Source organism: Streptomyces sp. NPDC048565 (genome assembly GCF_040650935.1).
Classification (GTDB): domain Bacteria; phylum Actinomycetota; class Actinomycetes; order Streptomycetales; family Streptomycetaceae; genus Streptomyces.
Window position 1 is genome coordinate 115344 of the sequence record NZ_JBEZIH010000001.1, and the last position, 114483, is coordinate 229826.

General features: G+C 70.8%; 98 protein-coding genes, 3 tRNA genes and 1 pseudogene (1 of these 102 cut by a window edge). 60 read left to right on the plus strand and 42 right to left on the minus strand.

What is annotated here, in order from left to right:
• Nucleotides 1-2137: the 5' portion of an ATP-dependent RecD-like DNA helicase gene (locus tag AB0C75_RS00495; RefSeq protein ID WP_362886134.1), read on the minus strand. The gene continues 95 nt to the left of window position 1, outside the view; 2137 of the gene's 2232 nt are visible here — the first part of the coding sequence; it begins with the start codon at nt 2135-2137; its stop codon lies off the left edge, out of view.
• Nucleotides 2138-2396: 259 nt separating this feature from the next.
• On the opposite strand from AB0C75_RS00495, the gene AB0C75_RS00500 reads away from it, so the two are divergent.
• On the plus strand, nt 2397-3392 hold the full coding sequence (locus AB0C75_RS00500) for a hypothetical protein (protein ID WP_362885621.1): 996 nt from the start codon (nt 2397-2399) through the stop codon (nt 3390-3392).
• A 292-nt stretch (nt 3393-3684) separates the two neighbouring features.
• Here the strand turns inward: AB0C75_RS00500 and AB0C75_RS00505 are convergent, their stop codons facing one another.
• Both AB0C75_RS00505 and AB0C75_RS00510 read right to left on the minus strand, forming a co-directional pair.
• On the minus strand, nt 3685-4074 hold the full coding sequence (locus AB0C75_RS00505) for a GntR family transcriptional regulator (RefSeq protein ID WP_362885623.1): 390 nt from the start codon (nt 4072-4074) through the stop codon (nt 3685-3687).
• On the minus strand, nt 4071-4829 hold the full coding sequence (locus AB0C75_RS00510; protein ID WP_362885624.1) for a hypothetical protein: 759 nt from the start codon (nt 4827-4829) through the stop codon (nt 4071-4073). Before AB0C75_RS00510 ends, AB0C75_RS00505 begins: the two co-directional genes overlap by 4 nt.
• Before the next feature lie 344 nt (nt 4830-5173).
• Between AB0C75_RS00510 and AB0C75_RS00515 the strand changes: the two genes are divergently transcribed.
• Both AB0C75_RS00515 and AB0C75_RS00520 read left to right on the plus strand, forming a co-directional pair.
• Complete coding sequence (locus AB0C75_RS00515) at nt 5174-6589, plus strand: hydrolase (RefSeq protein ID WP_362885626.1); 1416 nt, start codon at nt 5174-5176, stop codon at nt 6587-6589.
• A 401-nt stretch (nt 6590-6990) separates the two neighbouring features.
• A complete protein-coding gene (locus AB0C75_RS00520) occupies nt 6991-7608 on the plus strand; it encodes an ATP-binding protein (protein ID WP_362885627.1) in 618 nt (205 codons plus the stop codon).
• Nucleotides 7609-7632: 24 nt separating this feature from the next.
• Here AB0C75_RS00520 and AB0C75_RS00525 read toward each other — a convergent pair whose 3' ends face one another.
• Both AB0C75_RS00525 and AB0C75_RS00530 read right to left on the minus strand, forming a co-directional pair.
• Nucleotides 7633-8028, minus strand: coding sequence for a hypothetical protein (locus tag AB0C75_RS00525; RefSeq protein ID WP_362885629.1), 396 nt, complete (start codon nt 8026-8028; stop codon nt 7633-7635).
• Between the two features lie 159 nt (nt 8029-8187).
• Nucleotides 8188-8595 carry a RidA family protein gene (locus tag AB0C75_RS00530; protein ID WP_362885630.1) on the minus strand — a complete coding sequence of 136 codons (408 nt, stop codon included), beginning with the start codon at nt 8593-8595 and terminating at the stop codon, nt 8188-8190.
• 122 nt (nt 8596-8717) lie between these two features.
• Here AB0C75_RS00530 and AB0C75_RS00535 point away from each other — a divergent pair, with 122 nt between their 5' ends.
• Nucleotides 8718-9122 carry a helix-turn-helix domain-containing protein gene (locus AB0C75_RS00535; RefSeq protein WP_362885632.1) on the plus strand — a complete coding sequence of 135 codons (405 nt, stop codon included), beginning with the start codon at nt 8718-8720 and terminating at the stop codon, nt 9120-9122.
• Between the two features lie 227 nt (nt 9123-9349).
• Here AB0C75_RS00535 and AB0C75_RS00540 read toward each other — a convergent pair whose 3' ends face one another.
• Genes AB0C75_RS00540 through AB0C75_RS00550 form a run of 3 tightly spaced genes read right to left on the minus strand, consistent with a single transcriptional unit; the run spans nt 9350 to nt 12470 of the window.
• Nucleotides 9350-10183, minus strand: coding sequence for a sugar phosphate isomerase/epimerase family protein (locus AB0C75_RS00540; protein ID WP_362885633.1), 834 nt, complete (start codon nt 10181-10183; stop codon nt 9350-9352).
• Complete coding sequence (locus tag AB0C75_RS00545; protein ID WP_362885634.1) at nt 10180-11322, minus strand: dihydrodipicolinate synthase family protein; 1143 nt, start codon at nt 11320-11322, stop codon at nt 10180-10182. The genes AB0C75_RS00540 and AB0C75_RS00545 overlap by 4 nt, the downstream gene beginning before the upstream one ends.
• Nucleotides 11319-12470, minus strand: a complete 1152-nt coding sequence (locus AB0C75_RS00550) for a Gfo/Idh/MocA family oxidoreductase (protein WP_362885636.1) — start codon at nt 12468-12470, stop codon at nt 11319-11321. The genes AB0C75_RS00545 and AB0C75_RS00550 overlap by 4 nt, the downstream gene beginning before the upstream one ends.
• 110 nt (nt 12471-12580) lie before the next feature.
• Here AB0C75_RS00550 and AB0C75_RS00555 point away from each other — a divergent pair, with 110 nt between their 5' ends.
• From AB0C75_RS00555 to AB0C75_RS00570, 4 genes are all read left to right on the plus strand, one after another.
• A complete protein-coding gene (locus AB0C75_RS00555; RefSeq protein WP_362885638.1) occupies nt 12581-13651 on the plus strand; it encodes a LacI family DNA-binding transcriptional regulator in 1071 nt (356 codons plus the stop codon).
• Between the two features lie 116 nt (nt 13652-13767).
• Entirely contained in the window at nt 13768-14547 is a 780-nt protein-coding gene (locus AB0C75_RS00560; protein ID WP_362885639.1) for a sugar phosphate isomerase/epimerase family protein, read from the plus strand.
• Between the two features lie 252 nt (nt 14548-14799).
• The gene (locus tag AB0C75_RS00565) at nt 14800-16641 is read left to right on the plus strand and encodes a glycoside hydrolase family 3 protein (protein ID WP_362885641.1); all 1842 of its coding nucleotides are present in this window, start codon (nt 14800-14802) and stop codon (nt 16639-16641) included.
• Between the two features lie 101 nt (nt 16642-16742).
• Nucleotides 16743-17438 (plus strand): hypothetical protein, encoded by a 696-nt coding sequence (locus tag AB0C75_RS00570; protein WP_362885642.1) that lies wholly within the window; start codon nt 16743-16745, stop codon nt 17436-17438.
• A 22-nt stretch (nt 17439-17460) separates the two neighbouring features.
• Here AB0C75_RS00570 and AB0C75_RS00575 read toward each other — a convergent pair whose 3' ends face one another.
• The 7 genes from AB0C75_RS00575 to AB0C75_RS00605 form a co-directional block, all read right to left on the minus strand.
• Nucleotides 17461-18984, minus strand: a complete 1524-nt coding sequence (locus AB0C75_RS00575) for a S28 family serine protease (RefSeq protein WP_362885644.1) — start codon at nt 18982-18984, stop codon at nt 17461-17463.
• A 77-nt stretch (nt 18985-19061) separates the two neighbouring features.
• Nucleotides 19062-19607: a hypothetical protein gene (locus AB0C75_RS00580; RefSeq protein ID WP_362885646.1), complete on the minus strand. Its 546-nt coding sequence runs from the start codon at nt 19605-19607 to the stop codon at nt 19062-19064.
• Between the two features lie 72 nt (nt 19608-19679).
• Nucleotides 19680-23372: an ABC transporter ATP-binding protein gene (locus AB0C75_RS00585; protein WP_362886136.1), complete on the minus strand. Its 3693-nt coding sequence runs from the start codon at nt 23370-23372 to the stop codon at nt 19680-19682.
• 301 nt (nt 23373-23673) lie between these two features.
• A complete protein-coding gene (locus AB0C75_RS00590) occupies nt 23674-24468 on the minus strand; it encodes a serine hydrolase (protein ID WP_362886138.1) in 795 nt (264 codons plus the stop codon).
• Between the two features lie 329 nt (nt 24469-24797).
• Complete coding sequence (locus AB0C75_RS00595; RefSeq protein WP_362885648.1) at nt 24798-26480, minus strand: thiamine pyrophosphate-binding protein; 1683 nt, start codon at nt 26478-26480, stop codon at nt 24798-24800.
• Nucleotides 26477-27445 carry an agmatinase gene (speB, locus tag AB0C75_RS00600; protein WP_362885650.1) on the minus strand — a complete coding sequence of 323 codons (969 nt, stop codon included), beginning with the start codon at nt 27443-27445 and terminating at the stop codon, nt 26477-26479. Before speB ends, AB0C75_RS00595 begins: the two co-directional genes overlap by 4 nt.
• 137 nt (nt 27446-27582) lie before the next feature.
• Nucleotides 27583-29067: a sodium:solute symporter gene (locus tag AB0C75_RS00605; RefSeq protein ID WP_362885651.1), complete on the minus strand. Its 1485-nt coding sequence runs from the start codon at nt 29065-29067 to the stop codon at nt 27583-27585.
• Between the two features lie 134 nt (nt 29068-29201).
• Between AB0C75_RS00605 and AB0C75_RS00610 the strand changes: the two genes are divergently transcribed.
• The 7 genes from AB0C75_RS00610 to AB0C75_RS00640 all read left to right on the plus strand — a co-directional run bounded on the left by AB0C75_RS00610 (nt 29202) and on the right by AB0C75_RS00640 (nt 38466).
• Complete coding sequence (locus AB0C75_RS00610; protein WP_362885653.1) at nt 29202-30806, plus strand: PucR family transcriptional regulator; 1605 nt, start codon at nt 29202-29204, stop codon at nt 30804-30806.
• 163 nt (nt 30807-30969) lie between these two features.
• Nucleotides 30970-31554, plus strand: a complete 585-nt coding sequence (locus tag AB0C75_RS00615; RefSeq protein WP_362885654.1) for a DinB family protein — start codon at nt 30970-30972, stop codon at nt 31552-31554.
• A gap of 264 nt (nt 31555-31818) precedes the next feature.
• Nucleotides 31819-32229 carry a RidA family protein gene (locus AB0C75_RS00620; RefSeq protein WP_362885656.1) on the plus strand — a complete coding sequence of 137 codons (411 nt, stop codon included), beginning with the start codon at nt 31819-31821 and terminating at the stop codon, nt 32227-32229.
• Between the two features lie 414 nt (nt 32230-32643).
• Complete coding sequence (locus AB0C75_RS00625) at nt 32644-33690, plus strand: medium chain dehydrogenase/reductase family protein (protein WP_362886140.1); 1047 nt, start codon at nt 32644-32646, stop codon at nt 33688-33690.
• A gap of 120 nt (nt 33691-33810) precedes the next feature.
• Entirely contained in the window at nt 33811-34440 is a 630-nt protein-coding gene (locus AB0C75_RS00630) for an ABC transporter permease (protein ID WP_362885658.1), read from the plus strand.
• 291 nt (nt 34441-34731) lie between these two features.
• Nucleotides 34732-36279 (plus strand): NAD(P)/FAD-dependent oxidoreductase, encoded by a 1548-nt coding sequence (locus tag AB0C75_RS00635; protein WP_362885660.1) that lies wholly within the window; start codon nt 34732-34734, stop codon nt 36277-36279.
• 249 nt (nt 36280-36528) lie between these two features.
• Nucleotides 36529-38466 carry an N-acetylmuramoyl-L-alanine amidase gene (locus AB0C75_RS00640; RefSeq protein WP_362885662.1) on the plus strand — a complete coding sequence of 646 codons (1938 nt, stop codon included), beginning with the start codon at nt 36529-36531 and terminating at the stop codon, nt 38464-38466.
• A gap of 154 nt (nt 38467-38620) precedes the next feature.
• Here the strand turns inward: AB0C75_RS00640 and AB0C75_RS00645 are convergent, their stop codons facing one another.
• Entirely contained in the window at nt 38621-39052 is a 432-nt protein-coding gene (locus AB0C75_RS00645; RefSeq protein WP_362885664.1) for a nuclear transport factor 2 family protein, read from the minus strand.
• A gap of 136 nt (nt 39053-39188) precedes the next feature.
• Nucleotides 39189-39506, minus strand: a complete 318-nt coding sequence (locus AB0C75_RS00650) for a hypothetical protein (RefSeq protein ID WP_362885666.1) — start codon at nt 39504-39506, stop codon at nt 39189-39191.
• Between the two features lie 116 nt (nt 39507-39622).
• On the opposite strand from AB0C75_RS00650, the gene AB0C75_RS00655 reads away from it, so the two are divergent.
• Both AB0C75_RS00655 and AB0C75_RS00660 read left to right on the plus strand, forming a co-directional pair.
• The gene (locus AB0C75_RS00655; RefSeq protein ID WP_362885668.1) at nt 39623-40417 is read left to right on the plus strand and encodes a helix-turn-helix transcriptional regulator; all 795 of its coding nucleotides are present in this window, start codon (nt 39623-39625) and stop codon (nt 40415-40417) included.
• Nucleotides 40410-40631: a DUF397 domain-containing protein gene (locus AB0C75_RS00660; protein ID WP_362885670.1), complete on the plus strand. Its 222-nt coding sequence runs from the start codon at nt 40410-40412 to the stop codon at nt 40629-40631. Before AB0C75_RS00655 ends, AB0C75_RS00660 begins: the two co-directional genes overlap by 8 nt.
• 29 nt (nt 40632-40660) lie before the next feature.
• Here the strand turns inward: AB0C75_RS00660 and AB0C75_RS00665 are convergent, their stop codons facing one another.
• Entirely contained in the window at nt 40661-41515 is an 855-nt protein-coding gene (locus tag AB0C75_RS00665; protein ID WP_362885672.1) for an alpha/beta fold hydrolase, read from the minus strand.
• A 193-nt stretch (nt 41516-41708) separates the two neighbouring features.
• On the opposite strand from AB0C75_RS00665, the gene AB0C75_RS00670 reads away from it, so the two are divergent.
• From AB0C75_RS00670 to AB0C75_RS00695, 6 genes are read left to right on the plus strand one after another with little or no spacing between them, the layout of a single operon-like run.
• The gene (locus tag AB0C75_RS00670) at nt 41709-43001 is read left to right on the plus strand and encodes an ABC transporter substrate-binding protein (RefSeq protein WP_362885674.1); all 1293 of its coding nucleotides are present in this window, start codon (nt 41709-41711) and stop codon (nt 42999-43001) included.
• Between the two features lie 31 nt (nt 43002-43032).
• Nucleotides 43033-43974, plus strand: a complete 942-nt coding sequence (locus AB0C75_RS00675) for a sugar ABC transporter permease (RefSeq protein WP_362885676.1) — start codon at nt 43033-43035, stop codon at nt 43972-43974.
• Between the two features lie 29 nt (nt 43975-44003).
• Entirely contained in the window at nt 44004-44840 is an 837-nt protein-coding gene (locus AB0C75_RS00680; RefSeq protein WP_362885678.1) for a carbohydrate ABC transporter permease, read from the plus strand.
• The gene (locus AB0C75_RS00685; protein ID WP_362885680.1) at nt 44837-45919 is read left to right on the plus strand and encodes a LacI family DNA-binding transcriptional regulator; all 1083 of its coding nucleotides are present in this window, start codon (nt 44837-44839) and stop codon (nt 45917-45919) included. Before AB0C75_RS00680 ends, AB0C75_RS00685 begins: the two co-directional genes overlap by 4 nt.
• A gap of 45 nt (nt 45920-45964) precedes the next feature.
• Nucleotides 45965-47899: a cellulase family glycosylhydrolase gene (locus AB0C75_RS00690; protein WP_362885682.1), complete on the plus strand. Its 1935-nt coding sequence runs from the start codon at nt 45965-45967 to the stop codon at nt 47897-47899.
• A gap of 28 nt (nt 47900-47927) precedes the next feature.
• Nucleotides 47928-50285 carry a glycoside hydrolase family 3 N-terminal domain-containing protein gene (locus tag AB0C75_RS00695; protein WP_362885684.1) on the plus strand — a complete coding sequence of 786 codons (2358 nt, stop codon included), beginning with the start codon at nt 47928-47930 and terminating at the stop codon, nt 50283-50285.
• Between the two features lie 27 nt (nt 50286-50312).
• On the opposite strand, the gene AB0C75_RS00700 is transcribed toward AB0C75_RS00695, so the two are convergent.
• Together AB0C75_RS00700 and AB0C75_RS00705 are read right to left on the minus strand one after the other, a co-directional pair.
• On the minus strand, nt 50313-51602 hold the full coding sequence (locus tag AB0C75_RS00700; RefSeq protein ID WP_362885686.1) for a glucarate dehydratase family protein: 1290 nt from the start codon (nt 51600-51602) through the stop codon (nt 50313-50315).
• Nucleotides 51599-51721 (minus strand): annotated as a pseudogene (locus AB0C75_RS00705) (5-dehydro-4-deoxyglucarate dehydratase); the annotation flags it as partial. The gene AB0C75_RS00700 and the pseudogene AB0C75_RS00705, both read right to left, overlap by 4 nt.
• A 217-nt stretch (nt 51722-51938) precedes the next feature.
• Between AB0C75_RS00705 and AB0C75_RS00710 the strand changes: the two are divergent.
• Nucleotides 51939-52733 carry an IclR family transcriptional regulator gene (locus tag AB0C75_RS00710; protein ID WP_362885687.1) on the plus strand — a complete coding sequence of 265 codons (795 nt, stop codon included), beginning with the start codon at nt 51939-51941 and terminating at the stop codon, nt 52731-52733.
• A 57-nt stretch (nt 52734-52790) separates the two neighbouring features.
• Here the strand turns inward: AB0C75_RS00710 and AB0C75_RS00715 are convergent, their stop codons facing one another.
• The gene (locus AB0C75_RS00715; protein ID WP_362885689.1) at nt 52791-53354 is read right to left on the minus strand and encodes a TetR family transcriptional regulator; all 564 of its coding nucleotides are present in this window, start codon (nt 53352-53354) and stop codon (nt 52791-52793) included.
• Between the two features lie 123 nt (nt 53355-53477).
• Between AB0C75_RS00715 and AB0C75_RS00720 the strand changes: the two genes are divergently transcribed.
• The gene (locus tag AB0C75_RS00720; protein WP_362885691.1) at nt 53478-54215 is read left to right on the plus strand and encodes an SDR family oxidoreductase; all 738 of its coding nucleotides are present in this window, start codon (nt 53478-53480) and stop codon (nt 54213-54215) included.
• Between the two features lie 57 nt (nt 54216-54272).
• On the opposite strand, the gene AB0C75_RS00725 is transcribed toward AB0C75_RS00720, so the two are convergent.
• Nucleotides 54273-54698 carry an Asp23/Gls24 family envelope stress response protein gene (locus AB0C75_RS00725; RefSeq protein WP_362885693.1) on the minus strand — a complete coding sequence of 142 codons (426 nt, stop codon included), beginning with the start codon at nt 54696-54698 and terminating at the stop codon, nt 54273-54275.
• A 272-nt stretch (nt 54699-54970) separates the two neighbouring features.
• Between AB0C75_RS00725 and AB0C75_RS00730 the strand changes: the two genes are divergently transcribed.
• Genes AB0C75_RS00730 through AB0C75_RS00740 form a run of 3 tightly spaced genes read left to right on the plus strand, consistent with a single transcriptional unit; the run spans nt 54971 to nt 58047 of the window.
• Nucleotides 54971-56128 (plus strand): acyl-CoA dehydrogenase family protein, encoded by a 1158-nt coding sequence (locus tag AB0C75_RS00730; RefSeq protein ID WP_358969484.1) that lies wholly within the window; start codon nt 54971-54973, stop codon nt 56126-56128.
• A 19-nt stretch (nt 56129-56147) separates the two neighbouring features.
• Entirely contained in the window at nt 56148-57023 is an 876-nt protein-coding gene (locus AB0C75_RS00735) for an acyl-CoA thioesterase II (protein ID WP_362885695.1), read from the plus strand.
• 28 nt (nt 57024-57051) lie between these two features.
• A complete protein-coding gene (locus AB0C75_RS00740; RefSeq protein ID WP_362885697.1) occupies nt 57052-58047 on the plus strand; it encodes a cation diffusion facilitator family transporter in 996 nt (331 codons plus the stop codon).
• Between the two features lie 70 nt (nt 58048-58117).
• Here the strand turns inward: AB0C75_RS00740 and AB0C75_RS00745 are convergent, their stop codons facing one another.
• The gene (locus tag AB0C75_RS00745) at nt 58118-59272 is read right to left on the minus strand and encodes an epoxide hydrolase family protein (protein WP_362885698.1); all 1155 of its coding nucleotides are present in this window, start codon (nt 59270-59272) and stop codon (nt 58118-58120) included.
• A gap of 63 nt (nt 59273-59335) precedes the next feature.
• Between AB0C75_RS00745 and AB0C75_RS00750 the strand changes: the two genes are divergently transcribed.
• A complete protein-coding gene (locus AB0C75_RS00750) occupies nt 59336-60322 on the plus strand; it encodes a YafY family protein (RefSeq protein ID WP_362885700.1) in 987 nt (328 codons plus the stop codon).
• Here AB0C75_RS00750 and AB0C75_RS00755 read toward each other — a convergent pair.
• Complete coding sequence (locus tag AB0C75_RS00755; protein ID WP_362885701.1) at nt 60274-61074, minus strand: phosphatase; 801 nt, start codon at nt 61072-61074, stop codon at nt 60274-60276. The genes AB0C75_RS00750 and AB0C75_RS00755 overlap by 49 nt on opposite strands.
• An 85-nt stretch (nt 61075-61159) precedes the next feature.
• Nucleotides 61160-61774 carry a TetR/AcrR family transcriptional regulator gene (locus AB0C75_RS00760; protein ID WP_362885703.1) on the minus strand — a complete coding sequence of 205 codons (615 nt, stop codon included), beginning with the start codon at nt 61772-61774 and terminating at the stop codon, nt 61160-61162.
• Nucleotides 61775-61883: 109 nt separating this feature from the next.
• Here AB0C75_RS00760 and AB0C75_RS00765 point away from each other — a divergent pair, with 109 nt between their 5' ends.
• The 8 genes from AB0C75_RS00765 to glmS all read left to right on the plus strand — a co-directional run bounded on the left by AB0C75_RS00765 (nt 61884) and on the right by glmS (nt 72133).
• Nucleotides 61884-63500: a carboxyl transferase domain-containing protein gene (locus AB0C75_RS00765; protein ID WP_362885705.1), complete on the plus strand. Its 1617-nt coding sequence runs from the start codon at nt 61884-61886 to the stop codon at nt 63498-63500.
• Between the two features lie 13 nt (nt 63501-63513).
• A complete protein-coding gene (locus AB0C75_RS00770; RefSeq protein ID WP_362885707.1) occupies nt 63514-65562 on the plus strand; it encodes a biotin carboxylase N-terminal domain-containing protein in 2049 nt (682 codons plus the stop codon).
• 17 nt (nt 65563-65579) lie between these two features.
• Complete coding sequence (locus tag AB0C75_RS00775) at nt 65580-66509, plus strand: hydroxymethylglutaryl-CoA lyase (RefSeq protein ID WP_362886142.1); 930 nt, start codon at nt 65580-65582, stop codon at nt 66507-66509.
• Nucleotides 66510-66517: 8 nt separating this feature from the next.
• Nucleotides 66518-67684: an acyl-CoA dehydrogenase family protein gene (locus AB0C75_RS00780; RefSeq protein WP_362885709.1), complete on the plus strand. Its 1167-nt coding sequence runs from the start codon at nt 66518-66520 to the stop codon at nt 67682-67684.
• Nucleotides 67685-67817: 133 nt separating this feature from the next.
• A complete protein-coding gene (locus AB0C75_RS00785) occupies nt 67818-68852 on the plus strand; it encodes an ABC transporter substrate-binding protein (protein ID WP_362885711.1) in 1035 nt (344 codons plus the stop codon).
• Between the two features lie 69 nt (nt 68853-68921).
• Nucleotides 68922-69776 carry a siderophore-interacting protein gene (locus AB0C75_RS00790; RefSeq protein WP_362885713.1) on the plus strand — a complete coding sequence of 285 codons (855 nt, stop codon included), beginning with the start codon at nt 68922-68924 and terminating at the stop codon, nt 69774-69776.
• Nucleotides 69777-69971: 195 nt separating this feature from the next.
• Nucleotides 69972-70247, plus strand: coding sequence for a hypothetical protein (locus tag AB0C75_RS00795; protein WP_362885715.1), 276 nt, complete (start codon nt 69972-69974; stop codon nt 70245-70247).
• Nucleotides 70248-70303: 56 nt separating this feature from the next.
• Nucleotides 70304-72133 (plus strand): glutamine--fructose-6-phosphate transaminase (isomerizing), encoded by a 1830-nt coding sequence (gene glmS, locus AB0C75_RS00800; protein ID WP_362885717.1) that lies wholly within the window; start codon nt 70304-70306, stop codon nt 72131-72133.
• A gap of 64 nt (nt 72134-72197) precedes the next feature.
• Here the strand turns inward: glmS and AB0C75_RS00805 are convergent, their stop codons facing one another.
• The gene (locus AB0C75_RS00805) at nt 72198-72719 is read right to left on the minus strand and encodes a universal stress protein (RefSeq protein WP_362885719.1); all 522 of its coding nucleotides are present in this window, start codon (nt 72717-72719) and stop codon (nt 72198-72200) included.
• An 826-nt stretch (nt 72720-73545) separates the two neighbouring features.
• Between AB0C75_RS00805 and AB0C75_RS00810 the strand changes: the two genes are divergently transcribed.
• The 4 genes from AB0C75_RS00810 (at nt 73546) to AB0C75_RS00825 (ending at nt 76361) form a co-directional block, all read left to right on the plus strand.
• Nucleotides 73546-74778 (plus strand): helix-turn-helix domain-containing protein, encoded by a 1233-nt coding sequence (locus AB0C75_RS00810; protein ID WP_362885721.1) that lies wholly within the window; start codon nt 73546-73548, stop codon nt 74776-74778.
• 10 nt (nt 74779-74788) lie between these two features.
• A complete protein-coding gene (gene orn / locus AB0C75_RS00815) occupies nt 74789-75394 on the plus strand; it encodes an oligoribonuclease (RefSeq protein ID WP_362885723.1) in 606 nt (201 codons plus the stop codon).
• Nucleotides 75395-75521: 127 nt separating this feature from the next.
• Nucleotides 75522-75594: transfer RNA gene (locus AB0C75_RS00820), tRNA-His, on the plus strand.
• Between the two features lie 104 nt (nt 75595-75698).
• Entirely contained in the window at nt 75699-76361 is a 663-nt protein-coding gene (locus AB0C75_RS00825; RefSeq protein ID WP_362885725.1) for an HAD family hydrolase, read from the plus strand.
• On the opposite strand, the gene AB0C75_RS00830 is transcribed toward AB0C75_RS00825, so the two are convergent.
• Nucleotides 76342-77523 (minus strand): transcriptional regulator, encoded by a 1182-nt coding sequence (locus AB0C75_RS00830; RefSeq protein WP_362885727.1) that lies wholly within the window; start codon nt 77521-77523, stop codon nt 76342-76344. The genes AB0C75_RS00825 and AB0C75_RS00830 overlap by 20 nt on opposite strands.
• Before the next feature lie 239 nt (nt 77524-77762).
• Between AB0C75_RS00830 and AB0C75_RS00835 the strand changes: the two genes are divergently transcribed.
• Together AB0C75_RS00835 and AB0C75_RS00840 are read left to right on the plus strand one after the other, a co-directional pair.
• Nucleotides 77763-77900 (plus strand): hypothetical protein, encoded by a 138-nt coding sequence (locus AB0C75_RS00835; protein WP_362885729.1) that lies wholly within the window; start codon nt 77763-77765, stop codon nt 77898-77900.
• A gap of 1 nt (nt 77901) precedes the next feature.
• Nucleotides 77902-79008: a methyltransferase domain-containing protein gene (locus tag AB0C75_RS00840; protein WP_362885731.1), complete on the plus strand. Its 1107-nt coding sequence runs from the start codon at nt 77902-77904 to the stop codon at nt 79006-79008.
• A gap of 25 nt (nt 79009-79033) precedes the next feature.
• Here AB0C75_RS00840 and AB0C75_RS00845 read toward each other — a convergent pair whose 3' ends face one another.
• The 9 genes from AB0C75_RS00845 to AB0C75_RS00885 form a co-directional block, all read right to left on the minus strand.
• Nucleotides 79034-81094: a TerD family protein gene (locus AB0C75_RS00845; protein ID WP_362885733.1), complete on the minus strand. Its 2061-nt coding sequence runs from the start codon at nt 81092-81094 to the stop codon at nt 79034-79036.
• Nucleotides 81095-81213: 119 nt separating this feature from the next.
• Nucleotides 81214-82260, minus strand: a complete 1047-nt coding sequence (locus AB0C75_RS00850) for a LacI family DNA-binding transcriptional regulator (RefSeq protein ID WP_362885735.1) — start codon at nt 82258-82260, stop codon at nt 81214-81216.
• A gap of 253 nt (nt 82261-82513) precedes the next feature.
• Entirely contained in the window at nt 82514-83971 is a 1458-nt protein-coding gene (locus AB0C75_RS00855) for a GH1 family beta-glucosidase (protein ID WP_362885737.1), read from the minus strand.
• A 147-nt stretch (nt 83972-84118) separates the two neighbouring features.
• Nucleotides 84119-85042 carry a carbohydrate ABC transporter permease gene (locus tag AB0C75_RS00860; protein ID WP_362885739.1) on the minus strand — a complete coding sequence of 308 codons (924 nt, stop codon included), beginning with the start codon at nt 85040-85042 and terminating at the stop codon, nt 84119-84121.
• Nucleotides 85043-85057: 15 nt separating this feature from the next.
• Complete coding sequence (locus AB0C75_RS00865; protein WP_362885740.1) at nt 85058-86056, minus strand: sugar ABC transporter permease; 999 nt, start codon at nt 86054-86056, stop codon at nt 85058-85060.
• Nucleotides 86057-86222: 166 nt separating this feature from the next.
• Nucleotides 86223-87542, minus strand: coding sequence for an ABC transporter substrate-binding protein (locus AB0C75_RS00870; protein WP_362885742.1), 1320 nt, complete (start codon nt 87540-87542; stop codon nt 86223-86225).
• A 649-nt stretch (nt 87543-88191) separates the two neighbouring features.
• A complete protein-coding gene (locus AB0C75_RS00875) occupies nt 88192-89712 on the minus strand; it encodes a cellulose binding domain-containing protein (protein ID WP_362885743.1) in 1521 nt (506 codons plus the stop codon).
• 140 nt (nt 89713-89852) lie between these two features.
• Complete coding sequence (locus AB0C75_RS00880) at nt 89853-91274, minus strand: HAMP domain-containing sensor histidine kinase (RefSeq protein WP_362885745.1); 1422 nt, start codon at nt 91272-91274, stop codon at nt 89853-89855.
• Entirely contained in the window at nt 91271-91990 is a 720-nt protein-coding gene (locus AB0C75_RS00885) for a response regulator transcription factor (protein ID WP_362885746.1), read from the minus strand. Before AB0C75_RS00885 ends, AB0C75_RS00880 begins: the two co-directional genes overlap by 4 nt.
• 79 nt (nt 91991-92069) lie before the next feature.
• On the opposite strand from AB0C75_RS00885, the gene AB0C75_RS00890 reads away from it, so the two are divergent.
• Entirely contained in the window at nt 92070-92630 is a 561-nt protein-coding gene (locus AB0C75_RS00890) for a hypothetical protein (protein ID WP_362885748.1), read from the plus strand.
• A gap of 20 nt (nt 92631-92650) precedes the next feature.
• Here AB0C75_RS00890 and AB0C75_RS00895 read toward each other — a convergent pair whose 3' ends face one another.
• Nucleotides 92651-93538, minus strand: a complete 888-nt coding sequence (locus AB0C75_RS00895) for a fused MFS/spermidine synthase (protein ID WP_362885750.1) — start codon at nt 93536-93538, stop codon at nt 92651-92653.
• Nucleotides 93539-93627: 89 nt separating this feature from the next.
• Entirely contained in the window at nt 93628-93990 is a 363-nt protein-coding gene (locus tag AB0C75_RS00900; RefSeq protein ID WP_362886144.1) for a hypothetical protein, read from the minus strand.
• A 263-nt stretch (nt 93991-94253) separates the two neighbouring features.
• Between AB0C75_RS00900 and AB0C75_RS00905 the strand changes: the two genes are divergently transcribed.
• Complete coding sequence (locus AB0C75_RS00905) at nt 94254-95609, plus strand: tetratricopeptide repeat protein (RefSeq protein WP_362885752.1); 1356 nt, start codon at nt 94254-94256, stop codon at nt 95607-95609.
• Between the two features lie 276 nt (nt 95610-95885).
• On the opposite strand, the gene AB0C75_RS00910 is transcribed toward AB0C75_RS00905, so the two are convergent.
• On the minus strand, nt 95886-96482 hold the full coding sequence (locus AB0C75_RS00910; RefSeq protein ID WP_362885753.1) for a histidine phosphatase family protein: 597 nt from the start codon (nt 96480-96482) through the stop codon (nt 95886-95888).
• A gap of 316 nt (nt 96483-96798) precedes the next feature.
• On the opposite strand from AB0C75_RS00910, the gene AB0C75_RS00915 reads away from it, so the two are divergent.
• The 7 genes from AB0C75_RS00915 (at nt 96799) to AB0C75_RS00945 (ending at nt 103120) form a co-directional block, all read left to right on the plus strand.
• Complete coding sequence (locus AB0C75_RS00915) at nt 96799-97746, plus strand: phosphatase PAP2 family protein (protein ID WP_362885755.1); 948 nt, start codon at nt 96799-96801, stop codon at nt 97744-97746.
• The gene (locus tag AB0C75_RS00920; protein WP_362885757.1) at nt 97643-98827 is read left to right on the plus strand and encodes a hypothetical protein; all 1185 of its coding nucleotides are present in this window, start codon (nt 97643-97645) and stop codon (nt 98825-98827) included. The genes AB0C75_RS00915 and AB0C75_RS00920 overlap by 104 nt, the downstream gene beginning before the upstream one ends.
• Nucleotides 98818-100461: a hypothetical protein gene (locus AB0C75_RS00925; protein WP_362885759.1), complete on the plus strand. Its 1644-nt coding sequence runs from the start codon at nt 98818-98820 to the stop codon at nt 100459-100461. Before AB0C75_RS00920 ends, AB0C75_RS00925 begins: the two co-directional genes overlap by 10 nt.
• Nucleotides 100458-101792, plus strand: coding sequence for an AAA domain-containing protein (locus AB0C75_RS00930; protein WP_362885761.1), 1335 nt, complete (start codon nt 100458-100460; stop codon nt 101790-101792). The genes AB0C75_RS00925 and AB0C75_RS00930 overlap by 4 nt, the downstream gene beginning before the upstream one ends.
• 100 nt (nt 101793-101892) lie before the next feature.
• The gene (locus AB0C75_RS00935) at nt 101893-102234 is read left to right on the plus strand and encodes a hypothetical protein (protein WP_362885762.1); all 342 of its coding nucleotides are present in this window, start codon (nt 101893-101895) and stop codon (nt 102232-102234) included.
• A 135-nt stretch (nt 102235-102369) separates the two neighbouring features.
• Nucleotides 102370-103056, plus strand: a complete 687-nt coding sequence (locus AB0C75_RS00940; RefSeq protein ID WP_362885764.1) for a hypothetical protein — start codon at nt 102370-102372, stop codon at nt 103054-103056.
• A tRNA-Lys gene (locus AB0C75_RS00945) sits at nt 103047-103120 on the plus strand. The genes AB0C75_RS00940 and AB0C75_RS00945 overlap by 10 nt, the downstream gene beginning before the upstream one ends.
• 56 nt (nt 103121-103176) lie before the next feature.
• Here the strand turns inward: AB0C75_RS00945 and AB0C75_RS00950 are convergent.
• Nucleotides 103177-104421, minus strand: coding sequence for a M6 family metalloprotease domain-containing protein (locus tag AB0C75_RS00950; RefSeq protein WP_362885765.1), 1245 nt, complete (start codon nt 104419-104421; stop codon nt 103177-103179).
• A 422-nt stretch (nt 104422-104843) separates the two neighbouring features.
• On the opposite strand from AB0C75_RS00950, the gene AB0C75_RS00955 reads away from it, so the two are divergent.
• On the plus strand, nt 104844-106697 hold the full coding sequence (locus AB0C75_RS00955; RefSeq protein ID WP_362885767.1) for an EAL domain-containing protein: 1854 nt from the start codon (nt 104844-104846) through the stop codon (nt 106695-106697).
• A gap of 67 nt (nt 106698-106764) precedes the next feature.
• On the opposite strand, the gene AB0C75_RS00960 is transcribed toward AB0C75_RS00955, so the two are convergent.
• Both AB0C75_RS00960 and AB0C75_RS00965 read right to left on the minus strand, forming a co-directional pair.
• Nucleotides 106765-107865 carry an LLM class flavin-dependent oxidoreductase gene (locus tag AB0C75_RS00960; protein WP_362885769.1) on the minus strand — a complete coding sequence of 367 codons (1101 nt, stop codon included), beginning with the start codon at nt 107863-107865 and terminating at the stop codon, nt 106765-106767.
• Between the two features lie 64 nt (nt 107866-107929).
• Nucleotides 107930-108694, minus strand: coding sequence for a decarboxylase (locus tag AB0C75_RS00965; RefSeq protein WP_362885771.1), 765 nt, complete (start codon nt 108692-108694; stop codon nt 107930-107932).
• Between the two features lie 182 nt (nt 108695-108876).
• Here AB0C75_RS00965 and AB0C75_RS00970 point away from each other — a divergent pair, with 182 nt between their 5' ends.
• From AB0C75_RS00970 to AB0C75_RS01000, 7 genes are all read left to right on the plus strand, one after another.
• Nucleotides 108877-109848 (plus strand): D-2-hydroxyacid dehydrogenase, encoded by a 972-nt coding sequence (locus tag AB0C75_RS00970; protein WP_362885773.1) that lies wholly within the window; start codon nt 108877-108879, stop codon nt 109846-109848.
• A gap of 206 nt (nt 109849-110054) precedes the next feature.
• Nucleotides 110055-110957, plus strand: coding sequence for an ectoine/hydroxyectoine ABC transporter substrate-binding protein EhuB (gene ehuB, locus AB0C75_RS00975; protein WP_362885774.1), 903 nt, complete (start codon nt 110055-110057; stop codon nt 110955-110957).
• 19 nt (nt 110958-110976) lie between these two features.
• Nucleotides 110977-111711, plus strand: coding sequence for an ectoine/hydroxyectoine ABC transporter permease subunit EhuC (gene ehuC / locus AB0C75_RS00980; RefSeq protein ID WP_362885776.1), 735 nt, complete (start codon nt 110977-110979; stop codon nt 111709-111711).
• A complete protein-coding gene (gene ehuD / locus AB0C75_RS00985) occupies nt 111708-112352 on the plus strand; it encodes an ectoine/hydroxyectoine ABC transporter permease subunit EhuD (RefSeq protein WP_362885778.1) in 645 nt (214 codons plus the stop codon). Before ehuC ends, ehuD begins: the two co-directional genes overlap by 4 nt.
• Complete coding sequence (gene ehuA, locus AB0C75_RS00990; protein ID WP_362885780.1) at nt 112342-113178, plus strand: ectoine/hydroxyectoine ABC transporter ATP-binding protein EhuA; 837 nt, start codon at nt 112342-112344, stop codon at nt 113176-113178. Before ehuD ends, ehuA begins: the two co-directional genes overlap by 11 nt.
• 179 nt (nt 113179-113357) lie before the next feature.
• Nucleotides 113358-114116 (plus strand): IclR family transcriptional regulator C-terminal domain-containing protein, encoded by a 759-nt coding sequence (locus AB0C75_RS00995; protein ID WP_362885782.1) that lies wholly within the window; start codon nt 113358-113360, stop codon nt 114114-114116.
• Nucleotides 114117-114277: 161 nt separating this feature from the next.
• Nucleotides 114278-114351 (plus strand) — tRNA-Lys (locus AB0C75_RS01000).
• The last annotated feature ends 132 nt before the right edge of the window (nt 114352-114483 follow it).

The window sequence follows — 114483 nt, forward strand, 5'->3', positions numbered from 1 at the left end:
CGATCGCCTTGCGCGAACCGACCAGTACGACCAGCTTCTTGGCCCGGGTCACGGCCGTGTACAGCAGATTCCGCTGCAACATCATCCAGGCGCTGGTGGTGACCGGAATGACGACCGCCGGGTACTCACTTCCCTGCGAACGGTGGATGGTCATCGCGTAGGCGTGGGCGAGCTCATCCAGTTCGTCGAAGTCGTAGCCGATCTCCTCGTCCTCGTCGGTGAGAACCGTCAGCGTCTGCTCGTCCGCGTCGAGAGCGGTGACGACACCGACCGTACCGTTGAAGACGCCATTCTCCCCTTTGTCATAGTTGTTTCTGATCTGAGTCACTTTGTCGCCTACCCGGAAAACCCGCCCGCCGAACCGCTTCTCCGGCAGGCCGGGACGGCCCGGGGTGATGGCCTGCTGAAGCAGCCCGTTGAGATGCCCCGCACCTGCCGGGCCACGGTGCATGGGGGCGAGGACCTGCACGTCACGGCGGGGGTTCAACCCGAACTTGGCGGGGATGCGACGGGCGGCGACATCCACGGCGAGCACCCCGGCGTCCTCCGTCTCGTCCTCCACGAAGAGGAAGAAGTCGTCCAGCCCCTGGGTCAGCGGCGGCACCCCGGAGTTGATCCGGTGGGCGTTGGTGACGACGCCGGACTTCTGGGCCTGCCGGAAGATGGTGGTCAGCCGGACCGCAGGGACCGGGCCGCCCTCGGCGAGCAGATCCCGCAGCACCTCGCCCGCACCGACCGAGGGCAGCTGGTCCACATCGCCCACCAGCAGGAGGTGGGCACCGGGTGCCACCGCCTTGACCAGCTTGTTGGCGAGCAGCAGATCGAGCATCGACGCCTCGTCCACGACGACCAGATCGGCGTCCAGCGGCCGGTCACGGTCGTACGCCGCGTCCCCGCCGGGCTTCAGCTCCAGCAGCCGGTGCACGGTGGAGGCCTCGGTGCCGGTCAGCTCCGAGAGCCGCTTCGCCGCCCGCCCGGTGGGGGCCGCCAGGACCACCTTGGCGTTCTTCGCACGGGCCAGCTCGACGACCGAGCGGACGGTGAACGACTTCCCGCAGCCGGGGCCGCCCGTCAGCACGGCGACCTTCTCGGTCAGCGCGAGCCTGACGGCCGCCTCCTGCTCGGGCGCCAGCGTCGCCCCCGTACGCCCGGCGAGCCAGGACAGCGCCTTGCCCCAGTCGACGTCCCCGAAGGCCGGCATCCGGTCCTCCGGCGTCCGCAGCAGACGCTGCGTCTGGGAGGCGAGGGAGATCTCGGCGCGGTGGAAGGGGACCAGATACACCGCGGTGACCGGCTGCCCGTCCTCGGGACCCGGCACCTTCTCCCGCACGACACCCTCCGGATCGTCGGCGAGCTCGGCCAGACAGTCGATGACGAGCCCGGTGTCGACCTGGAGCAGCTTCACCGCGTCGGCGATCAGCCGCTCCTCCGGGAGGAAGCAGTGCCCCTGGTCCGTGGACTGCGACAGGGCGTACTGAAGCCCGGCCTTGACCCGCTCGGGGCTGTCGTGCGGGATCCCGACGGCCTGGGCGATGCGGTCGGCGGTGAGGAACCCGATGCCCCAGACGTCCGAAGCCAGCCGGTAGGGCTGGTTCTTCACGACGGAGATCGAGGCGTCCTCGTACTTCTTGTAGATGCGGACGGCGATGGAAGTGGAGACGCCGACGCTCTGGAGGAAGACCATGACCTCCTTGATCGCCTTCTGCTCCTCCCAGGCCGCGGCGATCATCTTCGTCCGCTTCGGCCCCAGCCCGGGCACCTCGACGAGCCGCTTCGGCTGCTGCTCGATGATGTCCAGGGTGTCGACGCCGAAGTGGGTGGTGATGCGGTCCGCCATGACAGGACCGATGCCCTTGATCAGTCCGGAACCGAGGTAGCGGCGGATCCCCTGGATGGTCGCGGGCAGGATCGTCGTGTAGTTCTCGACGGTGAACTGCTTGCCGTACTGCGAGTGGGAGCTCCAACGCCCCTCCATCCGCAACGACTCACCCGGCTGCGCGCCCAGCAGCGAACCGACGACGGTGAGCAGGTCGCCGGCCCCCCGCCCGGTGTCGACGCGGGCGACCGTGTACCCGTTCTCCTCGTTGGCGTAGGTGATCCGCTCCAGGACCCCTTCGAGGACGGCCATGTTCGGCATGGTGGACATGAATCCGACGGTATCGGGCGACGCTGACATCAGGACCAGGGGCTGACGCCAGGACCAGGGGCTGGCACCAGGGGCCGGCGTCCGGTCCTGCGCTTGGACCAGGAAGTCGCGGTCCGCGACCCGAAGGTGTCCGAATGACCACGTACAGATGTCGTGCGGGCAAACACCAGTGCCCCGAAGACGCTTACGCACAGCCGGGCCGCGCACTAATCTGGGCCGCTCGGAACGAGAGGTAGGGGCAGAGGCACATATGCACGACCGCGCACCGCACTCGCACGCCACGCCGCAGCGCACCGCGCCGTCCCGCAAGCCCAAACCGCCCGCACAGGCCCCGCACCCGGCCGGCAAGAGCCGGCTGACCGATGCGGCGGTCGTCGCGTTGCAGCGCACCGCCGGCAACAGCGCCGTCACCCGCTCACTCGCAGTCGACGGCGCCGTGCCGGTCCAGCGCCGCAAGCCCTCGGCGAACGCGCCGACGGAGCACTACGCGGCCGAGGCCACACGGCACCCGGAATGGCCGGTGTTCCAGAGCCTGATGCAGACGGCCCGGTGCACCGAGGCCGAGACCGAGACGGCCTGGCAGCTCATCCTCGGCGGCCTGCGCGAGCAGAGTGACCTGAACCGGCAGTCCGCCGACCCCTCACTCGACAAGCAGGACGCCAGCAAACTCCGCGCGTCCAACACCTGGTTCAAGGAGCTCGTCGCCTTCCTCGGCCACAAGCTGAAGATCGGGCAGGGCTCGATGGCCCTCTGGTCCGGCGGGTTCGACACCAGTAAGTACGCGAATTCCAAGGGCCACACACCGTTGGAGTTCAGTCCGCTGGGCGCGGTCGTCGACAAGCTGGAGCTGCACTCCGACTGGGCGCTGCAGGGCAAACTGTGGAACGCGCTTTCCGTCGCCTACGTCAACCACGCGACCGGCCCGGTACACGTGTTCATGCGCGCGTACGACCCCACGAGTGTGCTGGTCAAGCAGGAGATCCCGCAGCTGCGCAAGCTCCAGAAGCTCAACCCGAACGTCAAGTTGGTCTGGCACCCGCTGTACACGACGCCCGACGGCCAGATCCACGAGATCACCCAGGACCTCCGCCTCACCGACAACGCCCCGTACACCAGCAGGGACAAGTGCGTGGCGTCGATGTACATGTACCTGCTGCGCATGCACGACGAGAGCAATGACCAGGCAGGCCCGGCCTACAAGGACATGACCAACCGCCTGGCGGCCAACGTCAACCCGAAGGCCTGACCCGCCTGGCCCCGACGGCCCGCTCGTCGCCCCCGTCGCCCCGGCCGGATGACCTGAGGCTGGAACCACCGGCGGGCACCGCGCCGTCCGGTAGGTCAGCGAAGTGAACCCCTACGGGTGGGGGCGGCCGCATGGGCGCGGATGACGGCACCGGGGACGAGCGGGTCGACGGCAGGGACGAGGCCGACCCGATCGGCACTCGTGAGGACCCCGGTGGGAAGGCCATCACCCCCCTGACTCCGGCAGTCCCCGCTGTACGCCCACTCCCGAATCCCGAATCCCGGGTCACGGGTCACGGGTTGCCGAAGCTTGCGAGAGCATGCCGGACGGCGGCGAGCGCGTCCTCGTCGGTGGCATCGAGCTGCCTCACGGCGGCCGCGTAACTGTGCGCGTACTCCGCCAGTTTCGCCTTGACGTCAGCGGCGGCCGGCGGGGCGATGACCTGCGTACCGGAGCCTCGGCGGCTCCTGACGAGCCCTGCGGCCTCCAGTTCGCGGTAAGCCCGCACCACCGTGTTGTTGGCCAGCCCGAGGTCGGAGGCCAGCTGACGTACGGACGGCAGCCTGGCCCCCTGCCCCAGTCGGCCGACCGAGATCAGATCGGCCAGCTGCGCCCGGATCTGCTCGTACGGCGGGACGGGGGACGCGTGACTGACGTTGATGCTGAGTCCGTCGGCCGTCATGACTGGTCCTTGACGTAGGCCTGCGGCAGCAGGAGGACACCCAGACAGTGCCCTGCGGTCAGCACGGAGGCGAGGGCGGCGAAGGCCAGTCCCCAGAGCGCCAAAGCTGTCGCCGTCCCTCCGCAGGGCATGCTCAGCATCACAAAACCTGTCGTCGCGGAAACGGCGAAGAGAGGAGCGCTCACCAGAACTCCCCACGCACCGACAGCCGCCCTGGCGTTGACGCGACGCTGATCGTCATTGCCGGAGTGTGCGGTGACACGGCGCAGCAGCAGTGCGCAGGCGACCGTGCCGAGGGTGAGACCGCCGAGTGCCGGCCAGGCGTAGTAGGGGCCGGGCCAGGGCGAGAGCAGGTGGGTTCCGGCGACGCACGTGACGGACAGAGCACGCCCTTGACGGCCGTCGGAGTCCGCCGTGGCCGTCGCGGCTGCCACGATCAAAAGCGCCGGCAGGACGACAGCCTGTACGGCCAGCACAGCCGTGAGAGAGCGCGGCACGTAGTCCCGGAACCTGCGTGGAGTCACCTCGGCCGCTCGGACCCAGCCGCCGTTCGGCCGCGCGACGACGTCCGCCACGAACACTCCGGCCATGACGCACAGACCGAACACCGGGATTCCGTAGAGCAGATCCACATCCGGCTCAGGACTGAAGGTGACGAGCGCGTTGACAAGCAGACCGGTCGCCACACCGGTCCATCGCACGGGCATGACCAGCCCGGCCCTCCAGGCGTCTTCCGTTCTTGCGGCAGCGGACATGCCGGTCCCCTTCCCCCACGAGGCGTATCAACTGCTTGATACAATTCCGGATCACTCCAACTGTGTCAAGCGATTGACACACTCACGGCCCGTCCCAGGCCTCTCATCGCGCGTACGCTCGCCAAAACACCCCTGTGCAGCAGCAGGGTCGCGGAGCCACGCGGGCACAGGGCCACCCTCGGCGCGGACGAGGCGGCGCCCACCCGTCGCATGGCGGCGGTTCCCCACCTGCTGCATCTGTTCACAGGACCGGGAGCGCGGGCATCCAGGTCCCGCCCCTTCGGGCACCTGCCCTGCCCCATCGCTTCCTGACTTAGCGTCATTTCCGCGTTTAACTTCCGAGAGTGAGCCTCTGGACTTCCCTTGAGCCCGCCTCCACGACCGTGGACCCGGGTGGCAGTACGACTGTGCGGCTGCGCCTACGCAACACCGGTGATGTGGTGGACGAGTACCACTTCGAGGCGACGGGCTCACTCTCACCCTGGACCGTCGTGGAGCCGCAGTCACTGCGGTTGTATCCGGGGACGACAGGGTCGGTGGAGCTGACGTTCACGCCGCCGCGCACGCCGGACGCGACGGCGGGGCCGAACCCGTACGCGGTGCGGATCACGCCGACCGAGCATCCGGAGGCGGCGACCGTTCCGGAGGGGAACCTCACCATCACCCCGTTCACGGAGGTTCGGGCGGAGTTGGTGCCGCCGGTGGTGAAGGGCCGTTTCCGTGGCCGCCCGAGACTGGCCGTGGACAACCTGGGCAATACGAAGCTCACGGCGTCGTTGAGTGGCAGTGACAACGGCGATCAGTTGTCGTACGAGATTCATCCGAGCAACGTGCAGATCGAACCGGGCCGTGCGGCGTTCGTGAAGACGACACTGAGGCCGCGGCAGATCACCTGGTTCGGGTCGGCGGAGCGCCGGCCCTACACCCTCGCTGTACGGCGGTCGGGTGGGACGCAGACGGACGTGGAGGGGACGTATGTACAGCGGGGTTTCCTGCCGCGCTGGCTGGCGGCCTTCCTCAGCATCCTCATGGCTCTGGCGATCACGTTCGTGATTCTGTGGATCGCCTACAAGCCCCAGGTCAGCAGCGCCGCCACCGAAAAGCCCCAGGGAGGCGTCAGCACGCTGCTGCCCTCTCCCTCACCGTCCGCCGAGGCGCCGAAGGCGCCGTCCGCCGACCCCGTGACGCCTACGGCCGCAGCCGAGACACAGCAGGCGGGGCCGGGAGGTGGCGACTCCGGGGAGAAGGACACCAAGGCACCGGAGAAGACCGCGGCGACCGCCGTCCAGCAACTGGCCGCGAAGGATCCGAGCGGACGGCACATCTGCTACCGGGCCTATGTGAAGGGTCAGGGCTGGACCGACGCCGTGTGCGACGGCGAAACGGCGGGCACAGTGGGCAAGGAGACGCCCCTGAAGGCCGTCAACATCGCCGTGGCCGGAACGCAGGGCACAGCAGGGTCCGCCTTCGTCCACGACCCCGCGTCGACCAATGGCGAGGGGCACTTCCCCAAGCCGTGGTCGGGCGTCAAGGACGGCGTCGACAACTACCTCGGCAGCACCAAGAAGGACGCCCCCGACCTGCTGGGGTTCACGATCAACGTCGACGGTGGCAAGGGCGCCGTCTGCCAGACCGCCCACGTCCACAACGACGGCTGGCTCAGCCTGGCATGCGACGAGCCCGGGAACGGGTACGACTTCGCCTACACCGGCACCCACGACAACGACTCGTGGATCGAAGCGGTCAAGCTCACGGTCTGACCCGAACCGTCGACCGGCAGCAGTCGACCCGGGCGATGGCGTGTGTCATGTCAGGCTGCCTCCTTCTGGGTCACACCGGCCCAACCACCGCCGGGAAGAGGTTGACAGGGACGTCGTCATCCGAACAGAGCGTGCCCGCGTCCTCGACGGGCTCTGCGCCCCGTTCTCCGGACCATGCTCGATGAGGCGGTGCTTCGACGGCGCCTCGGTGGGCCACGCAGCAGCTGAACAAGATCGCTGACATGGCGTCGGACGGGCGGCTGCGGCTCCACGTGCGGGGTGCCGGGACGAGGGCCCATCCTCGCGACGAGCCAGCCCTGACCTGGACCTGCACGGTGAACACGTCTACCTTCGGAACGCCGTGAGAGCGGCGATGACCTGACTGGTGGAGATGATGACCGGTGGACACGTCCAGAGCCTCTTCCTGGCGCAACACGACGCACGACTGGGCCGGAACCGTGGATCTCGCCCACCTGGCGGGCATCCGGCGGGATCCGGCCGGGTTCGCTCCTGGTGGCGTCCGGCACCTGATCCTGGAGGTCATCGCCTACGCGGCCGATGAGGCGGAGTACGGCGACGGAGGCCACTGCCGTGTCACGCTCCACTCCGACGGTTCCGTGTCAGTGGCGGATGACGGCCGGGGCACCGACACCCGGCACGACGAGCACGGCCGGATCGTCAAGAAGCCGATCATGGCCACGCAGGACCTGCGATTCTTCGACTCCCCCGGGGCCCAGACACTTCCTGACGGCCACCCGCGTCGCGGCATGTCCGTCGTCGCCGCGCTCAGCGAACGGCTCATCCACACCAACCGCCGTCACAACGGATCCTGGACCCAGCGCTACGAACACGGTGTCCCGGTGACCGGCCTTGAGCCCCTCGCCGACGACGGCACGACCGGGACGGTCGTCCACTTCCGCCCCGGTGAAAACGTCCGCCCGACGAGCCGGTTGCCGGGTGAGATCACGCAACTGACCACGATGTGGCCGCATCTGACCGTGGAGGTGGGGCAGGAGTGAGGCCGCAGCCGAGACGCGCCCTCTTTACGGGAGCTCCTCGTAGTCGTACCTCATCGCAGCCAGTTCGGCGTGACCGTCGGGCCACCCTTCACCGGCGAGCCACTCTTCCCCCAGCTTCGTGGACGCCTCGGCGTCCCACATGAAGACATGCCTGTGGTGGCCCATTTTCTCGCTGCCTTCAGCGAGCCTGATATCGAGGCTCTGGGCTGTCCTGAGGCCGTTCTCGTTGAGCGAGAGGCGTAGCTGTTTGACGCCCGCGTCCTGCTTGTCGATGGCGACATGGGTGTACATCTTCGGCGCGTCGGCGCCGAAGACGCACTGCACGGGCGCGGGTCGGGCGGATCGCCCCGACCGGTGCGCCTGCCGCTGCACAGCGTGCGAGACGGCCGCATTGCCCACGCTCCGCTGGAGCGCCGTCACAGCACCCGGCGTGAGAGCGGTGAGATCGGCTGTCGGGGCGAGCAGTTCCGGCGAGCTTATTCGGCCTACGGGCTACGGCCTGCGGTACATGTCTACGTGGAAAGCGTGCTCAGCCGGAAGGGCGGGAAGGGCACCGCTCGCTGCCCTTCGGGGCTTGGCTCAGTCGAGCACCGCCGTGGCCTCGATCTCCACCAGGTGGGCCGGGACGTCCAACGCCGCGATCCCCAGGAGTGAGGCCGGCGGGGCCGTCGTGGTCCCGAGCCGCTCGGTTGCCCGGGTGATGCCCGCGAGGAGCAGCGGCATCTTGTCCGGGGTCCAGTCGACGACGTACACGGTCAGCTTCGCCACGTCGGCGAAGGAGGCTCCCACCCCGGCCAGTGCGGTGCCGATGTTGAGGTAGCACTGCTCGACCTGGGCGGCCAGGTCACCTTCGCCGACCGTGACGCCGTCGGCGTCCCAGGCGACCTGGCCCGCGACGGAGACCAGCTTCGAACCGGTCGCGACCGACACCTGCCGGTAGACGCCGATCTCGGGCAGTCCGGTGGGGTCGACCAGAGTGATGGCCATGCTGTACGCCTCCTCGTGCGCAGGCCGAGTGGCCCACACCTGCTCTCTTGTGGTTACTCAGGAACCGTAGGAGAGTGGCTGCTGACATGGAAGAATGCACTTTTCAGTGACTGGGGAACCTGATGGTTACCAAGCAGTTCAGCGGCTCGCCGGAGGAGCAGGCGGATCTGCGGCGGGCGGATTCGCTGGCGCGGGAGATCTTCTCGGACGTCGCCAACAAGTGGGCGCTGCTGATCATCGAGGCCCTGGGTGAGCGCACCCTCCGCTTCGGGGAGGTGCGCAGCGAGGTCGAGGGCATCAGCCACAAGATGCTCACCCAGAACCTGCGCATGCTGGAGCGCAACGGTCTGGTCGAGCGGACCGTGTATCCCACGGTCCCGCCGAAGGTCGAGTACACCTTGACCGAGCCGGGCCAGGGGCTGCGGAAGACGGTCGACGTGATGTGCGAATGGACCCACCGCAACCTCACTCACATCGAGGCATCCCGGCGTGCGTGGCTGGGGAGTTACGGACAGGATTCGGGCTGAAAAGGGGCGCTTGGCTGTCCGTAACCGCCCAGCACGCGTCGGCCCGGGGCGGAAAGCGGAATGGGGCCCGGCCTGTCGGCCGGACCCCCCTCGCTTTCCCCCTCCGTCGGGCTTCCCGATCCCCCCGGACCCCTCCCCGGAAGTCCCGACGCAGAGTACGACCGGGGAGGGTACGCAAAGGTTGCACGCCTTGACGATCTCTTTACCTATGTGTGGCAGACCCGCTCTCAGCAGGCATGTTCCAGGTAGCGGGCGGCCACTTCGCCGATCACCTCGGCCCCGTCACGGGCCCAGAGCTCCTCGTTGAAGATCTCCACCTCGATCGGCCCGTCGAATCCGGTCGCCTCGACGTGCTCGCGCATCGCGCGGAAGTCCACGCAGCCGTCGCCCAGTTGGCCCCGCCCCACCAGAACTCCCGCCGGAAGCGGAGTGATCCAGTCGGCCAGCTGGAAGGAGTGGATCCGGCCGCCCGCTCCCGCCCTCGCGATCTGCTCGGCCACCTGGTCGTCCCACCAGATGTGGTACGCGTCGACGACCACCCCGACCTGCTCGGCCGGGAAGCGCTCGGCGAGGTCCAGTGCCTGGGAGAGCGTGGAGACGACACAGCGGTCCGAGGCGAACATCGGGTGCAACGGCTCGATCGCGAGACGGATGCCGCGCTCGGCGGCGTACGGGGCGAGCTCCGCCAGCGCGTCGGCGATGCGCTCCCGGGCGGCGTGCAGGTCCTTCTCCCCGTCGGGGAGCCCGCCGGAGACCAGGACCAGGGTGTCGGTGTTCACGCCCGCCGCCTCGTCCACCGCCGCACGGTTGTCGTCCAGCGCGCGGGCCCGCCCTGCGGGGTCCGGCGCGGTGAGGAAACCGCCGCGGCAGAGGCTGGTGACGGTGAGGCCCGCGTCCTTCATCAGCCGCCCGGCGCGCTCGATGCCGTACGCCTGCACCGGGGCACGCCACAGGCCGACGTTGCCGATGCCCGCCTTGGTGCAGCCTTCGACGAGCTCCGGCAGGGACAGCTGCCTGACCGTCTCCTGGTTGATGGAGAGGCGGGAGAGTTCGGTGGTCATCGGCTTCCTCCGTGGACCGTCAGCAGGGCGCGCATACGGGACTCCGCCAGCTCCGGGTCCGGGAACAGGCCGAGCCGGTCCGCCAGTTCGTACGCCTTCGCCAGGTGCGGCAGCGAGCGGGCGGACTGCAGGCCGCCGACCATCGTGAAGTGGTCCTGGTGGCCGGCCAGCCACGCGAGGAACACCACACCCGTCTTGTAGAAGCGGGTCGGGGCCTTGAACAGGTGCCGGGACAGCTCGACCGTCGGGTCGAGGACCGCGCGGAAGCCGGCCACATCCCCGGTGTCCAGGACGCGCACCGCATGGGCGGCCAGCGGACCCAGCGGGTCGAAGATGCCGAGGAGGGCGTGGCTGAAGCCCCGGTCGTCGCCGGCGATCAGCTCCGGGTAGTTGAAGTCGTCGCCGGTGTAGCAGCGCACCCCGCTGGGCAGACGGCGCCGTACGTCGATCTCGCGCTCGGCGTCCAGGAGCGAGATCTTGATGCCGTCGACCTTGTCGGGGTGTTCCGCGATGACCTTCAGGAAGGTGTCCGTGGCGGCGTCGAGATCCGAACTGCCCCAGTAGCCGTCGAGCGCCGGGTCGAACATCGGGCCGAGCCAGTGCAGGACGACGGGCTCGGTGGCCTGGCGCAGGAGATGGGCGTACGTCTCCAGATAGTCCTCCGGGCCGTTCGCGGCGGCGGCCAGCGCGCGCGAGGCCATCAGGATCGCCTGCGCGCCGCTCTCCTCGACCAGGCCGAGCTGCTCCTCGTACGCGGCGCGCACCTCGGGCAGGGACGCCGGCCCTGTGAGCTGGTCGGTGCCGACGCCGCAGGCGATCCGGCCGCCCACGGACTTCGCCTCGGCCGCCGAGCGGCGGATGAGCTCGGCCGCGCCTGCCCAGTCGAGGCCCATGCCGCGCTGCGCGGTGTCCATGGCCTCGGCGACGCCCAGGCCGTGCGACCAGAGGTGCCGGCGGAAGGCGAGGGTGGCGTCCCAGTCGACGGCTGCGGGGTCGTCGGGGCTGATGTCGGCGCCCGGGTCGGCGACGACATGGGCGGCGGAGAAGACCGTACGGGAGGCGAGCGGTGCCCCGACGGCCGCCAGGTCGAGCGGAGTGTCCCGGGGCTCGTACGGCCCCTGCGGGAGGTGGATGGTCACAGGCTCAGCTCCGGTACGTCGAAGCGGCGGCCCTCGGCCGATGACTTGAGACCGAGCTCGGCGAGCTGGACGCCCCGGGCGCCGGCCATCAGATCCCAGGTGTAGGGCTCGTCCAGGACCACATGCCGCAGGAACAGCTCCCACTGGGCCTTGAAGCCGTTGTCGAAGACGGCGTTGTCGGGGACTTCCTGCCACTGGTCCCGGAAGGGCTCGGTGACCGGGAGGTCAGGGTTCCAGACCGGCTTGGGGGTCGCCGAGCGGTGCTGGACACGGCAGTTGCGCAGGCCCGCGACGGCGGAGCCGTGGGTGCCGTCCACCTGGAACTCGACGAGCTCGTCACGGTTGACGCGTACCGCCCAGGAGGAGTTGATCTGGGCGACGGCCCCGCCCGCCAGCTCGAAGATGCCGTACGCGGCGTCGTCGGCCGTCGCGGCGTACGGCTTGCCCTGCTCGTCCCAGCGCTGCGGGATGTGCGTCTGCACATGGGCCGAGACGCTCGTGACCTGGCCGAACAGCTCGTGCAGGACGTACTCCCAGTGCGGGAACATGTCGACGACGATGCCGCCGCCGTCCTCCGCGCGGTAGTTCCAGGAGGGGCGCTGGGCCTCCTGCCAGTCGCCTTCGAAGACCCAGTAGCCGAACTCGCCGCGCACGGAGAGGATCTCGCCGAAGAAGCCGCCGTCGATGAGGCGCTTCAGCTTGAGCAGCCCAGGCAGGAAGATCTTGTCCTGGACGACACCGTGCTTGATACCGGCGTCACGGGCGAGCCGGGCCAGTCCGAGCGCGCCCTCGACGTCGGTGGCGGTGGGCTTCTCGGTGTAGATGTGCTTGCCGGCGGCGACGGCCTTCCTGATCGCCTCGACACGGGCCGAGGTGACCTGCGCGTCGAAGTAGATGTCGATCGTCTCGTCGGCGAGCACGGCGTCGAGATCGGTCGACCACTCGGTCAGGCCGTGCTGTTCGGCCAGCGCCTGAAGCGCGTGGGCGCGGCGGCCGACGAGCACGGGCTCGGGCCACAGCACGTCGCCGTCACCGAGGTCGAGGCCGCCCTGCTCCCGGATCGCGAGGATCGAGCGCACCAGGTGCTGCCGGTATCCCATGCGTCCCGTGACGCCGTTCATGGCGATGCGCACTGTCCTGCGTGTCACGAAAGTTCCTCCATACAGCCGTAGCAAGCGCTTTCTATACGGTATGACGCTAGCCTGCCGACAGCGGCCCGGACAAGGGGGTCCGCTCCACAACTCCTCGGAGGAGAGCGATGACAGTCACCCTGGCGGACGTCGCGGCCCGCGCCCGGGTGTCCCCGGCCACCGTGTCCCGTGTGCTGAACGGCAACTACCCGGTGGCCGCGTCCACCCGGGAGCGGGTCCTGCGCGCGGTGGACGACCTCGACTACGTACTGAACGGCCCGGCCAGCTCCCTCGCCGCCGCCACATCCGACCTGGTGGGCATCCTGGTCAACGACATCGCCGACCCGTTCTTCGGCATCATGGCCGGAGCGGCGCAGAGCGAGATCGGCGGCCCGGGCGACGGATCCGGCCGCGGCGGCGGCGAGAAGCTCGCCGTCGTCTGCAACACCGGCGGCTCCCCCGAGCGCGAACTCACCTACCTCACCCTGCTCCAGCGCCAGCGCGCCGCGGCCCTCGTCCTGACCGGCGGCGCACTGGAGGACCCGGCCCACCAGACCGCGATGGCCGCCAAACTGGCCGGACTCGCGGACGCGGGCACCCGCATCGTCTTCTGCGGACGCCCTCCCCTCCCCGGCACCGACGCGGTGCTCGCCGCACTCGCCTTCGACAACCGCGGCGGCGCCAGGCGTCTCACCGAGCACCTGATCACCCTGGGCCACCGCCGCATCGGTTACGTCGCCGGCCCCGCGGAACGCACCACGACCCGGCACCGCCTGGAGGGCCACCGCGAGGCCATGAAGGCGGCAGGGCTGTACGGCGACGAGGAGAGCGTCACCGCGCACGGCCCGTACGACAGGGCCTCCGGCTACGACGCCACGCTCGAACTCCTGCGCCGCGAACCCGGCGTGACGGCCGTCGTCGCCGCCAACGACACGGTGGCACTGGGCGCCTGCGCCGCCGTCCGGGACCTGGGGCTCCGCATCCCCGATGACATCTCCGTGGCCGGCTTCGACGACCTGCCGTTCTCGGTGGACGCCGTACCCGCCCTGACGACCGTACGACTGCCGCTGTTCGAGGCGGGGGCACGGGCCGGCCGCCTCGCGATGGGCAAGGAGACCCCGCCACCGGGAGGCGTGACGACCATCGCCGCGGAACTCATGGAACGAGGATCAACGGCACCGCCCCGGCAGCCGCACTGAGGAATCCCCAGCGATCACGGGTACGGGTACGGGCACGGGTACCGGTACGGGCACGGACCGCACCGGTACGCACCGCACCGCACCGCACCGCACCGCACCGACGAGAGGACTGCCCCATGAAGCTCGCTTTCTCGACCCTGGGCGTGCCGGGAATGCCCATGGCGGACGTGGTACGCCTGGCCACCCGGACCGGCTACCAGGGCGTGGAACTGCGCGCCCACCCGGAAGAACCGGTCAACGTCAGCCTCACCCCGCCCGAACGAGCAGCCGTGGCCGCAGAGTTCAAGCGGGCCGAGGTCCAGATCCTCACCGTCGCCGGCTACGCGAGGGTGGCCGCCGAGGGCGACGACGAACCGGTGATCGCCGAGCTGGCCGCACTCGTGGACCTGGCGCACGACCTGGGCGCACCGTACGTCCGGGTGTTCCCCGGCGGCGGTGGCCAGGACCCGGCAGCCGCCGACGCCGCCGCCGCACGGCGACTGGGTGCAGCGGCCCCGCACGCCGCCGACCGGGACGTACGGATCCTCCTGGAGACCCACGACTCGCACCGCGCCGGAGCCGACGTGGCCCGGATCGTAGGCACGGTCGGGCACAGCCACATCGGCGCGATCTGGGACGTCTTGCACACCTGGCTGGCCGGCGAGGAGCCCGCGGCCAGCCACGCGGTACTGGCGCCGCACCTGGGATACGTACAGGTGAAGGACGTAGCGTCCCCCGAGGACACCACCCCCCTCCCCCTCGGCGCCGGGACGCTGCCGCTGAAGGAGTGCCTGGACACTCCGGCCTCCGACGGCTGGGTCTGCTGGGAGTACGAGAAGCGCTGGCACCCCAGCGCCGCCCCCCTCCCGCCCCTCCTCACGGAAGCCCGCGCCCACATCGAGCGGCTGGGCGGGTAGCCGGGCAGCCGGGTCGCCGGGCAGCCGGGGTTACGGACGGCGGGCCGCCCCGTATGTCCGTTATGGACGTCCGTAACTGCCCACCGCCCGGACCGGGCGGCCGGGCGGCCGGGCGGCCGTCCCGTCCCCAGGGGGACATCACCCTTCCTTCCGCGTGTCATGCCCCTTTCCGGGCCGCTCCCTTGACTGGTAGTTACTTTCCATATATCCGTACCTTCTTGGAAGTTTCTTTCAGCACCGGAAGGGGCTCACGTGCATCACCGCACCTCCAGACGCACCCTCCTCACCGCCGCGGCGGCGGCGACCGGCGTCGTCGCCCTCCCGGGTGCGGCGCAGGCAGCCGCGACCGGCATCTCGCCCGACAGCCGACTCAAGCGGCTCATCGCCCGGATGAGCCTGGAGGAGAAGGTCGGCCAGCTCTTCGTGATGCGGGTGTACGGGCACTCCGCCACCGAGCCCGACCAGGCGGACATCGACGCCAACCTCGACGAGATCGGGGTACGCGACGCCGCCGAGCTGATCTCCACGTACCACGTCGGCGGCATCATCTACTTCACCTGGGCGCACAACACCCGCGACCCGCACCAGATCGCCGACCTCTCCAACGGCATCCAGCGGGCCGGTCTCGCCGGGCCCACCCCGCTGCCGCTGCTGGTCTCCACCGACCAGGAGCACGGCATCGTGTGCCGCGTCGGTGAGCCCGCGACGCTGCTGCCTGGTGCGATGGCGCTGGGTGCGGGCGGTTCGCGTTCCGATGCGCGGGCGGCGGGCCGGATCGCCGGGGCCGAGCTGGCGGCGCTGGGCATCAACCAGAACTACGCGCCGGACGCGGACGTCAACGTCAATCCGGCCAACCCCGTCATCGGCGTACGCTCCTTCGGCTCCGACCCCGAGTCGGTCGCCGGCCTGGTCACCGCGCAGGTGAAGGGGTATCGGAGCGGCGGGGTCGCCTCCACCGTCAAGCACTTCCCGGGCCACGGGGACACCAGCACCGACAGCCACACCGGTCTGCCCGTCATCGAGCACACCCGCGAGCAGTGGGCCGAGCTGGACGCCCCGCCGTTCCGGGCGGCCGTCGCCGCCGGTATCGACTCGATCATGACGGCACACATCGTGGTACCCGCCCTCGACCCGTCGGAGGACCCGGCCACCCTGTCCCACCCGATCCTCACCGGCATCCTGCGCGAGGAGCTCGGCTACGACGGTGTCGTGGTCACCGACGGGCTGGGGATGGAGGGGGTCCGCTCGAAGTACGGCGACGAGCACGTCCCCGTCCTCGCACTTCTGGCCGGCGTCGACCAGCTGCTCAACCCGCCGGACCTGAAGGTCGCCTGGAACGCTGTCCTGGACGCGGTGAAGAGCGGTGAGATCAGCGAGGCCCGCGTCGAGGAATCGATCCTGCGCATCCTGCGGTTGAAGGACCGGCTCGGGCTGTTCCGCGATCCCTACGTCACCCGCCGGGGCGTCGACCGCACGGTCGGCGTCCCCGCGCATCGCGCCGAGGCCGACCGGATCGCCGAGCGGACGACGACCCTGCTGGCCAACACCGGTTCGCTGCTGCCCCTCTCCCGCCGGTCCCACAGGAAACTCCTGGTGGTCGGCGCCGATCCCGCGTCCCCCTCCGGCACGACCGGGCCCCCGACCACCACGCTCGCCACGGCCTTCGACGAGCTGGGGTTCACGGCGACCGCGCTACCCACCGGCACCGCGCCCACCCAGGCGCAGATCGACGGGGCGGTGGCCGCGGCACAGGGCAAGGACGCGGTGATCGTGGGTACGTACAACGTGACGGCGACGAGCACCCAGCGCACCCTGGTCAGCGCCCTCGCGGCGACCGGCGTCCCGGTGATCACGCTCGCGATCCGGGATCCGTACGACGTCGCCCAGCTGGCCGGGACGGGCCATGCGGCGAGTCTCGCCACGTACTCCTGGACGGACGTCGAGCTGCGGGCCGCCGCCCGCGTGATCGCGGGGCGGGCCCGGCCCGAGGGCCGGCTCCCGGTCCCGGTGCAGCGGGCGGACGCCCCGGCGCAGGCGCTGTACCCCGTCGGCTACGGCCTGTCGTACCGAAGCTACGCCCCACCCTCGACGTAACCACACCAATGAGCTAAAAACACCCCGTGCACCTGGCGTGTGCCCGCTCCGGCGGGTCACGCTGGGTGCACGCCCCTGTGGGCGCACCGGGGGTGTGGTCCATGGAAGAGCGCCGTTTCGCTGGGGCGTTGCGGGTGTTGCGGGTGTTGCGGGCGATGCGGGTGCCTCGGGTGCTGCTCGCTCTGCCGGCCGTCGTCGTGGTGCTCGCGCTGGGCGCCTGCCGGCAGCCGGTCGGCAGTGCCTCGGGCGGGACCGGGGGCGGGCCGCAGGACGGTGCGGTGCCCTCGGGGTACGGGGTGGAGTTCCTGGGGCCCGGCGACTGCAGCTCACGCGGGGAGGTGTTCCGCGAGGTGTCGTGCCGCAGCGAGAGGGCGGCGGCACGGGTGCTCGCCCGCTACACCGGGACGCCGTCGGACGGGCCGGCGTGTCCGCCCGCCACCGACTTCGTGCTGCACGTCTCCTCGCAGGGCGGCGGCCCGGAGCCCTCGTGGAGGGGCCCGGCGCCGTCGCCCAGCGGTCCCGGCGTGCCTCGTGGATACGCCTGCATGCGCAATCTGGAGTCACCGCACCCGGGCGATCCCGGGCAGGGCGGCGGCCCGCTGACGGTCGTCGGTGACTGCGTCTACAGCTCCCGCGACGGCGAGGTCAGGGAGACCGCCTGTGACGGATCGGAGGCGCGGCCACCGGAGTTCGTGATCAGTTCGGCGGTGGCACGTCGCGTCCTTTGCCCCGACACCACCGACCTGTATGTGGAGTTGGCCGGTGAGAAGCCGGTGGGCTGTGCCCGCCGGGTGTGAGCCACCCGGCGGGTCAATACACCTAGGGGCGCAACGTGCCCCGGTCCCGCTGGAGTTCGGCGTCGCGCACATCCAGGCGCGCGTCGAACTTCGCGAGGGGCTTCGCCGTCGCCGGGTCGGCCTCGACGGAGGCGGGTGCGACCCCGGCCCAGCGCAGGATGGCCGCGGTGGCCGTGGCCTTCTCGTCGTCGACGAGGCCCTCGACCTTGGATCCGTGGTTGCCGCCCGGCACCGTGTAGACGTAACTGTCCCGGGCGCCCTTGCCGAGGCGGAAGGGCTCGGCGCCCCACGGGTCGTTCTCGCCGTAGACGTACAGCATGTGCCTGGCGTTGTTCCTGACCCAGCTGTCCACGTCACGCATCACCGAGGGCTGGAACTTCATCGGGATGGAGTCCGGCACGAAGGTGCGCGGCGGCTGGTAGCCGTAGCGGCTCAGGTTTCCGAGCCAGGGCTGCTTGATGTCGGGCGAACCGAGCTGGGTGCCCGCCTGGTAGTAGTACGGCGTGTAGGCCGCGAGGTCCTCGTCGGCGTAGGCGGAGAAGCCCGAGATGCCGTCGATGGAGTCCCAGATCTCCTGGTCGGTGGCGTTCGGGGCGTCGGCCGGGATGGTGTCGCAGTCGGCGAGCAGGCTGTACTGCCAGTACGCCCACACGTAGTCCATGACGGTGGCCTCGAACGCCTTGTCGAGGATGCCGACGGTCTCGAACGTCAGGCCGTTCTCGGCGGCGTACTCCTCGTACTTCTTCTCCAGCGGCTCACGGCGCACGAGCGCCTCGCGCTGGACGCCGTTCAGCCGGTCGCGGCACTCCTTGGTCCCGACGCGGTCGAAGAACCGGTCGTACGCCGAATCCTCTTTGTTGTTCACGTCGTTGGGGGCGACGTAGGCGACGACGCCGTCCATGTCCTTGGGGTAGAAGCGCTCGAAGTAGGTGGCGGTCATGCCCCCCTTGGAGCCACCGGTGGTCAGCCAGTTCTTGGAGTAGATCTTCTTCAGCGCCTTGAAGACCCGGTGCTGGTCGCTGGCGGCCTGCCAGATGTCGAGCTTCGACCAGTCGGCGGGTTCCGGGCGGGACGGGGTGAAGTAGCGGTACTCCAGGGAGACCTGGTTGCCGTCGATGATCTGCGTCGGCTCGCTGCGGCTCGGGGTGGTCGAGACGTTGTAGCCGCCGGTGAAGAAGACCGTGGGCCGGGTCGTGTCCTTGTGCAGCAGGGTGATGCGCTGCTGGAAGGTGCCCTTGGACGGGTGCTTGTGGTCGATGGGCTGGGTGTATTCCAGGACGAAGAAGCGGTAGCCCGGTGTGGGGTCTCCCCTGCTCGAACGCAGTTGAGAGCTTGGGTAAGGCTTCTCCTCGATCAGGCTCATTCCCGGGATGGCCAGGATCCGGTCCTTGATGTCCTCGCTGCTGCTCTCGCTGCTGCTGGTGTGACCGCTGCTCTGCTGTACGGCCGGTTCCGCGGCGGTGGCCGCTCCGGCCGAGGCTCCGGTCGCACTCACTGTGCCTATGAGCACGGCGAGCGACAGAACACCTCTGAGCGCCTTGCGCATGCACCCTCCCCTTGATTCTCGACAGTCGCCGAGAACCTAGCGGGGGTCACACCAGTCACGCCAGACCCACACGCACGTCAGCACATGATCCACCCCGTTGAGCCGGAGGAATTCCCGACGGAACCCGAGGTGCGGACGCAGCGGTTGAGCGCGTGTACGCGGACCGGGCCGGCCAAGGTGGTGAACTTGCCGCTGTCGACGACCGCACGGCCGCCGCGCGGCTGGACCGACACCCGCATCGCGCGGCGTGCGCCCGGCTTCTTGGCGACGGTGACGGCGCAGGCATAGGCGCCGCTCTTGTAGACGCGCAGCGAACCGGTGGAGAACTTCACCGTCTTGACCAGACGCCCGGAGCACGCCGAAGCGGCGGACGTGGCGGGTGCGGCCTTCGTGGTGGGTGCGGCGGCCTGCGCGGGGCCGGTGGGACCCAGCGCCAGGACCAGGGCTCCGAGCAGCGGGAGGGCGAGGAGCCTCCGTGCTGCCCGTACCGCACGCACCGCCTGTAGCGCCCGTACCGCACGCACCGCCTCTAGCGCCCGTACCGCCCTTCCCGTCCGCCCCGACGACCTCAGCGGTCTCGCCCTGCCGTCCATTCCGTCCACATCGCCCGCCTCTTCGAACACGCCGACCCCCGTCGGATACACGTACGCATCGGTGTACGACGCGGTAAGAGGCTCTTCAGGTTGCAGCCGGCGTCATACACCCGCCGGGGCGTCCTCTCCTATGCCCTCCCCTATGAAGGTGCGCCACAGCCGGGCGTACGTTCCTTCTCTGGCCAGCAGCTCGTCATGCGTGCCGTCCTCGGCGACCCGGCCCTTGTCCATCACCACGACCCGGTCGGCACGGGCGGCCGTGGTCAGCCGGTGCGCGACCACCAGGGTGGTGCGGCGGCCCGCCAGCCGGTCGGTGGCCTGGTTGACCAGGGCCTCACTGGCGAGGTCGAGGGAGGCGGTCGCCTCGTCGAGCAGCAGGACATCGGGGTCGACCAGTTCGGCGCGGGCGAGCGCGATCAGCTGGCGCTGGCCGGCCGAGAGGTTGCGGCCCCGTTCGGCCACCTCGTGCAGATAGCCGTCCTCCAGGGTGGCGATCATGTCGTGCGCGCCGACGGCCCGGGCCGCCGCCTCCACCTGGGCGTCGGTGGACTCGGGGAGTCCGTATGCGATGGCGTCGCGGACCGTGCCCTCGAAGAGGTACGCCTCCTGAGGCACGACTCCGAGCCGGTGCCGGTACTCCGTCCTGTCGAGCCGCCGCAGATCCGTACCGTCCGCGGTGACGCGTCCGCTCGTCGGGTCGTAGAAGCGGGCGACCAGCTTGACCAGCGTGGACTTGCCCGCACCCGTCTCACCGACGAAGGCGACCGTCTGGCCGGCCGGGATCCGCAGATCGATGCCGGTCAGGGCCTCCTCCTCGCCTGTGTAGGCGAAGGAGACGCCCTCGAAGGCGATATCGCCGCGCAGCGACGTCACGCCCTGCGGCTCGTCGTGGTCGGCCGTGGAGGTCGGCTCCCGCAGGAGTTCCTGGATCCGGCCGAGGGAGACCGTGGCCTGCTGGTAGCCGTCGAAGACCTGGGACAGCTGCTGCACGGGCGCGAAGAACAGGTCGATGTAGAGCAGATAGGCGACCAGCGCACCCGTGGTCAGCGTGCCGTTGTCGACGCGCCCCGCGCCGACGATCAGCACGGCGGCAGCCGCGACCGAGGCGAGCAGCTGCACGAACGGGAAGTAGACGGAGATCAGCCACTGTCCGCGCACCCTGGCCTGGCGGTAGTGGTAGCTGCGTTCGGCGAACCGCTCGGCGCCGTCGTGCTCGCGCCGGAACGCCTGGACGATCCGCAGCCCGGCGACGGACTCCTGGAGGTCGGCGTTGACGACGCTGATGCGCTCACGGGCGAGTTCGTACGCCTTGACGCTCTTACGGCGGAAGAAGAACGTGCCGACGATCAGCAGCGGCAGGGTCGCGAAGACGACCAGGGCCAGCTGGATGTCGAGGACGAGCAGCACGACCGTGATGCCGAAGAAGGTGACGACGGAGACGAAGGCGGTGACCAGGCCGGTCTGCAGGAACGTGGACAGCGCGTCCACGTCCGTGGTCATCCTCGTCATGATCCGGCCGGTCAGCTCGCGCTCGTAGTAGTCGAGGCCGAGCCGCTGGAGCTGCGCGAAGATCTTGAGGCGCAGGGAGTACAGCACGCGTTCGCCGGTGCGGCCCGTCATCCGGGTCTCACCGATCTGGGCGATCCACTGCACGAGGACGGCGAGCAGTCCGAATCCCGCCGCCGTCCAGACCGCGCCGAGTGCCATCTTCGTGACGCCGTCGTCGATGCCGTGGCGGATCAGGACGGGCAGCAGCAGACCCATGCCCGCGTCGACGGCGACCAGCGCCAGGCTCAGCAGCAGCGCGGCCCCGAAGCCGTGCAGCAGCCTGCGCAGGCCGTACGACTTCTCCGGGCGCACCGCGCTCGCCTCGTCGATGGCGGGGACGTCGGTGGCCGGCGGCAGGGCGTCGACCTGGGCGAGCAGTTCGGGGGTGGCGGGCATGCCCGCGGCCGCCGCGTCGCGCTGCTCCTCCTTACGGATCCACAGCCCGGGCGTGACACCGCGCTCGGCGTCGAACTCGGCGTCCAGTTCCTCCTGGAGCGCCCGGTCGTCCTCGGGGGCCGTGGAGGCGGACGGCTGGTGCCCGGGCGAGGTGCCGCCCAGCTCGTCCGGGTCGGTGAGCAGCCGGCGGTAGAGCGCCGAACGGCGCTCCAGCTCCGCGTGCGTTCCGATGTCGGCGAGCCGCCCCTGGTCGAGGACGGCGATGCGGTCGGCGAGGCCGAGGGTGGACCGCCGGTGCGCTATCAGCAGGGTCGTGCGGCCCTCCATGACCTGCGCCAGGACCTCGTGGATCTCGTGCTCGACCCGGGCGTCCACGGCGGAGGTCGCGTCGTCGAGCAGCAGCAGACGGGGGTCGGTGAGGATGGCACGGGCGAGCGCGACGCGCTGGCGCTGGCCACCGGAGAGGGTGAGGCCGTGCTCGCCGACCTTGGTGTCGTAGCCGTCGGGCAGCTCGGAGACGAAGCCGTGGGCCTGGGCGGCGCGCGCGGCCTGTTCGATCTGCTCCTGGGTGGTGTCGGGGCGGCCGTACGCGATGTTGGCGCCGACGGACTCGGAGAAGAGGAAGCTGTCCTCGGGTACGAGCCCGATGGCGGCGCGCAGCGACTCCTGGGTCAGCTCACGGACGTCGTGGCCGCCGACCAGGACCGCGCCGTGCGACACGTCGTAGAAACGGGGCAGCAGGAGCGAGACGGTCGACTTGCCGCTGCCGGAGGAGCCGACGAGGGCGACGGTCTCGCCCGGCTCGATGGAGAGGGAGAAGCCGTTCAGGACGGGGCGGTCGTCGGTGTAGCCGAAGCGGACGTCGTCGAACTCGACGCTCGCCGGGGCGTCGGCCGGGAGCGCCTTCGCGCCGTCCTTCATGGACGGCTCGGTGTCGATCAGCTCCAGGACACGCTCCACACCCGCCCGTGCCTGCTGGCCGACGGTGAGGACCATGGCGAGCATCCGGACCGGGCCGACGAGCTGGGCGAGGTAGGTGGAGAAGGCGACGAACGTACCGAGCGTGATCTCGCCCCGGGTGGCGAGCCAGCCGCCGAGTGCCAGCATCGCGACCTGGCCGAGCGCGGGTACGGCCTGGAGTGCGGGGGTGTAGCGGGAGTTCAGCCGGATGGTGCGCAGCCGGCCCGCGAAGAGCCTGCGGCTGACCTCGCGGAGCTTGCCGGTCTCCTGGTCCTCCTGGCCGAAGCCTTTGACGACCCGGACCCCGGAGACGGCCCCGTCGACCACTCCGGCGACGGCGGCGGCCTGGCTCTGGGCGTACCAGGTGGCGGGGAAGAGGCGGGCCTTGGAGCGCCGGGCGATGAACCACAGGGCGGGGGCGACGGCGAGGGCGATGAGGGTCAGGGGCAGCGAGAGCCACGCCATGATCACCAGGGAGAGGAGGAAGAGCAGGATGTTCCCGATGGTCATCGGGAGCATGAAGAGGAGCCCCTGGATCAGCTGGAGGTCGCTGGTGGCGCGCCCGACGACCTGCCCGGTGGAGAGCTCGTCCTGCCGCTTCCCGTCGAGCCGGGTGAGGGCGCCGTACATCTCGGTCCGCAGGTCGTGCTGGACGTCGAGGGCGAGCCGTCCGCCGTAGTAGCGGCGGACGAAGGCGGTGCCGTAGACGAGGACGGCCGCGCCGATGAGCAGGCCGGTCCACACGCCGAGCGAACGGGTGTGGCTGCCGACCACGTCATCGATGATCACCTTGGTGATGAGGGGGACGATCGCCATCACGGCCATGCCGGCGAGCGACGAGCCGAGCGCCAGTACGACGTTGCGCCGGTAGCGCCACGCGTATCCGCTCAGCCGACGCCCCCAGCCCCGGCTCTCCGAGTCCCGGGTCTCCGAGTCCCGCTTCTCCGAGTCCCGGGTCTCCGAGTCCCGCTTCTCCGTGTCCCGGGTCTCCGTGTCCTGAGCCGCGCCTCGGTCCTCCGCGCCCTGTTTCTCCGCGCCCACCCGTGCCTCCTGTTCCGCCCCGTCGCCCCGCTTGGTCCTGCCGCATGTCTCCAACGCGGTCAGCTGCGGATTTCATCCTCCCGCAACAATTCTCGGCCGATGGGCGGAGGCGGGGTCGGGTGACCCTAGGACTCGGGTAGGGGTGGCGTCTTCACCCGGTGGTGGGCCCGATGTCCTTGTGCACGGCCTTGGAGACGGCCTGGACGGTGTCGATGCCGTCCTCCATCGTCTTGTTGTCCTGCGTGAGGACGGTGATCACGTAGTCGTGGCCCTTGCCGCTGAACGCGCCGACACTGTGCACGCGCCAGCCGTGGGTGGAGCGTTCCAGCCAGCCGTTCTTGAGCTGGACCGTCGCGTCGCCCGGGGCACCTGCCGGAACGCCCCAGCGCTGTTCCGGCACGACCTTGCGCATCCGGTCCAGGACGAAGGTCCGCGACGTGTCGTCGAGCACCTTGTTCCGCGCCGTCACCAGGGTCAGCAGTCGCTGTTCGTCGTGGGCGGTGATCTGGGTGAGCCCCCACGCGCCCTCGGCGTCCAGTGCCGTGCGGGTCATGCCCGCCGCCTTGAGGAACCCCTTGACCTTCGCGGGGCCGAGCTCGTCCCACAGCTCGGTGGTGGCGTCGTTGTCCGACTTGGTGATCATGGCTGTGGCGAGCTTGCTCTCGTGCGGGGTGAGCGGCCGGTCCGTCTTCTGCGCGTCCCAGAGCAGCGCGGCGAGGACCGTGACCTTGACGACGCTCGCCGAGTCCACCTGCTGGGTGGGCCGCAGCGTGCAGCTCGTACGCGTGCGGTGGTCCTGCACCGCAAGGGCGGTGGTGGACTTGTGGCCCTTGAGGGCCGTGGTGATGTCCTTGGTCATCTTCGCGGCGAGCCCGGTCCGGTCCGAGACGCAGGAGACGGCGGGGGCCTTCGCGGGGGCGGCGGCGGTGGCGGGCGACGCCACCATGGCCGCCGGGACGAGGACGGTGCCGACCAGAGCGGTACGGGAGCACCGGGACAGCCACTGATGAGTCATGCCGTCCGTCCTCCGCGCTGTTCACTGGGCACCTGTCGCCCCGGCTGGAGCGCCTGGACATGATGCACGTAAACGGACAAACCGAGCTATGGCCTGGGCCACAGACGAAGGAGTCGTCCCGGCCCGGGCCCCGCGCCGCAAGGCCTCGGGGCGAGCCACGGTGACCGAGACCACGCCATGCGCTCGCCAGAGGTACTCGTCAGAGGTACTCGTCAGAGGTACTCGTCAGAGGTACTCGTCAGGTTCGTCGGAGGTATTCGTCAGAGGTGCGTCGGCTCGAACATCCTCAGCAGCGCCGGAAGCACCACCACCGACGGCCCTGGCGTCGCCAGGGCCGTGCCGAGGTCGGCGGCCAGGGACTCCGGGGACGTACGGACCGCGGGGACCCCGAAGGACTCGGCGAGTGCGACGAAGTCCGGGCGCGTGAGCTCGGTCGCCGTGGCTTCGCCGAAGGCACCCGTCATGTACTCCCGCAGGATGCCGTAGCCCCCGTCGTCGACGATCAGCCAGGTGACGGGCAGGTCGTACTGCCGGGCGGTGGCGAGCTCGGCGATCGAGTACATCGCGCCGCCGTCGCCCGAGACCGCGAGAACCGGCCTCGTCGGATCGGCGGCCGCCGCACCGATCGCGGCGGGGAAGCCGTAGCCGAGACCGCCCGCGCCCTGCGCCGAGTGCATCGTGTTCGGACGGCGCGCGTCGAAGGCGGACCAGGCCCAGTAGGCGAGGATCGTCATGTCCCAGAAGCTGGGCGAAGCGTCGGGCAGCGCCTCGCGGACCGATGCCAGCACCTGCTGCTCCAGCGTGAGATCCTGCGCCGCGATCCGCTCGTGGACCCGCTCCAGCAGCGCACGGACGCGCTCAGCCGCCGTGTCGTCCGTACGCGGCTCCACCGTGTCCAGGAGGTCGGCGAGTGCCTCGCGGGCGTCGGAGTGGATACCGAGCGCGGGGTGGTTGGACTCCAGCTTCCCGGCGTCGGCCTCGATCTGGATGACCCGGCCGCGCGGGGCGAACGTGTGGTAGTTCGAGGAGAGTTCACCCAGACCCGAGCCGACGACCAGCAGTACGTCCGCGGACTCCAGGAAGTCCGTGGTGTGCCGGTCCTCCAGCCAGGACCTGAGCGAGAGCGGGTGCTCCCAGGGGAAGGCGCCCTTGCCGCCGAAGGTGGTGACGACCGGGGCATCGAGCTTCTCGGCGAGCGCGCGCAGCTTGCCGGACGCGTCGGAGCGTACGACTCCGCCACCAGCGACGATCACCGGACGCTCGGCGTCCGAGAGCAGCCGGGCTGCGGCGAGGGTCAGCTCGGGCCGTGGGTACAGCTCGCGCGGGGTGGCGTCCAGCGCGCTGACCACCGGCAGGACGGTCTCGGCGAGCAGCACGTCCTGCGGGATCTCCACCCAGACCGGGCCGTGCGGGGCGGCCAGCGCGGACTCCCAGGCGGCGGCGATCGCGGAGGGGATCTGCGAGGCCGTGCGCGCGGTGTGCACGGACTTCACGATGTCGCGGAAGGACGCCTGCTGGTCGCGGAGTTCATGCAGATAGCCGTGGCGTCCACCGCCGAGTCCCGCGGCCGGGACCTGGCTGGAGATCGCGAGCACCGGCGCGGACGCGGCGGCCGCCTCCTGGAGCGCGGCCAGGGAGGTCAGGGCGCCGGGCCCGGTGGAGAGGAGCAGCGGCGCCACCTCACCGGTGATCCGGCCGTAGGCGTCGGCGGCGAAGCCCGCGTTGTTCTCGACGCGCAGCCCGACGTACGCGAGAGAGGAGCGGCGCAGCGCGTCGAACATGCCGAGCGCGTGCTGGCCGGGCAGCCCGAAGACGGTGGTGGCGCCGAGGCCCTGGAGGGTCTCCACGACCAGGTCACCGCCGTTACGTCCGGGCGGAGGGTTCAGGGCGGCCTCGGCCTGTGCGGCGGTGAGCTGCGGCCGGTCGTCGTGGTCGTGACTCACTGGGTGCGGCCCTCCGCGATCTGCCGGGACATGATCGTCGTCAGCTCGTACGCCGTGTGCGAGGCGGCGACGGAAGTGATCTCCGCGTGATCGTACGCCGGGGCGACCTCGACGAGGTCGGCCGAAACGAGGTGGCAGGAGGAGAGCCCGCGCAGGATCTCCAGGAGCTCGCGCGAGGTGAGGCCGCCGGCCTCGGGGGTGCCGGTGCCGGGGGCGTGCGCCGGGTCCAGGACGTCGATGTCGATGGATATGTAGAGCGGCCGGTCGCCGATGCGCTGCCGGAGCTGGTCGGCTATCTCGTCGACTCCGCGCCGCATGACGTCGGCCGAGGTCACGATGCCGAAGCCCATCTTGGCGTCGTCGGTGAGGTCCTGCTTGCCGTACAGCGGGCCGCGGGTACCGACATGGGACAGCGCCTCGGTGTCGAGGATGCCCTCCTCGACGGCCCGGCGGAACGGGGTTCCGTGGGTGTACTCGGCGCCGAAGTAGGTGTCCCAGGTGTCCAGGTGCGCGTCGAAGTGCAGCAGGGCGACGGGGCCGTGCTTCTTGGCGACGGAACGCAGCAGCGGCAGCGCGATGGTGTGGTCGCCGCCGAGTGTCATCAGCCGGGCACCTGTGGCGAGCAGGTCGTCGGCGGCGGCCTCGACGGTCTCGACGGCCTCGTTGATGTTGAACGGGTTGGCCGCGATGTCACCCGCGTCGGCGACCTGGGCGAGCGCGAAGGGCGAGGCGTCCTGCGCCGGGTTGTACGGGCGCAGGAGGCGCGAGGCCTCCCGGATCGCGTTGCCGCCGAAGCGGGCACCGGGCCGGTAGGAGACGCCGCTGTCGAAGGGCACTCCGACGACGGCGACATCGGCTGAGCCGACCTCGTCGAGCCGGGGCAGCCGGGCGAACGTCGCGGGTCCGGCGTACCGCGGGACGCGGGAGGAGTCGACGGGGCCGCGCGGCGATTCGTTGCTGCTCATGGGCGTGGGTGCCTTTCGTTGTGCCATGCACGCTTTGTGGGCGTTCATACGTCGGTCAGTGTGTCAGGGAGCCGGACCGGACCGGCTCCCTGGGCGGCCGGTGGGCGGATCCGCCCCCGCGCCCGGTGGGCCGCCGGTCAGACGGAGACCCGGTCCGGGTCCGGGGTGGCCGGGTCCTCGTCGGCCCCCCGCCCGGCCAGGCGCTCGCGCCAGGCGGCCAGCACGGCCGGGTCGGTCGGCTTCGTCGCCAGCGAGACGGCGACGTACACCGCGAGCGAGGCGAGCAGCCCGTAGTAGATGGGCTGGTTGGCGAGGATCCCGTAGGCGCCCATCAGCCCGATCACCGTGACGCCCCCGACGGCCACGGCCGCCAGCGCTCCCGCCGCGGTGCCCCGGCGCCAGAGCAGACCCCCGAGGATCGGCACCAGCAGCCCGCCGACCAGCAGGTTGTAGGCGACGGTCAGCGCCTCGACGACATCGTTGAGCGCGATGGCGATCACGATCACGGCGACACCCATGATGAGGATGAACGCCCGGTTCCCCCGCACCTCGTCCCGTTCGTCCCCGCCGTCCCCTGCTTGCCGGGTGACCGCTCCCCGCAGCCGCGACCAGATGTCGTTGTTGGCCACGGTCGCGCAGGCGATGAGGGCGCCGGACGAGGTGGACATCACCGCGGCGAGTGCGGCGGCCAGCACCAGCCCCCGCACTCCGACCGGCAGTTCGTCCTTCACGATCGTCGCGAAGGCCGCGTCGGCGCTGGGCAGCTTCGGGTACATCACCTTGGCCGCCGTCCCGATGACGGCACCGGCGACGGCGTACACCAGACAGTACGTACCCGCGACGGTGCCGCCCCAGCGTGCCGTCCGGTCGCCGCGGGCGGTGAACACGCGCTGCCAGATGTCCTGGCCGATCAGCATGCCGAAGGTGTAGATGAGGACGTACGTGAAGATCGTCTCGCCGCCGATGCCCAGCGGATCGAAGTACTCCGTGGGCAGCTTCGCCTTCATCTCGCTGAACCCGCCGGCCTTGACGACGGCGATCGGCAGGAGGAGGAGCAGGACGCCGATCGTCTTGACGACGAACTGCACCATGTCGGTGATCGTGATCGACCACATGCCGCCGAGCGTCGAGTACGCGACGACGATGGTGCCGCCCAGGATGATCGCCACGGTCCGGTTCACGTCGAACAGGACGTCGAAGATGGTGGCGTAGGCAATGGTCGAGGTGACGGCGAGCATCAGCGTGTACGCCCACATGACGACGCCGGAGATGACTCCGGCCCGCCCGCCGCCGTAACGCAGGTCGAGCATCTCGGAGACGGTGTAGACCTTCAGCCGGGCTATGCGCGCGGAGAAGAAGACGGACAGGGCGAGCAACCCGAGTCCGATCGTGAGGACCATCCAGGCGCCGGAGAGCCCGTACTGGTAGCCGAGGCCCACACCGCCGATCGTCGAGGCGCCGCCGAGAACGATCGCGGCCATGGTCCCGGAGTACATCCAGGGGCCGAGCCGTCGTCCTGCGACCAGGAACTCGCTCTTGGACTTGGCGCGGCGCATGCCCCACCAGCCCATGGCGAGCATGCCGGCCAGATAGACCACGATCACCGCGTAGTCGACAGCCATGGGCTCTCCTCCGTCGTTCCGGTTCCGCTCGGGAGCCGGGGCCGGGTGTGGTGATGAAGACGGTAGGTGGCCGGAAGCTGACGCTGAAGTGTACGTTTCCTCCATCATCATCGCTTCGAGTGGATGGATCATCCATGCCGGAATCCCCCGCCGGTCCCCCCACCCCTCCGATTCCCCTGGCCGAGCTCCTTGGCCGGCAGGAGCTGGGGCTGCGCAGGATCGCCGGCCCGGACCACGCGGAGCTGCTGTGGGTGCACACCTCGGAGATGGCCGATCCGTATCCGTACCTCCTCGGCGGTGAACTGCTGCTGACGGCCGGAGTCCAGCTCACGGACGCCGACACCTATGTGGCCCGGCTCGTCCAGGCGGGGGCGGCGGCGCTCGGCTTCGGGCTGGCGCCGGTGCACGACACGGTGCCGCCCGCCTTGGTGGAGGCGTGCGACCGGCACGGGCTGCCCCTGGTCGAGGTGCCGCCCGAGACCCGCTTCACCACGGTCGCCCGCGCCGTGTGGCGGCTCATGGCCGAGTGGCGCCACCGCGAGCTGCGCCGGGTGACCCGGGCCCAGCAGGCCCTCGCGACGGCGGCGGCCCGCCCGGACCCGGTGCCGGCGGTGCTGCGCCAGCTCGCCGTACAGCTGGAGGGCCGGGTCGCGCTCCTCACGGCGGACGGCGGGGTACTGCACGCGGCGGGCGGGCGCCCGGCACCGGATGTGCAGACGGCACTGACCCGCCTGGCCCGGGTGGTGGCACCACCCACGGCCATCCCCACCGCCACCCCCTCCGTCTCCCCCTCTCCCTTTCCCTCCGCCTCCCCCTCTCCCTTTCCCTCCGCCTCCCCCTCTCCCTCCGTCTCCCCTCCCCCTGACCGGAAGCCGAGCCCGTCATCGGCGACCGACACCCGGGCCGGCATGCACCTCTCCGCGTACGCCGTCGGCGGCAGTGGACAGGGCCTGGCCCTCGCCCTGGCGACTCCCCGACGCGATGCGGGCGACCACACGGTCACCGGCATCGCCGTCGTACTGCTCTCCCTGCTCACCGCCCCGCACCAGGGCGCCGACGGGGCGGGCCGTTCGGCGGCGCTCGTACGCCTGCTGCTGGGCGCGGCCCCGCAGGACGTGGCGCCGCTGCTGGTGCCGCGAGAGGCATCGTCCGCCGCGTCGCGACGGCCGGCACCGGACGGCGGCGACACCTGGGCGGTGATCCACGCCCGCCGCGCCGACGGCACTCCGGCCGACGCGCTGAACGCCGGGGCGCTCGGCGCCGCCCTGGGATCGGCGTTGTCGGACGTGGACCGCGAGACGGTACGGGTCCTGCTCCCCGGCCCCCACGGCGCGGTACCCCCTCAACCCGGCTGGACCCTCGGCGTCTCCGCCCCCGCCCCGGTCACCGCCCTGCCCGAGGCCGAAGCCCAGGCAACCCGCGCCCTGGGCCACGCCGAGGCCACCCGCACCCCACTGGTCACGCACCGACCCGGCACCGGAGGCCTGGCCGCCCTGGTCCCGCCCGACCGCGCCGAGGCCCACGCCCGCGCCCTGCTGGCCCCCCTCACCGGACCGCTCACGGAAACCCTGCGCTGCTGGCTGAGCCTCCACGGCAGCTGGGACCGCACAGCGGTGGCCCTGCGGATCCACCGCAACACGGTCCGCCAACGCATCGCCCGCTGCGCGACCCTGCTGGACGCGGACCTGAACAACATGGACGTACGAACGGACCTCTGGTTCGCGCTACGGCAGGGATGACCGATGCGCGCAACAGGAGGGTGTCTCACGTGGCAAGTTTCGCGAACTTCTTGTAGCAGGTCAGGGCAGCGGCCATGGCCGCGCTTCGGCCCTGCCAGCCAGTCATCGCGGTCCACGTACGGAATCTTGAGGCCACGAGCAGCCCATGGCAGGCTCATGCCGCATGATCGATGAATTCGCGAAGGACAACCTGCACGAGAGACTGCGGCGGGACCGCAAGGCTCTGCTCTGGAAGCTCGACGGCTTGTCCGAATATGATGCCCGCCGACCTTTGACAGCGACCGGGACCAACCTCCTCGGCCTGGTCAAACACGTGGCCGGCGTCGAGGCCAGGTACTTCGGCGAGATCTTCGACCGCCCGTCCCCGGAACCGCTGCCTCGGTGGCAGGACTCCGACGGCAGCGATCTGTGGGCAACCGAGGACGAGACGCGCGATCAGATCATCGGGTTCTACCGGCGCACGTGGGAACACTCGGACGCGACGATCGACGAGCTTGCCCTCGACGCCCCCGGTCACGTGCCGTGGTGGCCGGAGCCTCATGACAACACGAACCTGTTCGCCATCATGGTCCACGTCCTCGGCGAGACCAACCGGCATGCCGGGCACGCCGACATCCTGCGCGAAGGCGTCGACGGCCGAACCGGGATGCGCCCCGAACACGAAATGCAGATCGATGAAGATGCCCGCGCTGCCTACTGGGCGAAGATCGAGAAGGCCGCCAGATCCACCGCATCAGTCAAGGCATAGAAAGCGCTCAGCCACGGCGTAGGGACCCATCTGCAACTCTCGCTCGGCTCTTCCCCCGAGGCCCGGGGAGTTACGGACAGGAGGTGGACCCATATCTCCGATATGAACGTCCGGAACTCCCCAACCGCCTGGCTGTCTCCTGCGCTGCGGCCGCGTCGACCAGCCCGCCTAGCGGGCCCCCGGGAAAATGAGGGCGCGCCGACGAGCGGGTCTGCTAGAAGGTGGAGACACGCATACCCGACCATCCGCAAGGACTTGGATGCCATGCCCCGTGCCGTCACGCTCATCCGCTCCACCGCCCTGTCCGACGTGGCCGAGTACGCCTACGCCGCCACCGCGCCGGCCGACGCACGTCTGATCTTCCTCGCAGGTGCGTGCCCGCTGAACGAGGACGGGTCCACAGCGGCCGTCGGTGACTACGCCGGCCAGGCTGCGAAGGCCCTCGAAAACATGAAGACCGCGCTCGCGGCGGCGGGCGCCCGCCTGGATGACGTCATCAGCACGCGTGTACTGGTGGCCTCCGCGCGACAGGAGGACCTGGTGACCGCCTGGCAGGTGGTCCGGGACGCCTTCGGCGACCACGACGTCCCGAGCACGTTGCTCGGCGTCACCGTGCTCGGGTACGCCGACCAGCTCGTGGAGATCGAGGGCGTCGCAGCCGTGCTCGACTCCTGATCACGCGCCGGCTCAGCCCTCCGCCTACGCCGAAGGGCGACGAGCGGCGCGACGCCAAATATCCCGGGCAAGCTGCGGCCGTGCGCTGGCTCCGGGGAGGTTACAGACAGAAAACGGCCCCTTAAGTCCCGTATCGCCGTCCGTAACCTCCCACCCGGCGAGCGCCGCTCCCGCGCCGTCCCCGTCAGCCGCTGAACCCGGCCTCGCGCAGGGCCCTTTCGGTGCGGGCGCGGTGGTCTGCCCGTGGTCGGCCGTTTCGTTGCGCTCCGATTCGTCAACTTACAGCGTGAAGCTTACGGGGGTAGCCTCTTGTCGCCCCGGACTTACGTGTGTAGTGTTACGACCGTAAGCAAACGAGCGAAGCCCCGAACGACGACGCCTGAAGGAGCCCATCCCATGAACTCCACGAACGCCATGAACAGCACCGTCGCCATCGCCGCCACCGAGATCGTTCTGCCCGGAGAGGTCGAGCCCGAGGGGCTGGAGAGCCGGACCCGCGAGCTGGCCGAGCCGGAGAAGGGCCAGGTCGTCCTGCGGATGGACGCGACGGGCGTCTCGTTCGCCGAGCAGCAGATGCGCCTGGGTACGTACTTCGACCAGCCGCCCTTCCCCTTCGTACCCGGCTACGACCTGGTCGGTACGGTCACCGAGGTCGGCCCCGGCGTGGACACCGACCTGGCCGGCCGCCGGTTCGCCGCGATCACCAAGGTCGGCGCCTGGGCCAGCCATCTGCTGGTCGACGCCGCGGACCTGATGCCGGTGCCGGACGGCGTGGACGCGGCAGCCGCCGAGACCGTCGTCGTCAACGGGGTCACCGCCTGGCAGATGCTGCACCGGACGGCCAAGGTCCGCGCCGGCGACACGATCGTGGTGCTGGGTGCGAACGGCGGCGTCGGCTCCACGCTCGTGCAGCTGGCCCGGCACGCCGGGCTGAAGGTCATCGGTACGGCGTCGGAGCGCCACCACGACCACGTGCGTGAGCTGGGCGCGACACCGGTCGACTACCGCGACCCCGACATGTACGCCCGCATCAAGGAGCTGGCGCCCGAAGGCGTGGACGCGGTCTTCGACCACGTCGGCGGGGCCGCGGTCGAGCAGTCGTGGCGGCTGCTGCGCAAGGGCGGGACGCTCGTCTCCTACGGCACCGCGGCATCCAAGGGCGACAAGGGCAACTCCCAGCTGCCGGTACTGAAGCTCTTCGGGCAGCTCGCCGCATGGAACAACCTGCCCAACGGCAAGAGCGCCCACTTCTACAACCTCTGGGCCGGCAAGCGCCGTTGCCGCGCGTCCTGGCAGCGCCGGATGAGCGAGGACCTCACCCAGGTCCTGCAGCTGGTGGCCGACGGGACGGTGGTCCCGCAGATCGCCGCCCGGATCCCGCTGGCCGACGCCGCCGCGGCGCTGACCCTGGCCGAGTCCCGCACCGTCGCCGGCAAGGTCATCATCGTCCCCGAAGCGTGACGTGACACGGAGCCCGCAAGAAGAAGCAGTGCCCCATACCCTGTAGTTACAGGTGTAAGTTGATGAGTTTAACGTTACGCGTCACAGGCTGACGCAGCCCATACCCCGGAGGCCCCCGCCATGTCCGTCGCCGCTCCCCCCGCCCCGATCGCCACCACCACCGTCACGCCGACCCGCACCCCGGGGGAGGTCGACAACCGTCCGACCTACATCAGCTTCGGCCTCGCCTACCTGCTCGGCCACGGCACGGCCGCCATCTCCGCCGGCGACGAACCCCTGCTCGGCCTGCCGGGCTGGCTGCCCATGACCCTCCTCGGCGCCGGACTCGCCGTCGGCACGGTCCAGGCCACCCTCGCCGCCACACGTGCCCAGCGCACCGCCACCGATCCGGACGAGCTCCTCTCCGGCAAGCTCCTCGGCGCGGCGTGGGTCACCGGCTTCGTCGCCCTCTTCCTCGCCATCACCGGCCTCACCTCCACCCTCGACAACCCCGACCTGCAGACCATGCTCTGGCCCACCGGATCCGGCCTCATCGTCGGCCTCCTCTACATCGCCGAGGGCGCCCAGCGACGCAACCTGCTCCACTACAGCCTCGGCACCTGGCTGGCCCTCACCTCCACCGCCGCGCTCCTCACCGGCAGTACCGGCCTCTACTGGGTGCTCACCCTCGCCGGCGGCGGCGCCTACGCCCTCGCAACCGCCCTCGAACACCGCCGCCTCACCATCACCGGTGACCACGCCCACCGGTGACACCGCCCACTGCGTCCGGTGGACCACCGGACGTGGCCTGTGACCGAAGACCCCGGCACGGCAGAGACCTCCGAGACCGACGCGGACCACCAGGCCCCTCGGCGACCGGAGGCCTTTGCGTTGCAGGCGGAGAGGCGCCACCTCCCGCTCCTGCCCACCCATATGGTGCTTTCGCTTCAGAAAACCACCCTTCCGATCACGGAAAGCACTACCGTCGGACACTCCGAGTGACCAACGACGTGCGGTCCGGCACTGTGCCCGGGTTGCTCGCGAGGCAAGTGGGGAGCGGCCGTGACCGGGGTAGGTAACGACAGTCGTCAGGAAACGGAGGTCGTCGTCATCGGGGCCGGCCTCAGCGGGGTGGCCGCCGTGGTCGCACTGCGCCGGGCCGGGGTCGAGAACGTCGTCGTACTGGAGAAGTCCGGGCGCCTCGGAGGGACTTGGCGCGACAACACGTATCCCGGGTGCGGGTGCGATGTGCCGTCGATGCTGTACGAGTACTCCTTCGCCCCTCACCCCTGGTCCCGCTGCTTCGCCGGCCGGTCCGAGATCCTCGGCTATCTCGAAACCACCGCCGCCACGCAAGGCGTGGACGAGGCCATCCGCTACGACACCGAAGTGCTGAGCGCGCGTTGGGAGGCGGACGCGCGCCGCTGGGAGCTGGAGACCACGCAGGGTACGTACGCCGCCCGCGCCCTGATCGTCGCCACCGGGCCCTGGCACCGGCCGCGCGACCCCGAACTCCCCGGCCTCGACGCCTTTCCCGGTGTCTCCTTCCACTCCGCCCGCTGGAACCATGACACCGACCTGACGGGGCGTCGCGTCTCGGTGGTCGGCACCGGGGCGTCCACCGTGCAGTTCCTGCCCGAGATCCAGCCGGAGGCCGCACACGTCGATGTCTTCCAGGGCACACCCCAGTGGGTGCTGCCCAAGCCCGACTTCGCGTTCCCGGACGGTTTCCACCGCTTCCTCGAACGCCATCCGGCCGCCCGCAGGGCGGTGCGCGGTGTGCAGCACCGGACCCAGGAAGCCATCGCCGTACCCCTGCGTCACCCGCGCCTGTTGCGGCCCCTGGAGGCCATGGCACGCCACCATCTGCGCGCCTCCGTCCCGGACCGGGAGCTGCGCCGGGCGCTCAGCCCCGACTACCGCCTCGGGGCCCGCCGCCTGATCACCTCCGACACGTACTACCCGGCCCTGACCCGGCCCAATGTGCGGCTGCATCCGACTCGGGCGGCGGCCGTGGAGGGCTCCGAGGTCGTCGGGGCCGACGGCACCCGTACACGCGCCGACGTCATCGTCCTGGCCACCGGCTACCACGTCGGCGAGATCCCCCTGGCCGACCGGCTGCACGGCAGCGACGGCACCACGCTGGCCGGGACCCCGGCCTGGGCCGAGGGCCGTCGGGCCTACCTGGGCACCAGCGTCAGCGGATTCCCCAACCTCTTCCTCCTCATCGGCCCGAACCTGCTCAGCGGCACCACCGCGGTTCCGACCGTCCTGGAGGCCCAGTTGAGCTACGTCGCCGCCGCCCTCACCCACCTGCGGACCAGGAAACTCGCCGCGCTGGACGTCAGGCCCGACGTCGAGGAGGCGCACCACAGGGCGGTGCAGAAGGCCCTTCGAACCACCGTCTACAGCACCGCCGACTCCGGCTACTACTTCGGCCGGCCGGGCATCAACACGTTCAGCTGGCCCTGGTCGACCGGCAAGCTCCTCAAGCGCCTGCGTGACTTCACCCCGGACGCCTACACGTGGACGCCACCCGGCGGCCTGCCGGCCCAGACCCGCGGAGACCGGGACGGCTCACCCGTCTCACGGCCGGGTCTGCCCCGCTAGGGCGCGTTTCGAAAGTAGCGCCGTCCGCCCGAAGGGCGGGCCCGGCGGCGTCTGGTGCGTGCGATCGCAAGGCGGAGGGTCGCGGTCAGTGCCGACACGCTCGTCGCGTACCTCGCCAACATGCGTGAGAGATACATATGAAAACATATGATCGGCCGTCATGGCGCTTGCCGACCACGGGACTTGAGACCGGGCCGGTAGCACCGTGCGTACGGCTGAGTAATTCCTCCCACACATAGTTGGAAGCTGATGACAAGAGACACCCAAACGCACCGGAAGCGGGCGCTGCTGCGGCACCCCGTCGCGATATCCGCCGCAGCCGTGGTGGTGGCCGGAGCCATCGCCATACCTGTGGTGGCCCAGGCGACGCAGGGCGACGCCCCCGCGAACACCGCGCTGCAGCGGGACTTCGAGGCCGCGGCCGCCGAGTACGACGTGCCCCAGGACGTGCTGATGGCGGTCGCCTACCAGCAGTCGGCCTGGGACACCCACCAGGGGCAGCACAGCGCCTCGGGCGGCTACGGGCCGATGCATCTGACCGACGTCACCCCGGAGATGATCGACGGCGGTGCCGCGGGCACCGCCGGACGCGCGGAGGCCGAGAAACTCGCCAAGGGCGAGGCCAAGCACACGCTCCAGACCGCGGCGCGACTGACGGGGCTTCCGGCCGACGAACTGCGTACCAGTGCCTCGGCGAACGTCCGCGGTGGCGCGGCGCTGCTGGCCTCGTACCAGAAGGAGCTGAACAGCAAGACCTCCGACGACCCCGGCGACTGGTACGGAGCGGTCGCCCGCTACAGCCGGTCCCCGGAGCGTCAGGGGGCGACCGCGTTCGCCGACCGCGTGTTCGCGACACTGAAGAAGGGCGTCGCCCGCAAGACGTCCGACGGACAGAAGATGCGCCTCGCCGCGGACAACGGGGCAGAACCGGTCACCTCCCAGGTGGACAAGCTCAAGCTGTCCGCTGCCGCGACAGCGGACACCGAGTGCCCGGCCACCCTGGACTGCACGTACGTCCCGGCCGCCGCCGGCAACGGACAGGCCTCGAACCGGCCCGCGAACGGCGCCCCGATCGACCGGATCGTCATCCACGACACCGAGTCGCCCTACGAGTCCGCCATCGCCACCTTCCAGGACCCGGCGAGCGGCACCTCCGCCCACTACGTGGTGCGGTCCTCGGACGGCGCGGTGACCCAGATGGTCCCCACCAAGAACCTGGGCTTCCACGCCGGCAACTACTCCACCAACCTGCACTCGATCGGCATCGAGAACGAGGGCTACGCCGCGCACGGTGCCACGTGGTACACCGAATCGCAGTACCGGTCGAGCGCGGAGCTGGTGAAGTACCTGGCCAAGCAGTACGACATCCCGCTGGACCGGCAGCACATCGTCGGCCACGACAACGTGCCCGCTCCCGCTGACGACTTCGTGAACGACCAGCACTGGGATCCGGGACCGTCCTGGGACTGGGAGCGCTTCATGGACCTGGTCGGCGCCCCGGTCGACGGGGAGCACGGCGTCGGCGAGGTCGGTTCCGCCGTGACGATCGCGCCGGGCTTCACCGACAACGAGCAGACCATGGAGGTCTGCGCGCAGGACGACGGCAGCGGCGCCACCGAGGAGTGCGGCACCGTGAAGCAGGCGTCGAACTTCGTCCGGCTGCGCACCGAACCCAAGGCCGACGCGCCGCTGTTCGGCGAGCAGACGATTCACCCGGACAACGGCACCGGTACCGACCGGATCAGCGACTGGGGGGCCACGGCCCAGGCCGGCCAGCAGTTCGTCGTCGCCGACCGCAAGGGTGACTGGACCGCCATCTGGTTCAGCGGCAGCAAGCTGTGGTTCAACAACCCGGACGGCGCCAACACCGTCCCCGCCCCCGACGCCACCATCGTGAGCCCCTCGGGTGACAAGGCACTGGAGGTGTACGGCACCAACTACCCGGACGCGGACGAGTACCCCGCCGATTCCTCGCCGTCGACCCAGGCCCCGCTGAGCATGTACTCCGTCCCGGCCGAGCAGGCCTACGTGGCCGCGTCGGCTCCCGCCCCGACGGATGACTTCCTGCCCTCCAGCGGCAAGGTCGTCGTCGGCGCGAAGAAGATGTACACCATCCAGTACAGCCACAAGAACGTCCTGGTCTACTCCGACCAGGTGTCCACCACGGAAAGTCCGTCCGGCGCCTGACCCGACCGGTCACCCGGCAAGGGGGGGTCGTTCGGGGCCGCAGTGACGGCCAGGATCCGAACGGCTCCCCCTCCACCTGTCTCCGGCGTATGGCCCCCGCCGCGTCAGCGTCCGCGGCGGGGGCCATCGGTACAGCCGCATGCCCCACGGCCTGTCAGCAGACCGGATCGTCAGCCGCCCGGAGCACCCCGAAGTCGCCGATCCGGATCCTCATGTCGAAGTCCCGATGGTTCAGCCGCCAGCCGGACTCCGTACGCACCCACCGGTCGTCGTACTCGCCCATGCACTCGAAGGACTTGCCCCGCATGCTGCCGATCCCCACGTGGTGGATCCGCGCGTAGCTGAGACTCTGCGCGCGGTCGCCCTCGATGACCACCCTCGTGTTGCCGAGCAGGTGCTGGGTCGGACCGCAGCCACCGAGATGGTCCTGCATGACGGTCAGGATCGCGTCGGTCCCCGTCCTTCCGTACCCGGTCCCGCCGGCGGTGAAGGTGTTCCGAATACCGTCCCAGTCCCGGGCGTCGATGGCGGCCTGCAACCGGTACAGCTGGTCGAGCACAGCCACTCGATCTTCGACACCACTCATGGCGTCCACTCCCCTTCGGTCCGCTCGGCCCGCGCGTTCACCCGCGGCTCTGACGAACCTGTGTAGCGCGCCGGCGCCACACCATGGGCCGCCCGGTCCCACCCACCGGACGCACCCCGAACACTCAAGCCCACGGTCACCACGGCGCGGCGCGCAGGCGCGTACCCCGGCTCTCCGCGATCCGGTGCACGTCGCGCAGCGACTCGGCCAGGCGGGCCACGACGTAGCGGAGTTGGGCCGAGGTGACCTGGCGGTCGTCGAGCATGTCGGCTGCGTGGTCGAGCAGTTCGACAGCCATCCCGAGCCGGACGCTCTCGACGTTGTCCGCGATCCGGGAGACGTAACCCGTGCCGTCCCCGATGACATAACAGGGCTTGCCCTCCGGGCCGGTCCACGGCAGAAGCCGTGCCGGGCGGGGGCTGGTTCCGATCCCGTAAGTGGTGCGGTGCGGCATGTCGTCAACTCCGTCGGGGTGAGGTGGGTAGCGATCCACTCACAGAGTGCGACGGGCCGGTCTAGGCTCGCCAGGGGGCACTGGGTGACAGATGCGTCGTCACATGGGAGTTGACGTTGAGTAACAGCTATGGGGACTGGTTCAGGGAGCAGCGCCTGGCTGCGGGACTGACCCAGCAGCAGCTGGCCGACACGGCAGTGATGACCCGTTCGCACATCGCGCACATCGAGGCGGGGCGTCGCATTCCTTCGAGGGAGGACGCGCGACGGCTGGACAATGCCCTGAACACGGGGAATGTACTGAGCAGCTTCCTGCCGGACAGCGATGTGGCCGTCGCCGACTACTTCGGGTCCGCGCTACTGCTCGAACAGCAGGCCACGATGATCCGCGAGTTCGGGCTCTCCTTCGTCCCCGGCGTCCTACAGACAGAACGGTACGCGCGCGCGGTCCTGAGCACATCGTTCCCCCCTGTGAGTGAAGAGGAATGTGACAGGCTCGTTGTCACACGGCTTGAGCGGGCGAAGGTCCTCGACCATCCGGTGCAGCCAGTGGTTTGGGCGCTGCTCGACGAGGCGGTGCTACGTCGCACAGTCGGCGGACCAGATGTCATGGCTGAGCAGATCATGCACATCGTGGGTCTGGTCGAGAAGAGGCGTGTGCGCGCCTATGTGCTGCCCTTCGGCCTCGGGGTCCACACGCTCATGCAGGGAATGCTCACTCTGATGCGTTTCGAGGACCAACCTCCTGTGGCCTACTCGGAAGGTATCCAGGCGGGCAAGGTGCACGATTCCCCGGCCATGGTCGACCGGCTCGAAGGCGCCTACGATGTTGCGCTGGGCGATGCAATGCCGCTCAAGGAGTCATTGGCCCTCATGAGGTCGACCGCAAAGGACTACGGATACCGTGACTGACCGCACCCTCCCCGACGCCTCCGCACTGACCGGCTGGCGCAAGTCCACCTACAGCGGCAACGAAGGCGGCAGCTGCGTAGAGGTCCTGGACGGCCACCCCTCCGGCGTCCCCGTCCGCGATTCCAAGGCCCCGCACGGCCCCGCCCTCATCATCCCGGCCACAAGCTGGACGTCGTTCGTCTCAGCGGTCAAGGGAGACCTGCTCGCCCTCTGAGCCACCCCCGCAGGTCGCCCGGCGGATCGTCAGCTCGCCGCGAGGTCCGCCAGCAATTCCGCGGCGGGCTTCGGGTGTACCAGCCAGCCCAGGTGGCTTCCGGGGAGCGTCCGGACGTCGAAGGGGTTGTCGGGGGTGAGCGCGTCGGCCTCGCGGATCATGCGGTCCTGCACGGCGGGCGGAACGCTCGCGTCGGCGGCCAGGCGCACATAGGTCCTGGGGATCCGGCCCCAGGTCGCGGCCTGCGCCCGGTCGGCGGGTGTGCCGGCGTCGAGGTTCTCGTCGGGCTGGAAGGTGTTCAGGAAGGTCCGGAACTCGTCATCGATGAGGTCGGCGGCGAACGCGTGCTTGAACGCGGCGAGCGTCGCCGGGTCGGCGGTGCGGAAGTTGGTGCGGAGCAGGCCCAGTTCGGCAGGGTTCCCGACAACCGCGGCGGCGAAGCCTCCCGGGTCGACGTCCGCCATCTCCGGCTCGGCGTAGTAGCCGCCCACGTCCAGATCGACGGGGCACCAGGCGGCGACGTAGACGATCCGGTCGATCAGCTCCGGCCGGGCGTTGGCGACGGCGGTGGTCGTGGCGCCGCCCCTGCTGTGGGCGACGAGGACGGTGGGGCCGTTCCGCTTGGCCCGTTCGAGTACGTCGATCACTCGGGCGACGTTGTCCGCGAGCGTGACTCCCCTGATGCTCCCCGGCTCCTCGGCGAGGGCGTCCAGGTCCTGCGGGGCCTGGTAGGGCGCGGGGAAGGTCGCCTCGAAGCCGTGGCCCGGAAGGTCGACCGCGGCCGAGCGGTGACCGAGCAGGGCGAGCTCGGCCTGTAGCGGCGCGAACGAGAACGAATTCGCGAAGGCCCCGTGGACCAGGACGAAGGTCGGCTGATTTCGCATGCCTCAGCCTCCAACAGAACGATCTTCGGAGCAATACCCACGACCAGCGGCACACCCCCTGACCGAAATGTCCAGCCTTCCAGCATGTGCAACCGGGGGTTGACCGTTCCGACGCGCACCTCTAGGTTTCTCGCAACCTGCTGGTACATCGATTAACCACCCCGGTTACCGTCCTGGTTGGAGACATCCCGCTGTGCGCTCACCCCTGAGTCGGCGCGGTTTCCTTGCTGCTGGTTCCGGCCTCGCCGCCGCTACCGCGCTGCCCGCAATGTCCGGCTGCTCCACCCTCGCCTCGGCCGATTCCGACCCCGGCTCCCTACTCGTCCACACCCAGCTCGGAACCACCGCGCCGGGCTCCCCCACCTACACCGCCGTCGTGAAGGCCTTCGAGAAGGAGAACCCGGGCATCCGGGTCAAGAATCTCGTCAACGGCGACGACCTCCCCCAGGTGTACGAGACGTCTCGGCTGGCCCGTAAGGAGCCGGACGTCGTCATGGTCAACCTGTACGACAAGACGCTGGCCTGGACCGACGTCGGTGCCACCGTCGACGTCAAGGGCCACCTCGACGACTGGGGGCTGCGCGACCGCGTGCTGCCCGCCGCCGTGGAGGAGTGGACCGACGACAAGGGCAGGCTCCGGGCCTTCCCGTACTTCGCCACCAACTGGCCCGTCGCTTTCAACACCGCCCTCCTCGAAAGGGCCGGCGTCGACTCCCTCCCCACCACCGGGGACCAGCTCATCGGCGCCGCCCGCAAGCTGCGGGCCAAGGGCATCGCACCCGTCACCGTCGGCGGCAACGACTGGACGGGGCAGAAGCTGCTCGCCCAGATCATCCAGACCTTCCTCACCCCCGACGAGGCCCGGCAGGTCTACACGACGGGTGACTTCAGCGGCAGCCGGGGAGCACGTGCCGGCATCGACTACTTCGTGACGCTGCGGGACGCCGGGGTCTTCGCCGACAAGGCGCAGGGACTGACCTCCGACACGATGACCACGCAGTACAACACGGAGGCCGCGGCCATCCAGTCCGCGATGTCCTCCGCGCTCGCGAAGGTCCCGGCGAAGGCGGCCGGGCACACGGAGATCGGGGGATGGCCGCTCGCACCTGGCGCCTCCCACGAGAAGCCGACCATCCTGCGCTCGTTCACCCTCATCGGCTTCTGGATCAGCCCCAACGGCGTCAAGAAGCTGTCCTCCGTCGAGAAGTTCATCCGCTTCATGTACCGCCCCGACGTGGTGTCGCGCTTCATCACCGAGAGCGGCCGGGACATGGCGCTCGTGACCGACACGGTCAGCAAGGACTTCCCTCTGGTGGCGAAGGCCCAGCAGCTCGGCGACCGGGTCGGCCAGGTGCTCCTGCCCGACCTGTACGTCCCGCCGACCGCGACCCAGCCCCTGATCACCGCCACCAGCACCGCCTTCACCCGGGGAACGAGCGCGGCATCCGTGCGTTCCGCCCTGGAATCCGCCTACCGCACGGCCTGATCCGCGCGCCCGAGCCCTTGCGAGTCCTCCAATGACGATGCTCTCGTCCGCCCTGGGCGGCGCCTCGGTCCGCGGGCAGGTCACTCCCCCGCGGTCCGCCGCCACCACGAAGCGCCGTAAGCAGGGCGGGGTCATCCTCGCCGTGCCCGCGCTGGTCTGGTATCTGGTCTTCATGGTCGGCCCGTTGGTCGCCATCTTCGTCATCGCCGCCCTGCACTGGCCCGGGATGCTCCAGCCGGTCTCCTTCGCCGGCACGGGCAACGTCCGCGCCGTCCTGGACGACCCGGTCTTCTGGGACGCGGTGACCAACACCGCCGTACAGCTCGTCGTGGCCGTGCCCCTGATGATCGTCGGCGCGTACATGCTCGGGTACTACGTCGCGCAGAAGCCGCCGGGACACCGTGTCCTGCGCTATCTGCTCTTCATACCCGGGCTGATCTCCACCCCCGCCAAGGCGATGGTCTTCTACGCGGTCCTCTCACCTGACGGCCTGCTCAACGGCGCCCTGGACAAGGTCGGCCTCGGCTCGATGACCGACGCCTGGCTCGCGTCGCCCTCCACCGCGCTCGGCTCCCTCATCCTCCTCGACGTGTGGAGCGGCATCGGGTTCACCGCCGTGCTGTTCGCGGCCCGGCTCGGCAGCGTCCCGGACGAGATCGGGGAGGCCGCGCAGCTGGACGGCGCCGGGCACTGGCGCGCCATGTGGCGCATCCACTTCCCCGTCATCCGGGACTTCGTGGGTGTCGTGACGATGCTCCAGTTCCTCTGGACCCTCTTCGGCTCCGCGCAGAACGTGCTGCTGCTCACCCAGGGCGGCCCCGGCAGCTCGTCGACGACGCTGTCCTTCCTCGTGTACCAGAAGGCGTTCATCGCGGCCGATCTCGGCTACAGCCAGACCGTCGGTGTGGTCCTCTTCCTGGTCGGCCTGGCCGGGCTGCTGACCATCCGCCGCGTCTTCCGCCAGAACTACTGAATCGGAGCGGTCCCATGAAGAGCGGTCCCATGAAGTACGGGAAATTCGGAAGGTCCTGGCTGCCGGCGCACATCTTCGCCTGGCTGTACATGGTGCTCCTGGTCGTCCCCCTCTACTACCTCCTGGTCTCGGCGTTCAAGACGAACGACCAGATCTTCGGGAGCCCCTTCTCGCTCCCCACCTCCCTGTCCACCGCCAACTTCACCGAGTCGTTCACCTCGGCCCATCTCGGTCCTGCCGTCGTCAACTCGATGCTCGTGACGGTGCTGGCACTGGTACTCACCCTGGCCCTCGCGATACCGGCGGCCTTCGCCATCGCCCGTACGGAGGGACGGCTCGGGGCCCTGGTCGAGCGGGTGTTCTCGCTGGGATTCCTGATCCCCACGTTCGCCGCGCTCTTCCCGACGTTCCTGCTCGCCGCCGCGACGGGTCTTTTCCACACCCGTGCGTTCATGGTGCTGTTCCTGCCGGCCACGGCGATGCCGCTCTCCGTCGTCATCCTGGTGCAGTTCATGCGGACCATCCCGCGCGAGATGGAGGAGGCGGCGCGCATGGACGGCGCGTCCACCTTCGCCGTCCTGCGGCACGTCTACACACCGATGTGCATGCCGGGCATCGCGACGATCCTCCTGCTGAACTTCCTGACCTTCTGGAACGAGTACCTGTACTCGCTCGTCATCATCGGCCCCGATCCCGACCTGCGGACCGTGCAGGTCGCCCTGCCCACGCTCAAGTCCCTGACGGGTACGGACTACGGCATCCTTACGGCGGGCACGGTGCTGACCCTGGTCCCGGTCTGGGTGGTCTACACCGTGCTCCAGAAGCGGATGCAGCAGGCCCTCGTCAGCGGAGCAGTGAAGATGTGAACAGGTCCCCCGAAGGGCGTACCGCCGTGCGCCCCACCATCAAGGCCGTGGCAGCGGCGGCCGGGGTGTCCACCGCGGCCGTCTCCCAGGCCGTCAACGGCACCGGCCGGATCTCGGAGGCCACCCGCCGCCGGGTCCTGGACGCGGCCACCGAGCTCGGCTGGTCCCCCAGTGCGTCGGCGACGGCGCTGCGCCGGGCCCGTACGCGCACGATCGCGCTGGTCGTCCGGCGGCCCACCGATGTGCTGGGCTCCGACCCGCACTTCAGTGAGCTGATAACCGGCCTGGAGGGCGAGCTCGCCCCGCGCGGCTACGGTCTGCTGCTGCACCTGGTGGCGGACATGGCCCAGGAGAACGCGCTGTACGAGCGGCTCGTCGCCGAGGGCCGGATCGACGGCGCCGTGCTGACCGACGCCCGCGCCGACGATCCACGCCCCGCCCTGCTGCGGGGCCTCGGTCTGCCCGCCGTCCTGCTGGGCGCCCCGGACGCGGCGTCGCCCGTACCCCGGGTGGGGCTCGGGCAGCAGGGCGCGGGCGTCAGGGAGGCCGTGACCCATCTGCTGGAGCTCGGCCACCGGCGCGTCGCCTACATCGCGGGCCCTGCCGAACTGCTGCACACCAGGCTGCGGTTGACCGCCTTCGATGAGGCGCTCGCCGGGGCGGGGCTGAGCCCCGTCGCCGTACGCCACAGCGACTTCACCGAGCAGGCCGCCGTGGATGTCACCGAGGAGCTGCTCGCCCTGCCCGAGAGGCCGACGGCCCTGGTGTTCCCCAACGACTCCATGGCCGTCTGCGGCATCGGCACGGCGCAGCGCGCCGGGCTCCGGGTGCCCGCCGACCTGTCGGTGGTCGGGTACGACAACCTCTCGCTCGGCCGCTGGGTCCACCCCAGGCTCACCACCGTCGACCAGCAGGTGCAGCGCGTCGGTGCCGCCGCCGCCCGCACCCTGCTCGCCGGCTGCGGGGAGGACGTGCCCCCGCCGGTGCTCGACGGCCGCCCCCGGCTGGTCGTACGGGAGTCGACCGGACCGCTGCCCTCCCCGACCCCGATCCCCGCCCCGGCCCCGGCCCCGATCTGAAGCACCGCACCCACCCCCGCACACCGAAGAGGACCCGGAACCACCATGCGACGCCACAGCGCCCAGCTCACCCATGACTCCGCCGTACTCCCGTGGCTCGGGGCCAACTTCTGGTCCCGTACCGGCGGCCCGCTGATGTGGCGGAACTACGAGCCGAAGACGGTACGCGAGGAGCTGGCCGTGCTCAGGGAGCACGGCCTCAACATGACCCGGTCGTTCTTCTACTGGCCCGACTTCCACCCGGAGCCCGGCCGGATCGACGAGGAGCTCTGCGACCGGTTCCGGGACTTCCTCGACGCCCACCACGAGCTGGGGATGGGCACGGTCCCCACGTTCATCGTCGGGCACATGTCCGGGGAGAACTGGGACCCGGCCTGGCGCGGTGACCGTGATCTGTACGAGGACGTGTGGCTGGTCGGCCGGCAGGCGTGGTTCGTCTCCCAGATGACCCGTCGCTTCAAGGACCACCCGGCGGTCACCGGCTGGCTGATCACCAACGAGATGCCGGGCTACGGCCGGATCTATCAGGTCGACCCGCCGTCGAGCGATGTCGTCACCGCCTGGGCGCAGTTCATGTGCGACGCGGTGCGCGCGGCGGGCGGCACGCAGCCGGTGTCGCTCGGCGACGGCGCCTGGGGCATCGAGGTGACGGGCCGCGACAACGGTTTCTCGCTGCGGGAGACCGCCGAGTACGTCGACTTCGTCGGCCCGCACGTCTACCGCTCGGACACGGACCGGCCGCGCCAGCACTACCGGGCCGCGTTCGAGTGCGAGCTGGCCGCCGTCACCGGTCAGCCGGTCGTCCTGGAGGAGTTCGGGCTGTCCACCGACACGGTCTCGGCGGCGAACGCCGGGATCTTCTACCGGCAGACCCTGCACAACTCGCTGCTCGGGGGGGCCACGGGCTGGATGGCCTGGAACAACACGGACTACGACGAGCTGTGGGAGCAGTCACCGTACGACCACCACCCCTTCGAGATGCACTTCGGGATCACGGACAGCGCCGGGCACCCCAAGGAGCCACTGCGCGAACTGGCCGCCTTCGCGCAGGTCCTGGAGCAGGTCGACTTCCCGCGCTGCCGTCGCACCGACGCGGACGCGGCTCTCGTCGTGCCGGCCTTCCTGGAGCGCGGCTACCCCTACAGCCGGCCTGCCGACCGTCCGCTGATCTTCACCTCGCTGCACCAGGGATACGTCGCGGCGCGCGGCGCGGACCTGCCGGTGGCGTTCGCCCGGGAGGCCGACGGGCTGCCGGACGACGCCTCGCTGTATCTGCTGCCGTCGACGCGCCAGCTGACCACCCGCACGCGGCGTGCGCTGGAGCAGCGGGCGAAGGCGGGGGCGACGGTGTATCTGTCGTTCTGCTCGGGTGAGCACCCGACGACGCGCGGGCCGTGGTTCCACGACCTCGACGGACTGTTCGGGGTGGAGCTCCAGCTGTCCTACGGGGTCGCCGAGCCGATCGAGGACGACGTCCTGGAGATGACGTTCACCGAGGACTTCGGCTCGATCGCGGCCGGCGAGGTGCTGACCTTCCCGGTCGCGGGCAACGAGGACAGCCGCGTGTATCTGCCGGTCGTCCCCGACGGCGCACGGGTCGTCGCCACCGACGCGCACGGCCGCCCCGCCCTCCTGCGCTACGAGACGGGCGCGGGCCGCACCGTCCTGGCCACGTACCCGCTGGAGCACATGGCGGCGCGTACGGCCCGTGCCAACCCGGAGCAGACGCACCGGCTGTACGCGGCGCTCGCCGAACTCGCCGGTGCGGCCCGGCCGGTGACGGTCTCCACTCCGTACGTCAGCGCCGACACGCTGGTCCGCGAGGACGGTACGCGGTTCGTGTGGCTGGTGAGCCAGTCCGCCGATGAGCTGACGGTGCGCCCCTCCGCGGACGGTGAGCTGCGCGAGCTGACCGGCGGCGCCCCGGTGCGGGACGTGACCCTGGCCCCGTACGGGGTGCGCGTGCTCGAACTGCGCTGACCGCCCGACCCCCTTGAGGAGCCGCCCCATGTCCGAGCCCCTGTTCCGCGACCCCGGGACGCCCGTCGCCGACCGGGTGCGTGATCTGCTGTCGCGGATGACGCTCACCGAGAAGGTGGGTCAGGTCAACCAGCGGATGTACGGCTGGCACGCGTACGAGCGGACAGCGTCGGGCCACCGGCTGACGGACGCGTTCCGCGCGGAGGTGGCCGCCGGGGACGGGATGGGCGCGCTGTACGGGCTCCAGCGCGCGGACCCGTGGTCGGGTGTCACGCGGGAGACGGGGATCGGTGCGGAGGACGGGGCTCGGGTCTCGGACGCCGTGCAGCGGTACGTCGTCGAGAACACCAGGCTCGGTATCCCCGTCCTGCTGGTCGAGGAGATGCCGCATGGCATTCAGGCCCTGGACGGGACCGTGCTGCCGGTGAATCTGGCGGTCGGCGCGACCTGGAATCCGGAGCTGTACGAGGAGGCGGCGGCCGTCGCCGCCGCGCAGCTGCGGGCGCGTGGCGGCCATGTGGCGCTGGTGTCGGCGCTCGATCTGGTGCGGGACCCGCGCTGGGGCCGCGCGGAGGAGTGCTTCGGCGAGGACCCGTATCTGGCGGCGCGGTTCACCGAGGCACTGGTGCGCGGGGTCCAGGGTCCGGCCGGGGAGCGCATCGGCCAGGACCGGGCCGCTGTCGTGCTGAAGCACTTCGCCGGGCAGGGGGCCACGGTCGGCGGCCGCAACAGTGCGGCCACCGAGCTGGGCGCCAGGGAGCTGCACGAGATCCATCTCGTGGCGGCGCTGGCGGGCGTACGGGCCGGGGCGGCGGGCCTGATGGCCGCGTACAACGAGTTCGACGGGGTGCCGTGCGCGGCGAACCGGCAGCTGCTGACCGGGGTCCTGCGGGAGCAGTGGGGGTTCGACGGTCTGGTGATGGCCGACGGGCTCGCGATCGACCGCCTGGTGCGGATGGCGGGTGATCCGGTGGCGGCCGGTGCGCTGGCGCTGCGGGCGGGGACGGACCTGAGCCTGTGGGACGCCTGCTATCCGCGGCTCGCGGAGGCGGTCGGCCGGGGCCTGGTCGACGAGTCCACGCTGGACACGGCGGTGGGGCGCGTCCTGGCGCTGAAGTTCCGGCTCGGCCTCTTCGAGCACCCGTACACCGGCGACCGGGAGGCGGACCCCGCGCGCCTGGAGGGGCTGAGCGAGCGCATCGCCCGTGAGTCCGTCACGCTCCTCGACCACGACGGGGTGACGCTGCCGCTGGCCGGCCACCGTGTGGGGAGGCGCGCCCGGACACCCGTCGGGACCGTCGCGGTCATCGGGCCGAACGCCGACTCCGTGCCGCAGCAGATCGGTGACTACACCGCGCCGCAGCCGCCCGGCACGGGCAGCGGAATGCTGGCCGGTGTCCGGGCGGCGGCGCCGGACGGCACTCGGGTCACGTATGCCCGGGGCTGCGGGCTCATCGGCGGGGACCTCTCGGGCCTGCCCGACGCGGTGGCGCTGGCATCCGATGCCGATGTGGCGGTGCTGGTGCTCGGCGGGTCGAGCGCGCGCGAGTCCGGGACGCGTTTCGACGCCAACGGTGCGGCGGTCGTCGCCGCGGGCAATCCGGTGGAGATGACCTGCGGCGAGGGCGTCGACCTGGCCGACATCGGGCTGCCCGAGGGCCAGTCGGCCCTGCTGGACGCGGTCGCCGCGACCGGGACCCCGGTGGTCGTGGTGCTGGTCCAGGGCAGGCCGCACGCCCTGGGTGACCTCACCGGAAGGGCGGCGGCGGTGCTGAGCGCCTGGTATCCGGGTCCGTGGGGCGGAAGGGCCCTCGCGGACGTGCTGTTCGGCGCGGCGGAGCCCCGGGGCCGGCTGCCCGTCTCGGTGCCCCGCTCGGCGGCCCAGCTGCCCGTGTTCTACAACGGCAAGGACCACGGCTACCGGGGTTACGTCGACCAGCCCGCAACGCCCCGCCATCCGTTCGGCCACGGCCTGTCCTACACGACGGTCGAGTACGGCGCTCCCCGGCTGTCCCTGCCCTCGGTAGCGGTGGACCGCTTCGAGGCGGGTGCGCCACCGCTGAGCTGCACGGTCCGTGTCGTCAACACGGGCGGCCGGCCGGTGTCGGAGACCGTCCAGCTCTACGTACGCCGGGTGCTCGGCGGGTCCTCGTGGCCCCGGGTGCGTGAACTGCGCGGCTTCGCCCGGGTGGAGCTCGCGCCGGGCGCCGGCACCGAGGTCACCTTCCCAGTGGACGCCCGGACCCTGGCCTCGTACACGTGTGCCGGTGAATGGGCCCTGGAGCCGGGCGAGTTCGCGATCGGGACGGGTCCGTCATCGCAGCGGACCCGCGAGGCCCGGCTCACGGTGACAGCGGTGGCCGGCCGGGAGGTCGTCCCTGGATGACGGTGAGGGACGGGCGGCGGGCGGAGGTCACCATCGCGGAATGACCGGGGCGGTCCACTGCGGATCGGTGGCGCGCATCGCGGCCGCGTCGTCGCGGTCCTTGTACGCGCCGTCGTCGTCCAGCCACCGCTGGTGGAGGAACGCGAGCCTGTCGCGGTCGAGTTCGACGCCGAGACCGGGGGCGTCGGAGACCGCGACCCTGCCGCCTTCGAAGGTGAGCCGCTCGGTGAGGACGTCCTCGGACTGCCAGGGGTAGTGGGAGTCGCAGGCGTGGTGGAGGTCGGGGACGGTGGCGGCGACCTGGGTCATGGCGGCGAGGCTGATGCCGAGGTGGGTGTTGGAGTGCATCGACACCCCGACGCCGAAGGTGCGGCAGATGGCGGCCAGTTGCTGGGTGTTGCGCAGGCCTCCCCAGTAGTGGTGGTCGGAGAGGACGACCTGCACGGCGCCCCGGGTGAACGCGTCCTGGATCTCGTCGAACGTCGTCACGCACATGTTGGTGGCGAGCGGTACGCCGGACTTCGTGGCGATCTCGGCCATGGCGGGGACACCGGTCGCCGGGTCCTCCAGGTATTCGAGGACGTCCCTGAGCTCGTCGGCCACCTTGAGTGAGGTCTCCACGGACCACGCGCCGTTGGGGTCGAGCCGCAGCGGGTGGCCGGGGAAGGCGGCGGCGAGTGCCTTGACCGCGGCGATCTCCTGGTCCGGGGGGAAGACACCGCCCTTGAGCTTGAAGGACGTGAAGCCGTAGCGCTCGGTGAAGGTGCGGGCCTGCTCGACGATCCCTGCGGGGTCGACGGCGGCGCCCCATCCGTCGGGGTCGGTGTCGGTGGGATGGGCGGCGTACTTGTAGAAGAGGTAGGCGCTGTATTCGACGCTGTCGCGCACCTTGCCGCCCAGCAGCGTGTGCACCGGCAGGCCGAGTGCCTTGCCCAGGGCGTCGAGGCAGGCGACCTCGAAGGCGGAGACGACGGACAGGCGCAGCTTGTCGGCGGTCTGGACGCCGCGCAGACCGCCGACGTCGACCTGTCCTGTGACCCGGCCGGCGTCGACGGCGACCTCGTCGGCCGCGGTGAACAGACCGTTGAGGTCACTGACCTGATGGCCTGTCAGTTGTTGGGCGAGGGGCCGGGCCAGCTCCAGGTACTTGGTGTCGCCGTAGGTCTCGCCGAGGCCGGTGATCCCGTCGGCGGTGACCACCTCGACGATCAGCCGCGGGGTGTAGGGCTGGTGCACGCCCGCGGTGTTCAGTAGCGGCGGATCGGCGACCAGGATCGGGGTCAGCGTCACGTCGGTGATCGTGAGGTCGCGGGTCACAGGGAGGCTCCTACGAGGTCGGGTCCGGTACTGAGCACGCTCTTCAGGACGGCCGGGTCGGCGTCCGAGGGGCCGGTGAGCGGGGCGCGCACGGGTCCGACGGCGCGCCCGCGCAGCCTGATCAGCGGGAAGGACAGCACGCCGTCCGCCGTCCCGTCCGCCATCCCGCCCCGCAGCCGTCGCACCGTGTCGGCCGCGGCCTCGGTGCCGATGTCGAGATGCACGCCATCTCCCCATGTAGATGTTATCCATGCATGAAGCTGGAGATTAGGTAGCTGGACCTCGGTGCGTCAATGGGTCGGCACGGCCGTTCTCCGGCCCGATTACGATCGGCGCATGCCAGACACAACGCGAGAGGCGGGCGGCGTCCGCGAGGTGAAGTCCGCGGCACGCACCGTCGAGCTGCTGGAGGTACTAGCCGCGCGCGGCGACCGGCCGGTGCGGCTCCAGGAGTTGGCTGACGAGCTCGGCGTGCCGCGCAGCTCGATGTACGCGCTCCTCCAGACCCTGGTCTCACGCGGCTGGGTCCGCACGGATCTGACCGGCTCGCTGTACGGCATCGGCATCCACGCCCTGCTCACCGGAACCAGCTATCTGGACTCCGACCCCCGGCTGCGCGCGGTGCGGCCGTATCTCGACGAGGCGTCCGAGGCGCTGGGCGAGACGATCCACATGGGCCGGCTGGACGGGCGGGACGTGGCGTATCTGGCGACGCGGGAGTCGCACGAGTATCTGCGGACGATCAGCCGGGTCGGACGGCGCCTCCCGGCGCACGTGGGCGCGCTGGGCAAGGCGCTCCTGGCCGAACGGCCGGACGAGGAGCTGCCCGAGGGGCCGTACGAGGCACTGACGCCGAACACCCACACGACCAGGAAAGCCCTGCTGGCCGATCTCGCGGAGATCCGGGCGCGCGGTCACGCGGTGGACCGGGAGGAGGGTGTCACCGGGCTCGTCGGCTTCGGATTCGCGCTGCGGTACGACAACCCGGCTCAGGACGCGCTCAGTTGCTCGGTCCCCGTCGCCCGGCTGACGCCTGAGCACGAGGAGCGGATCGTGAAGATGATGCGGCAGATCCGGGCGAAGACCGAAGCGGCGATTCCGGCGGGGAACGGTTCGGCACACTGGCGTTGACACCCACCGCCCCCGCGGCCTCCAGGGTCACGGCCGCCCAGGTCAGGACCACCCGGGTCACGGCCGCCCGGCGCGCAGCCCGTCGATGACGATGGTGAGCATGCGTGCGGCGCGCTCCTGCCAGTCGGGACCGCCCGCCTTCCACAGGAACGACACGAGCAGCAGGACCTCGTCGGCGTCGGCGTCGGGGCGCAGCTCCCCCGCCTCCTTGCAGGCGGTCAGCAGCCGGTCGAGGGCGGCGACGACCGGCGCGTAGTACTCGTTGCCCAGGTCGGCGCGGGTGGCGGCCTCGACGGCCAGGGACGCGCCGTGCTTGATCCTGCCGTACGCGGCGAGCCGGTCGAACCAGAGCCGGAGCGCGTCCAGCGGCTCATGCTCGGCGAGCAGAGCCGGAGCGGCGTCGACCAGCGCCTCGACATCCTCGCGGTATACGGCGACGAGCAGCGCCTCGCGGTTGGCGAAATGCCGGTACATGGTGCCCTGCCCGATGCCGACGGCCTTCGCGATCGACTGGAGGGTCGTCTCCGGCGCCTCGGTGAACAGCGTGCGCGCGGCATCGATGATCCGCGCACGGTTGTCCTGTGCGTCCGACCGCGTGGCGCGGCGGCGTGGCTGCGTCATCCGTTCTCTCCGTTCCGGGCCCTCGGCACCGATTGCTTATCCGGACACGTGTCCGCTATCGTGAAAGCCGTAAAGGACACATGTCCGCTTAGCAGTCTAGAGCGTCTGGAACGGAGATTCGACATGCCCGGAATCGAAGGCAAGGTCGTGGCGATCACGGGAGCGAGCAGCGGGATCGGCGCCGCCACCGCGCGCCTGCTGGCGGAAGGAGGGGCGAAGCTCGTGCTCGGCGCCCGCCGGGAGGAGCGGCTCGCGGCCCTGGCCGGCGAGCTGCGGGACACGGGGTGCGAGACCGCGTTCACCACGGTCGATGTCGCCCGCCGCGAGGACCCGGCCCGACTGGTGGCGCTCGCCCGCGAGCGCTTCGGCGCACTGGACGTCCTGGTCGGCAACGCGGGGACCGGCCCGATATCACCGCTCGACGACCTGCGGGTGGACGACTGGGACGCGATGATCGACGTGAACGTCAAGGGGCTGCTCCACGGCATCGCAGCGGCCCTGCCGGTCTTCCGGGCCCAGGGGCGCGGTCAGTTCGTGCACACCCTGTCGACCGCCGCCTACAAGACGGTGCCCACCATGGCCGTCTACTCGGCGTCCAAGGCCGCCGCACGCACGCTCACCGAAGGCCTGCGACAGGAGGCGGGCCCGTCGATCCGCGTCTCCATGGTCTCGCCGGGCTACGTGGCGACCGACTTCATCGGCTCGGTGCCGGACGCGGAACTGCGTGCGCGGATGAGTGAGTCGATGGACGAGATCGCCATCCCTCCGGCGGCGGTCGCCCGGGCCATCAGGTTCGCGATCGAGCAGCCCGCCGACGTCGACGTCAACGAGATAGTCGTCCGGCCTACGGCCCAGGCCTGAGCGGTCGCTGTCGACGCACGCCGCTGTCAACGCACGCCGCCGGCAGCGACCGCGCCCTCACCGCACGCGTGCGGGCGCCCGGTCGCGGTCCCCTTCGTCATCGTCATCGTCGTCGTCCGGGACATGGACATCGAAGACGTAGATATTGATCTCGACGACGTGGAGCCCGGTCATCGACTCCACCGCACCCTTGGCCTGGGTCCTGATCCGCTCGGCCAGTTCATGGATCGCGACGCCGTACTCCACCTCGACGTCGACATCGATCGCGGCCTGCTTCTCGCCCACTTCCACCTTGACGGCGCGCCCCGCCCCTGAGGACCCGGACCTCAGTCCGCTGACCGCGCCCATGGCCTTCGACGCGCCCCGGCCGACCGAATGCACGCCCTCGGTCTCCCGGATGGCGATTCCGGCGATGGTGGCCACGACACCGTCAGCGATGGTCGTCGTGCCACGTCCGCCCTTGCCCTGGTTCTCCTCAGCCATGACTGCCTCACAGAGGGTTGATGCGGCGGGGAGGCTCGCCGTCCCCGCCGGCTCGTCATTTCACTGTGCGCCCGCCTGCCACAGCCCGCCATCGAGGCGTACAGAGCGCTCCGACCGGCCACGCTCAGCGACCGGACACACCGGGGAGGAGGCGTGCCGAGCATCACCCTGGACAGCCACCGTGACCGCCGGGTAACTTTTGACCAGGACTGAGCAAGCGCTTAGCCACTGCGACCGAAGCTGACACTGAAGCTGCCACCAGGAGGCACCCCGTGCGCCGTACGGTTTACAACGAGGACCACGAGGCGTTCCGGGAGACCATCCGCGCCTTCATCGAGGCCGAGGTCGTCCCCGTCTACGACGAGTGGTTCGCCGAGGGCCAGGCGCCCCGCGACTTCTACTACAAGCTGGCCGAGCTGGGCATCTTCGGCATCGAGGTGCCCGAGGAGTACGGCGGCGCGGGCATCGAGTCCTTCAAGTTCGAAGCGATCCTGTACGAGGAGACCGCCCGCGCGGGCATCTCCTTCGGCGGCTCCGGGGTGCACGTCCTGCTCTGCCTGCCCTACCTCAAGGCGTACGCCACCGAGGAGCAGAAGAAGCGCTGGCTGCCGGACTTCGTCTCCGGCAAGTCGATGTACGCGATAGCGATGACCGAGCCCGGCACGGGTTCGGACCTGGCCGGCATGAAGACCACCGCCAAGCTCTCCGAGGACGGCACGCACTACGTCCTCAACGGCGCCAAGACCTTCATCACCGGTGGTGTGCACGCCGACAAGGTCATCGTCTGCGCCCGCACGGACGCCCCGAAGGCCGACGACCGCCGCCACGGCATCTCGCTCCTGGTGGTCGACACCAAGTCCGAGGGCTACTCGGTCGGCCGCAAGCTCGACAAGCTGGGCCTGAAGGTCTCCGACACCGCCGAACTGGCCTTCGTGGACGTGAAGGTGCCCGTCGACGACCTGCTGGGCGAGGAGAACAAGGGCTTCTCCTACCTCGGCCAGAACCTCCCGCAGGAGCGTCTGGGCATCGCCGTCGGCGCCTACGCGCAGGCCGCCGCCGCCGTGCGCTTCGCCCAGCAGTACACGCAGGACCGCACCGTCTTCGGCAAGACCGTCGCGTCCTTCCAGAACACCAAGTTCGAACTGGCCGCCTGCAAGGCCGAGGTCGACGCCGCCGAGGCCGTCTGCGACCGGGCGATCGAGGCCCTGGACGCCGGTGAACTCACCCCCGCCGAGGCCGCGTCGGCGAAGCTGTTCTGCACCGAGGTCGCGCACCGCGTGATCGACCGCTGCCTCCAGCTGCACGGCGGCTACGGCTTCATGAACGAGTACCCGATCGCCCGCCTCTACACGGACAACCGGGTCAACCGCATCTACGGCGGCACCAGCGAGGTCATGAAGTCGATCATCGCCAAGTCCATGGGCCTCTGAGAGCGACTACGTTCCTCCCATGAGCGAAGCACTCGAATCCCTGCTCGATCTGCTCGACCTGGAGCAGATCGAGCAGGACATCTTCCGGGGCACGAGCCGTTCGGCGGTCGTGCCCCGTGTCTTCGGCGGCCAGGTCGCGGCCCAGGCCCTGGTCGCCGCCGGGCGCACGGTCCCCGACGACCGGGGTGCCCACTCCCTCCACGCGTACTTCCTGCGCCCCGGGGACCCGGGCGCGCCGATCGTCTACAGCGTGGACCGGATCCGCGACGGGCGGTCCTTCACCACCCGACGGGTCGTCGCCGTCCAGCACGGCAAGCCGATCTTCCACCTCTCGGCGTCGTTCCAGGTGCACGAGGAGGGGATGGACCACCAGGCGGTCATGCCCCTGGCCCCGGACCCGGAGACCCTGCCGACGGCCGAGGAGATGCTGCCCAGGTACGCGGACCGCCTCTCGGACCCGCGTCTGGTGGACCGGCTGCTGGAGTCCCGCGCCGCGGTCGACCTGCGGTATGCCGACGCCCCGCCGTTCGCCACCGCCGGAGAGCCGCGTGAGCCGCGCTCCCAGGTCTGGTTCAGGACGCAGGGCAAGCTCGCTGACGACCCGCTGCTGCACGTCTGCATGGCGACGTACGTCTCCGACATGACCCTGCTGGACTCGGTACTGCTGGCCCACGGCCGCGGCGGCTGGGCGGTCGGTGACGTGGTGGGCGCCAGCCTCGACCACGCGATGTGGTTCCACCGCCCCTTCCGTGCGGACGAGTGGCTGCTGTACGACCAGGAGTCGCCCTCCTCCTCCGGCGGGCGCGGTCTCGGCCAGGCCAGGATCTGGACGGCCGACGGGAAGCTGGCCATCACGGTCATCCAGGAGGGCCTGGTCCGCGTCCCGAGGGACTGAAGGCGCACATTCGGACATACTGCCCCCCATGAGTGACACCAGGGGTGAGGCCGGGAGTGACGCCGCGGGTGACGAGGAGGCCGGTGGCGGCGAGTCCACGACCACCGTCGTCGTCGCGGCCGCCGCCAATCTCGGTATCGCGGTGGCGAAGCTGGTGGCGGGGCTGATCAGCGGTTCGAGCGCGATGCTGTCGGAGGCCGCGCACTCGGTCGCCGACACCGTCACCGAGCTCATGCTCCTCACCGCGCTCAAGCGCAGCGAGAAGCCCGCCGACGAGGACCATCCGCTGGGCTACGGCCCCGAGCGCTACATCTGGGCGATGCTCGCGGCCGTCGCGACGTTCGTCGGCGGCGCGGTGTTCTCCCTGTACGACGGCATCCACACCCTGCTGAAGGGTGAGGAGCTCGGCGATCCGCTCATCTCCTACCTCGTGCTCGCGGTCGCCTTCCTGCTGGAGGGCTTCTCGCTGCGCACCGGGGTCAGGCAGGTACGCGGGGAGGCCGCACGGCTGCGGATGCCCGCGCCGCGCTATCTGCGCCGGACCCCCGACACGGCGGTCAAGGCCGTGGTGATGGAGGACTCGGCGGCCCTGACGGGTCTTCTGCTGGCGGCCGGTGGGCTGCTCGGCGGGCAGCTCACGGGCTCCGGGCTCTGGGACGGGATCGCCTCGATGCTCATCGGCGTACTGCTGGTGTACGTCGCCTGGGTGCTCTGCCGGTCCAACGCCCAGCTGCTGATCGGCCGTCCGATCCCGCCGGAGATGCGCGCCGGGGTGCGCGAGGAGCTGCTGTCCGTGCCGCACATCGTCGAGGTGCTGGAGCTGACCACGCTGATCCAGGGCCCGTCGGAGCTGCTGATCGCCGCGAAGATCGACTTCAGGGACGCGTCGACGGCCGAGCAGATCGAGTGGGCGTGCGAGGAGGCGGAGGAGCAGCTGCGGGAGCGCTACCCGTCGGTCCAGCGGGTGTACCTGGACCCGACACCGGGGCGCGCGCAGCGGTCGGCGGCGCGCGCCCGCGACTGAGAGCCTGGCGGGCTCTCAGCCTGACGCGGGCTGCGGTGTCAGCCGAGGTCCGTGTCAGCCGACGTCCGTGTCAGCCGAGGTCCGCGAAGAACTCCCGTACGTCGTCGGCCAGGAGCGCCGGCTGCTCCAGGGAGAGGAAGTTGCCGCCGCGGTCGAACTCGGTCCAGCGCACGACATGGTGGTCGCGCTCGGCGAAGCGGCGGATCGCCACGTCGGAGGGGAGGGCGACGGCCACGGCGGTGGGGACGGTGCCGCGCTCCTTGGGGGCCCAGGCGCCCGGGTCGTGGGCCATCTCGTAGTAGAGGTGGGCCGAGGATCCCGCCGTGCCGGTGAACCAGTACAGGCTGACGTTGGTGAGCAGGGTGTCGCGGTCCACCGCGTCCTCGGGCAGGTCCTTCGCCGTGTCCGTCCATTCCTTGAACTTCTCGACGATCCAGGCGAGCTGGCCGACGGGCGAGTCGTTCAGTCCGTAGGCCACCGTCTCGGGGCGGGTCGACTGGAGGACGTTGAAGCCCATCTTGTCGTCGCGGAAGTGCTGCAGCCGCTCCAGCCGGGTCTGTTCGCCCTCGGTGAGCCCGGCGAAGTCGGCGGGGTCGTCGGAGGGGAAGGTGACCAGGCCGTTGACGTGGACACCCGTCACGCGCTCAGAGGCGATCCGGCCCATCTCGCCCGCGATCCAGGCCCCGCCGCCGTTGCCCTGCACTCCGTAACGCCCGTAGCCCAGGCGGGACATGAGCGTGGTGAAGGCCGCGGCGATACGGCCGTTGTTCCAGCCCGTCGATGTCAGGGGTCCGGAGAAGCCGACGCCGGGCGTCGAGGTGACGACGAGGTGGAAGTCCTGCGAGAGCGGCTCGATGACGTCGATGAACTGGACGAACGAGCCCGGCCAGTCGTGGATCAGCAGCAGGGGCGTGGCGTCGGCGTTGTCGGAGCGGACGTGCGCGAAGTGGATGTCCTGCCCGTCGATCTCCGTGACGTACTGCGGGATCTCGTTCAGCCGGGCCTCCGCCTTGCGCCAGTCGAAGCCGTCCGCCCAGTACGTGGCGAGCTCCTTCAGATAGCCGGCGGGGACGCCTCGGGACCAGTCGTCGACGCCCTGGACGCCGGTGTTCCAGCGGGTCCGGGCCAGACGGTCACGCAGATCGTCGAGGTCCGCCTGAGGAATGTCGACACGGAAGGGGCGGACGGAACTGTCTGCGACTGCGGTCTTGCTGCTGTTCTCCATGAGTGAAATCATAGGCGTGGTATAGGCACATTCCTTTCCTATTTGGACGGCGGACCACCACGAATGCTGGAAACTTCCGCACGTCTGCTGCGGCTGCTCTCCCTGCTCCAGACGCCCCGCGACTGGCCGGGCTCCGAGCTCGCCGACCGGCTCGGGGTGAGCAGCCGGACCGTGCGCAACGACATCGAACGGCTCCGCACGCTCGGCTATCCGGTGGACGCCACCCGCGGGTCGACGGGCGGCTACCGGCTCGCCGCGGGCAGCGCGATGCCCCCGCTGCTCCTGGAGGACGACGAGGCCGTAGCGGTCACGGTCGCCCTGAGCAATGTGGCGCGGAGCTCGCTGGCCGGGATGGAGGAGACGGCGAGCCGCACGCTGGCCAAGCTGGAGCAGATCCTGCCGTCGCGTCTTCGCCGGCGCGTCCGCGCGCTCCAGCAGTACGCCGTGCCGGTGGAGGTGGACAGGCCCGTGCCGGAGACCGACCCGGAGCTGCTGATGACGCTCACGGCCGCCTGTCGTGACCACGAGCGCCTGCGCCTGGACTACCAGGACCACTCCGGCGCGTCGTCCCGCCGCCTGGTGGAGCCGCAGCGCGTCGTGAACTGGGGCCGCCGCTGGTACCTCGTGGCCTGGGACGTCGACCGCGACGCCTGGCGCACCTTCCGCGTGGACCGGCTCACACCCAGGCTGCCGGCCGGACCGCGCTTCGAGCCCCGCGCCGACCCCGACGGCAGCGCGGCCGCGTACGTCGCGGGGCAGGCGTCGGCCGCCGCCTGGCGCCACCGCGCCCGGGTGACGGTCCACGCCCCCGCCCCGGCGGTGCTGGAGCGGATCAATCCGGCGGTGGGCACGGTCGAGACCGTCGACGAGGAGACCTGCGTCCTGGACACCGGGGCCGACTCCCTGGACACGCTCGCCGTGCATCTGGGCATGCTCGGCTTCGGCTTCACGGTGACGGAGCCGGCCGAGCTCGTCACCCACCTGCGGGAACTGGCCGCGCGCTACGCCCGGTCGACCGAGGGCAGCAGTCCGGCCGCGTCGAGCAGGTAGTCGGTCATCGGGTCGTAGTAGCGCGGGTCGGCCACATGGTCGTCCAGCGGCACGGTGACCTGGACGGTGCCCTCCGCCTCGCCGAGGAACAGCGCGGGGTCGTTGGAGTCCGCGTAACCGATCGAGTCGATCCCCCGCTGCCCGGCGCAGCCCGCCCAGCCGTGGTCGGCCACGACCAGGTCGGGCAGCGGGCGGCCCTCGCGCTCCAGGCCGTCCAGGATGGCGGTCATCGGGACGGGCGAGTGCGTGTGCCACAGGGTCGCGCCGCGCTCCAGCACGGCGACGTCGGCGAACTGGAAGACCATGCCCTCGTCGGGCGCCATCAGACCGCCGGGGATCTTCACGATCTCGCAGCCCGCCGACCGCAGGGCGTCCGCGGTCCTGCGGTGCACATCGAGCAGGCCGCCCGGGTGTCCGGTCGCGACCAGGACCCGTTCGCCGTCCGCGGCGGCCTTCCGCAGCCTGGCGGCCATCCGGTCGAGGCCGTCCACCGTCAGCTCGGGGTCGATGGTGTCCTGACCCTGCCGGTGCTCGGGGTCGTCGCTGACACCGCATCTCTCGGCCATCACGGCCAGCACGTCCTGCTCGTCCGACCACCGGTCGCCGAGCTCCAGACCCAGCCAGAAATGACGGTTGCCGTTGGCGAGCTCGCGGTAGTGGGAGAGGTTGTTGTCACGGGGGGTGGCGACGTCGCCCGCGATACGGGTGCGGACGAGGTGCTCGACGAGGGCGGCGCGGCTGGGTATCGGCATGCGCCCATTGTGCCGTCGGCGGGGCGCTGTGTGCCCGGTGTCTCGTACGTCGGAACCATCCGGCCGAAACGGTGCGGCCCGGGATCTACGACGCGGCCGCCGCGAAGGCGCCCCTCGCCAGCCGGTGCAGCAGGGCCGCGGTGGCAGTCCGGTCGGGGAGCGCCTCGGGGCGGGTCAGATGGGGGGTGGAGTTCAGCAGGCCGAACACCGCGTGGACGGTGACCCGGGCCTCGCTCTCCGGGAGGGCCGGGTAGCGGGCGCGGACGGCCTCGACCCAGACCTCCACGTACTGCCGCTGGAGCTGGCGCACGCGCTTGCGGTCGGTGTCACGCAGCCGGTCGAGCTCACGGTCGTGGAGGGTGATCAGGGGGCGGTCGTCGAGGGCGAAGTCGATGTGGCCCTCGATGAGGGCGTCCAGGAGGGCGTCCGGGGAGCCGTCACCTGAGGCACCGCCCTCGGTGACGCGCAGCTTCCCGCCTGCCAGCAGGCGCTCACTGATGCCGACGAGCAGCTCGGCGAGCATCGCGTCCTTGCCGGGGAAGTGGCGGTAGAGGCCGGGACCGCTGATTCCGACCGCCGCCCCTATCTCGTCGACCCCGACACCGTGGAAGCCGCGCTCGGCGAAGAGGCGGGCCGCCTCTCGGAGGATCTGCTCGCGGCGGGTGGGAGCCGCGACACGGGCGGTGGCATGGGTGCTCATGAGGATTCATTCTAGACAGGCGGGTTAGCGCTCGTTAACCTGAGCGTCATGCGTTAACGCTCATTAACTCCGATCGACTACCGCGGTACGGGCAAGGGGGCTCGACAGGATGCAGCAGGCACCGGTCCTGGTGAGCGCGGCCGATCCCGCCTCGGAGGCCTGGCAGGCCAACGAGGCGGCGCATCACGCGCTCACCGACGAGCTGCGCACGCGGCTCGCCACGGCACGGCTCGGCGGGGGTGAGAAGGCGCGCGCCCGGCATGTGGCGCGCGGCAAGCTGCTGCCCCGGGAGCGGGTGGACACCTTGCTCGATCCGGGCTCCCCCTTCCTGGAGCTGGCACCGCTCGCGGCCGAGGGTCTTTACGGGGGCGCGGCGCCGGCCGCCGGGGTGATCGCCGGAATCGGGCGGGTCAGCGGCCGGGAGTGCGTGATCGTCGCCAATGACGCGACCGTCAAGGGCGGGACGTACTACCCGATGACGGTGAAGAAGCACCTGCGCGCCCAGGAGGTGGCCCTGGAGAACCGGCTGCCGTGCCTGTATCTGGTGGACTCGGGGGGCGCGTTCCTCCCGATGCAGGACGAGGTCTTCCCCGACCGGGACCACTTCGGGCGGATCTTCTACAACCAGGCCAGGATGTCGGGCGCCGGGATCCCGCAGATCGCGGCCGTGCTCGGTTCCTGCACGGCGGGCGGGGCGTACGTCCCGGCGATGAGCGACGAGGCCGTCATCGTCCGGAACCAGGGCACCATCTTCCTGGGCGGCCCGCCGCTGGTGAAGGCGGCCACCGGTGAGGTCGTGACGGCGGAGGAGCTCGGCGGCGGCGAGGTCCACTCCCGTACGTCCGGGGTCACCGACCACCTCGCCGAGGACGACGCGCACGCGCTGCGGATCGTGCGGAACATCGTCGCGACGCTCCCCGACCGTGGCCCCCTCCCCTGGTCCGTGGAGCCCGTCGAGGAGCCGAAGGCGGACCCCTTCGGGCTCTACGGCGCGGTGCCCGTCGACTCGCGTACGCCCTACGACGTGCGGGAGGTCATCGCCAGGGTGGTGGACGGCTCCCGCTTCCAGGAGTTCAAGGCGGAGTACGGCCAGACGCTGATCACCGGCTTCGCCCGGATCCACGGCCATCCCGTCGGCATCGTCGCCAACAACGGCATCCTGTTCTCGGAGTCCGCCCAGAAGGGCGCGCACTTCATCGAGCTGTGCGACCAGCGCGGCATCCCGCTGGTGTTCCTGCAGAACATCTCCGGCTTCATGGTCGGCCGGGACTACGAGGCGGGGGGCATCGCCAAGCACGGCGCCAAGATGGTCACGGCCGTGGCGTGCACGAGGGTGCCGAAGCTGACGGTCGTGGTCGGCGGGTCGTACGGCGCGGGGAACTACTCCATGTGCGGCCGGGCGTACGGCCCCCGCTTCCTGTGGATGTGGCCCAACGCCAAGATCTCCGTCATGGGCGGCGAGCAGGCCGCGTCGGTGCTGGCCACCGTCAAGCGCGACCAGATCGAGGGTCGCGGCGAGGAATGGCCCGCCGAGGAGGAAGAGGCCTTCAAGGACCCGGTCCGCGCTCAGTACGAGCAGCAGGGCAACGCCTATTACGCCACCGCCCGGCTCTGGGACGACGGTGTGATCGACCCTGCGGAGACCCGGCAGGTGCTGGGGCTCGCCCTGACCGCGTGTGCCAACGCCCCGCTGGGCGAACCCCAGTTCGGCGTCTTCCGGATGTGATGTGAGGACTTCCATGTTCAGCACTGTTCTGGTCGCCAACCGTGGCGAGATCGCGGTCCGGGTCATCCGGACGCTGCGCGAGCTCGGGGTGCGGTCGGTGGCCGTCTTCAGCGACGCCGACGCGGACGCCCGGCACGTCAGGGAGGCGGATACGGCGGTCCGGATCGGGCCGGCCCCCGCCTCGGAGAGCTATCTGTCGGTGGAGCGGCTGCTGGACGCCGCCCGCCGCACCGGCGCCGAGGCCGTCCACCCGGGATACGGCTTCCTCGCCGAGAACGCCGGCTTCGCCCGGGCGTGCGCGGAGGCGGGGCTGGTCTTCATCGGCCCGCCCGCATCGGCGATCTCGCTGATGGGCGACAAGATCCGCGCCAAGGAGACCGTGGCCGCCGCCGGGGTGCCGGTGGTGCCGGGTTCGTCGGGCAGCGGGCTCACCGACGGCCAACTGGCCGAAGCGGCACGGGAGATCAGGATGCCCGTGCTGCTGAAGCCCTCGGCGGGCGGCGGCGGCAAGGGCATGCGGCTGGTGCGTGAGGAGGCACTGCTCGCCGATGAGATCGCTGCGGCCAGGCGCGAGGCGCGCGCCTCCTTCGGCGACGACACGCTGCTGGTGGAACGCTGGATCGACCGGCCGCGCCACATCGAGATCCAGGTCCTGGCCGACGGCCACGGCAACGTGATCCATCTCGGCGAGCGCGAGTGCTCGCTCCAGCGCCGCCACCAGAAGATCATCGAGGAGGCGCCCTCGGTCCTGCTCGACGAGGGAACCCGGGCGGCGATGGGTGAGGCGGCGGTGCAGGCGGCCAGGTCCTGCGGGTACGTCGGCGCGGGCACGGTCGAGTTCATCGTCCCGGGCAGCGACCCCTCCTCCTACTACTTCATGGAGATGAACACCCGCCTCCAGGTCGAACACCCGGTCACCGAGCTGATCACCGGGCTCGACCTGGTGGAGTGGCAGCTGCGGGTGGCCTCCGGCGCGCAACTGCCGTACGGCCAGAGGGACATCACCCTCACCGGGCACGCCGTAGAGGCCAGGGTCTGCGCCGAGGACCCGGCGCGCGGCTTCCTGCCGTCCGGCGGCACGGTCCTCGCGCTGCACGAGCCCCAGGGCGGCGGGGCGCGGACGGACTCGGGGCTCAGCGAGGGCGTGCCGGTCGGCAGCACGTACGACCCGATGCTGTCGAAGGTCATCGCGTACGGCCCCGACCGGGCGACCGCGCTGCGCCGGCTGCGGGCCGCGCTGGCGGACACGGTGGTGCTGGGCGTGCCGACGAACGCCGGGTTCCTGCGGCGGTTGCTGGCCCACCCGGCGGTGGTGGCGGGCGATCTGGACACCGGCCTGGTGGAGCGGGAAGCGGACGGTCTGGTGCCGGACGGGGTGCCGGAGGAGGTGTACGCGGCGGCGGCGCTGCTGCGGCAGGAACGCCCCGCGCCCACGGCCGGCTGGGTCGATCCGTTCTCGGTGCCCAGCGGCTGGCGGCTCGGCGGAACACCCGCGGAGACCTTCCACCACTTCCGCGTACCGGGCCATGACCCGGTGCGCGTGGGTCTGCGTACGGGGGCCGGGGGCACGGCCGCGCTGACCTTCGGCCATGCCGGGGACCGCGAGGAGCACGCGGACACCTGCGGTCCTGTGCCGTCACTGCCCGGCGCGGAGCGGTCCCGTCTTGTCGAGGTGTCCGGGCGGCGTGCCGTCGTCGAACTCGACGGCCTGACCCACACGTTCAGCAGGGCGCTGTCACCGGAGGGCGTCTGGCTCGGCCGGGACGGGGACACCTGGCACGTCCAGGACCACGACCCGGTGGAGGCGTCCCTCAGCGGCGCCGCACGCTCGGGCGCCGACACGCTCGCCGCGCCCATGCCCGGGACGGTCACGGTCGTGAAGGTGGCGGTCGGGGACGAGGTGGTGGCCGGGCAGAGCCTGCTGGTCGTCGAGGCGATGAAGATGGAGCACGTGATCTCCGCCCCGCACGCCGGCACGGTCGCCGAGCTGGACGTCACCGCAGGCAGCACGGTCGCCATGGACCAGATCCTGGCCGTGGTGGCCCCGAGGGAGGAAGCGTGACCGACACCGGACTGCCCATGAAGGTGACCTCGCCGGGACTGCCGGCCAGGGTCCGTATCCATGAGGTCGGCGCCCGCGACGGGCTGCAGAACGAGAAGACCGTCGTGCCGACGGAGGTGAAGGCGGAGTTCGTCCACCGACTGGCCGGGGCGGGGCTCTCCACGATCGAGGCCACCAGCTTCGTCCACCCGAAGTGGGTACCCCAACTCGCGGACGCGGAGCAGCTGTTCCCCCTTCTCGGCGACCTCGTGGACGCCGGTGACGTGGCCCTGCCCGTCCTCGTGCCGAACGAACGCGGCCTGGACCGTGCGCTCGCGCTCGGTGCCCGCAGGATCGCGGTGTTCGGTTCGGCGACCGAGACGTTCGCCGCGCGCAACCTCAACCGCACGGTGGACGAGTCGCTCACCATGTTCGAACCGGTCGTGGCCCGGGCGAAGGCGGCCGGGGTGCATGTGCGCGGCTATCTGTCGATGTGCTTCGGCGACCCGTGGGAGGGCGCCGTGCCGCTCGCGCAGGTCGTCCGGGTCGCGAAGGCACTGGAGGACCTCGGCTGCGACGAGCTGTCCCTCGGCGACACGATCGGCGTGGCCACCCCGGGCCATGTCACGGCGCTGCTGACCGCACTGAACGAGGCGGGGGTCCCCACCGACACGATCGGGGTGCACTTCCACGACACGTACGGCCAGGCGCTCTCCAACACCCTGGCCGCGCTCCGGCACGGGGTGACGACGGTGGACGCGTCGGCGGGCGGCCTCGGCGGCTGCCCGTACGCGAAGAGCGCCACCGGAAATCTCGCCACCGAGGACCTCGTGTGGATGCTCGACGGCCTCGGTGTCGACACCGGGGTCGATCTCGGCGCACTCACCGCCACCAGCGTGTGGATGGCCGAACAACTGGGCCGTCCGAGCCCGTCCCGTACCGTCCGCGCGCTGTCCCACAAGGAGTGAAAGCACCCATGTCCCTTGACCACCGCCTGACCGCCGAGCACGAGGAACTGCGCCGCACCGTCGAGGAGTTCGCACACGATGTGATCGCCCCGAAGATCGGCGACTTCTACGAGCGCCATGAGTTCCCCTACGAGATCGTGCGGGAGATGGGCCGGATGGGCCTGTTCGGGCTGCCCTTCCCCGAGGAGTACGGCGGCATGGGCGGCGACTATCTGGCGCTCGGCATCGCCCTTGAGGAGCTGGCCCGGGTCGACTCGTCCGTGGCGATCACGCTGGAGGCCGGTGTCTCGCTGGGCGCCATGCCGGTGTACCGCTTCGGGACCGAGGAGCAGAAGCAGCGGTGGCTGCCGAAGCTCTGCGCGGGCGAGGCGCTCGGCGCGTTCGGGCTGACGGAGCCGGACGGCGGCTCGGACGCGGGCGGCACCCGCACGACGGCCGTGCTGGACGAGGCCACCGGCGAGTGGGTGATCAACGGCTCCAAGTGCTTCATCACGAACTCGGGTACGGACATCACGGAGCTGGTCACGGTCACGGCGGTCACGGGCCGCAAGGAGAACGGCGCCCCGCGCATCTCCGCGATCATCGTCCCCTCGGGCACACCCGGCTTCACGGTGGCCGCCCCGTACTCCAAGGTCGGGTGGAACGCCTCGGACACCCGCGAGCTGTCCTTCTCCGACGTCCGCGTCCCTGCGGCGAACCTGCTGGGCGACGAGGGCCGCGGTTACGCGCAGTTCCTGCGGATCCTGGACGAGGGCCGGATCGCCATCTCGGCCCTGTCGACGGGCCTGGCGCAGGGCTGTGTGGACGAGTCCCTGAAGTACGCCGCGGAGCGGCACGCCTTCGGAAAGCCCATCGGCGCCAACCAGGCGATCCAGTTCAAGATCGCGGACATGGAGACGCGGGCGCACATGGCCAGGGTCGGCTGGCGCGACGCGGCCTCACGGCTGGTGGCGGGCGAACCGTTCAAGAAGGAGGCGGCCATCGCGAAGCTGTACTCGTCGACGGTGGCGGTGGACAACGCCCGCGAGGCGACGCAGATCCACGGCGGGTACGGCTTCATGAACGAGTACCCGGTGGCCAGGATGTGGCGCGACTCCAAGATCCTGGAGATCGGCGAGGGCACGAGCGAGGTCCAGCGGATGCTGATCGCCCGGGAGCTGGGCATGAGCGCCTGACGGAGCGGGCGCGCCCGGCGTGGCACGGACCCGCCTCCGCGCCCTCCCTTCCCGCGATCTGTGAGGTTAGGCTAGCCTTCCCTCGAATCGTCAGCGGGCGCCCCGGAGGGCGCGTAGGAAAGCAGACCCACTCATGCCCAACGTCCGGACCAGCCCACTCTCCCGTCGCGGCCTGCTGGCCGTCGGTGGCGCCGTCGGTCTCGGTGCCGTCCTCGCGGCCTGCGGGGACGGCGACAGCGACGGGAAGAGCTCCGCCTCGGGTTCGGGTGCGGAGAAGTCCGGCCCCTGGTCCTTCAAGGACGACCGTGGGCAGACCGCCGAGGCCGGGTCCGTGCCGAAGAACATCGTCGCGTTCATCGGGGTCGCCGCCGCGCTCCATGACTACGGCATCGAGGTCAAGGGCGTCTTCGGTCCGACGAAGACCTCCGGCGGCAAGGCTGACGTGCAGGCCGGCGACATCGACATCAGCAAGGTCGAGGTGCTCGGCAACGTCTGGGGCGAGTTCAACGTCGAGAAGTACGCCGGTCTCGCACCCGACCTCCTCGTCACCGCCATGTGGGAGAAGGACGCCCTCTGGTACGTGCCGGACCAGTCCAAGGACAAGATCCTCAAGCTGGCCCCGAGCGTCGCCCTGTGGGCCGCGGAGACCACCGTCCCCAAGGCGATCCAGCGCCACGAGGACCTCGCCGCGTCCCTCGGGGCCGATGTCAGGTCCCAGCGGGTCACCGACGCCAAGGCGGCGTTCGAGAAGGCGGCGGCCCGGCTGCGCGCCGCCGCCAGGTCCCGGCCGGAGATCAAGGTCATGATCGGCTCGGCCAGCCAGGACCTGTTCTACGTGTCCCTCGCCAAGACGTCCGCCGACACCCTGTACTTCCAGGAGCTCGGCGTGAGGTTCGTCGAGCCGAAGGTCAGCTCGGCCGGCTTCTTCGAGGAGCTGAGCTGGGAGAACGTCGACACGTACGACGCGGACATCATCATGATGGACAACCGCTCGTCGGCCCTTCAGCCCGACGCCCTGACCTCCAGGCCGACCTGGGTCAGACTGCCCGCCGTCAAGGCCGGCCAGGTCATCCCGCGTACGACGGAGCCCATCTACTCCTACGACAAGTGCGCGCCGATCCTCGACGCACTCGCCGAGGCCATCGAGAAGGCCAAGAAGGTCAGCTGACCCCCCGGCCCTGCCGGGAGCGACCCCGGTCAGGGCCTCCGCCGTTCCGGTTTCCCGGGAGGACCCCGCATGACGACCGCCGCCGCACCCGCCGTCGCCCCCTACCGGTTCTTCGACCTGACGGTCCTGAGGACCAGCAGGCTGGGCCCGACCATGCAGCGCATCACTCTCGGCGGCCCGGGAGGCGACGGCTTCGTCGCCGGGGGCCGGGACCAGAGCCTCTCGATCTTCCTGCCGCAGCCGGGCCAGGACGAGGCCGTCGTACCGGTCGACGAGCACGGTGAGTGGTTCACGGCCTGGCGGGCCCTGCCGCCGGACGTCCGGGCGATCATGCGCTCCTACACCGTGCGCGCCCAGCGGTACGCCGAGGACGGCTCGACCGAGATCGACATCGACTTCGCGCTGCACGGGGACGGCGGACCGGCCTGCCGCTGGGCCGAAGCCGCCGCGCCGGGGCAGCGGCTCACCGTCCTGGGCCCGACCGGCGAGGACAACAACGGGATCCGCTTCCAGCCACCGCGGGACGCCGCCACTGTCCTGATCTGCGCGGACGAGACGGCGCTGCCCGCCGCGTCGGCAGCGCTGGAGTGGCTGCCCGCCGGGACCGAGGCCAGGGTCTGGCTGGAGGTCCCGCACGCCGGGGACCGGCTGGAGATCCGTACCCGGGCCGACGCGCACATCACCTGGCTCGTGCGGGACGAGGGCGCCCCCTCGGCCGTGGACGCCGTGCGCGCCGCCGAGCTGCCCGGGGACGGCGCCCCGTACGTCTGGATCGCCGGCGAGTCGTCCGGGGTCAAGGCACTGCGCCGCCACTTCGTCCAGGAACGGCGTTTCGACCGCAGGCGCGTCACGTTCGTCGGCTACTGGCGGCGTGGACTGAGCGAGGAGGAGCTGCGGGAGCAGGCGGAGCGGGTGGCCGCTTAGCGCCCCTGCGCGCCGGCGCGAGCGCCTGGTATCCGCTTCAACCAAACCGTGCGGTCGGTTACGCGTACGCGATCCGCCAAGCGCGGGAGTGCCCATACGGGACAATTCCGCCATTCGGACCTCACTTGATGAGAATCCTGCCCGATATCGGGCAGATTTCTTGCATAGCGTCCCCGATCCACGCAATATCGACCCGTGCTCGAACGCCGCCCTTCGCATGACGACCTCATCGACCACCTCGTACGCTCCACCGCGCTCCAGCGCGGCGAGGCGGCCCGGGTGATCCTCGACGTGCTGGCGTACTTCGACGAGACGACGGAGGACTTCGTCCGGCGCCGCCACCGCGAGTTGCAAGCAGGCGGCCTGGTGAACAGGGAGATCTTCGAGCGGATCGCGGCCGAACTGCCGCACCGCGCGGTGGCGCCGCAGGAGCTCTCGCTCCGCCAGCTGCGCCGCGTCGTCTACGGCTGAACAGGGCGAACGGCCGGGCACAGGACCTTGGTACGTCGATGGAGGGGCAGAGTTCTATGTGCGGGATCGTCGGTTACATCGGAAGGCGCGACGTGGCGCCGCTGCTGCTGGAAGGCCTGCAGCGGCTGGAGTACCGGGGCTACGACTCCGCCGGCCTCGTGATCACGGGCAAGGCACCGGCGGGCAAGCCCGGCGCGCTGCGGATGGTCAAGGCCAAGGGCCGGGTCCGCGAGCTGGAGGCCCGCGTGCCCAAGCGGTTCGCCGGCACCACCGGCATCGCCCACACCCGCTGGGCCACGCACGGAGCCCCGAGCGACGAGAACGCGCACCCGCACCTGGACGCGGAGGGCAAGGTCGCCGTCGTCCACAACGGCATCATCGACAACGCCGCCGAGATCCGCGCGAAGCTCGTCGCCGACGGCGTCGTCTTCCTCTCCGAGACCGACACCGAGGTACTGGTCCACCTGGTCTCCCGCTCCCAGGCACTCACGCTCGAGGAGAAGGTCCGTGAGGCGCTGAAGTCCGTCGAGGGCACGTACGGCATCGCCGTCCTGCACTCCGACTTCAACGACCGCATCGTCGTCGCCCGCAACGGCTCCCCGGTCGTGCTCGGCATCGGCGAGAAGGAGATGTTCGTCGCCTCCGACGTGGCCGCCCTGGTCACGCACACCCGCCAGATCGTCACCCTGGACGACGGCGAGATGGCCACCCTCAAGGCCGACGACTTCCGTACGTACACCACGGAGGGCTCGACCACGACGGCCACGCCGACCACCGTGGAGTGGGAGGCCGAGTCGTACGACATGGGCGGCCACGACACCTACATGCACAAGGAGATCTCGGAGCAGGCCGACGCCGTGGACCGCGTGCTGCGGGGCCGCATCGACGACCGCTTCTCCACCGTGCACCTCGGCGGCCTCAATCTGGACGCCCGCGAGGCGCGCGGAGTGCGCCGGATCAAGATCCTGGGCTGCGGCACCTCGTACCACGCGGGTCTGATCGGCGCCGGCCTCATCGAGGAGCTGGCCCGCATCCCCGCGGACGCGGAGCCCGCGTCGGAGTTCCGCTACCGCAACCCGGTCGTGGACCCCGACACCCTGTACGTCGCCGTCTCGCAGTCCGGTGAGACCTACGACGTGCTGGCCGCGGTGCAGGAGCTCAAGCGCAAGGGCGCGCGCGTCCTTGGTGTCGTGAACGTCGTCGGCTCGGCGATCGCCCGCGAGGCGGACGGCGGGATGTACGTCCACGCGGGACCCGAGGTCTGCGTCGTCTCCACCAAGTGCTTCACCAACACCGTCGTGGCCTTCGCGCTGCTCGCCCTGCACCTGGGCCGCATCCGTGACCTGTCGGTGTCCGACGGCAAGCGGATCATCGAGGGGCTGCGCAGGCTGCCGGAGCAGATCGGCCAGATCCTCGAAGCCGAGGACGAGATCAAGAAGCTGGCCGAGGAGTACGCGGGCGCGCAGTCGATGATGTTCATCGGACGCGTCCGGGGCTACCCCGTCGCACTGGAGGCCTCCCTGAAGCTCAAGGAGATCTCCTACATCCACGCCGAGGCCTATCCGGCGTCGGAGCTCAAGCACGGCCCCCTCGCGCTCATCGAGCCGGCCCTCCCCACGGTGGCGATCGTCCCCGACGACGACCTGCTGGAGAAGAACCGCGCCGCGCTGGAGGAGATCAAGGCCCGCAGCGGCCGCATCCTCGCCGTCGCCCACCGCGAGCAGGAGAAGGCCGACCACACGATCGTCGTCCCGAAGAACGAGAACGAGCTGGACCCGATCCTGATGGGCATCCCGCTGCAGCTGCTCGCCTACCACACGGCTCTGGCCATGGGGCGTGACATCGACAAGCCGCGCAACCTGGCGAAGTCGGTCACCGTCGAGTAGTCGGATACGCGAATCGGATACGCGAGACAGCTCCTGACGGGCCGTCAGGAGCTGTCTCGCGCACTCAGGGGATGACGATGACCGGGCGCTGGGCTCGGCGTGCGAGGCGGCCGGCCACGGATCCGAAGATCCGGCCCACGATGCCGTGCGTCGAGCCGACGACGATCGCGTCGGCCGAATACTCGCGGCCGACCTCCTCCAACTCGTGGCAGATGTCCCCGCCGCGCTCCACGAGCACCCAGGGCACCTCGGTGAGATAGTCCGCGCAGGCCAGCTCAAGACCGAGGACCTCGGTGCGGTGGTCGGGCACATCGACGAAGACGGGCGGCTCACAGCCTGCCCACACGGTGGTCGGCAGCCGGTTGGCCACATGGACGATGATCAGCCCGGAATTCAGCCTGGACGCCATACCGATGGCGTACGCGAGGGCTCGCTCACTGGACATGGAGCCGTCGAAGCCGACCACGACGCCGTGCCGGAAGGCCGGGTCGCAGGAAGGGCGCGACTCTACGACCGGCTGCGGTTCCGACCCGGGGTCGGCTACCTGCTTGCGGTCTGCGGGTTCAGGGATTTCGTGACCGGCCATCGGTGTCTCGGCGAAGAGAGTCCTCGTGAGGAGAGAGCGGTGTGGAGGTGTACCTGCGAGCAGCGAAGCTGTGTCCGGGAAACATCTTCCCAACCCCTTACCCCCAAGGGTACGGCGCCATTCCTCCACTGCCCAGCCCTCGCGCATCGCAGGCGGGCGATGGAGGGAGCATGCCGGAGATCACCCCCATATGGCAATGCCGGTTGCGTCGTACATCCAGCTCGCGGAGGCTTCCACAGGTTCCGGCCACGGTGTCCGGCGGACACTCACGGTGACTCCGGCGAGACGGCCGAATGTGCCACCCGCCCCTCTGGACCGAGCTGTCACACCACGCCATCATGCAATTGCACAACGTTCAACTTCGGAGCCCGGATGGTCACGAGAGGCTCCAGAGGCGCGTGGAAGCTCTCGTGAACAGGGGGCGCACGCCGGTTGTATGACTGAAATACGCGCACGCAACCATCGTTTTTCAGCCAACTTCAGCACCCCCCGGTTCCCTTGGCCCCAGAGGCGCCCAACCCGCGTGCCACCAGGCAGGAATAGACCGCGCGGTACGCTTTGACCCTATGGGGACTGGCCATGATCGCTATGCGCACTTCCCTGAGGGGCTCGCGGGTGAAACCCTTCGGCATCGAACGCTTCGCGCCAAGTTGCCTTGTCGACATAGTGCCGGTGGGGGAACGTGTCACGTCGGCACCACGGGACGCAGTAGATTCGATCATGAGTGTCGAGGACGGGGGACTCGTGCGAGACCGAGGGGAAACGTGCAGGAGCGACAGGCCCGTAGGGACCAGGGAGACGCGAACACCGAGGGGGGCTTAGCGTCATGAGCCAGGACTCCGCCACCGCAACGGAGGCCGCACGGAAACTGAGCGGGCGGCGACGCCGGGAAGTCGTAGCCGTACTGCTGTTCAGTGGTGGCCCTATCTTCGAGAGCTCCATTCCGCTCTCAGTTTTCGGAATCGACCGGCAGGACGCGGGCGTTCCGCGCTACCGCCTGCTGGTCTGCGGGGGCGAGGAAGGGCCGCTGCGCACCACCGGCGGGCTCGAACTCAGCGCACCGTACGGCCTGGAGGCGATCAGCAGGGCCGGCACCGTCGTGGTGCCCGCCTGGCGGTCCATCACCTCACCGCCTCCCACGGAGGCACTGGACGCGCTGCGCCGCGCCCACGAGGAGGGTGCCCGCATCGTCGGACTCTGCACGGGGGCCTTCGTCCTCGCCGCGGCCGGCCTGCTGGACGGCCGCCCGGCCACCACGCACTGGATGTACGCACCGACGCTGGCCAAGCGCTATCCGTCGGTGCACGTCGATCCGCGTGAGCTGTTCGTCGACGACGGCGACGTGCTCACCTCGGCCGGAACGGCGGCCGGAATCGATCTGTGTCTCCACATAGTCCGTACCGACCACGGCACCGAGGCGGCCGGGGCTCTGGCCCGCCGGCTCGTCGTACCGCCGCGGCGCAGTGGCGGCCAGGAGCGCTACCTCGACAGGTCTTTACCCGAGGAGATCGGCTCCGACCCGCTCGCCGAGGTCGTGGCCTGGGCGCTGGAGCACCTCCACGAGCAGTTCGACGTGGAGACGCTGGCCGCCCGTGCCTATATGAGCCGGCGGACCTTCGACCGCAGGTTCCGCTCGCTCACGGGCAGCGCACCCCTCCAGTGGCTCATCACCCAGCGCGTGCTGCAGGCGCAGCGGCTGCTCGAAACCTCCGACTACTCCGTCGACGAGGTGGCGGGCCGCTGCGGCTTCCGCTCGCCGGTCGCCCTGCGCGGGCACTTCCGCCGCCAGCTGGGCTCCTCCCCCGCCGCGTACCGGGCCGCCTACCGGGCCCGCCGCCCGCAGGGCGGTGCGCTGGAGAGCGTCACCGCGGTGCTGGAGACGTCCGTACCCGCCCAGGGCACGGCAGGGAGCCGGAGGGCCGCTGCCGCGGCCTCGGCCGGCCCGTCGCCGGTCACAGCGACGGCCGCCCCCGGCGGCCCCGCGGATCGCGTCGGAGCGGGTCCGGAGGCTTATGTTCCCGGTCGCCCGGCACTGCCGGGGCAGCGCAGCGCCCCGTAGGGTGGGGCCCATGAACGACCGTATGGTGTGGATCGACTGCGAGATGACCGGGCTCTCGCTGACGGACGACGCACTCATCGAGGTGGCCGCACTGGTCACCGACTCGGAACTGAACGTGCTCGGTGAAGGGGTGGACATCGTGATCCGCCCGCCGGACGCGGCCCTGGAGACCATGCCCGAGGTGGTGCGGCAGATGCACACCGCCTCGGGCCTCCTCGAAGAGCTGGCCGGGGGCACGACCCTGGCCGACGCGGAGGAGCTGGTCCTGGCGTACATCCGCGAGCATGTGAAGGAGCCGGGCAAGGCCCCGCTGTGCGGGAATTCGGTCGGCACCGACCGGGGCTTCCTGGCGCGTGACATGCCGTCGCTGGAGGGCTACCTCCACTACCGGATCGTCGATGTGTCCTCGGTCAAGGAGCTGGCGCGCCGCTGGTACCCGAGGGCGTACTTCAACAGTCCGGACAAGAACGGCAACCACCGGGCGCTGGCCGACATCCGCGACTCCATCACGGAGATGCGTTACTACCGGGAAGCGGTCTTCGTCCCGCAGCCAGGCCCTGACTCGGCCCGCGCCAAGGAGATCGCGGCGCGCCTCACGCCGCCCTCCGGGGAGTAACGGCCTCATGCGCAGGTCACGGGCCCTCCGGGGCCCGTGCACCGGCCCTGAAGAACCGGGGCGCGAGCACCCGCTCGGACCCTGTACACTTTTTCTCGGCCGGTCAGGAAAGTGACCGGGCGACATGGTGGGTATAGCTCAGCTGGCAGAGCACCTGGTTGTGGTCCAGGATGTCGCGGGTTCAAGTCCCGTTACTCACCCTCAATGATCAAGGCCCGACCTGGGAAAACAGGTCGGGCCTTTGTCGTGCCCGAGGGACCACGAGCACTTTCGTGCCTCCGGGAAACGCCTCTACGATCACCGCATGATGCGTGCGGTTGTGTTCGACGTAGGCGAGTGCCTGGTGGACGAGACCAGGGAGTACGGCACCTGGGCCGACTGGCTGCAGGTCCCGCGGCACACGTTCGCCGCGATGTTCGGCGCGGTGATTGCCCAGGGGCGCGACTATCGCGACACCTTCAAGGAGTTCCGGCCAGGGTTCGACCTTCACGCCGAGCGCGAGGCACGGGCCGCTGCGGGACAGCCGGAGCACTTCGGCGAGGAGGATCTGTACCCCGAGGTCCGTGACTCCCTAAAGGCGCTGCGTGCGGACGGGCTCTGGCTCGGCATCGCCGGAAACCAGACCGTGCGCGCCGGCGGGATCCTCCGCGAGCTCTTCGCCCAGGACGTCGACCTGATCGGTACGTCGGACGACTGGGGCGCGAGCAAGCCGGACCGCACCTTCTTCGACCGCGTCGCCGAGGCCGTCCCCGCCGAGCCTGCAGAGACCCTTTACGTGGGCGACCGCGTCGACAACGACTTGCGGCCTGCCGTCGCGGCCGGGATGCACACCGCCCTGGTGCACCGAGGGCCCTGGGCGACGATCCAGTGGAACACGAAGGAGGCACTGGAGCTCCCGACGTTCCGGGTCGACAGCCTTCTGGAGCTGTCCCCGCTGATCGCTCGGTTCAACGAGCGAGAGCACTGACGGTCGTCGACCATCCGTACAGCCGCTCGTCCAGGGCTCGTACGCAGGGCTCACGCTGATGCGGGACCAGGGATCGGCGGACCTCGCGAATGCGGTCCATGCCGGTTGCGTACCACGTGCGCTCGAGCTGGTCGAGCGCACTGAGCGCGTGCCGGCACGCCTCTTCGAGGTCCCCGGCCGCGGCCTCGACGGCGGCAAGGTCGCCGAGGATGACGGAGCGCTGTTTCTCCTCGTCCGCGGGCAGGTCGTCGAGCACCGCGGACAGCGTGGTCCGGGCCTGCGGCAGATGACCGGAACGCAGCTCGGTATTGCCGCGGAACGCGGCAAGGCGTACGGGACTGAACCAGTCCATCCACTCCGGAGCCTGGTCGGCGCCCTCGGCGAGCAGATCCTCTGCATGCCCGATGAGGTGGAGCGCTGTGCGGGTGTTGCCGGCGCGCGTCTCGCACTCGGCCTCCACGGCGTCCAGCCAGGCGAGGAGGACAGCGGGTGCGGAGCCTCGGCGTGCGTAGGTACGGGCGGCAACGAGCCGCTGCACGGCATCGCCTCGGCGGCCGTCCCATGCAGGGACGAAGGCGCTGTGCGCAAGGACCGCCGCCCCGAGCAGATGGTCGTCCGCCTCCCCCGCGGCCTGCAGGGCACGCAGGAAAGTGGCGGCCGCACGCTCCGGCTCCTGGAGATCGAAGAACTCGATCCTCCCCGCGAGCAGCCAGCCCTCCCCGAGTCCGGCGGCGACAGACGCGCGCGTCTGTCCGGCGGTCTCCGAAAGCAGAACGCAGCCGAGTGTTGCGTGAGCGATGACGGCCGGGTGCAGGGTGGCCGGGGCCACAGACCAATACAAGCGCCGGTGCGCCCGGGTCACCGTCCCGTAGTCGGCCGCGACGGTGGCCGGCTGCATCGCGACCGCCGTCCGGTTGGGGACGGTGGCGAGGCCGCCAGGCACTGTGACCCCCTGCGGGCGCCGCGGGTCGGGGCTACTGTCTCGTCCGGCCGGCGCCCGGAAGCCAAGCGACTCCATGGTCTGTCCAAGGGTTCGGGTGAGGCGCTCCTGCAGTTCCGGGTGCGGCCATGGCGGGTTCTCCGATTCCCAGCGCCGCACCTGCCGGACACCCACGCTCAGCGCGTCGGCCAGAGCCTGCTGGGAGTGGTAGCCGGCGGCCATGCGTGCCGCCTTCAATCGCGTGTTGCTGCTGGCTGGTTGCGGCACAGCGCACCTCCATGATGGGCAGTCACACCAGTGTTGCAGCAGGCCCTTTGGCAGGCCAGTCATCACCCGGAAGGGGACAGAAAAGTCCGCTTCGGCTACAGCAGGAGTCCTCTACAAGTCCTCGTTATGTGGTCTGGCGAGGGCCACTCTGAACTGACCCGTTCACTCCGCACCACCCGACCAAGGAGAGCGCCATGGATGCCCACCGACACACGAGGCCGCAAGCCGACGACGGCAAGCACGGGGGCGGCTCCGCCCCGATCAAGCCCTGGACACCGCCGCCGACCCCGCCGTCTCCCGACGGTGGCGGCCCCTCCCGCACCGGGCGATGACATGAGCGCCACGCAGCAGGTCCTCACCTACGCCGGTCTGGTGCAGAACCTCGCCGACCGCGGATTGCTCAACCAGCGCTGGCGGCAGGTGTTCGACGCCGTGCCCCGTCTGCGGTTCGTCCCCACGGAGATCTGGCGCCAGCTCCCCGACCGGTGCGAACCGGTCAGGGAGGGGGCCGAGTGGCTGGCCCTGGTCAATTCGGACGAGCCGGTCGTCATCCAGCTCGACGACGGGGCCGAGGGCGGGCCCGGCATCGCCACGTCGTCGAACTCCCAGCCCAGCATGGTCGCCCGGATGCTCGGCCTGCTCCACGTCCAGGACGAGCACCGCGTGCTGGAGATCGGCACCGCGTCCGGTCACGTGGCCGCGCTGCTGTCCGAGCGCCTCGGCGACGAGCAGGTGTACAGCGTCGAGATCGACCCGGCTCTTGCCCACCATGCGGCCGGCGCTCTCGCGGATGCCGGGTACCGCCCGCACCTGCGGTGCGGGGACGGCGAGCAGCCCTGGCCGGGCATGGGCCCGGTCGATCGGCTGATCTCCACCTGCGCACTCCGGCACGTCCCGCACGCCCTGCTCCGGCAGGTCCGGCCGGGCGGGATCATCGTCGCGCCGCTGGCACGGGATTTCTGGTCCGGCGCCCTGGTCGAGCTCCACGTCCAGGACGACGGCACCGCGGTCGGGACCTTCTGCGGCGGAGCCTCGTACATGCCCATGCGCTCGCACCGCGCGATCAGCACCCACTCGGTCGACGGCACCACGGGCAGATCCCGCAGTGCGGGGCTGGACCCCGCACAGATCCTGTCCCTCGGGTTCGCGCTGTACGCCGAGGCCCGGCTACCGGGCGTGCGTCTGACGCACGAGGACACCGCGACCGGCGCTCGGGTATGGGCGACGCGCGCGGACGGCTCCGCCGCGACCACGGCCACCGGCGAGGACGTCTGGCAGTACGGCCCCGGGTTCCTGTGGGAGGAAATCGAGCAGGTCTGGCTGGAGTACGCCGCACTCGGTCATCCCGGCGCCGGCCAGTTCGGGCTGACGGTGACCGCCCGGGCCCAGCAAGTCTGGCTCCGTGACCCGCAAGCGGCCATCGCCCCCGTCAGGCGGTAGCCGCGCCACCGCCAGGTAACGGCCGTCAGCCGGAGACTGCCGGCTCGCCGCTTCCGCGGCGGCGTCCCCCGCCCGTCTCCAGCTGGGCGATCACGAGGGCGTGGAAGCGGTCCACCGCGTCGTCGACGCTGCGGATGAACCCGGACTCCGCGCTGCCACGGCCGTTCCTCATCCCCTTGAACAGGGAGAGCCGGAAGCCGGCGATCTCCCCGCCCTCCTTCGGCAGCAGGTCCGCGGGCTCGGGGCGCAGCCGTTCCAGCGTTCCGCGCGGGCCCACCCCGTCACCCTCGACGAGCGTCTCGATGTGCAGGTCCGCCGGCGCGGAGGCGAGCTGACGGATCAGGCGCTTGGCGCGGCTGAGCGGATAGCCCTGCTCGGAGGCAGGCACCTCGATCGACGTGCGCAGCTTCCCCGTGCGCAGGTCCGCGGCGATGGCCAGGATCCCCGGGGTCCCTTCGATGCGGAGCTCGGCCTCCAGCCGCCCCTGGGTGCACAGCCTGTCGGCGAGATCGGCACGGCGGGCGCGGGGGTCGGCTCCGCGCTTGGCGCGCTGGACGGGCAGCACCTTCTGTCCGAGCTCACCGCCGAGGCGCAGACACACCTGCCGGATCAGCTTCTCCCAGCTCTCGATGACCTCCGTGGCCCGCGGGTCGCCCTGGCAGAGCGTCTCGTCGTCGATTCCCTTGCGGACGGGCACCCACGCGGCACCCATGTTCTGGAAGCCGTGACAGCCCGAGTGCTCGTGCTGGAGGTAGTGCAGCAGCTCCTGGAGCAGCCACGCGTGCGTGGCGGTGCCCACGCCCTCGTGACGGATCAGCATCTGGGCCTGGTGGGCGACCTCGGCCCAGGAGAGGTGCCAGAGCGCGACCTTGTGCTTGCGCCGGCCGTCGACCCTGACGTCGACGAGGGAGCTGCCTTCGAGCGCCACGTCGTTGGACAGGGTGATGACGGACTCGTAGCCGCGCCGGGCGGCGATGTCCATGTACGCCTGTACCTGGTCGGGCTTGAGGGCGTTGCCGTTCGTCTTCGTCTCCATCAGTGCGGTCCACAGTTTGCCCGCCCGCTCGACCCGGATGACTCCGTCCGGACGGCGAGGGGCGTCACCGTGCGGCAGCGAGACCTCGGTGAAGGTCTCCATCCGCCCGGCGGGCGCCCCGAAACCGGCGGTGAGACGGCGGCCGAACTCGGGCACCTGGGTCATCACCGACAGCAGGACGGAGGTGGCACGCGTCTCCCGCTCACGGTCGTTCTTGAGAGCGGAGAGGGGGAACAGCCGGGCCGTACGCCAGGCGTCGTTCTCGGCGAGCGACTTCTTCGCGGTCCTCGGCAGCGTGACCTTCTTCTTGGCCGTACGCGGTCTGGTGTGCCGGCTCGGCCCCGTCGGCGCCGCCTCCCCGCCGCGGTCCACCACCGCCACCGCAGCCGGTTCCGGGGCCCGCGGGGCGGGTACGACCGCTCGCCGAGCGCCCTCCGGCTCCTCGCGCCCCTCGCGCTCCTCCTGCTGCCCCGGCTGTCCCCCGGAGGTCTCCTCCTCCTCGGCGTCGTCGTCGACGTCGACACCGAAATCCGTCGCCAGGGCGCCGAGACCGGAGGCGTAACCCTGCCCGACCGCACGGAACTTCCACTCGCCGGTGCGCCGGTAGAGCTCTCCGAAGATGAAGGCGCTCACGGCGCCCGCGTCCTCGATGGAGAACTGGACCAGGCTGTCCCCCGCGCTGTCCGCGAGCGTCAGGTGGAGGTCGTTGAGATCACCGAAACGTGACCCGCCGTATCGGCTCGCCGCCACCACGATCCGCTCGACCTCCGCCGGTACCGCGTCGAGGTCGAAACTGATGCGGTCCTCGTTGCCGTCGGCCGTGGGCGTCTTCCCGAGCAGCTGGACACTGCCGTTGCCCGCGATGGGGTTGTTGTAGAAGCAGAAGTCGGCGTCGCTGCGCACCTTGCCGTCGCCGTCGAGCAGCAGCACCGAGACATCCGCGTCGCCCTCCCCCGTCGGGCTGCTCCACCCGAGACTCATCATGACGGAGCCGACGTCGTCACTGAGCGCGGCCAGCCCGACGTTCGCGCCCTTGACCATCTTCTGCATGCAGCCCCCCGGATTCGCCGAACTCCGGGAACTTTATCCGGCAGGTGGACGCCTCATGGAGAACTTGTGAAAACTTTGCCCGTCCTGTGGAGAGAGCGGTGAGGGGCCCGCACGGACCCTCAGGAGGACTCGCGTACCACCAGCTCCGTGGGCAGCACGATCCTCGTGCGTTCCTGTGTGGTGTCGCCCGACGAACGCTTCGCGATCTCCTGGAGCAGGACACGGGTCATCGTGCGTCCCATCTCCTCGATCGGCTGGCGCACACTCGTCAGCGGCGGGTCCATGTGGCGGGCCACCGCGGAGTCGTCGAAGCCGATCAGGGCCACGTCGTCCGGAATGCGGCGGCCCGACTCGCGCAGGACCTGGCGGGCGCCCGCGGCCATCACGTCGGACGCGGCGAAGACCGCGTCCACGTCGGGGCGGCGCTTCAGCAGCTCCCGCATCGCGCGGGCGCCGCTCTCCTCGCTGAAGTCGGCGGGTGCGATGAGCCGTTCGTCGGGGTCGAGGCCGGCCGCGGCGACGGCCTTGCGGTAGCCGTCGAGGCGCCGCTGGGCGCCGTAGACGTCCAGGCGGCCGGTGATCGTGGCGATGGAGCGGCGGCCCCGCGCTATGAAGTGGTCGACGGCCGCCCTGGCCCCCTCGAAGTTGTCGGAGTCGACGGAGGGCAACGTCTCCGCAGCGTGCCGACGGCCGCTGATCACGGCGGCCATGCCGAGCTGTTCGAGGAGATCGGGCAGCGGGTCGTCGGCGTGGACGGAGACCAGGAGCACCCCGTCGACGCGGTGCGCGGTCAGGTACTGGGCCAGCCGGCGGCGCTCGCGGTCGTTGCCGGCGAGGGTCAGGAGCAGCTGCATCTCGGTGTCGGCGAGTGCCGCCCCGACACCACGCACGATGTCGGAGAAGTACGGCTCGGCGAAGAACCGGCTCTCGGACTCGGGGACGACGAGCGCGATGGCGTCCGTGCGGTTGCCCGCGAGTGCGCGCGCCGCGCGGTTGGGCACATAACCCAGCTCGGCGACCGCCGCCTCGACGGCCTCCCTGGTCTGCGCGCTGACCCGCGGGGAGCCGTTGATGACGCGCGAGGCCGTGCCCCGCCCCACGCCGGCCCTGGCCGCCACCTCTTCGAGCGTGGGCCGCCCGCCACTCCGTACTCGCGCTGCCGCCATGGCTGCCTCCCGTTCGCGGTCAACTTCTCACAGCGGGTTGACCAAAACCAAGTCCCACCGTCCGATCCCTTGACACTCGGCAGGGCCCATCGGCCCACCCGGCGCCACACTTTTTGGGAGCGCTCCCAAGCGTACGGGGTGCGTGTGACGGACATGTAAGGCGGGCCCGCCCCGGGACCGCGGAACAAGGGGGCGGGCACAGAAAAACGGGACCCGGCGGTGTGCCGGGTCCCGCTGTTCTCCCAGGTCAGGGTCAGACGGTGCCGAGAGGAGGCAGTGCGTGGCGGCGGATCACGTCGGAGTACCAGTGGGCACTCGTCTTGGGGATACGGCGCTGGGAGGCGTAGTCGACGTAGACCGCGCCGAAGCGCTTCGAATAGCCGTACGCCCACTCGAAGTTGTCCATCAGCGACCAGAGGAAGTAGCCGCGGACGTCCGCACCGTCGGCGACGGCCCGCTGCACGGCGTCGAGGTGGCCGTGCAGATACGCGACGCGCTCCGGGTCCTCGACCTTCCCCTCGGGCGAGGCGTAGTCGTCGAAGGCCGCGCCGTTCTCCGTGACCATGAGCGGGAGCCCGGGGTGGTCCCGGTGGGTGTCCATGAGGAGGTTGTAGAGCCCGTCGGGGTCGATCGACCAGTCCATCGCGGTCCGCTCCTTCCCTTCGGCGAGGTGGAAGGCGACGCGCTCGGAACCGGGCCAGGGAGAGTGCGCGCTGGAGCCGTGCGCCTCGCTGCGCTCGTACTCGGCCCCCTCCACCGGGGTGGATACCAGCGTCGGCGTGTAGTAGTTGATGCCGAGCGCGTCGACCGGGCGGGAGATGGTGGCGAGGTCGCCGTCCTTGACCAGCTTCGACCAGTCCACCAGGTGCGAGGTGTCGGCGATCAGGTCCGCGGGGTACTCCCCGCGCAGCATCGGACCGGTGAAGACCCGGTTGCCGACGGCGTCGATGCGGCGGGCGGCGTCCGCGTCGCCCTCGCTGTCGGTGAGCGGGCGGACCTGGTGGAGATTAAGGGTGACCGAGGTCTGCGCGGAAGCGGGGAGTTGGTCGCGCAGAACCTCGATCGCCCGGCCATGGGCGAGATTGAGGTGATGGGCCGCCTGCAGCGCCGCTGCGGGCTCGGTACGGCCGGGGGCGTGCACACCGGAGCCGTAACCGAGATAGGCCGAGCACCACGGCTCGTTGAGGGTGGTCCACATGCCGACGCGGTCGCCGAGCGCGCCGGAGACGATGGCGGCGTAGTCGGCGAAACGGTCGGCGGTCACGCGCTCGGGCCAGCCGCCGGCGTCCTCGAGCTCCTGGGGCAGGTCCCAGTGGTAGAGGGTGGCGACGGGCATGATGCCGGCGTCCAGCAGCTCGTCGACGAGCTTGCGGTAGAAGTCGAGACCGCGCTCGACGGCGGGGCCGCGGCCGGTGGGCTGGACGCGGGACCAGGAGACGGAGAAGCGGTAGGCCTTCAGCCCGAGCTGCTTCATGAGCGCGACGTCGTCGCGGTAGCGGTGGTAGTGGTCGGCGGCGATGTCACCGGTGTCGCCGTTGCGGACCTTGCCGGGGGTACGGCTGAAGGTGTCCCAGATGGACGGCGTGCGGCCGTCCTCGGCGGCGGCGCCCTCGACCTGGTAGGAGGCGGTCGCCGCACCCCAGATGAAGCCCGTGGGGAACAGCGTCCCGGGCGCTTGCTTCGGGGTGGTGTCGGGTCGTACGGCTGTCATGCGGGAGCGCTCCCATGGGGGTGGAGGGGACGAGGACAGGTAGGTGCGGGAACCCAATACCGTACCCGTACGGCCTGTGGTCAGGTACAGGCCGTACGGGAGGCGCCAGGGCGCACCCGGGGGCGGACAGGCGGGGTGCGGAGGCGTTCAGCCCTTGACCGCACCGGCCATGATGCCGCCGACGATCTGCTTGCCGAAGATCACGAAGACGACGAGCAGCGGCAGGGTGCTGATCAGCGCGCCGGCCATGACGATGCTCTGGTCGGGCACGTAGGACGCGCTCAGCAGGCCGAGGGCCACCTGGAGCGTGGGGTTCTCCGCACTCAGTGCGAGGTAGGGCCAGAAGAAGTCGTTCCAGGCCTGCACGAAGGTGAGCATGCCGAGCACCATCATGGCCGGCCGGGCGACCGGGAGGACGATGCTCCACACGATGCGGATGTTGTTCGCCCCGTCCACCCGGCCCGCCTCGATGAGCTCGTACGGCAGCGCCTCGATGAGGTACTGGCGCATGAAGAACACACCGAACGCGCTCACGAGGGTCGGGAAGATCACCGACTCCAGCTGACCGCCCCAGCCGATGTCCGACATCAGCATGAACAGCGGTACGACGCTGAGCTGCGGCGGGATCGTCAGCGTGGCGATGACCGCCGTCATCAGGGCGCCGCGTCCCCTGAAGCGCATCTTGGCGAAGGCGTAACCCGCCAGGGTGCAGAAGAACAGGGTCGCCACCGTGATGCTGGCGGACACGACCAGTGTGTTGACGATGGCCTTGCCGAGGTGCGCCTGCTCCCAGGCCGCCTGGAGGTTGTTGAAGAGGTTGCCACCCGGGATGAGCGGCGGGCTGGCGTCCAGAATCTCGTCCTGCGTACGGGACGCCGCCACGAGCGTCCAGTACAGCGGGAACAGCGAGCCGAGGCCGACGACGGCGAGGGCGAAGTAGGCGAAGGGGCCTGCGTGGTGCTGGCGGCCGGCGCCGGGCTTGAAGCGGCGGCGGCGCGGGGGTTCGTCGCGGACGGCGGCCCCGGAGGCGCGCGGGCGGTCCGAAGCGGCGATGGGGCTTGTGGTGGTCATGGAAAATCGCTCCCGTCAGGCCGCGGTCTTGCGCCCGAGGCGCCCGATGAGCCAGTTGATCGCGGCAATGAGCAGCAGCAGGACGAGCATGGCCCAGGCGACTGCGGCGGCTGCCCCGAGATGTCCGAGATTCCAGCCGTAGTTGTAGAGGTAGACACTGAGCGTCTCGTACTGGTTCTCGGTACCGCCCTGTGCTCCGGTGGCGCCGCCCTCCAGCAGGAGGGGCTCACCGAACAGCTGCATCGAGCCGATGGTCGAGATGACGATCGTGAAGAGGATCGTCGGCCGCAGCGCGGGAATCGTCACGTTGCGGAACTGCTGCCAGCGCGTGGCCCCGTCGATCGACGCGGCCTCGTAGAGGTCGGACGGTACGGCCTGCATCGCGGCCAGATAGATCAGCGTGTTGTAGCCCGTCCAGCGCCAGATCACGATGACGGCGATGGCGATGTTCGACGTCCAGTGACCGTTGGCCCAGTTCGTCTCGCCGATGCCGAAGAGGCCGAGGAACCAGTTCAGCAGACCGCCGTCGGCCCGGAACACCAGGGCGAAGACCAGGGCGGCGGAGGCCACCGACGTGGCGTACGGGGTGAGGATCACGGTGCGCCAGAAGGTGCTGGCACGGAGCTTGTAGTTCAGCAGATGGGCCAGGCCGAGCGCGACCATCAGCTGCGGCACGGTCGAAATGACGCCGATGACGAAGGTGTTGGAGACCGCGGTCCAGAACTCGGAGTCCTGGAGGATGGTGCTGAAGTTCTCCCAGCCGACCCACTCCATCTGGTCGAGACTGGTCATCTCCACCTTGTGGAGGGCTATCCAGCCGGTGTAGATGAGCGGGTAGAGCCCGAAGGCTCCGAAGACGAGGAAGAACGGGGCGATGTAGGCGTACGGCGATGCCTTGTCGTCGAGTCGCCAGAGCCTGCTGCGCCACGCCTGGCGGCGTGGGGTCATGGGCTTCGGAGCGCGGCGGCCGTGCTGGGAGCCGCTTGCGCCCCTGGTGGGGGTCGTGGTTGCCACAGGTGGGAGTCCTTCCCTGGGGTGTGCCGACACCGCAGGGGCAAGGCCGGACCTCTTCAGGTCCGGCGGAGGTGTCGGAGGCCGTGCGCGGCCGGCTCGTGGGAGCCGGCACCGGTGCGGGCGGCCGGGGCCGCTCGGGCGTCCCTGCCGCCCGCACCGGACTGGATCAGCCGATCACCTTGTCGAGCGCCTTGACGGCTGCGTCCCAGGCGTCGTCCGGGCTGGTGCCCCGCACCTCCATGTTGTTGATCTGCGGGGTGATGGTGTCCTTGATGACACCGTCCTTCGGGCCGAGCACGGCGGCCGGGATGATCTGTGCCTCTTCGGCGTAGATCTCACCGATCGGGGCGTCGTTGAAGTAGGGCAGCTTGGCGGTCTTCACGTCGGGGAGCTCGTAGGCGCCCTTGTTCGACGGGAAGAGACCGGCGGCCTTGAAGACGGCGGCCTGCTGCTCGGGCGCGGTCAGCCACTTGACGAGCTCGCCGGCCTCCTTGACGTGCTTGCCCTTGGCGGGCACCGCGAGGAACGAACCGCCCCAGTTGGCCGCGGTGTCACCCGGGGTGCGGGCGATGTCCCACTTGCCCTTGTACTTGTCACCGGCGTCCGTGGTGATCCGTGCGGCCATCCACGCGGGGCAGGCCACGGTGGCGATGCTGCCCTTGCGCAGGGCGACACCCCACTCGTCGGTGAACTGGGCCAGCCCCTGGCTCAGGCCCTTGTCGACCGCCTCGGCGGCCAGGTTCCAGCCCTTCTTGACGCTGGGGCTGTCCTTGTAGATCGGCTCGCCGTCCTTGGAGTAGTACTGCTCCTCGTTCGAGCTGACCACGCCGTTGTACATGGCGCTGGCGGAGTCCATGTAGAAGGTGTTCTTGGGAGCCTTCTTCTTGTACTCCACACCGAGCTTGAGGTAGTCCTCCCAGCCGCCGGCGACCTTCTCGGCGACCTCGGTGCGGTCGGTCGGCAGACCGGCCTTCTCGAACAGGTCGCGGCGGTAACAGAGCGACATCGGGCCGATGTCGGTGCCGGCACCGATGACCTTGCCGTCCTCGGTGGTCGCCTGCAGCGCCTTCCAGTTCACCCACTGGTCGGTGTCGATCACCTTGGACAGGTCCGCGAAGGCGTCCGCCTTCGTGTCGACGAGCTCCTTCACGCGGCCGACCTCGACGCCGTGGATGTCGGCCAGACCGCTGCCCGTGTTGAGCTGCTGGAGGAACTTGGGGTAGTAGACCTTCTCGTCGGCCGAGGTGTTCGCCTTGACCGTGATGTTCGGGTGCAGCTCGTGGTACTTCTCGAAGAGCTTCGCCTCCTTGTACCCGAACTGTCCGAAGTCGGCGAGGGTCAGGGTGATGTTCCCGTCAGCGTCCTCGGCCGAATCCGAGCCGGAATCGCTGCAGCCGGTCAGCAGCAGGGCGGCGGCCGTGAGGCCCGTGGTTGCCAACATGGCGGTTCTGCGGCTTCGACCTGCGACAGTGCGGGTGATGCGCATTCCACTACTCCTTGTTCCAGGTGGGACTGGCGTTCGATCTGCTCGGCATACGCGCTGGTGGGTGCGGGTGCCAGTGGTACGGAGATGACATGGGCGGTGCCGTCCCCGTACGAGCGAAAAACCTCGTTCGATATGGGAGCGCTCCCATGCGCTGTTGCCGGAACACTGCTGCCTCAAGGGGGTGGGTGTCAAGAGTTGAAGACGCTTCCGTTGCCCGAGTGTGTCCTGCAAGTCACGTGAACGTGTCCGGCAGAGGGCTTGCGTCAATCGGCGCGCCCTGCATGCGATTTGCGCAGCGAGTGGAATCGCGGCAGGTCAGGGGGTGTTGGGCCTCGAAAGACCTCGCTGGACACCCGGACGGCCGGGGTAAGGCACCTGATTCCCGCACCGGGTCCGGGACGGTGTCCGACTCATCGGCGGACCGGGAGACGCCCGCCGGAAGATGAACGGGGTGAGGCCCTGTGAGGGCACACAGGGGGTCAGGAACCGTTTCCGCGTTCTTTCCCCGAACTCCACCGGCGCGCGGGACTGTTCGGCTCTTCCGGGCGCGGGCTCCGCAGACGAAGGGGCGCGCGCCCCGGCCGGAGTGTGGGGGGAGTGGGGCCGGCCGGGACGCGCGCGTCGGGGTGGTGGTCGATGGGGCGCGGGACTAACCGAAGGCGCCGAACGCCTGGGTGAAGGCCAGCGGCTCCTGGAGGATCGAGCTGCAGGTCGCGTCCGCGGTCGGCTTCTCGCCGTCCGCGCACTGGACGTCACGCGTGCCCGACCACATCGACAGCCGGCCGATGCCGTTCTCCGATGCGAACTCCACGAGCTGGGTGGCGTCGTCGACGGTGAAGATCTCGGTGGCGACGTCGTTCACGCCGATCATCGGGGTGACGGCGACGGCCTTCCATGCCTCCGCGTCCGAGAGCCCGAGCACGCTCTTGATCTGGGCCTGCGTGGCGGTGGCCGCCTGGGTGGCGTAGTCGCCCATGTCCCCGTCGTAGGAGGCCCCGTAGTCCATCGCCATGATGTTGACCGCGTCGATCGCGACGCCGTTCTCCTTCGCATCCGCGACCAGGTCCACGCCGTCCTGGGTCAGCCCCTCGGGCATCACGGGCAGGGTGAAGGACACGTCGAGACCGGGGTGCGACTTCTGGAGCTCGGCGATGGCCTGCGAGCGCCGGGTGTTCGCGGCGGTATCGGGGAGCGCGCCGCCTTCGATGTCGAAGTCGACCTTGGTCAGCTCGTACGTGTCGATGACCTCGCCGTACGCCTTGGCCAGCTCCTCGGCCGATGAGCAGTTCAGAGCCAGCTCCGCGCCGGCCGCCCCGCCGAAGGAGACGCGCACGTCACCACCCTCGGCCCGCAGCGCGCCGATCTGGGAGGCCACCTGGTCGTCGCCGAGTCCGGTGACCCCGCCCCACAGCGGCGCGCAGCCGCCGCCCGACGTGATGAACGCCAGGTTGAACTCCTTGACGCCCGTGCCGGCCGCGGTGTCCAGCAGGTCGTAGGCCGGGTAGAGCGAGGTGTCGACGTACGGGGCGAATCCCGCCCCGTCGGCCGTACCTGCCGAATCGGCCGGTTCAGAGGGCTCGGAGGGCTCGGACGTGGGGGTGTCCGTCGCCTCGTCCTCCGGGGTCCCGGTGGGTGTCGCGTTCTCCGTCGGCGTGGGGGCCGAGGTCGGGGTGTCGGTCGGGCGTCCGCTCGGTTCCGGCGCCGCGCCACCGTCCGCGGAGCAGGCGGCGTCGTTGATGAGGCAGCCTTCCGGGTCTGCCGCCGCCGCTGTGGTGCCCGCGGACACGGCTCCTTCGGACCCGGCGACGAAGCCGATCGTCACGGACTCACCCGGAGCGATGTCCTTGTTCCAGCTCTCGGGCTTCACGGTGACGTGGTTGCCGCTGACGGTGTGCTCACCGTTCCACAGGGAGTCGATCTTCGTGCCGGTGGGCAGGTCGAATTCGAGCGTCCAGCCCGACTGGGCGTTCCCCGTGTCGTTGGAGACGACGTACTGCCCGGTGTATCCACCGGTCCAGTCGCTGGCCCTCGTGTAGGTGGCGCCGACGGCCGCCGCCTGCGCGGTGCCGGTGAGTGCGAAGACCGTGCCGCCCACGACCGCCGCGGCGACGAGGGCGCCGACCGCCTTCGTGCGGGTGCTCGTCGTGCGGCGGTGCGTACTGATGCCCATCGCGTTCCTCTGTCCTGCCGGGGGGTGATTGCGTCTGCACGCTAGCCCCCGGGAAACGGACAAAGGGCGCCCATGGGAACCGAGTTGGTGTTCTTAGGGTTTGCTTAAGGAGGGCATCGGTACGGGTTAAGACCGACCGGTCATGACCGGGCCGCCCAGGACCTGGTCCGTCTTCCGCTACGGCGGCCCTCCCGGTGTCCCCGGCGGGCGCGCTCGGCCGGGCCGCCGTCGAGTCCGATCCAGATGCGTACCTCGGTTCCGCCGAGCACCGACCGCCCGATCCGCAGGTCACCGCCGGTGGATTCGGCGACCCTGCGGACGATGTCGAGACCGAGGCCGGTCGACCCCACCTCGCCCTGGGACCCGTTCCGCCCGCTGGCGCCCCGGGCCAGGGCGGATTCCGGATCGGGTATGCCTGGCCCGGCGTCCGACACCAGCACGAGCACCGCGTCACCGCTGTGGTGGACATCGACGGCGAAGGCCGTGCCCTCCGGGGTGTGCCGGAAGACGTTGCCGAGCAACGCGTCCAGGGCTGCGACGAGTTCGGGCCTGGCCACCGGGATCCGCACGGTGCGGTCCACGCCCGCGAGACGCACCGTGCGCCCCTCGTCCTCGGCCAGCGCCGACCAGAACCCCATGCGGTCCCGGATGACCTCGGAGGCGTCGCACCCGGCGCCCGCGCCCTGCTGCCCGCCCTGGGTCTGCGGGCGCTGCTCCCGGGCCGTACGGATGATCGTGTCGACCTCGTGCTCCAGCTGTTCGACCGCGGCCCTGGTCTGCTCGACGGCGGGACCCTCGCCCAGCGAGGCGGCGTTGAGGCGGAGCACGGTCAGCGGAGTGCGGAGCCGGTGCGAGAGGTCTGCGGCCAGTTCGCGTTCGTTGGCCAGGAGCTGCACCACCTGGTCGGCCATGGAGTTGAACGCGACCGCGGCCGATCGGAGCTCGGTGGGGCCCTCCTCGGGCACCCTGGTGCCCAGCCGCCCCTCCCCCAGGTCCTGGGCGGCGCCCGCGAGCCGCTGCGCGGGCTCCACCATCCGTACGCCGAGCCGGTCGGCCACGGCCACCGAGCCGACGATCAGCGCGACGCCCACGCCGGCGAGGACCAGCCAGGCAGTGCCGACGCCGTTGGAGACCTCGTCGGCCGGCACGAACACCTCGACGACCGCGATGCCCCCTGAGCCGAGCGCGGTGGGCTGGAGCAGCGCGGAACCGCCCGGCACATCGGTGATGGAGGCGCGGCCCGACTTCCGTACGGTCTCCAGGTCCGCTCGGGTCGCGCGCCGGGTGCCGATCTCCTGGCGGGAGCCGCCCTGTTCGGTGGCGGGTACGTGCACCGCGAGGCGGCCCCGGCCGCCCGGCTCGGTGGACAGTACGGCCCGGGTGAGCTCCTCGCGGTCGGTGGTGATGGTGAGGGTGGGCCCGATGGTGGCGGCCTGCCGCTCGGCGTCGGAGAAGGCGCGGTCACGGGCCATCTCCTTGATGACGAGCCCGAGCGGCACGGCGAAGGCGATCACGACCATCGCGGTGACGGCCAGACAGACCTTGACCAGGGCCCATCTCATCCGGTCGGCCCCGGACCACTGGTTCCCGTGGCCGGAGGTTCCAGTTTGACGCCGACTCCGCGCAGGGTGTGCAGATAGCGCGGCCTGGCGGCGGTCTCTCCCAGCTTTCGGCGCAGCCAGGAGAGATGGACGTCGATGGTCTGGTCGTCCCCGTAGGACTGCTTCCAGACCTCGGCCAGCAGCTCACGGCGCGGGACGACGACGCCGGGGCGGCCGGCGAGGAAGGCCAGCAGGTCGAATTCACGGCGGGTCAGGTCCAGTGCCGTGCCGTCCAGTTCGGCCTGGCGGCGCAGCGGGTCGATGGAGAGCCCTCCGACCTGGAGGACCCGCGGGGGCGGGGCCTGGGAGCCGGTGCCACGGGTGCGGCGCAGGACGGCCGCCATGCGGGCGGAGAGGTGCTCCACCGAGAACGGTTTGGTGAGGTAGTCGTCGGCACCGTCGTTGAGCAGCCTGACTATCTCGGCCTCGTTGTCCCGCGCGGTCGCGATGATGACGGGTACGTCGGTGATGGACCGCAGCATCTTCAGCGCCTCGGCGCCGTCGAGGTCGGGCAGCCCGAGGTCGAGGACGACCACGTCGAAGCGGAAGTGCGCGACCTCGCGCAGCGCTTCGAGGGCGGTGCCGACACTCCGTACCGTGTGCGAGGCCTCGGTCAGGTGCCGGATGAGGGCGGAACGTACGAACTGGTCGTCCTCGACCACGAGCACACTAGGCATGCGCCGCACCGTAGCCCATACGGAGGAACCGGGTCCTCTCCAGGACAGCAGCCGTGCGCGTGGTGCAGGATGTCCCCCGATGCAACGAGGATTCGTACACGCGGTCGCGTGGTCGCTCGCCACGGGTGCGGCGGTCACCCTGTCGTGGTGGGGCGTGCACACGGTCATGTCGGGAACGGCGTACGACCCTCCGCGGGCCGTACCGATCTCGGCGCGTGCCGGGCAGGCGACGAACGTGCCGGTGTCGTCATCGACGCACCGCGCACTGCCGTCGCCGAGCGCCACCGCTTCCCCGACCACACCCACGCCGTCTCCCTCGGCCTCCCGGAAGCCGTCCACCCGGGCTCCCTCCCCGGGTCGGGGCGAGGAGAAGCCGCCGGCCGATGCGGGCGATCAGGGCGATTCGACGGCTTCGGGCGAGGTGAAGAGCTACCCGACGCGCGGTGGCAGGGTCGTCCTGGAGCTGGCGGACGACTCGGCGAAGCTGGTCTCGGCGACGCCTGAACAGGGCTGGTCGATGCAGGTGTGGACGAACCCGGGGTGGATCCGGGTGGACTTCAGTGACGGGGCGGGCGCGACGGTCTCCGTGTTCTGCACCTGGAACGGCCATCCGCCGCTGGTGGAGATCGTCGACCAGTAGGCGCCTTCACGCCCCGGCCCTCAGGAGAAGGCGTCCGGCGGCGGGGCCGGGGACGGCTTGGCTCCCGCGTCGGTGACGACGGCGGCGCCTCCCGTGAAGTCGGCGAGCGCACGGCCCTGTTCGACGCGGCCCGGGTGGGGGTCGCTCGCGACCCGCCGGGTGAGCTCGGCGACCGCGATCGGCAGGTCGGAGGCGACCAGGACGGCGTTGCCGAAACGCCGGCCGCGCCAGACGGCGGGGTCGGCGGCCATGGCCAGTTCGGGGAAGAGCGAGGCGGCCGTGGCGACCTGACCGCGCAGGTGGGCGAGCGGCGGGCCGTCGGTGAGGTTCGCGGCGTACTGGCCGCCGGGCTTCAGCACCCTGCGTACCTCGGTGAGGAATTCGGCGGAGGTGAGATGCGCGGGGGTACGCGCCCCGTCGAAGACGTCGGCGACGACAAGGTCGGCCCAGCCGTCCTGGATCCTGCCGAGTCCGGCGCGGGCGTCGGCCGAACGGACCCGTATCCGCGCCTGTGGGTCCAGGGGCAGCTCGCGCCGCACCAGTTGGACGAGGGGTGTGTCGATCTCCACGATCTGCTGGGTGGAGCGGGGCCGGCTCGCGGCGAGGTACCGGGCGAGCGTGAAGGCTCCCCCGCCGAGGTGCACCGCCTGGAGGGGTCGGCCGGCGGGCGCGGCGAGGTCGATGACATGGCCGAGTCTGCGCTGGTAGGCGAACGAGAGGTACGCGGGGTCGTCCAGGTCCACATGGGACTGCGGGGCGCCGTCCAGGAGCAGCGTCCACGCACGCGCGCGCTCACGGTCGGGCACGAGCTCGGCGACGCCGCCGTCCACCGTCGCCGAGACCGGCTCCGGCCGGCGCTCGGACCGCTTCCGGTCGTTCGCGCCACGGGCCGCTCCTCGACGTGCCACGCGCGCTCGTCCTCACTCACCGGGTCCGGCCGGTTCCCTGGGAGGACCCGGCGACGGCGGGAACTCCGCCCACCTGGCCCATTATGGACTCAGCTGCGGTTGTCGGCCGCCTCGATGAGCCGGGCCGCCTGGTCGAGGGCCGCCCTCAGGACGGCCGGGTCGGTGACGGGGGCCTCGTCGGCGGGCGGCAGGAGCCAGCCGCCTCCGGTGACGGGCGGCTCGGCGGGGACGCGGAATCCGCGGCCGTCCGTCCGCGTACAGGCGCTGCCCGGCACGTCCCACGCCTCGGCCGTGCCCGAGGGCACCACGAAACCGAGGACGGCGCAGGCCCCGTCGTGCAGGACAGGGCCCACGGGATCGTTCTCCGCCGTTCTGCGCAGGATGTCCACGGCCTCCAGTCCCTGACGTGCCGGGACGGTCACCAGGTCGCACGGTGTGGTTTCCGGGCCCATCTGAGGCAAGGGAACCCCTCCTCTTCGTCTCGACTCGTCTCACGGGACGGTGCAGCGCGCCGTCTCCACATGGACCAACGCGCCTACGGCGTCAACGGCTACGGCGGCACGCCGCCGCAAAGGGTGGCAGTTCATGGCGGATCGCGGGTGAGATGTCTGATTTATAGGTAAACGCTGCGTGTGCGTCCCGTCACAGCAGGTACGTTCTTGCTCTGCCGGGACACCGGAAGCAGGAGCCCGGCCGCACAGGAGAGGGCCCCGCCATGGTGTCGACACGGGCAGTTCCCAACCTCGCCTTCCGGCGGCTGCGCGGACAGCGCTCCGCCGGGGAGTTCGCGGCAGCGGTCCGCAGGGCCGCGCGCGAGATCGGTGAACAGGTCGCGTGCGACGCCCGGTACATCGGACGCGTGGAGTCCGGCGAGATCCGCTGTCCCAACTACGCGTACGAACGGGTGTTCCTGCACATGTTCCCCGGGGCGAGCCTCGCGGACCTGGGCTTCTCGGCCCGCGAGAGCGTGCGCGGCCGGGCGGCCCGTACGGCGCCCGTCCCCACACCCCCCACGCCCCCCACGCCCGACAGTGACTTTCACGAGGAGAGCGACGTGCTGCGTCGCGTGTTCATGACCAGCGGTACCGCCACGGTGGCGGCCGCGTCCCTGGGCCTCGGCGGCCACCCGGCCGCCGCCGCCTCCCTCGCCGTCCCCGCGCAGCGCCGGGTCGGCGAGGCCGAGGTGAGTGCCGTGGAGAAGGCGGTGCGGCAGATCCGGCTGCTGGACGACCGGCACGGCGCGGACGGCCTCTACCGGCGGGCCTCCCAGCCGCTCCGGGCCGCGTACGCCCTGCTCGACTCCGGGACCACGACACGGCGCAGGACCGCGGACCGGCTGCACGCGGGCGCCGGTGAGCTGGCGATCTCGGTGGGGTGGCTGGCCCACGACTCGGGGCGGTTCGACGACGCGCGCTCCCATTACGCGGAGGCACTCGCGACGGCGCGGCTGGCCGGGGACGCCGCGCTGGAGGCGCACGCCTTCTGCAACGCGTCGTTCCTGGCCCGGGACACGGGGCGGGCGCGCGAGGCGGTCCGCGCGGCGGAGGCCGGGCAGCGGGCGGCCCGGCCGCTCGGCTCACCGCGGCTGCTGGCGCTGCTTGCACTGCGGGAAGCGGGGGCCAGGGCGTGGCTCGGGGACCGCACCGGGTGCGACCAGGCGATCGGGCGGGCGCGGGCGGCGTTCGCGCGGGGGCCGAGCGACGCGGACCCGGAGTGGATGACCTTCTTCCGGGAGGCGGAGCTGGAACTGCTGGAGGCGCAGTGCTGGTCGGCGCTGGGCGACTGGCCCCGGGCGGCCCGCCACGGGCGGCGGGCGACCCTGCTGCAGGACCCGCACTTCACCCGGAACCTCGCGCTGTACCGCGCGCAGCTCGCGGGAGACCTGGCGCGGGCGGGCACGGCCGACGAGGCGGCGGCCGTGAGCCACGAGGTGCTGGACCTGCTGGACCGGGTCCAGTCCTCGCGGATCCGCGGGATGCTGGCGAGCGCGGTACGCGTGCTTCGGCCGCGGGGTGGCCCCGAGGTGGCGGCCCTCCTCTCCCGCTACGAGGAACTCCCCCCGGACACCTGAGGTCTCCTCCGGCCCTGGCCTGGTCAGTCTTTCCGGCCCTGGCCGGCACATTCACGCCTGTCCGGCGATTGAGGACGGAACCCTGGACCTCGGTTCTGGGCCGGCTGACCATGTGAGCCTCGTAGGAGAGCGCCTCCCGGACCCCGCGCACCGGTTCCGTCCTCGAACGCCGGACGGGCTGGGTTTTGCCGGCCCGGCCGGGCTGGATTCGCCGGCCCCGGCTGGATTCGCCGGCCCGGGCCGGGTTTTTCCGGCCCCGGCCGGATATGCGCGGGGTCAGGCGCCCAGGTGGCCCGTGTCGTTCCAGCGTTCCAGGGCCGGCATCCCGTACGCCCAGCCCAGCACCGACAGGGACGTCGGCTCCAGCCGGATCCGCGCGGCGAAGGACACGTCCTCGCCCAGCCACCGCGCCCCCAGCGCCCGCAGGATGTGCCCGTGCGCGAACACCAGCACATCGCGGTCCGCGGACCGCGCCCACTCGACGACCTCGTCCGCCCTGGCCGCGAGCGCGGCCAGGGTCTCGCCCCCCGGGACCCCGTCGCGCCAGATGAGCCAGTCCGGCCGGTCCGCCTTGATCTGTGCCGGGGTCAGGCCCTCGTAATCCCCGTAGTCCCACTCCATCAGCGCGTCCCACGGCTGCGCCCGCTCACCGAATCCGGCGATCGCGCAGGTCTCGGCGGCACGGACCAGCGGACTGGTCCGTACCTCGACGCCGGGCAGGCCGCCCCACGGCTCCCGGTGCAGGCGTTCGCCGAGCAGCTTTGCGCCCTCGCGGCCGGTGTCGAGGAGGGGGATGTCGGTCCTGCCGGTGTGATTGCCCTGGACCGACCACTGTGTCTGGCCGTGCCGGGCGAGCAGGATTCGCGGTGCCATGACGGCTCTCCCTGAAAAATACGGAGATCCGAAGATCCGGGGACCCTAGGATCTGGTGGGTCCGGGACAGCGGTGTCCGGGACAGCGACGGGGGTGCCGGGCGCGGACGGCCGGCTGCCGAACCGGGCGGGCTCAGGCCCCGCTCCATCATCTCCCACACACCCCACGCGCAACCCCCGGGGCGGCGTCCGCGTCCTTACCGACACGTGACCAGCGACGGTCCGCGTGGGACGGCCCCCGAGGGGAATCAGGGCATACGACCGCCGTACGGTTGAACGCCCGCCGTCGACCGCATGAACATGGGGAGAGCAACCGGATGCCGCACGCCACCACCGGGACACCGTCCTTCGGTCACCGGCCCCGCTGGTGGACCGAGCTTCCGCTGATCGCGGTGGTGTACGGGCTGTACTCGGTGGGCCGACTGCTCGTCCACGAGAACATCCCCGCGGCCGTGGACAACGGCCTGGCGATCCTCCGCCTGGAGCAGATGCTCCACCTGAACGCGGAGCACCCTCTCAACCGGCTGCTGACCGGCCACCCCGTGCTCGGCATACCCGCCGACTTCGCCTACGCCTCCCTGCACTACGTGGCCACCCCTGCCGTCCTGATCTGGATGTTCCGGCGCCGCTCCGCCGCCTACCGGGCGGCCCGTACCTGGCTGATGACCTCCACGCTCCTCGGGCTGGTCGGCTTCACGCTGATGCCGACCTGTCCGCCCCGGCTGCTCGACGCCCACCACGGTTTCGTCGACACGATGGCGCAGTACAGCTCGTACGGGTGGTGGGGCACCGGCGCGAGCGCCCCGCGCGGGCTCAGCGGGATGACCAACCAGTACGCGGCGATGCCGAGCCTGCACGTCGGCTGGGCGGTGTGGTGCGGCGTCCTGCTGTGGCGCCACGGCCGCCACCCGCTCGTGCGGACCGTGGGCATCGTCTATCCGCTGGTCACCGTGTTCGTCGTGATGGGCACGGCGAACCACTATTTCCTCGACGCCGTGGCCGGTGCCGCCGTGATGGCCGCCGGCGCGCTGCTGACCAGGCCGTTCATGCGGCTCGCCGACCGCGTCCAGGACCGCGTGAGGGCGGTGTTCGTGCGGGTGCCCGCGCCCCCCACCCCCACGAAATCCACGATTGTCGGTGACGGATGCAAGACTTCCGCGGGTGAGCGAATACCCGGCCAGTGGACCGACTCCGCAGATTCCAGCCACGCGCGCGCCCGCTCCGCCGCCGAAGCCAGCGACGACGCTCCGGCAGCGGCTCGCTGAGCTGCGCGGCCCCGCGGTGGCGCCGCGTCCGCTCGACGCGCGCGCGCTGGCCGCGCTCGCCGCCAACCCTGGGTGCAAGCGGCGCGCCCTGCTCGACGGCGCGGGCGTCGACAAGGCCGCGCTGGCCACCGCGCTGGGCTCCCCCGCACCCTTCGGCCAGTCGCAGTTCGCTTTCGTGCGGGGCAACGCCTTCGAGGCGAAGGTCAAGGCCGACGGCGGCACGGAGCTGCTGCGCCTGCTCGTCGAGCGGCTCGGCGGCGGCGCCGACGCGCCGGCCGATGCCGTGGTGCCCGATCTGACCGCCGCAGGCCCCGAAGGCCGCGCCGCGCGTACGGCGCTGGCGCTGCGCGAGGCCACTGCGGCGGGCGGCTGGGCGCTGCTCGACCATCCGATGCTGGCCCTGGAGGTCGCGGGCTCACCCGCCTATCTGGAGCCGGACGCCGTGGTGGTGCACCCCGACGGCACCTGGACGGTCGTCGAGATCAAGTCCTTCCCGATGATCGACAGTTCGGCTGACGCGTCGAAGGTCGGTGCGGCGGCCCGCCAGTCCGCCGTCTATGTCCTGGCGCTGGAGCGGATCGCCGCGATGACCGAGGGCGCAGAGGTCGGGCACCGGATCCTGCTGGTCTGCCCGAAGGACTTCTCCAACCTCCCGACCGCCTCGGTCGTGGACGTGCGCAAGCAGCGCGCCGTCACCAGCCGCCAGCTGGCCAGGCTGACCCGGGTCGAGGACATCGCGGCGGCCCTGCCCGAAGGCGCGACCTTCGACCCGGGCTGCTCCCGCGACGAGCTGGGCACCGCGGTCGAGGCGGTCCCCGCGGCGTACGCCCCGGAGTGCCTGGCCGCGTGCGAGCTGGCGTTCCACTGCCGGGCGAAGGCCCGCGCCGATGGCGCGGTGGAATCGCTGGGCCGGAGTGTGCGGGGCGAGCTCGGCGGTCTGACGACGGTCGCCGGAGTGCTGGCCGCGGCGGCCGGCAAGGAGGGCGATCCTGCCGACCCGACGGTGGCGGCCCTGCGCAGAGCCGCCGCGCTGCGGGCCGAGGCCCTGGCCGGCGCCAAGGGCGGCGTCCCATGTCACTGATCAGCACCCTGGCCAGGCTGGAGGCGGTCGACAGCGGGCGGGCCCAGCCGCTGGCCACCGTCCGGCACCGCCATCTGACCGCTGAGCCGCTCGTGCTGGTGCCGCTGACGACCGCAGGTGAGGCGGGCGCCCCGCTCGGCGCGCTCGTGGGCACCGACCGCGCGGCGCCCACGCTGCTGGTGGTGGCCCAGCCGCGCGACCGCGATCTGCGGTTCGCGTTCCTCGCCGAGCTGGCCGAGGCGGTGCTGCCGCACATCGACGCGTACGCCGATGTGGTCGAGCCTGCCGAGCGCAGCGAGGTCGATCCCGGGACCGGCAAGAAGGTCAAGGTCGAGGTGGAGCTGTGCGCGGACGCGCCCCAGCTGATCGTGCCCAGCAGGGCGGGACTCGACTTCGTACGGCTGCTCGGGCGGTCCATGCGCTTCCGGCGTACCGCCGAGGACGACCCGGAGACGCCCTATCCGGCTCCCGCGCGTGTGCCGCTGCTCGGCCGCTGGCTGACGCACTACGGGGAGCGGGCCAGGGTGCCGGGCTCCTCGCTGCTGCTCGCCGCGACGGATCTGCTGAACCGCCACTGGGCGACCGGGCAGAGCAGCCTGGAGGACCAGCATCTCGGCGCGCTGCTCGCCTGGGTCGACCCGCCGGCCGGCGAGTCCGGCGCGGTGGCGGCGCTCCGGGCCGAGGGGGCGCGGGACCGTGCGGGTCAGCTGCTCTGCCCGCCGGCCGGCCCTGCGACGGACCCGGCGTTCGACAACAGGCTGCTGGCGCCCGCGATCGAGCGGTACGACCGGGCGCGCACGGCGCTGGCCGCCGCTGAGGACGGCATCGACGCCGACACCCGGCTCGGTGAGCTGAGCGGCGCGGAGCGGGAGATCAGGTCACTGCTCGCGGGGGTGCTGCTGCCCACCTGGGACGCCGTGTGGCGCGGGCTCGACCTGCTGCGGGAGCTGCCCGACGGGGCCAGGGCCGAGGACCGCTGGACCAGGGACCGCTGGTCGTTCACCGCGCACCGGGACCGGGTGCGGGCGGGCGAACCGCCGCAACCGCGCAGGGACGACGCGGTGACGGCCGCGCAGAAGCTGGCCTCCCGGGAGACGGCCCAGGCACAGCTGGACGCCCAGGAGGCGCTGGACGATCCGCTGGTGCTGGCGGGGCGCAGGCTGGCGGGCGAGGCGTTCGTCGGGGAGGTGACGGAGGTCGAGATGGCGTACAGCGAGTCGAAGCGGCCCTCGCCGCGTCCCCTGGTGACGGTGGTGACCGACGAGCGCCCGCAGCTCGGTGAGCGGACCAAGGTGTACCGCTCGCTGGACGGGAAGCCGCAGACGGCGGAGTTCGTGGGGTACGCCGCCGAGCCCGCCGGGTCCGGGGAGCCCGCTGCCCCCGACGCCGGGACGTTCGGTCTGGTCCTGCGGATCACCGACCGGATGGGCCGGGGCAAGGAGCCCTCGCCGGGTTCGGTGCCCGAGTCCGGCGACCGGATCGCCTGGACGCTGTTCGAGCACGACCAGCGGGGCGGGCCGAAGCTGCCCGACCCGGAGGACACCCCGTGGACCCATGGCGGCCCGCCGGGCGCCGACCGCACCACCGGACCCGCCGAGCAGCCCGATCCCGTGACCGCGGAGGACCTCCTTTGACAGCCGTTACCGACCCGGGTGCCGCGGCGGCGCTGGCGACCGACGCGATCCTCGGCGACACCCTGCGCGGTACGGCGCGCGGCATCGTGGTGGACTCCCCGCCGGGCGCGGGCAAGTCGACGCTGGTGGTGCGGGCCGCGCTGGAGCTGGCCGCCGCGGGCCGCCCGCTGATGGTGGTCGCCCAGACCAACGCCCAGGTGGACGACCTGGTGCTGCGGCTCGCCGAGAAGGCCCCCGGGCTGCCGGTGGGCCGGCTGCACAGCAGCGACTCCGATCCGTACGACAAGGCCCTGGACGACCTGGAGCACGTACGGAAGTCGGCGAAGGCGGCGGATCTGGCGGGCCTGGACATCGTGATCTCCACCGCCGCCAAGTGGGGGCACGTGAAGAACGTGGAGCCGTGGGGGCACGCCATCGTCGACGAGGCGTACCAGATGCGGTCGGACGCGCTGCTGGCGGTGGCCGGGCTGTTCGAGCGGGCGCTGTTCGTCGGGGACCCCGGCCAGCTGGACCCGTTCTCGATCGTGGGCGCCGACCAGTGGGCGGGCCTTTCGTACGACCCGTCGGCGAGCGCGGTGGCGACCCTGCTCGCGCACAATCCGGATCTGCCGCAGCACCGGCTGCCGGTGTCCTGGCGGCTGCCCGCGTCGGCGGCGCCCCTGGTGTCGGACGCGTTCTACCCGTACACACCGTTCCGCAGCGGTACGGACCACGGCGACCGGCGGCTGTCGTTCGGCGTGCCGTCGGACGGGTCGGGCCCTGACCGGGTGCTGGACGAGGCGGCCGAGTCCGGCTGGGGGCTGCTGGAGCTCCCGGCCAGGCACACCCCACGCACGGACCCCGAGGCGGTCGGTGCGGTGGCCCTTGTGGTGCGCAGGCTGCTGGACAGGGGCGGCGCGGCGACGAGCGAGCGCGGCCCCGACCCGGTGCCGGTCACGGCGGAGCGGGTCGCGGTCGGCACGGCCCACCGCGACCAGGCCGCCGCGGTGCGGGCGGCGCTCGCGGAGCTGGGTGTGACGGGCGTGGCGGTGGACACGGCGAACCGGCTCCAGGGCCGCGAGTTCGATGTGACCGTGGTCCTGCACCCGCTGTCGGGCCGCCCTGACGCCACGGCGTTCCATCTGGAGACGGGCCGGCTGTGCGTCCTGGCCTCGCGGCACAGGCACGCGTGCGTCGTGGTGTGCAGGGCGGGGGTGGCCGACCTGCTGGACGAGCACCCGTCGACGGAGCCGGTCCAGCTGGGCGTGACGGTGAAATTCCCGGACGGCTGGGAGGCGAACCACGCGGTCCTGGCCCACCTCGCCGAGCATCGCGTGCATTGGGCGCCCTGATCCTGGGCAGCGCTCTTGTGCGGGGCTGGACAATGGAAGGTGGCCGTCCGGTCGACCGGCCGACATTCCGGCCGTCCGTCCGAGGAAGGAAGAACACCTCATGGCACAACCCGAGCGGAACGAGCGGCAGCGGCTGCGTCCCGCACCGCTGCTCTTCGAGCCGTCGGAGGCGGCGGCCGACCCGGAGCACTTCTTCGACCTGGAGTCGATGGAGGATCCGGGAGAACTGCTGGCCCGCGCGACGGAGCTGACGCTCGCCTTCAGAGCGGCGACCGACCGGGCCGTGGAGTTCCAGGCCGTGGCCGCCGCCCAGCTCGCCGATCCGCGCCGGTTCGACCGGCTCACACCCGCGGACATAGCCGAGCGCGCGGAGTGGACCGAGGACTACGCCAAGAAGATGATCGAGTTCGGCCGGTCCCTGCTGAACGAATCCACGCCCTGACACCGCACGGCCGTCCGTGACCACGGGTACACCTCTGGCATATGCCGCCGGGCAAGATACTCCGCCGGGGCCCTCCCTGTCCGGCTTTCGGCAACTCTGGGGAACGGCAGCGTCACGGCCGGTAGACATGACGACATGAGCGCATGGCTGAAAGACGAAACGACCCTGCGGACCGCTGTCGCCCCGCACCACGGTGTCGATATCTTCGCCCTGCTGCGGGACCGCACCGACGACAGGGCCGCCGAGGTCACGGCGTCGGGTGCCGCATGGCTCGTGGGCGCTTCGCCCTATCCCCGCAGCACGCTCTCGCAGTGGGAGGCGCGCCCCGGCTCCCCCGGTGTGCTGCCGTGCGGCTCCTCCTTCGACGTCGTGAACGTGCCCGCACTCTTCGGCAGGCGCATGCTGGAGCAGCTCTGGACGGAGGGGCCGGGTTCGGGCCCCGTGGCCACGCACCGGGGGCGGATGATGCTCTTCGCCTCCCCGGGCACGGCCCAGCGGCTGCCGTCCCTCATGTCGTGGGAGGAGTGGGGCGCGGGCTGCCCCGAAAGCCCCCATGGGCACCGGGGCACCCTGCCGCCGGTGCTCTGTCACGGCACGGGGGACGCGGTCACCGTCCCGCCCCTGACCGGCGGAAGAAGCGCCGGTGTGCCTCGCTGGGTGGTCGCCCCCGACACCCGTAACCCCTGGCTCCCCGGACCCGATGTGCTGCTGTGGGCGTGTGTGCGGGTGGGCAGGTCGGCGGCCCCGTCGACCACCGGTCATTCGATTTTTCCTCCCGCCGATCCGGGTGCTAATGTCTACGACGTCACCAGGCGCCGTTAGCTCAGTTGGTTAGAGCAGCTGACTCTTAATCAGCGGGTCCGGGGTTCGAGTCCCTGACGGCGCACCGACGGAAGAAGCCCCCTCGCGAGAGCGAGGGGGCTTCTTCGTGTGCGCGGGCGGTCAGGTACCGGTGGCGATCCGGACGGTCCAGGCGCCCGACGGGGTGCGGTCGGCGACGTCGATGCGGACGCGTTCACCGGGCACCGTGTAGCGCTCGCCCTCCCGGAGCGGGGCGTCGGCCAGCGGCGGGTAGACCGACCGGTCCCAGCAGGCGTCGGAGTCGGGGTGGGTGTCCAGCACCTCGACCGGGCCGCCGCCGGACGGTGTCCCGTTGCGGATGCGGTAGACGAGCACACCCTCGGTGCAGGTCGTCCGGTCGTTGCCAGTGGAGCTGCGGGCCTCGATGGCCAGCGCGCTGTCCGCGCCGGTCCTGATCACCGCGAGCCGGGTCCCGAGGGACGCGCCCGGCTTCGGCACCTCGGCCATGGGTTCCAGGGTGAGCTCGGCGGCGCCCTGGACGCACACGACCTCCTCGCCCTCCAGCCAGCCGAGCTTCCACTTGTGCCAGCCGAAGAAGTCGGGGGACAGTCCGAACTGGCTGCCCATCACGTCCCAGTCGCCGACGTAGGTGTCCCAGTCACCCTTCCCGTCCTCCGGACGGTGGTAGAGGTCCGCCAGGTCGAAGACGTGCCCGGTCTCGTGCGCGAGGACGTTACGGTCCGGCGGGTGCTGCTCGAAGACGGTGACCACGCGCCTGATGTCGGTGCCGTCGGCGCGCACCGGGCGGTCGAAGTTGACGACCTTGGTGGCGTCGGAGTCGACGCCTGGGGCGTCCGGGTCGGCGACGAGGTAGACGATGTCGTACGCGGAGAAGTCGGTCTGCTCGTCGGCGGCGTCGATCGCGTCGCGCAGATAGGCGCTGCGGCGCTCGGATCCCCAGTCGCGCTGTATCCCGTACCAGGTGGAGGGGTGGGGCATCGCGGTCCACCGCTGCTGCGGGTGGGGGCGCAGGATGAACTTCCCGTACGAGGCGCGCTGGTAGAAGCGGGTGGTGGAGGGGAAGTAGTCGGCGGCGAGCACCCTGGGGGACACGACGGGCTCGGAGTCGGGGAACGAGAGGAAGACCATGACCGCGTCGAGGGCGTGGGCGGGGCGCGGGTAGGCGCCGTTCCAGGTGTCGAGGCCGAGGGAGTGGTGCGCGCCGGTCCTGGGCAGGGCGCACGGTCCCGCGTCGCGCGTCACGGCCACGGCGGGCCCGGCGACGAGCCCGATCGCGGCGAGCGCCAGAAGGGCGGTGAGGGCGGCCGCGGCCCTGCGCGGTCCCGACCGTCTCCCCGCTCCCCCGGGCCTGCGCTGACGCGGCACATCTACCTCCGGTGGCGAATGCGGGACCTGCCCTTCACCCTCTGCCGCTTCGACGCCTTACGCCCTGTTGTGCTGCCCCACACGGGTCAGTGGGAGCCGGCCGGTCATCCGGGATACATACGGCTTCCCTCACGGAGGGTCACAATCGCTCACCCGCAAAGCCGGAATCAACCAGATCGGCGCAAAATTGATCATCCATGACCAAAATGCATGCGGATGCCGCGCTCGGGGGAACCGTGAGGCAGACAGAGCCATGCGCATGCCGCCCGTCCGCAATGGCGGGCGCGCTGGAAGGCCGTTCGGGCCACCCTCTATGCTTCACCTCGTTTTCCTGCGTGGTTCCCGCCTCCGGCGCGACGCTCCACTCCACGCACCTGCCCGGCCACACCTGTTCACGACGATCTGCACAGCGGGAGCGAGCGGTGAGCGGAACCTCCGAAGGGCCGACGCCCCCGGCGGGCACAGCCCCCGGCACAGGGCCACCAGAGGTCACTCGGAGTGATCACCGGAGGCCGGGGGATCAGGCTCGCCCCTCCGAGCTGGGCGACTACCGCGCCGCGTTCACCGCTTCCGCCCTCCCGATGGCCGTCGTCGACCACCACGGCCGGATCGTCAGGCCGAACGACGCGCTGGGCGCACTGCTCGGCACCGGCCTCGCGGCCCTGGCCGGGCAGCCCGTGGCCGACCTCGTCGGTCTCGGCTCGGACAGCCGCACCTGGCGGGAGTACACAGAGGTACTCGACGGTGCCCGCCCCCGGCTCCGGTGCACCCGGCAGCTCAAGCACGCCGACGGCAGGCCCCTGTGGGCCGAGGTCACCGTCGCGGCGATGGGCGAGTCCGCCGGGAGCCAGGGCCGGGTCCTGCTGTCCGTCACCGACGTCAGCGACCGGCGTGAACTGCGGGAGCGGCTGCGCCATCTGCGGATACACGACCCCGTGACCCGGCTGCCCAACCGCACCCTGTTCTTCGAGCGCCTCACACGCGTGCTGGAGACCCCGCCGCCCGAGGGCGGGTCGTCAGCACCGGCACACCGCAGGGTCGGCCTCTGCTATCTGGACATCGACGGCTTCAAGGCGGTCAACGACACCCTGGGGCACCGCACCGGCGACCGGCTGCTCGCCGCCGTCGCCGCGCGGCTCACCGACTGCGCCGGGACCGGCGGGCACCGCTCCGGCGGCCATCTGGTGGCGCGCCTGGGCGGCGACGAATTCGCCGTCCTGGTCGAGGACTCGTCGGGCACGCACCAGCTCACCGAGCTCGCGCGCTCGGTGCTCGCCGCCCTCCAGCGGCCGTTCGAGGTGTCCGGGCACCGCCTGTCGGTCTCCGCGTCGATCGGGGTGGTGGAGCGGTCGTCGGCCGGCACATCGGCCACCGCCCTGATGCAGGCCGCCGACACCACGCTGTACTGGGCGAAGGCCGACGGCCGGGCCCGCTGGACCCTCTTCGACCCCGAGCGCAACGCCCACCGGATGACCCGGCAGGCACTCTCCTCCACGCTCGGCCCCGCCGTCGAGCGAGGGGAGTTCGCGCTGGAGTACCAGCCGCTGGTCGGCATGGCGGACGAGGTCGTACGGGGTGTGGAGGCCCTGGTCCGGTGGAATCACCCGCGCTTCGGGCTGCTCGCGCCCAGCCGGTTCGTCCCGATCGCCGAGGAGGACGGCACGATCGTCCAGCTCGGCCGGTGGGTGCTGCGTACGGCCTGCCGCCAGGCACGCCGCTGGCAGCTGGAGCACCCGGACGAGCCGCCGCTGTACATCAGCGTCAACGTCGCCGTGCGCCAGGTCAGGGACTCCGACCTGGTCGCCGATGTGGCGGAGGTCCTCGCCGAGACGGGCCTGGAACCGGGGCTGCTTCAACTGGAACTGACGGAGTCCGCGGTGGTGGGTTCGTCGGGCAGGCCGCTGCGGGTGCTTCAGGCCCTCAGCGACATGGGCGTCCGTATCGCGATCGACGACTTCGGCACCGGCTACTCCAACCTCGCCTATCTGAGCCGGCTGCCCGTGTCCGTGCTGAAGCTCGACGGCTCCTTCGTACGCGGTTTCCGCTACGAGGACGGCGCGGACCCGAGCCCGGCCGACGAGACGATCGTCGAGGCCATGGTGCAGCTGGCGCACCGCCTGGGCCTGACGGTCACCGCGGAGTGCGTGGAGACCTCGGGCCAGGCGGAGCGACTGCGCCGGATCGGCTGCGACACCGGGCAGGGGTGGCTGTACTCCCGTGCGGTGGCACCGGAGCGGATCGCCGAGCTGATCGGCACCAGGCCGCCGGAGAGCTGACCGGTGCCGTTCGCCCCGGCCCGGGGCCTTTCGCCCGCGCCGGGACCTTCCGCCCGGGCCGCTCCGGTCAGCCGAGGGAGGGCAGCCCGTACGCGTCGGCGATGAGCTCGTAGGAGCGCAGCCGGGCCTCGCCGCCGTGGGCGTTGGCCGTGATCATCAGCTCGTCGGCGCCGGTGCGCTTGGCCAGGTCGTCCAGGCCGGTGCGGACCTCGTCCGCCGTGCCGTGGACGATGTCCTTCAGCCAGCCGTCGACGAATTCGCGTTCCATGGGGCTGAAGTCGTGCGCCTCCGCCTCCTCGGGGCTCGGCACGAGACCCGGGCGGCCGGTGCGCAGCCTGACCATGGACAGGGCGCCGGTGAGCACCTGGCGCCTGGCCTCGCGCTCGTCGTCGGCGGCGAGCGCCGCGACACCGATGAGGGCGTAGGGCGCGTCGAGCACCGCGGAGGGCTCGAAGGACTCCCGGTAGAGCTCAAGGGCCGGCACGGTGTTCCGGGCCGAGAAGTGGTGGGCGAAGGCGAAGGGCAGACCGAGGACGCCGGCCAGCCGGGCGCTGAAGCCGGAGGAGCCGAGCAGCCAGACCGGCGGGCGGCCGGGCGACTGGACACCGCCGGGCGAGGTGGCCTGCACCGGTCCGGGTACGGCGTGGATACGGGCGTAGGGGTGTCCGTCCGGGAAGTCGTCGTCCAGGAAGCGGGTCAACTCGGCCAGCTGCTGCGGAAAATCGTCGGCGCCCTCGTTCAGCCGGTCCGTGCGGCGCAGGGCCGCCGCGGTGGCACCGTCCGTGCCCGGGGCACGGCCGAGGCCGAGGTCGACACGGCCGGGAGCCATCGCCTCCAGGGTGCCGAACTGCTCGGCGATCACCAGGGGGGCGTGGTTCGGCAGCATCACGCCGCCCGAACCCAGCCTGATGCGCTCGGTGTGGGCGGCCAGGTGCGCGAGGATCACGGCGGGCGACGAGGAGGCCACCCCGGGCATGGAGTGGTGCTCGGCCACCCAGAAGCGCTGGAACCCGCGGTTCTCCGCGAGCTTGGCGATATCCACGCTGGTGCGCAGTGCCTGGGTCGCTGTACGCCCCTGGCCCACGGTCACCAGGTCGAGCACGGAGAGGGGCACGGAGGCCGTCCCGCTCGCAGTGCCGCGAATCTCGTCGCCTCGGTTCTCGTCCACGTGTTTCGGCCTCTCCGGTGCTGCGTCTGTGTACCGGAGCGTACAAACAGGAGGATGGCTCCGCTTATTCCCGCACCTCGATGCCCCGGGGCTCCGCCGCGCCCGGCGGGGGCTCACGGGTCGCGAACAGGGTGCCGAGTGTGGGGGCCCAGATACGGCGTTCGGCCAGCCTGAGGCCTTCCCAGACCGCCACCTGGTTGCCGGTGAGGACCGGCTTGCCGACCAGCTCCTCCAGCTCGGGAACGTACGCGGCGGTGTGCAGGGCGTTGTCGGGGAGCAGGATCACCTGGGCGTCGGGGTGGTCACCGGCCACGATCAGCTCCTTCACGAGATCCGGGTCCGCCGCCGCCGACTCGGACGCCCTGATGATGCCGGCGCCCCGGGTGGAGGTCACCTCGACGCCTCCGGAGCCCAGGAATCCGGAGAAGAGCGCGGCGACGTCCTCGGAGTACGTCGCGGCCACCGCGACCCGGGACGCACCCAGCTCGCGCACGGCCTGGACGAAGGCGATGGAGGTGCTGGAGGCGGGGAGCCCGGCGGCCCTGGCGAGGCCCGCGGCCTGATCGTGCGCCCCGGCCCAGCCGAAGGCGAAGCTGCCGCCCGAGCAGGCCCAGACCACCGACTCCGCGCCGGCCATCCGCAGCTCCTCGACACCGGCGCCCAGACGTTCGGCCGCGCCCGCCGCACGGAGGTCCTCGACCCTGCGGACGTCCTCGTCGATGTCGGTGTGGAAGAGCGGCACTCTGATGTCGCTGTCGAGCATGACCTCGATCCGCGGGAAGTCGTCCTCCGCGGCGTGGCCCGGGTAGAGAAGTCCTACGGTCGTCATGTCCACCCTTCCCGTGCGTCCGGATGTCCTGCGGCGTTCGCGTCACCGTTGCCCCTGCCTGGGACAAGTATCGCCCTCTTCACCCCATAGCGTCTCCCGCAGCCAGGGTGACCAGCGGTTTCTTCCGCGGTGACTGCGCCCTGTTGACGGGCGTGTTCCCCGGTGCGAGCGTGGCATTCCCCATGACCACTCCCGTGATCCTCGTCCTGGACACCGACCCGTCACCGCGCCTGGGCCGGCTGACCGGCCGGGCCACCGTCCGGTACGCCGACGAGCGGACGCTCGCCGGCCTGCTGCCCGACGCGGATGTGCTGCTCGTCTGGGACTTCACCTCCGACGCCGTCCGCGAGGCCTGGCCCGGCGACGGGCCACGCCCCCGCTGGGTGCACACGGCCAGCGCGGGGGTGGACCGGTTGCTCTGCCCCGAGCTCGCCGGCTCCCCCACCGTCGTCACCAACGCGCGGGGCGTCTTCGAGCTGCCGATCGCCGAATACGTCGCCGGTCTCGTGCTCGCCTTCGTGAAGGACCTCCCCCGCACGCTGGAGCTTCAAGGACAGCGCCGGTGGCGCCACCGGGAGACCCGGGGCCTGGCCGGCACCCGCGCCGTGGTCGTCGGGGCGGGCCCCGTCGGCCGGGAGATCATGCGGCTGCTGCACGGCCTCGGCGTCCAGGTGGCGCTCGTCGGACGCACGGCGCGGCGCACGATCCACGGCGCCGGGGATCTGGACCGGCTGGCGGCCGGAGCCGACTGGGTGATCAGCGCCGCCCCCCTGACCGACGGTACGCGCGGGATGTTCGACGCCCGCTTCTTCGGGCTGCTCCAGCCCTCCGCCCACTTCATCAACGTCGGACGCGGCCCGCTGGTCGTCGAGGAGGCCCTGACCGACGCGCTGCGCAGCCACTGGATCGCGGGCGCGGCGCTCGACGTGTTCCAGGCGGAGCCGCTGAGTCCGTCCAGCCCGCTGTGGGACGTGCCCGGCCTGCTCATCTCGCCGCACATGAGCGGGGACGCGGCCGGCTGGCGGGACCGCCTCGGCGAGCAGTTCGTCTCGATGTACGAGGGCTGGGCGGCCGGTGAGGCGCTCCCCAACGTGGTGGACATACAGCGTGGTTACGTGCCTTCTCCTGACATACCACCCCGACAACCGGAATGACGGGCCCTCACCAACACGCACGCGAGAAGGAATACGCCCCGCTCACCCCTCGTCGCGCTGCGCCCATACCGAGACACGGGAAGGTCACCCTCCGGCCACCGTTCGGTTACATGGCGGCGGGTCCCTGCATAGACATCCTGGATAGGGAAGGTGCTCACCCTGTCCGGACTGTTCGACACCCCGATTTCTCCAGGAGATTGCGAACCATGGCTGACTTCCCTCACCTGTCCCGTCGGGGCTTCCTCAATCGATCGGCCGCTGTGGGAGGTCTGCTCGTCGTCCCCGGCCTGCTCTCCGCGTGCAGCAAGACGGACGCCGGCTCATCGGACGGTGAGGGCGCACTCGACAAGCTCCGCAAGCAGGGCTTCGTCCGCGTCGCGTACGCCAACGAGGCCCCGTACGGCTTCATGGAGGGCAAGAAGCTCAAGGGCGAGGCTCCCGCCCTGCACGCGCAGATCTTCAAGGCGCTCGGCGTGGACGAGCTGAAGCCCACCCTCTCGGAGTGGGACGGCCTCATCCCCGGTCTGCAGGCGGGCAAGTACGACGTCGTCAGCGCAGGTATGGCCATCACCCCGGAGCGCTGCGACAACGCCATCTTCTCCGAGCCGGAGTTCATCTCCCCCACGGCGCTGATGGTGAAGAAGGGCAACCCGAAGAACGTCACGGACCTCGCCTCCGCGAAGAAGGCCGGGATAACCGTCGGTGTCATGTCCGGTGCGGTCGAGGCCTCGTACGCCGAGGGCGCGGGCATCGACAAGGGGAAGATCAAGTCCCTCCAGAAGCCGCAGGACGGCGCGGACGCCGTCAAGGGCGGCCGGATCGACGCCTTCCTGCTCACCGGCATCTCGCTGCGCTGGCTCGCGAAGACCAACCCGGACACCGAGGTCACCGAGCCCTTCGTCCCCGAGCTCGACGGCACGAAGCAGTACTCACCGGGCGGCGCGGTGTTCCGCAAGGGCAACGAGGACCTGAGGGACTCCTTCAACCGCGAGCTCAAGAAGATCGTCTCGGACAAGTCCCGCTACGTGGAGCTCCTCAAGCCGTACGGCTTCGGCGCCACGGAGATTCCGCCGGCCACGCTCAAGACGGCCGACCTGTGCAAGGGCTGACGAGGACGGACTCCACCGTATGAGTGACTTCTTCTCCATACTCGGCGAAGAGTTCCCCCAGGTCAGGTCCGGCCTCTGGGTGACTCTGGAAGCGACGGTGCTGGGCTCCCTGGTCGCCCTGCTCCTGTCGTTCGTCCTCGGCCTGGCCGCGGGCAGCAAGCTGCTGCTGGTGCGCGGGGCCTCCCGGATCGTCGTCGAGTTCTTCCGCGGCACCTCGCTCTACATCCAGCTGTTCTGGCTCTACTACGCGATGCCGTCCCTCACGGGCTACGAACTCACCCCGCTGGTGTGCGGAGTCGTCGCCTTCGGCCTGAACTACGGGGCGTACGGCTCCGAGATCGTGCGCGGCGCCATCAACTCCGTGCCCCGCGCCCAGTACGAGGCGGCCGTGGCGCTGAACATGACGCCCTTCCACCGCATGCGCAAGGTGATCATGCCCCAGGCCTGGGTGCAGATGATCCCGTCCTTCACCAACCTGCTGATCCAGCTGCTGAAGTGCACGCCCCTGCTGTGGCTGATCTCCGCCGCCGATCTGATGACCGCGATCGAACACGTCCGCAGCCTGACCGGTGAAACCCTCCTCACCTACGTGCTGCTGCTGGTCGTCTACTTCATCCTCGCCTACGCGCTGACGCTGCTCATGAACATGCTGGAGCGCACCGCCAAGCGCCGGCTCGGCATGCACACCGATGCGGGCAGCCTGCTCAAGACACGCACGGCGGAAGCCGCCGCCACAGCGGGAGGTGCCCGGTGAACCAGTCATTCCAGTGGGATGCGGTCGGGGACGCCTTTCCTCTGCTGCTCCAGGGATTCAAGGTCACCCTGCTCGCGACCGTGCTCGGCACGCTCGTGGCCGCGGTGCTCGGTCTTGCCGTCGCGGTGGCGGGCCGCGCGCCCTCCCGGTTCGTGACCGTGCCGGTGAAGGTGCTGACGGAGTTCGTCCGCTCCACCCCGCTGCTGGTCCAGCTGGTGGGCGCGGCAGCCGTCTTCAGCTCCGTGGAACCGCTGACCGTCGGCATCGTGGTGCTGGGCATCCACTACGCCGCGTACACCTCCGAGGTCTACCGGGCCGGGATCGACGGTGTCCCCAAGGGACAGTGGGAGGCCTGCCGGGCGCTCTCGCTGTCGCCGCGGCGTACCTGGCAGGCCGTGATCCTGCCGCAGGCGGTGCGCAACGTACTGCCCGCCCTCGGCAACTACGCGATCTCGATGTTCAAGGAGACCCCCTTCCTCGCCGTGATCACGGTGCAGGAGATGGTCTTCGAAGCCCGGAAGTACGGAGCCGACCACTTCGTGTACACCGAGGTGTTCACGCTCGCCGGACTCATCTTCCTGGTCGCGAGCTACCCCACCTCACTGCTCATGAGAAAGCTGGAGAAGCGCCTTGGCCACTGAACCCGCCAACCTCAAGAAGGAGCCCGCCGACGCGGCCGGGGAGCCCCAGGCGGCAGGAGCCGAGCCGCTGGTCCGTTTCGACAAGGTCGTCAAGCAGTACGGCGACCATGTGGTCCTGGACGAACTGGACTTCACCGTGCAGCGCGGCGAGCACGTCACGCTGATCGGGCCGAGCGGCTCGGGAAAGACCACCATCCTGCGGCTGCTCATGACGCTGGAGAAGGTCAGCGACGGTGTGATCTGGGTGGACGGCTCGCCCCTCTCGCACGTGCGGACGCCGTCCGGTGCGCTCAAGCCGGCGGGCGAGAAGGAGCTGCGGGAGTCCCGGAAGAAGATCGGGATGGTCTTCCAGCAGTTCAACCTCTTCCCGAACATGAAGGTGCTCCAGAACATCACCGAGGCACCCGTCAACGTCCTCGGCATGGACAAGGACGAGGCGGAGACCCGCGCCCGGGAGCTGCTCGACCTGGTCGGGCTCTCCGGGAAGGTCGACGCCCATCCATCCCAGCTGTCAGGCGGACAGCAGCAGCGCGTCGCCATCGCCCGCGCGCTGGCGATGCGGCCGGAGATCCTGCTGCTCGACGAGGTGACCTCGGCGCTCGACCCGGAGCTGGTGGCGGGCGTACTGGAGCTGCTCAGCGACATCGCGCGGAACACCAACATCACGATGCTCTGCGTGACCCACGAGATGAGCTTCGCCCGGGACGTATCGGAAAAGGTGCTGATGTTCGACGCGGGACGGGTCGTGGAAGCCGGTTCGCCGGAAAAAATATTCACCGACCCCGCGCACGAACGCACGCGTGAATTCCTCAACGCGGTGCTGTGACCTCACCTTTGGTCCGAAGCCCGTGACTTTGGCATATGCCGTGATGATGCACCCCAGCCGGCCCCGTCAGCTGGGGCGCACCATCAACTCCCCTACGGCCCTCCCCATCGGGGTCCTGGCGACTATCGTGGGTCGCGAGCTTGCGGTCACAACCTGGCAGAGGTCCTGAAGGGGGAACCGTGGCGTTGAAGCCCGAGCCGAAGGCGCCGTTCCATTCGGTGCAGTACGCCCTGCGGGTGCTCGAGTCCGTTTCCACGCACGGCGGCGGGGTGACCGAGGCGCGCATATCCCGGGAGACGGGGCTGCCGGCGGGGCACCTCACCCCTCTTCTGTCGACCCTGCGCCGCGAGGGATACGTCGAACAGTCCGCCGACGGCGCCTACGTCGTCGGTGCCTCCCTCCTCGAACTCGGCTCCGGCACCGCCCGCAGGCGGACCCTGGAGGCCAAGCTCCAGCAGACACTGGTGCAGCTGCGGGACTCGGTCGGCGCGGCCGTGTACGTCAGCCGCTACGTCGACGGGGAGATCCGCGTCACGCAGGTCGCCGACGGGCCCCGCACCCCAGCGGTCAACGAGTGGGTGGACTTCCGCTCGGCGGCGCACGCCAGCGCGATCGGCAAGTGCCTGCTCACCCAGCTCGACCAGAACGGCCGGCGCGACCATCTCGCCCGGCACCGGACGGCGCGGCTGACCTCGCGGACGATCACGAGCGAGAAGGTGCTCTTCTCGAAGCTGGACAGCCAGCCGGCGACGGTGCCGGTGCTCGACCTCCAGGAGTACGCCGTGGGCACGGTGTGCGCGGCCGTCCCGCTGACGGCGGGCTCGTCGGCCGGATGCCTGGCCCTTTCCCTGCCGATCGAGCACGCGCACCGGCTGCGGGCCGCGGCCGCCACGCTGAACCGGCGCGCTGCGCCGGTTCTCCTGTCGCTGGCCCTGTGAGCCGTACTCCGTGAGCACCCGCCGCATGGGGGCGATATATATGTACCCGTGCGGGCCCGCAGGTCAGGGGCGGGTCCGCACGGTTCTGCGTGTGCTGCCGCCCTGCCTCGGCAGGTGTCATCAGCACCCCTGAGGACCAGGTATTATTTTCGAGTCAGCAGGCGCCGTTAGCTCAGTTGGTTAGAGCAGCTGACTCTTAATCAGCGGGTCCGGGGTTCGAGTCCCTGACGGCGCACAGACACCACAGTGGGTGGTCTCCTTCGGGAGACCACCCACTGTGCGTTGTTCGGCGGTGCGTCGCGCCGTGGTGCGTCGTGCCGCGCCGAATCAGCGCCGCGTCATCAGAACGTCACGTCGGAGCACGCGT

What these genes read in the sequence shown, in the direction of transcription:
- AB0C75_RS00500 (WP_362885621.1), top strand. Translation starts at nt 2,397, where the DNA reads ATGCACGACCGCGCACCGCACTCGCACGCCACGCCGCAGCGCACCGCG.
- AB0C75_RS00505 (WP_362885623.1), bottom strand. Translation starts at nt 4,074, where the DNA reads ATGACGGCCGACGGACTCAGCATCAACGTCAGTCACGCGTCCCCCGTC.
- AB0C75_RS00510 (WP_362885624.1), bottom strand. Translation starts at nt 4,829, where the DNA reads ATGTCCGCTGCCGCAAGAACGGAAGACGCCTGGAGGGCCGGGCTGGTC.
- AB0C75_RS00530 (WP_362885630.1), bottom strand. Translation starts at nt 8,595, where the DNA reads ATGGCCATCACTCTGGTCGACCCCACCGGACTGCCCGAGATCGGCGTC.
- AB0C75_RS00535 (WP_362885632.1), top strand. Translation starts at nt 8,718, where the DNA reads ATGGTTACCAAGCAGTTCAGCGGCTCGCCGGAGGAGCAGGCGGATCTG.
- AB0C75_RS00540 (WP_362885633.1), bottom strand. Translation starts at nt 10,183, where the DNA reads ATGACCACCGAACTCTCCCGCCTCTCCATCAACCAGGAGACGGTCAGG.
- AB0C75_RS00555 (WP_362885638.1), top strand. Translation starts at nt 12,581, where the DNA reads ATGACAGTCACCCTGGCGGACGTCGCGGCCCGCGCCCGGGTGTCCCCG.
- AB0C75_RS00560 (WP_362885639.1), top strand. Translation starts at nt 13,768, where the DNA reads ATGAAGCTCGCTTTCTCGACCCTGGGCGTGCCGGGAATGCCCATGGCG.
- AB0C75_RS00570 (WP_362885642.1), top strand. Translation starts at nt 16,743, where the DNA reads ATGGAAGAGCGCCGTTTCGCTGGGGCGTTGCGGGTGTTGCGGGTGTTG.
- AB0C75_RS00575 (WP_362885644.1), bottom strand. Translation starts at nt 18,984, where the DNA reads ATGCGCAAGGCGCTCAGAGGTGTTCTGTCGCTCGCCGTGCTCATAGGC.
- AB0C75_RS00590 (WP_362886138.1), bottom strand. Translation starts at nt 24,468, where the DNA reads ATGGTGGCGTCGCCCGCCACCGCCGCCGCCCCCGCGAAGGCCCCCGCC.
- speB (WP_362885650.1), bottom strand. Translation starts at nt 27,445, where the DNA reads ATGAGCAGCAACGAATCGCCGCGCGGCCCCGTCGACTCCTCCCGCGTC.
- AB0C75_RS00605 (WP_362885651.1), bottom strand. Translation starts at nt 29,067, where the DNA reads ATGGCTGTCGACTACGCGGTGATCGTGGTCTATCTGGCCGGCATGCTC.
- AB0C75_RS00610 (WP_362885653.1), top strand. Translation starts at nt 29,202, where the DNA reads ATGCCGGAATCCCCCGCCGGTCCCCCCACCCCTCCGATTCCCCTGGCC.
- AB0C75_RS00615 (WP_362885654.1), top strand. Translation starts at nt 30,970, where the DNA reads ATGATCGATGAATTCGCGAAGGACAACCTGCACGAGAGACTGCGGCGG.
- AB0C75_RS00620 (WP_362885656.1), top strand. Translation starts at nt 31,819, where the DNA reads ATGCCCCGTGCCGTCACGCTCATCCGCTCCACCGCCCTGTCCGACGTG.
- AB0C75_RS00625 (WP_362886140.1), top strand. Translation starts at nt 32,644, where the DNA reads ATGAACAGCACCGTCGCCATCGCCGCCACCGAGATCGTTCTGCCCGGA.
- AB0C75_RS00630 (WP_362885658.1), top strand. Translation starts at nt 33,811, where the DNA reads ATGTCCGTCGCCGCTCCCCCCGCCCCGATCGCCACCACCACCGTCACG.
- AB0C75_RS00640 (WP_362885662.1), top strand. Translation starts at nt 36,529, where the DNA reads ATGACAAGAGACACCCAAACGCACCGGAAGCGGGCGCTGCTGCGGCAC.
- AB0C75_RS00645 (WP_362885664.1), bottom strand. Translation starts at nt 39,052, where the DNA reads ATGAGTGGTGTCGAAGATCGAGTGGCTGTGCTCGACCAGCTGTACCGG.
- AB0C75_RS00650 (WP_362885666.1), bottom strand. Translation starts at nt 39,506, where the DNA reads ATGCCGCACCGCACCACTTACGGGATCGGAACCAGCCCCCGCCCGGCA.
- AB0C75_RS00665 (WP_362885672.1), bottom strand. Translation starts at nt 41,515, where the DNA reads ATGCGAAATCAGCCGACCTTCGTCCTGGTCCACGGGGCCTTCGCGAAT.
- AB0C75_RS00675 (WP_362885676.1), top strand. Translation starts at nt 43,033, where the DNA reads ATGACGATGCTCTCGTCCGCCCTGGGCGGCGCCTCGGTCCGCGGGCAG.
- AB0C75_RS00680 (WP_362885678.1), top strand. Translation starts at nt 44,004, where the DNA reads ATGAAGTACGGGAAATTCGGAAGGTCCTGGCTGCCGGCGCACATCTTC.
- AB0C75_RS00690 (WP_362885682.1), top strand. Translation starts at nt 45,965, where the DNA reads ATGCGACGCCACAGCGCCCAGCTCACCCATGACTCCGCCGTACTCCCG.
- AB0C75_RS00695 (WP_362885684.1), top strand. Translation starts at nt 47,928, where the DNA reads ATGTCCGAGCCCCTGTTCCGCGACCCCGGGACGCCCGTCGCCGACCGG.
- AB0C75_RS00710 (WP_362885687.1), top strand. Translation starts at nt 51,939, where the DNA reads ATGCCAGACACAACGCGAGAGGCGGGCGGCGTCCGCGAGGTGAAGTCC.
- AB0C75_RS00715 (WP_362885689.1), bottom strand. Translation starts at nt 53,354, where the DNA reads ATGACGCAGCCACGCCGCCGCGCCACGCGGTCGGACGCACAGGACAAC.
- AB0C75_RS00720 (WP_362885691.1), top strand. Translation starts at nt 53,478, where the DNA reads ATGCCCGGAATCGAAGGCAAGGTCGTGGCGATCACGGGAGCGAGCAGC.
- AB0C75_RS00725 (WP_362885693.1), bottom strand. Translation starts at nt 54,698, where the DNA reads ATGGCTGAGGAGAACCAGGGCAAGGGCGGACGTGGCACGACGACCATC.
- AB0C75_RS00735 (WP_362885695.1), top strand. Translation starts at nt 56,148, where the DNA reads ATGAGCGAAGCACTCGAATCCCTGCTCGATCTGCTCGACCTGGAGCAG.
- AB0C75_RS00740 (WP_362885697.1), top strand. Translation starts at nt 57,052, where the DNA reads ATGAGTGACACCAGGGGTGAGGCCGGGAGTGACGCCGCGGGTGACGAG.
- AB0C75_RS00745 (WP_362885698.1), bottom strand. Translation starts at nt 59,272, where the DNA reads ATGGAGAACAGCAGCAAGACCGCAGTCGCAGACAGTTCCGTCCGCCCC.
- AB0C75_RS00750 (WP_362885700.1), top strand. Translation starts at nt 59,336, where the DNA reads ATGCTGGAAACTTCCGCACGTCTGCTGCGGCTGCTCTCCCTGCTCCAG.
- AB0C75_RS00755 (WP_362885701.1), bottom strand. Translation starts at nt 61,074, where the DNA reads ATGCCGATACCCAGCCGCGCCGCCCTCGTCGAGCACCTCGTCCGCACC.
- AB0C75_RS00760 (WP_362885703.1), bottom strand. Translation starts at nt 61,774, where the DNA reads ATGAGCACCCATGCCACCGCCCGTGTCGCGGCTCCCACCCGCCGCGAG.
- AB0C75_RS00765 (WP_362885705.1), top strand. Translation starts at nt 61,884, where the DNA reads ATGCAGCAGGCACCGGTCCTGGTGAGCGCGGCCGATCCCGCCTCGGAG.
- AB0C75_RS00770 (WP_362885707.1), top strand. Translation starts at nt 63,514, where the DNA reads ATGTTCAGCACTGTTCTGGTCGCCAACCGTGGCGAGATCGCGGTCCGG.
- AB0C75_RS00775 (WP_362886142.1), top strand. Translation starts at nt 65,580, where the DNA reads ATGAAGGTGACCTCGCCGGGACTGCCGGCCAGGGTCCGTATCCATGAG.
- AB0C75_RS00780 (WP_362885709.1), top strand. Translation starts at nt 66,518, where the DNA reads ATGTCCCTTGACCACCGCCTGACCGCCGAGCACGAGGAACTGCGCCGC.
- AB0C75_RS00785 (WP_362885711.1), top strand. Translation starts at nt 67,818, where the DNA reads ATGCCCAACGTCCGGACCAGCCCACTCTCCCGTCGCGGCCTGCTGGCC.
- AB0C75_RS00790 (WP_362885713.1), top strand. Translation starts at nt 68,922, where the DNA reads ATGACGACCGCCGCCGCACCCGCCGTCGCCCCCTACCGGTTCTTCGAC.
- glmS (WP_362885717.1), top strand. Translation starts at nt 70,304, where the DNA reads ATGTGCGGGATCGTCGGTTACATCGGAAGGCGCGACGTGGCGCCGCTG.
- AB0C75_RS00805 (WP_362885719.1), bottom strand. Translation starts at nt 72,719, where the DNA reads ATGGCCGGTCACGAAATCCCTGAACCCGCAGACCGCAAGCAGGTAGCC.
- AB0C75_RS00810 (WP_362885721.1), top strand. Translation starts at nt 73,546, where the DNA reads ATGAGCCAGGACTCCGCCACCGCAACGGAGGCCGCACGGAAACTGAGC.
- orn (WP_362885723.1), top strand. Translation starts at nt 74,789, where the DNA reads ATGAACGACCGTATGGTGTGGATCGACTGCGAGATGACCGGGCTCTCG.
- AB0C75_RS00825 (WP_362885725.1), top strand. Translation starts at nt 75,699, where the DNA reads ATGATGCGTGCGGTTGTGTTCGACGTAGGCGAGTGCCTGGTGGACGAG.
- AB0C75_RS00830 (WP_362885727.1), bottom strand. Translation starts at nt 77,523, where the DNA reads ATGGCCGCCGGCTACCACTCCCAGCAGGCTCTGGCCGACGCGCTGAGC.
- AB0C75_RS00835 (WP_362885729.1), top strand. Translation starts at nt 77,763, where the DNA reads ATGGATGCCCACCGACACACGAGGCCGCAAGCCGACGACGGCAAGCAC.
- AB0C75_RS00840 (WP_362885731.1), top strand. Translation starts at nt 77,902, where the DNA reads ATGAGCGCCACGCAGCAGGTCCTCACCTACGCCGGTCTGGTGCAGAAC.
- AB0C75_RS00845 (WP_362885733.1), bottom strand. Translation starts at nt 81,094, where the DNA reads ATGCAGAAGATGGTCAAGGGCGCGAACGTCGGGCTGGCCGCGCTCAGT.
- AB0C75_RS00850 (WP_362885735.1), bottom strand. Translation starts at nt 82,260, where the DNA reads ATGGCGGCAGCGCGAGTACGGAGTGGCGGGCGGCCCACGCTCGAAGAG.
- AB0C75_RS00855 (WP_362885737.1), bottom strand. Translation starts at nt 83,971, where the DNA reads ATGACAGCCGTACGACCCGACACCACCCCGAAGCAAGCGCCCGGGACG.
- AB0C75_RS00860 (WP_362885739.1), bottom strand. Translation starts at nt 85,042, where the DNA reads ATGACCACCACAAGCCCCATCGCCGCTTCGGACCGCCCGCGCGCCTCC.
- AB0C75_RS00870 (WP_362885742.1), bottom strand. Translation starts at nt 87,542, where the DNA reads ATGCGCATCACCCGCACTGTCGCAGGTCGAAGCCGCAGAACCGCCATG.
- AB0C75_RS00875 (WP_362885743.1), bottom strand. Translation starts at nt 89,712, where the DNA reads ATGGGCATCAGTACGCACCGCCGCACGACGAGCACCCGCACGAAGGCG.
- AB0C75_RS00880 (WP_362885745.1), bottom strand. Translation starts at nt 91,274, where the DNA reads ATGAGATGGGCCCTGGTCAAGGTCTGTCTGGCCGTCACCGCGATGGTC.
- AB0C75_RS00885 (WP_362885746.1), bottom strand. Translation starts at nt 91,990, where the DNA reads ATGCCTAGTGTGCTCGTGGTCGAGGACGACCAGTTCGTACGTTCCGCC.
- AB0C75_RS00890 (WP_362885748.1), top strand. Translation starts at nt 92,070, where the DNA reads ATGCAACGAGGATTCGTACACGCGGTCGCGTGGTCGCTCGCCACGGGT.
- AB0C75_RS00900 (WP_362886144.1), bottom strand. Translation starts at nt 93,990, where the DNA reads ATGGGCCCGGAAACCACACCGTGCGACCTGGTGACCGTCCCGGCACGT.
- AB0C75_RS00905 (WP_362885752.1), top strand. Translation starts at nt 94,254, where the DNA reads ATGGTGTCGACACGGGCAGTTCCCAACCTCGCCTTCCGGCGGCTGCGC.
- AB0C75_RS00910 (WP_362885753.1), bottom strand. Translation starts at nt 96,482, where the DNA reads ATGGCACCGCGAATCCTGCTCGCCCGGCACGGCCAGACACAGTGGTCG.
- AB0C75_RS00915 (WP_362885755.1), top strand. Translation starts at nt 96,799, where the DNA reads ATGCCGCACGCCACCACCGGGACACCGTCCTTCGGTCACCGGCCCCGC.
- AB0C75_RS00925 (WP_362885759.1), top strand. Translation starts at nt 98,818, where the DNA reads ATGTCACTGATCAGCACCCTGGCCAGGCTGGAGGCGGTCGACAGCGGG.
- AB0C75_RS00935 (WP_362885762.1), top strand. Translation starts at nt 101,893, where the DNA reads ATGGCACAACCCGAGCGGAACGAGCGGCAGCGGCTGCGTCCCGCACCG.
- AB0C75_RS00940 (WP_362885764.1), top strand. Translation starts at nt 102,370, where the DNA reads ATGAGCGCATGGCTGAAAGACGAAACGACCCTGCGGACCGCTGTCGCC.
- AB0C75_RS00965 (WP_362885771.1), bottom strand. Translation starts at nt 108,694, where the DNA reads ATGACGACCGTAGGACTTCTCTACCCGGGCCACGCCGCGGAGGACGAC.
- AB0C75_RS00970 (WP_362885773.1), top strand. Translation starts at nt 108,877, where the DNA reads ATGACCACTCCCGTGATCCTCGTCCTGGACACCGACCCGTCACCGCGC.
- ehuB (WP_362885774.1), top strand. Translation starts at nt 110,055, where the DNA reads ATGGCTGACTTCCCTCACCTGTCCCGTCGGGGCTTCCTCAATCGATCG.
- ehuC (WP_362885776.1), top strand. Translation starts at nt 110,977, where the DNA reads ATGAGTGACTTCTTCTCCATACTCGGCGAAGAGTTCCCCCAGGTCAGG.